The 114,866-nt window shown below is 56.2% G+C and carries 106 protein-coding genes (1 of these 106 running past the window's edge); 32 read left to right on the forward strand and 74 right to left on the reverse strand.

Annotation, left to right across the window (positions count from 1 at the left end; all coding sequences use genetic code 11):
• Positions 1 to 157 precede the first annotated feature (157 nt).
• The 4 genes from hemG to pepQ are packed head-to-tail and all read right to left on the reverse strand — an operon-like array spanning position 158 to position 4,147.
• Complete coding sequence (hemG, locus tag ACRDCA_RS14510; protein WP_438690162.1) at positions 158 to 691, reverse strand: menaquinone-dependent protoporphyrinogen IX dehydrogenase; 534 nt, start codon at positions 689 to 691, stop codon at positions 158 to 160.
• Between the two features lie 23 nt (positions 692 to 714).
• Positions 715 to 2,166 carry a Trk system potassium transporter TrkH gene (gene trkH, locus ACRDCA_RS14515; RefSeq protein WP_025121807.1) on the reverse strand — a complete coding sequence of 484 codons (1,452 nt, stop codon included), beginning with the start codon at positions 2,164 to 2,166 and terminating at the stop codon, positions 715 to 717.
• 35 nt (positions 2,167 to 2,201) lie between these two features.
• The gene (locus ACRDCA_RS14520) at positions 2,202 to 2,816 is read right to left on the reverse strand and encodes an IMPACT family protein (protein WP_438690163.1); all 615 of its coding nucleotides are present in this window, start codon (positions 2,814 to 2,816) and stop codon (positions 2,202 to 2,204) included.
• Complete coding sequence (gene pepQ / locus ACRDCA_RS14525) at positions 2,816 to 4,147, reverse strand: Xaa-Pro dipeptidase (protein WP_438690164.1); 1,332 nt, start codon at positions 4,145 to 4,147, stop codon at positions 2,816 to 2,818. Before pepQ ends, ACRDCA_RS14520 begins: the two co-directional genes overlap by 1 nt.
• Before the next feature lie 308 nt (positions 4,148 to 4,455).
• On the opposite strand from pepQ, the gene fadB reads away from it, so the two are divergent.
• Both fadB and fadA read left to right on the forward strand, forming a co-directional pair.
• Positions 4,456 to 6,648, forward strand: a complete 2,193-nt coding sequence (gene fadB, locus ACRDCA_RS14530; RefSeq protein ID WP_438690165.1) for a fatty acid oxidation complex subunit alpha FadB — start codon at positions 4,456 to 4,458, stop codon at positions 6,646 to 6,648.
• A 10-nt stretch (positions 6,649 to 6,658) separates the two neighbouring features.
• Positions 6,659 to 7,822: an acetyl-CoA C-acyltransferase FadA gene (fadA, locus tag ACRDCA_RS14535; protein WP_025121811.1), complete on the forward strand. Its 1,164-nt coding sequence runs from the start codon at positions 6,659 to 6,661 to the stop codon at positions 7,820 to 7,822.
• Positions 7,823 to 7,969: 147 nt separating this feature from the next.
• Here the strand turns inward: fadA and fre are convergent, their stop codons facing one another.
• The 3 genes from fre to pepE form a co-directional block, all read right to left on the reverse strand.
• On the reverse strand, positions 7,970 to 8,671 hold the full coding sequence (gene fre / locus ACRDCA_RS14540) for an NAD(P)H-flavin reductase (protein WP_438690166.1): 702 nt from the start codon (positions 8,669 to 8,671) through the stop codon (positions 7,970 to 7,972).
• 28 nt (positions 8,672 to 8,699) lie between these two features.
• Positions 8,700 to 10,196, reverse strand: coding sequence for a 4-hydroxy-3-polyprenylbenzoate decarboxylase (gene ubiD / locus ACRDCA_RS14545; RefSeq protein WP_438690290.1), 1,497 nt, complete (start codon positions 10,194 to 10,196; stop codon positions 8,700 to 8,702).
• A 213-nt stretch (positions 10,197 to 10,409) separates the two neighbouring features.
• The gene (gene pepE / locus ACRDCA_RS14550; RefSeq protein ID WP_438690167.1) at positions 10,410 to 11,135 is read right to left on the reverse strand and encodes a dipeptidase PepE; all 726 of its coding nucleotides are present in this window, start codon (positions 11,133 to 11,135) and stop codon (positions 10,410 to 10,412) included.
• Between the two features lie 231 nt (positions 11,136 to 11,366).
• Here pepE and rfaH point away from each other — a divergent pair, with 231 nt between their 5' ends.
• A complete protein-coding gene (rfaH, locus tag ACRDCA_RS14555) occupies positions 11,367 to 11,855 on the forward strand; it encodes a transcription/translation regulatory transformer protein RfaH (RefSeq protein WP_438690168.1) in 489 nt (162 codons plus the stop codon).
• Between the two features lie 261 nt (positions 11,856 to 12,116).
• Positions 12,117 to 12,659: a stationary phase growth adaptation protein gene (locus ACRDCA_RS14560; RefSeq protein WP_438690169.1), complete on the forward strand. Its 543-nt coding sequence runs from the start codon at positions 12,117 to 12,119 to the stop codon at positions 12,657 to 12,659.
• A gap of 220 nt (positions 12,660 to 12,879) precedes the next feature.
• Here ACRDCA_RS14560 and hemB read toward each other — a convergent pair whose 3' ends face one another.
• The 14 genes from hemB to udp all read right to left on the reverse strand — a co-directional run bounded on the left by hemB (position 12,880) and on the right by udp (position 26,463).
• Positions 12,880 to 13,902 (reverse strand): porphobilinogen synthase, encoded by a 1,023-nt coding sequence (gene hemB / locus ACRDCA_RS14565; RefSeq protein ID WP_025121816.1) that lies wholly within the window; start codon positions 13,900 to 13,902, stop codon positions 12,880 to 12,882.
• Between the two features lie 14 nt (positions 13,903 to 13,916).
• A complete protein-coding gene (tatD, locus tag ACRDCA_RS14570; RefSeq protein WP_438690170.1) occupies positions 13,917 to 14,699 on the reverse strand; it encodes a 3'-5' ssDNA/RNA exonuclease TatD in 783 nt (260 codons plus the stop codon).
• Between the two features lie 248 nt (positions 14,700 to 14,947).
• Entirely contained in the window at positions 14,948 to 15,718 is a 771-nt protein-coding gene (gene tatC, locus ACRDCA_RS14575; RefSeq protein WP_438690171.1) for a Sec-independent protein translocase subunit TatC, read from the reverse strand.
• 3 nt (positions 15,719 to 15,721) lie between these two features.
• Entirely contained in the window at positions 15,722 to 16,294 is a 573-nt protein-coding gene (gene tatB, locus ACRDCA_RS14580) for a Sec-independent protein translocase protein TatB (RefSeq protein WP_438690172.1), read from the reverse strand.
• A 3-nt stretch (positions 16,295 to 16,297) separates the two neighbouring features.
• Complete coding sequence (gene tatA, locus ACRDCA_RS14585; protein WP_025121820.1) at positions 16,298 to 16,564, reverse strand: Sec-independent protein translocase subunit TatA; 267 nt, start codon at positions 16,562 to 16,564, stop codon at positions 16,298 to 16,300.
• A 162-nt stretch (positions 16,565 to 16,726) separates the two neighbouring features.
• Positions 16,727 to 18,358, reverse strand: coding sequence for a ubiquinone biosynthesis regulatory protein kinase UbiB (gene ubiB, locus ACRDCA_RS14590; protein ID WP_025121821.1), 1,632 nt, complete (start codon positions 18,356 to 18,358; stop codon positions 16,727 to 16,729).
• Positions 18,355 to 18,963 carry a ubiquinone biosynthesis protein UbiJ gene (gene ubiJ / locus ACRDCA_RS14595; RefSeq protein WP_438690173.1) on the reverse strand — a complete coding sequence of 203 codons (609 nt, stop codon included), beginning with the start codon at positions 18,961 to 18,963 and terminating at the stop codon, positions 18,355 to 18,357. The genes ubiB and ubiJ overlap by 4 nt, the downstream gene beginning before the upstream one ends.
• Positions 18,964 to 18,976: 13 nt before the next feature.
• Complete coding sequence (gene ubiE, locus ACRDCA_RS14600) at positions 18,977 to 19,732, reverse strand: bifunctional demethylmenaquinone methyltransferase/2-methoxy-6-polyprenyl-1,4-benzoquinol methylase UbiE (protein ID WP_438690174.1); 756 nt, start codon at positions 19,730 to 19,732, stop codon at positions 18,977 to 18,979.
• Between the two features lie 78 nt (positions 19,733 to 19,810).
• Positions 19,811 to 21,358 (reverse strand): DNA recombination protein RmuC, encoded by a 1,548-nt coding sequence (rmuC, locus tag ACRDCA_RS14605; protein WP_438690175.1) that lies wholly within the window; start codon positions 21,356 to 21,358, stop codon positions 19,811 to 19,813.
• Positions 21,359 to 21,498: 140 nt separating this feature from the next.
• Positions 21,499 to 22,821 carry an OprD family outer membrane porin gene (locus ACRDCA_RS14610; protein WP_438690176.1) on the reverse strand — a complete coding sequence of 441 codons (1,323 nt, stop codon included), beginning with the start codon at positions 22,819 to 22,821 and terminating at the stop codon, positions 21,499 to 21,501.
• 143 nt (positions 22,822 to 22,964) lie between these two features.
• Positions 22,965 to 23,753, reverse strand: coding sequence for a histidine phosphatase family protein (locus tag ACRDCA_RS14615; protein WP_438690177.1), 789 nt, complete (start codon positions 23,751 to 23,753; stop codon positions 22,965 to 22,967).
• Positions 23,754 to 24,019: 266 nt separating this feature from the next.
• Positions 24,020 to 24,547, reverse strand: coding sequence for a DedA family protein (locus ACRDCA_RS14620; protein ID WP_438690178.1), 528 nt, complete (start codon positions 24,545 to 24,547; stop codon positions 24,020 to 24,022).
• Positions 24,548 to 24,634: 87 nt separating this feature from the next.
• Complete coding sequence (locus tag ACRDCA_RS14625) at positions 24,635 to 25,417, reverse strand: tyrosine-protein phosphatase (RefSeq protein ID WP_438690179.1); 783 nt, start codon at positions 25,415 to 25,417, stop codon at positions 24,635 to 24,637.
• A gap of 284 nt (positions 25,418 to 25,701) precedes the next feature.
• A complete protein-coding gene (gene udp, locus ACRDCA_RS14630; protein ID WP_438690180.1) occupies positions 25,702 to 26,463 on the reverse strand; it encodes a uridine phosphorylase in 762 nt (253 codons plus the stop codon).
• 326 nt (positions 26,464 to 26,789) lie between these two features.
• Here udp and ACRDCA_RS14635 point away from each other — a divergent pair, with 326 nt between their 5' ends.
• Positions 26,790 to 27,626 (forward strand): dienelactone hydrolase family protein, encoded by an 837-nt coding sequence (locus ACRDCA_RS14635; RefSeq protein WP_438690181.1) that lies wholly within the window; start codon positions 26,790 to 26,792, stop codon positions 27,624 to 27,626.
• Positions 27,627 to 27,750: 124 nt separating this feature from the next.
• Here ACRDCA_RS14635 and fsa read toward each other — a convergent pair whose 3' ends face one another.
• Positions 27,751 to 28,416 carry a fructose-6-phosphate aldolase gene (gene fsa, locus ACRDCA_RS14640; protein WP_438690182.1) on the reverse strand — a complete coding sequence of 222 codons (666 nt, stop codon included), beginning with the start codon at positions 28,414 to 28,416 and terminating at the stop codon, positions 27,751 to 27,753.
• A 51-nt stretch (positions 28,417 to 28,467) separates the two neighbouring features.
• Positions 28,468 to 30,969 (reverse strand): phosphoenolpyruvate--protein phosphotransferase, encoded by a 2,502-nt coding sequence (gene ptsP, locus ACRDCA_RS14645; protein WP_438690183.1) that lies wholly within the window; start codon positions 30,967 to 30,969, stop codon positions 28,468 to 28,470.
• A 360-nt stretch (positions 30,970 to 31,329) separates the two neighbouring features.
• On the opposite strand from ptsP, the gene ACRDCA_RS14650 reads away from it, so the two are divergent.
• The 5 genes from ACRDCA_RS14650 (at position 31,330) to ACRDCA_RS14670 (ending at position 36,379) form a co-directional block, all read left to right on the forward strand.
• Positions 31,330 to 32,406 carry a PTS fructose transporter subunit EIIC gene (locus ACRDCA_RS14650; RefSeq protein ID WP_025121833.1) on the forward strand — a complete coding sequence of 359 codons (1,077 nt, stop codon included), beginning with the start codon at positions 31,330 to 31,332 and terminating at the stop codon, positions 32,404 to 32,406.
• 58 nt (positions 32,407 to 32,464) lie between these two features.
• Positions 32,465 to 32,785, forward strand: coding sequence for a PTS fructose-like transporter subunit IIB (locus tag ACRDCA_RS14655; protein ID WP_021181481.1), 321 nt, complete (start codon positions 32,465 to 32,467; stop codon positions 32,783 to 32,785).
• Between the two features lie 68 nt (positions 32,786 to 32,853).
• On the forward strand, positions 32,854 to 35,151 hold the full coding sequence (locus ACRDCA_RS14660; RefSeq protein WP_438690184.1) for a formate C-acetyltransferase: 2,298 nt from the start codon (positions 32,854 to 32,856) through the stop codon (positions 35,149 to 35,151).
• Positions 35,117 to 36,013 (forward strand): [formate-C-acetyltransferase]-activating enzyme, encoded by an 897-nt coding sequence (locus tag ACRDCA_RS14665; RefSeq protein WP_438690185.1) that lies wholly within the window; start codon positions 35,117 to 35,119, stop codon positions 36,011 to 36,013. The genes ACRDCA_RS14660 and ACRDCA_RS14665 overlap by 35 nt, the downstream gene beginning before the upstream one ends.
• Positions 36,014 to 36,034: 21 nt before the next feature.
• Positions 36,035 to 36,379, forward strand: coding sequence for a PTS fructose-like transporter subunit IIB (locus tag ACRDCA_RS14670; RefSeq protein ID WP_021807973.1), 345 nt, complete (start codon positions 36,035 to 36,037; stop codon positions 36,377 to 36,379).
• Positions 36,380 to 36,616: 237 nt separating this feature from the next.
• On the opposite strand, the gene ACRDCA_RS14675 is transcribed toward ACRDCA_RS14670, so the two are convergent.
• Entirely contained in the window at positions 36,617 to 37,492 is an 876-nt protein-coding gene (locus tag ACRDCA_RS14675) for a helix-turn-helix transcriptional regulator (RefSeq protein ID WP_438690186.1), read from the reverse strand.
• A gap of 125 nt (positions 37,493 to 37,617) precedes the next feature.
• Complete coding sequence (gene metE, locus ACRDCA_RS14680) at positions 37,618 to 39,894, reverse strand: 5-methyltetrahydropteroyltriglutamate--homocysteine S-methyltransferase (RefSeq protein ID WP_438690187.1); 2,277 nt, start codon at positions 39,892 to 39,894, stop codon at positions 37,618 to 37,620.
• Between the two features lie 105 nt (positions 39,895 to 39,999).
• Here metE and metR point away from each other — a divergent pair, with 105 nt between their 5' ends.
• Positions 40,000 to 40,950, forward strand: coding sequence for an HTH-type transcriptional regulator MetR (gene metR, locus ACRDCA_RS14685; RefSeq protein WP_438690188.1), 951 nt, complete (start codon positions 40,000 to 40,002; stop codon positions 40,948 to 40,950).
• A gap of 126 nt (positions 40,951 to 41,076) precedes the next feature.
• Positions 41,077 to 43,656, forward strand: coding sequence for a hypothetical protein (locus ACRDCA_RS14690; protein ID WP_438690189.1), 2,580 nt, complete (start codon positions 41,077 to 41,079; stop codon positions 43,654 to 43,656).
• A 32-nt stretch (positions 43,657 to 43,688) separates the two neighbouring features.
• Here ACRDCA_RS14690 and ACRDCA_RS14695 read toward each other — a convergent pair whose 3' ends face one another.
• Entirely contained in the window at positions 43,689 to 44,549 is an 861-nt protein-coding gene (locus tag ACRDCA_RS14695; RefSeq protein WP_438690190.1) for a carboxylate/amino acid/amine transporter, read from the reverse strand.
• Between the two features lie 159 nt (positions 44,550 to 44,708).
• Here ACRDCA_RS14695 and ACRDCA_RS14700 point away from each other — a divergent pair, with 159 nt between their 5' ends.
• On the forward strand, positions 44,709 to 45,062 hold the full coding sequence (locus tag ACRDCA_RS14700) for a hypothetical protein (RefSeq protein WP_438690191.1): 354 nt from the start codon (positions 44,709 to 44,711) through the stop codon (positions 45,060 to 45,062).
• On the opposite strand, the gene ACRDCA_RS14705 is transcribed toward ACRDCA_RS14700, so the two are convergent.
• From ACRDCA_RS14705 to ACRDCA_RS14760, 12 genes are all read right to left on the reverse strand, one after another.
• Positions 45,043 to 45,999, reverse strand: coding sequence for an AEC family transporter (locus ACRDCA_RS14705; RefSeq protein ID WP_438690192.1), 957 nt, complete (start codon positions 45,997 to 45,999; stop codon positions 45,043 to 45,045). The two genes, ACRDCA_RS14700 and ACRDCA_RS14705, sit on opposite strands and share 20 nt — an antisense overlap.
• Positions 46,000 to 46,169: 170 nt before the next feature.
• On the reverse strand, positions 46,170 to 46,916 hold the full coding sequence (gene ugpQ / locus ACRDCA_RS14710) for a glycerophosphodiester phosphodiesterase (RefSeq protein WP_438690291.1): 747 nt from the start codon (positions 46,914 to 46,916) through the stop codon (positions 46,170 to 46,172).
• Positions 46,916 to 47,989 (reverse strand): sn-glycerol-3-phosphate import ATP-binding protein UgpC, encoded by a 1,074-nt coding sequence (locus ACRDCA_RS14715; RefSeq protein ID WP_438690193.1) that lies wholly within the window; start codon positions 47,987 to 47,989, stop codon positions 46,916 to 46,918. Before ACRDCA_RS14715 ends, ugpQ begins: the two co-directional genes overlap by 1 nt.
• A gap of 4 nt (positions 47,990 to 47,993) precedes the next feature.
• A complete protein-coding gene (ugpE, locus tag ACRDCA_RS14720; protein ID WP_438690194.1) occupies positions 47,994 to 48,839 on the reverse strand; it encodes a sn-glycerol-3-phosphate ABC transporter permease UgpE in 846 nt (281 codons plus the stop codon).
• A complete protein-coding gene (gene ugpA, locus ACRDCA_RS14725; RefSeq protein ID WP_438690195.1) occupies positions 48,836 to 49,723 on the reverse strand; it encodes a sn-glycerol-3-phosphate ABC transporter permease UgpA in 888 nt (295 codons plus the stop codon). Before ugpA ends, ugpE begins: the two co-directional genes overlap by 4 nt.
• Before the next feature lie 115 nt (positions 49,724 to 49,838).
• The gene (gene ugpB, locus ACRDCA_RS14730) at positions 49,839 to 51,158 is read right to left on the reverse strand and encodes a sn-glycerol-3-phosphate ABC transporter substrate-binding protein UgpB (RefSeq protein ID WP_438690196.1); all 1,320 of its coding nucleotides are present in this window, start codon (positions 51,156 to 51,158) and stop codon (positions 49,839 to 49,841) included.
• 191 nt (positions 51,159 to 51,349) lie between these two features.
• A complete protein-coding gene (locus ACRDCA_RS14735; RefSeq protein WP_438690197.1) occupies positions 51,350 to 52,537 on the reverse strand; it encodes a PLP-dependent aminotransferase family protein in 1,188 nt (395 codons plus the stop codon).
• 79 nt (positions 52,538 to 52,616) lie between these two features.
• Entirely contained in the window at positions 52,617 to 53,318 is a 702-nt protein-coding gene (livF, locus tag ACRDCA_RS14740; protein ID WP_021807790.1) for a high-affinity branched-chain amino acid ABC transporter ATP-binding protein LivF, read from the reverse strand.
• A 4-nt stretch (positions 53,319 to 53,322) separates the two neighbouring features.
• Positions 53,323 to 54,090, reverse strand: coding sequence for a high-affinity branched-chain amino acid ABC transporter ATP-binding protein LivG (gene livG, locus ACRDCA_RS14745; protein ID WP_438690198.1), 768 nt, complete (start codon positions 54,088 to 54,090; stop codon positions 53,323 to 53,325).
• Positions 54,087 to 55,370, reverse strand: a complete 1,284-nt coding sequence (locus tag ACRDCA_RS14750) for a high-affinity branched-chain amino acid ABC transporter permease LivM (protein WP_438690199.1) — start codon at positions 55,368 to 55,370, stop codon at positions 54,087 to 54,089. Before ACRDCA_RS14750 ends, livG begins: the two co-directional genes overlap by 4 nt.
• A complete protein-coding gene (gene livH, locus ACRDCA_RS14755) occupies positions 55,367 to 56,293 on the reverse strand; it encodes a high-affinity branched-chain amino acid ABC transporter permease LivH (RefSeq protein ID WP_438690200.1) in 927 nt (308 codons plus the stop codon). Before livH ends, ACRDCA_RS14750 begins: the two co-directional genes overlap by 4 nt.
• Positions 56,294 to 56,443: 150 nt before the next feature.
• Positions 56,444 to 57,559 carry a branched-chain amino acid ABC transporter substrate-binding protein gene (locus ACRDCA_RS14760; RefSeq protein ID WP_438690201.1) on the reverse strand — a complete coding sequence of 372 codons (1,116 nt, stop codon included), beginning with the start codon at positions 57,557 to 57,559 and terminating at the stop codon, positions 56,444 to 56,446.
• 464 nt (positions 57,560 to 58,023) lie between these two features.
• Here ACRDCA_RS14760 and panM point away from each other — a divergent pair, with 464 nt between their 5' ends.
• From panM to ACRDCA_RS14775, 3 genes are read left to right on the forward strand one after another with little or no spacing between them, the layout of a single operon-like run.
• On the forward strand, positions 58,024 to 58,419 hold the full coding sequence (gene panM, locus ACRDCA_RS14765; protein WP_438690202.1) for an aspartate 1-decarboxylase autocleavage activator PanM: 396 nt from the start codon (positions 58,024 to 58,026) through the stop codon (positions 58,417 to 58,419).
• Positions 58,416 to 59,633, forward strand: coding sequence for a DUF3142 domain-containing protein (locus tag ACRDCA_RS14770; protein ID WP_438690203.1), 1,218 nt, complete (start codon positions 58,416 to 58,418; stop codon positions 59,631 to 59,633). Before panM ends, ACRDCA_RS14770 begins: the two co-directional genes overlap by 4 nt.
• A complete protein-coding gene (locus tag ACRDCA_RS14775; protein WP_438690204.1) occupies positions 59,620 to 61,668 on the forward strand; it encodes a hypothetical protein in 2,049 nt (682 codons plus the stop codon). The genes ACRDCA_RS14770 and ACRDCA_RS14775 overlap by 14 nt, the downstream gene beginning before the upstream one ends.
• A gap of 39 nt (positions 61,669 to 61,707) precedes the next feature.
• Here ACRDCA_RS14775 and ACRDCA_RS14780 read toward each other — a convergent pair whose 3' ends face one another.
• The 8 genes from ACRDCA_RS14780 to ftsY all read right to left on the reverse strand — a co-directional run bounded on the left by ACRDCA_RS14780 (position 61,708) and on the right by ftsY (position 70,567).
• Positions 61,708 to 63,000 carry an MFS transporter gene (locus ACRDCA_RS14780; RefSeq protein WP_438690205.1) on the reverse strand — a complete coding sequence of 431 codons (1,293 nt, stop codon included), beginning with the start codon at positions 62,998 to 63,000 and terminating at the stop codon, positions 61,708 to 61,710.
• Between the two features lie 65 nt (positions 63,001 to 63,065).
• Complete coding sequence (gene rhmD / locus ACRDCA_RS14785) at positions 63,066 to 64,283, reverse strand: L-rhamnonate dehydratase (protein WP_438690206.1); 1,218 nt, start codon at positions 64,281 to 64,283, stop codon at positions 63,066 to 63,068.
• A gap of 15 nt (positions 64,284 to 64,298) precedes the next feature.
• Positions 64,299 to 65,204 (reverse strand): dihydrodipicolinate synthase family protein, encoded by a 906-nt coding sequence (locus ACRDCA_RS14790; RefSeq protein ID WP_438690207.1) that lies wholly within the window; start codon positions 65,202 to 65,204, stop codon positions 64,299 to 64,301.
• A 7-nt stretch (positions 65,205 to 65,211) separates the two neighbouring features.
• Positions 65,212 to 65,982: an IclR family transcriptional regulator gene (locus ACRDCA_RS14795; protein ID WP_438690208.1), complete on the reverse strand. Its 771-nt coding sequence runs from the start codon at positions 65,980 to 65,982 to the stop codon at positions 65,212 to 65,214.
• Positions 65,983 to 66,226: 244 nt separating this feature from the next.
• Entirely contained in the window at positions 66,227 to 67,084 is an 858-nt protein-coding gene (gene rpoH, locus ACRDCA_RS14800; protein WP_438690209.1) for an RNA polymerase sigma factor RpoH, read from the reverse strand.
• Between the two features lie 315 nt (positions 67,085 to 67,399).
• On the reverse strand, positions 67,400 to 68,353 hold the full coding sequence (gene ftsX, locus ACRDCA_RS14805) for a permease-like cell division protein FtsX (protein ID WP_438690210.1): 954 nt from the start codon (positions 68,351 to 68,353) through the stop codon (positions 67,400 to 67,402).
• Positions 68,343 to 69,014 (reverse strand): cell division ATP-binding protein FtsE, encoded by a 672-nt coding sequence (gene ftsE / locus ACRDCA_RS14810; RefSeq protein ID WP_438690211.1) that lies wholly within the window; start codon positions 69,012 to 69,014, stop codon positions 68,343 to 68,345. The genes ftsX and ftsE overlap by 11 nt, the downstream gene beginning before the upstream one ends.
• 5 nt (positions 69,015 to 69,019) lie before the next feature.
• Positions 69,020 to 70,567, reverse strand: coding sequence for a signal recognition particle-docking protein FtsY (gene ftsY / locus ACRDCA_RS14815; protein ID WP_438690212.1), 1,548 nt, complete (start codon positions 70,565 to 70,567; stop codon positions 69,020 to 69,022).
• A gap of 207 nt (positions 70,568 to 70,774) precedes the next feature.
• On the opposite strand from ftsY, the gene rsmD reads away from it, so the two are divergent.
• Positions 70,775 to 71,398, forward strand: coding sequence for a 16S rRNA (guanine(966)-N(2))-methyltransferase (gene rsmD / locus ACRDCA_RS14820; RefSeq protein ID WP_438690213.1), 624 nt, complete (start codon positions 70,775 to 70,777; stop codon positions 71,396 to 71,398).
• The gene (locus tag ACRDCA_RS14825) at positions 71,388 to 71,660 is read left to right on the forward strand and encodes a DUF1145 family protein (protein ID WP_438690214.1); all 273 of its coding nucleotides are present in this window, start codon (positions 71,388 to 71,390) and stop codon (positions 71,658 to 71,660) included. The genes rsmD and ACRDCA_RS14825 overlap by 11 nt, the downstream gene beginning before the upstream one ends.
• 22 nt (positions 71,661 to 71,682) lie before the next feature.
• On the opposite strand, the gene ACRDCA_RS14830 is transcribed toward ACRDCA_RS14825, so the two are convergent.
• Positions 71,683 to 72,042, reverse strand: a complete 360-nt coding sequence (locus ACRDCA_RS14830; protein WP_438690215.1) for a DUF2500 domain-containing protein — start codon at positions 72,040 to 72,042, stop codon at positions 71,683 to 71,685.
• Positions 72,043 to 72,205: 163 nt separating this feature from the next.
• Here ACRDCA_RS14830 and ACRDCA_RS14835 point away from each other — a divergent pair, with 163 nt between their 5' ends.
• The 3 genes from ACRDCA_RS14835 (at position 72,206) to ACRDCA_RS14845 (ending at position 76,662) form a co-directional block, all read left to right on the forward strand.
• On the forward strand, positions 72,206 to 72,832 hold the full coding sequence (locus ACRDCA_RS14835; RefSeq protein ID WP_438690216.1) for a lysoplasmalogenase: 627 nt from the start codon (positions 72,206 to 72,208) through the stop codon (positions 72,830 to 72,832).
• A gap of 245 nt (positions 72,833 to 73,077) precedes the next feature.
• Positions 73,078 to 75,399: a zinc/cadmium/mercury/lead-transporting ATPase gene (locus tag ACRDCA_RS14840; RefSeq protein WP_438690217.1), complete on the forward strand. Its 2,322-nt coding sequence runs from the start codon at positions 73,078 to 73,080 to the stop codon at positions 75,397 to 75,399.
• 144 nt (positions 75,400 to 75,543) lie between these two features.
• Complete coding sequence (locus tag ACRDCA_RS14845) at positions 75,544 to 76,662, forward strand: DUF4056 domain-containing protein (protein WP_438690218.1); 1,119 nt, start codon at positions 75,544 to 75,546, stop codon at positions 76,660 to 76,662.
• Between the two features lie 14 nt (positions 76,663 to 76,676).
• On the opposite strand, the gene tusA is transcribed toward ACRDCA_RS14845, so the two are convergent.
• Positions 76,677 to 76,928 carry a sulfurtransferase TusA gene (gene tusA / locus ACRDCA_RS14850; protein ID WP_024484647.1) on the reverse strand — a complete coding sequence of 84 codons (252 nt, stop codon included), beginning with the start codon at positions 76,926 to 76,928 and terminating at the stop codon, positions 76,677 to 76,679.
• A 199-nt stretch (positions 76,929 to 77,127) separates the two neighbouring features.
• Between tusA and ACRDCA_RS14855 the strand changes: the two genes are divergently transcribed.
• From ACRDCA_RS14855 to ACRDCA_RS14865, 3 genes are all read left to right on the forward strand, one after another.
• Positions 77,128 to 77,793, forward strand: a complete 666-nt coding sequence (locus tag ACRDCA_RS14855) for a 7-cyano-7-deazaguanine/7-aminomethyl-7-deazaguanine transporter (protein WP_438690219.1) — start codon at positions 77,128 to 77,130, stop codon at positions 77,791 to 77,793.
• Between the two features lie 46 nt (positions 77,794 to 77,839).
• Positions 77,840 to 78,274 carry a GNAT family N-acetyltransferase gene (locus ACRDCA_RS14860; protein ID WP_438690220.1) on the forward strand — a complete coding sequence of 145 codons (435 nt, stop codon included), beginning with the start codon at positions 77,840 to 77,842 and terminating at the stop codon, positions 78,272 to 78,274.
• Positions 78,275 to 78,347: 73 nt separating this feature from the next.
• Positions 78,348 to 78,914: a DcrB family lipoprotein gene (locus tag ACRDCA_RS14865; protein ID WP_438690221.1), complete on the forward strand. Its 567-nt coding sequence runs from the start codon at positions 78,348 to 78,350 to the stop codon at positions 78,912 to 78,914.
• A 38-nt stretch (positions 78,915 to 78,952) separates the two neighbouring features.
• Here ACRDCA_RS14865 and glpC read toward each other — a convergent pair whose 3' ends face one another.
• The 3 genes from glpC to glpA are packed head-to-tail and all read right to left on the reverse strand — an operon-like array spanning position 78,953 to position 83,059.
• Complete coding sequence (gene glpC, locus ACRDCA_RS14870) at positions 78,953 to 80,152, reverse strand: anaerobic glycerol-3-phosphate dehydrogenase subunit GlpC (protein WP_438690222.1); 1,200 nt, start codon at positions 80,150 to 80,152, stop codon at positions 78,953 to 78,955.
• Positions 80,149 to 81,420, reverse strand: a complete 1,272-nt coding sequence (gene glpB / locus ACRDCA_RS14875; protein ID WP_438690292.1) for a glycerol-3-phosphate dehydrogenase subunit GlpB — start codon at positions 81,418 to 81,420, stop codon at positions 80,149 to 80,151. The genes glpC and glpB overlap by 4 nt, the downstream gene beginning before the upstream one ends.
• Positions 81,410 to 83,059, reverse strand: coding sequence for an anaerobic glycerol-3-phosphate dehydrogenase subunit A (gene glpA / locus ACRDCA_RS14880; protein ID WP_438690293.1), 1,650 nt, complete (start codon positions 83,057 to 83,059; stop codon positions 81,410 to 81,412). The genes glpB and glpA overlap by 11 nt, the downstream gene beginning before the upstream one ends.
• A gap of 360 nt (positions 83,060 to 83,419) precedes the next feature.
• On the opposite strand from glpA, the gene glpT reads away from it, so the two are divergent.
• From glpT to ACRDCA_RS14895, 3 genes are all read left to right on the forward strand, one after another.
• Positions 83,420 to 84,772 carry a glycerol-3-phosphate transporter gene (gene glpT / locus ACRDCA_RS14885; RefSeq protein ID WP_438690223.1) on the forward strand — a complete coding sequence of 451 codons (1,353 nt, stop codon included), beginning with the start codon at positions 83,420 to 83,422 and terminating at the stop codon, positions 84,770 to 84,772.
• Positions 84,773 to 84,860: 88 nt separating this feature from the next.
• On the forward strand, positions 84,861 to 85,940 hold the full coding sequence (gene glpQ, locus ACRDCA_RS14890; protein ID WP_438690224.1) for a glycerophosphodiester phosphodiesterase: 1,080 nt from the start codon (positions 84,861 to 84,863) through the stop codon (positions 85,938 to 85,940).
• 111 nt (positions 85,941 to 86,051) lie between these two features.
• Positions 86,052 to 86,762: a hypothetical protein gene (locus ACRDCA_RS14895; protein ID WP_438690225.1), complete on the forward strand. Its 711-nt coding sequence runs from the start codon at positions 86,052 to 86,054 to the stop codon at positions 86,760 to 86,762.
• Between the two features lie 3 nt (positions 86,763 to 86,765).
• On the opposite strand, the gene ACRDCA_RS14900 is transcribed toward ACRDCA_RS14895, so the two are convergent.
• The 10 genes from ACRDCA_RS14900 to pldB all read right to left on the reverse strand — a co-directional run bounded on the left by ACRDCA_RS14900 (position 86,766) and on the right by pldB (position 97,320).
• Entirely contained in the window at positions 86,766 to 87,674 is a 909-nt protein-coding gene (locus tag ACRDCA_RS14900) for a LysR substrate-binding domain-containing protein (protein WP_438690294.1), read from the reverse strand.
• An 82-nt stretch (positions 87,675 to 87,756) separates the two neighbouring features.
• Complete coding sequence (locus tag ACRDCA_RS14905; protein WP_438690226.1) at positions 87,757 to 88,980, reverse strand: cytosine permease; 1,224 nt, start codon at positions 88,978 to 88,980, stop codon at positions 87,757 to 87,759.
• Positions 88,981 to 89,014: 34 nt separating this feature from the next.
• Positions 89,015 to 89,407: an allophanate hydrolase-related protein gene (locus ACRDCA_RS14910; RefSeq protein ID WP_438690227.1), complete on the reverse strand. Its 393-nt coding sequence runs from the start codon at positions 89,405 to 89,407 to the stop codon at positions 89,015 to 89,017.
• 19 nt (positions 89,408 to 89,426) lie between these two features.
• Entirely contained in the window at positions 89,427 to 90,386 is a 960-nt protein-coding gene (locus tag ACRDCA_RS14915; protein WP_438690228.1) for a carbamate kinase, read from the reverse strand.
• Positions 90,383 to 91,804: an oxamate carbamoyltransferase subunit AllG family protein gene (locus ACRDCA_RS14920; RefSeq protein ID WP_438690229.1), complete on the reverse strand. Its 1,422-nt coding sequence runs from the start codon at positions 91,802 to 91,804 to the stop codon at positions 90,383 to 90,385. Before ACRDCA_RS14920 ends, ACRDCA_RS14915 begins: the two co-directional genes overlap by 4 nt.
• On the reverse strand, positions 91,801 to 93,360 hold the full coding sequence (fdrA, locus tag ACRDCA_RS14925) for an acyl-CoA synthetase FdrA (protein WP_438690230.1): 1,560 nt from the start codon (positions 93,358 to 93,360) through the stop codon (positions 91,801 to 91,803). Before fdrA ends, ACRDCA_RS14920 begins: the two co-directional genes overlap by 4 nt.
• Before the next feature lie 111 nt (positions 93,361 to 93,471).
• Complete coding sequence (locus ACRDCA_RS14930) at positions 93,472 to 94,362, reverse strand: DUF2877 domain-containing protein (RefSeq protein ID WP_438690231.1); 891 nt, start codon at positions 94,360 to 94,362, stop codon at positions 93,472 to 93,474.
• A 152-nt stretch (positions 94,363 to 94,514) separates the two neighbouring features.
• Positions 94,515 to 95,183 (reverse strand): cysteine hydrolase family protein, encoded by a 669-nt coding sequence (locus tag ACRDCA_RS14935; protein WP_438690232.1) that lies wholly within the window; start codon positions 95,181 to 95,183, stop codon positions 94,515 to 94,517.
• A gap of 287 nt (positions 95,184 to 95,470) precedes the next feature.
• Positions 95,471 to 96,271 carry a sugar/pyridoxal phosphate phosphatase YigL gene (gene yigL / locus ACRDCA_RS14940; RefSeq protein ID WP_438690233.1) on the reverse strand — a complete coding sequence of 267 codons (801 nt, stop codon included), beginning with the start codon at positions 96,269 to 96,271 and terminating at the stop codon, positions 95,471 to 95,473.
• Between the two features lie 11 nt (positions 96,272 to 96,282).
• Positions 96,283 to 97,320 (reverse strand): lysophospholipase L2, encoded by a 1,038-nt coding sequence (pldB, locus tag ACRDCA_RS14945; RefSeq protein WP_438690234.1) that lies wholly within the window; start codon positions 97,318 to 97,320, stop codon positions 96,283 to 96,285.
• A 105-nt stretch (positions 97,321 to 97,425) separates the two neighbouring features.
• On the opposite strand from pldB, the gene rhtB reads away from it, so the two are divergent.
• Positions 97,426 to 98,046, forward strand: a complete 621-nt coding sequence (rhtB, locus tag ACRDCA_RS14950; RefSeq protein ID WP_021181524.1) for a homoserine/homoserine lactone efflux protein — start codon at positions 97,426 to 97,428, stop codon at positions 98,044 to 98,046.
• Positions 98,047 to 98,173: 127 nt separating this feature from the next.
• On the opposite strand, the gene rhtC is transcribed toward rhtB, so the two are convergent.
• Genes rhtC through pldA form a run of 3 tightly spaced genes read right to left on the reverse strand, consistent with a single transcriptional unit; the run spans position 98,174 to position 101,570 of the window.
• Entirely contained in the window at positions 98,174 to 98,800 is a 627-nt protein-coding gene (gene rhtC, locus ACRDCA_RS14955; RefSeq protein ID WP_438690235.1) for a threonine export protein RhtC, read from the reverse strand.
• Between the two features lie 12 nt (positions 98,801 to 98,812).
• Positions 98,813 to 100,645 carry an ATP-dependent DNA helicase RecQ gene (gene recQ, locus ACRDCA_RS14960; RefSeq protein ID WP_438690236.1) on the reverse strand — a complete coding sequence of 611 codons (1,833 nt, stop codon included), beginning with the start codon at positions 100,643 to 100,645 and terminating at the stop codon, positions 98,813 to 98,815.
• Between the two features lie 46 nt (positions 100,646 to 100,691).
• Complete coding sequence (pldA, locus tag ACRDCA_RS14965) at positions 100,692 to 101,570, reverse strand: phospholipase A (protein WP_438690237.1); 879 nt, start codon at positions 101,568 to 101,570, stop codon at positions 100,692 to 100,694.
• Between the two features lie 202 nt (positions 101,571 to 101,772).
• Here pldA and ACRDCA_RS14970 point away from each other — a divergent pair, with 202 nt between their 5' ends.
• Together ACRDCA_RS14970 and rarD are read left to right on the forward strand one after the other, a co-directional pair.
• Positions 101,773 to 102,243 (forward strand): thioesterase family protein, encoded by a 471-nt coding sequence (locus tag ACRDCA_RS14970; protein ID WP_438690238.1) that lies wholly within the window; start codon positions 101,773 to 101,775, stop codon positions 102,241 to 102,243.
• A 104-nt stretch (positions 102,244 to 102,347) separates the two neighbouring features.
• The gene (gene rarD, locus ACRDCA_RS14975) at positions 102,348 to 103,235 is read left to right on the forward strand and encodes an EamA family transporter RarD (RefSeq protein ID WP_438690239.1); all 888 of its coding nucleotides are present in this window, start codon (positions 102,348 to 102,350) and stop codon (positions 103,233 to 103,235) included.
• On the opposite strand, the gene ACRDCA_RS14980 is transcribed toward rarD, so the two are convergent.
• The 3 genes from ACRDCA_RS14980 to ysgD all read right to left on the reverse strand — a co-directional run bounded on the left by ACRDCA_RS14980 (position 103,227) and on the right by ysgD (position 105,625).
• A complete protein-coding gene (locus ACRDCA_RS14980) occupies positions 103,227 to 104,288 on the reverse strand; it encodes an AbrB family transcriptional regulator (protein ID WP_438690240.1) in 1,062 nt (353 codons plus the stop codon). The genes rarD and ACRDCA_RS14980 overlap by 9 nt on opposite strands.
• Positions 104,289 to 104,419: 131 nt before the next feature.
• A complete protein-coding gene (corA, locus tag ACRDCA_RS14985) occupies positions 104,420 to 105,370 on the reverse strand; it encodes a magnesium/cobalt transporter CorA (RefSeq protein WP_025118995.1) in 951 nt (316 codons plus the stop codon).
• Between the two features lie 165 nt (positions 105,371 to 105,535).
• On the reverse strand, positions 105,536 to 105,625 hold the full coding sequence (gene ysgD, locus ACRDCA_RS14990; protein ID WP_367651464.1) for a YsgD/CorL family protein: 90 nt from the start codon (positions 105,623 to 105,625) through the stop codon (positions 105,536 to 105,538).
• Positions 105,626 to 105,803: 178 nt separating this feature from the next.
• Here ysgD and ACRDCA_RS14995 point away from each other — a divergent pair, with 178 nt between their 5' ends.
• The gene (locus tag ACRDCA_RS14995; RefSeq protein WP_438690241.1) at positions 105,804 to 106,277 is read left to right on the forward strand and encodes a WbuC family cupin fold metalloprotein; all 474 of its coding nucleotides are present in this window, start codon (positions 105,804 to 105,806) and stop codon (positions 106,275 to 106,277) included.
• Between the two features lie 143 nt (positions 106,278 to 106,420).
• Here the strand turns inward: ACRDCA_RS14995 and uvrD are convergent, their stop codons facing one another.
• From uvrD to lptM, 6 genes are all read right to left on the reverse strand, one after another.
• Complete coding sequence (uvrD, locus tag ACRDCA_RS15000; protein ID WP_438690242.1) at positions 106,421 to 108,583, reverse strand: DNA helicase II; 2,163 nt, start codon at positions 108,581 to 108,583, stop codon at positions 106,421 to 106,423.
• A gap of 78 nt (positions 108,584 to 108,661) precedes the next feature.
• Complete coding sequence (gene yigB, locus ACRDCA_RS15005; protein WP_438690243.1) at positions 108,662 to 109,378, reverse strand: 5-amino-6-(5-phospho-D-ribitylamino)uracil phosphatase YigB; 717 nt, start codon at positions 109,376 to 109,378, stop codon at positions 108,662 to 108,664.
• A complete protein-coding gene (gene xerC / locus ACRDCA_RS15010) occupies positions 109,378 to 110,289 on the reverse strand; it encodes a tyrosine recombinase XerC (protein WP_438690244.1) in 912 nt (303 codons plus the stop codon). Before xerC ends, yigB begins: the two co-directional genes overlap by 1 nt.
• Positions 110,286 to 110,990 carry a DUF484 domain-containing protein gene (locus ACRDCA_RS15015; RefSeq protein ID WP_438690245.1) on the reverse strand — a complete coding sequence of 235 codons (705 nt, stop codon included), beginning with the start codon at positions 110,988 to 110,990 and terminating at the stop codon, positions 110,286 to 110,288. Before ACRDCA_RS15015 ends, xerC begins: the two co-directional genes overlap by 4 nt.
• Complete coding sequence (dapF, locus tag ACRDCA_RS15020) at positions 110,987 to 111,811, reverse strand: diaminopimelate epimerase (RefSeq protein ID WP_438690246.1); 825 nt, start codon at positions 111,809 to 111,811, stop codon at positions 110,987 to 110,989. Before dapF ends, ACRDCA_RS15015 begins: the two co-directional genes overlap by 4 nt.
• Positions 111,812 to 111,880: 69 nt before the next feature.
• Positions 111,881 to 112,075: an LPS translocon maturation chaperone LptM gene (gene lptM, locus ACRDCA_RS15025; protein ID WP_438690247.1), complete on the reverse strand. Its 195-nt coding sequence runs from the start codon at positions 112,073 to 112,075 to the stop codon at positions 111,881 to 111,883.
• Positions 112,076 to 112,152: 77 nt separating this feature from the next.
• On the opposite strand from lptM, the gene cyaY reads away from it, so the two are divergent.
• A complete protein-coding gene (cyaY, locus tag ACRDCA_RS15030; protein ID WP_025119003.1) occupies positions 112,153 to 112,473 on the forward strand; it encodes an iron donor protein CyaY in 321 nt (106 codons plus the stop codon).
• A 37-nt stretch (positions 112,474 to 112,510) separates the two neighbouring features.
• On the opposite strand, the gene ACRDCA_RS15035 is transcribed toward cyaY, so the two are convergent.
• Positions 112,511 to 114,866, reverse strand: the 3' portion of a protein-coding gene (locus ACRDCA_RS15035) for a class I adenylate cyclase (RefSeq protein WP_438690248.1). Its footprint extends 203 nt past the window's final position; the window shows 2,356 of its 2,559 coding nt (coding positions 204-2,559); its start codon lies off the right edge, out of view; it ends in the stop codon at positions 112,511 to 112,513.

Genomic DNA, 114,866 nt, shown 5'->3' on the forward strand with positions numbered 1-114,866 from the left:
TCCTGGCTGGGCGACTTGGTTCTCGTTAGAGGAGTCGTTGTTCCCGGTCAGTGGAGGCGCATTATAGGGAGTTCTCAGAAGGGCGCAACCCTTAAATTCAAAAAACTTTTCAAGCGCGGCTTTTTTCGGCAAAACGCTGCACAAGGCAGCATTTCCATCACTTTTCGTACTGGATGCGGCTGAATTCCTGGGCAAAACGGTCCACCTGCTGCCAATCTGTATATTCCACTTCTTTACTGGTATCCGTCTCCCCCCCGGTCATTTTCATAATGAAGCGGATCATGACGCGGTCAAACCAGCGATAACGCGGATAACGCAGCGCACCAGCGAACACGGCACATTGCTTTGGCTGCCAGGGTGATGACAATAAGAACTTGCGAGTGTAGGCATTGGTTTGCGGTGAGCGCTTCTCCGGTTTGCGTGCCGTCAGGTTAACCGCGAAGAACGCACTAGGCATTTGGTTCAGTTGCTCAGCATGCTGCTTCACAAAGCGGTGCAAAGCCGTATTGAAATGCCCATAACGTATCGAAGCCCCGATAAGTACCTGTTGGTACTGCCCAAGCTCGATATGCTCTGCCTGTTGCAGATCGACAACATCGCAGCCCAGGGTCTCCTGCAACTTGTTAGCTATATAAGAAGCAATAGATTGAGTTTGTCCGTCGCGGCTCGAATAGAGAATCAATGCCTTCATGGCGTTACTCCTTTATATACAGATTACTCACGCCAGAAGGTCGGTGTGAAGAGAACCAGCAGCGTAAACACTTCCAAACGACCAAACAGCATGGTCAAGACCAGTACCCACTTGGCCGGTGGCGGCATGGTAGTAAAGTTATCGGCGACAACGCCGAGGCCTGGCCCCAGGTTGTTAAGCGTAGCCGTTACCGCAGCAAAGGCTGAGAACTCATCCACACCGGTGGCAATAATGGCCAGCATGCTGACGATAAATACCAATGCATAGGCGGAGAAGAATCCCCACACGGCTTCAAGAATACGTTCCGGCAACGCGCGGTTACCCAATTTGATGGTGTAAACCGCATTCGGGTGCACTAACCGTTTCAACTCGCGCGACCCTTGCAGATACAGCAGCAGGATACGGATCACCTTCAGGCCGCCGCCGGTTGAACCTGCGCAGCCACCGATAAACGCAGAGCAGAGCAAAAGCATTGGCAGGAACAGCGGCCATTTGGCGATACTGTCGGTGGTAAAGCCTGCGGTGGTGGCCATTGATACGACCTGGAAGAACGCCTGATTAAGGGTTTCCATGCCGCTTCTATATATACCGTGCCACCACAATACTACGGTACACACCGCCACCAAGGTGAACTGCACGGCGATAAACATGCGAAATTCTGGATCACGCCAGTACACTTTCAAGCTACGTCCGCTGAGTAAGGCGAAGTGCAAGCCGTAGTTACAGCCGGAGATCAGCAGGAAAACGGCGATGATGGTGTTGATAGTTGGGCTGGCGAAGTAACCCACGCTGGCATCGTGCGTAGAGAAACCGCCAATGGCGATAGTTGAAAAGCTATGGCCGATAGCATCGAACACCGACATTCCGGCACCCCACAGCGCCAAAGCACAGGCTACCGTCAGCAATACATAAATCAGCCACAGGGTTTTGGCCGTTTCGGCAATACGCGGACGCATTTTATTGTCTTTCAACGGACCAGGCATTTCCGCACGGTAGAGCTGCATACCCCCAACGCCGAGAATAGGCAGTATGGCGACGGCTAGCACAATGATCCCCATCCCCCCCATCCATTGCAGCATTTGGCGGTAGAACAAAATGGCTTTGGGCAATGAGTCTAACCCTACCAGAGTGGTCGCACCGGTGGTGGTTAAACCAGAGAAGGATTCAAAAAAGGCGTCTGTCAGAGAGAGGTTGGGTCGTTCGGAAAACAGGAAAGGTAATGCCCCCACGCTGCCCAGCACGGTCCAGAACAACACCACGATAAGGAAACCTTCACGCGGTTTTAATTCATGCTTTTGTTTACGGTTTGGCCACCACAGCATCAAGCCAATGGTCACGGCCACAAAGAAGGTCTGGCTGAATGCCCGCCCCGCTCCGTCGCGGTATATCAATGCCACCAGGCCAGGAATAAACATTGTCCCGGAAAACAGGATAACCAGCAGACCCACGATACGGGTTATGGCGCGAAAATGCATTTCAGCACGATCCTTAACAATTCAGTTGGTGGGGATTATTGCGATATAGGGACTAATTGCAAACTTCCGCGGCTGAGATCGCGTAATTTATTCCCGAATGCCTCAATGCCCGTGGCCGGTAACGCGAGATGCAACACCACGGCGGCACCATATTCCCCATGCACAATCTGCCCTTCACTCAGCTGCAGCAAATTTTCTACCAGCGCCAGCTGAGCATAGTCGCACTGCAAGGTATATTCGAGCTGCGGCACCTTATAGCTGACAACCAGTTGCTTCAGTGCCTGTTGTACACCGCTGCCGTATGCCCGCACCAAACCACCGGTCCCCAGCTTGATCCCACCATAATAGCGCACTACCACCGCGGTTATCTCTCCAATCCCACTGCCCATAAGCTGCGCCAGGATAGGTTTACCCGCAGTACCTGAAGGTTCTCCATCATCAGAGAACCCCAGTTGCTGCGAATCATTAGGTGCACCAGCAACAAAAGCCCAGCAGTGGTGCCTGGCCGTTGGATGCTCTTCACGCACTTGCTGCACAAAAGCCTTTGCCGCTTCTACCCCGCAGGTTGGCGCCAGCAGAGTAATGAAGCGGCTTTTCTTTATCTCTTCGCTGACGCTGATCACAGCGCCAGGAATGGGGTAAGGCTGCATCAGGCCAGGTTCAGATCGCGCGTCATATTCTCAATACGCTTTTCGTGGATCACGATATTGTCCTCAATGCGGATACCGCCGTAAGGCTTCAGCGCGTCGATGCGATCCCAGGCGAAGTGCTTACTGAATTCGCCACTACGCCAAGGGGCCAACAGGGACTCAATGAAGTACAGGCCCGGTTCAATAGTCAGCACCATGCCAGGCTGCATGATACGCGTGCAGCGCAGGAACGGATATTTTGCCGGAGCGGCCAGATGAGTGCCATTTTCATCCTGCATAAAACCAGCGGCATCATGCACTTGCAAACCCAGCGGATGGCCCAGACCATGCGGCAAGAACGGGCAGGTAATGCCTTGTTCAACCATCGCCTCTTCACTAATACCAGTGACCAGCTTATGATTTTTCAACAACTTGGCGATACGTTGATGCATCTGAACATGATAATCCGTATAGCGTACCCCGGCTTTCATGGTGTCTATCAATGCCAGTTGCTCACTATTAAGATCTTTCACCAGATGGGCGAACGCATTATCGCTCTGGCCCGCATAGGTGCGAGTCAGGTCGGCGGCGTAGCCATTGTATTCAGCCCCCGCATCGATCAGGAAGCTGCGAGCTTCGGCCGGCGGCTGATGATCCAGCTTGGTGTAATGCAGCACCGCCGCATGCTCATTCAGGGCAACAATGTTGTCATAAGGCACGTTGGTATCACGGTGGCCAGTGGCGGTCAGATAGGCCAGATTGATATCGAACTCGCTCATGCCTGATTGGAAGGCTTCCTGAGCGGCAAGGTGCCCCATCACCGCCGTTTTCTGCGCTTCGCGCATGCAGGCCAGCTCATAACCGGTTTTGATTGAGCGACGGAAATCGAGGAAATTCAGCACCGCTTGCGGGTTGATGTTTTCGGCCGCAATACCAAGAGAGAGCGCGCGTTGCTGTGCGTAGCCGATATAGCCCACACGCTCGCGCTGCTGCGGCAGTTGGCTGGCGATATCGTCGGCATTGGCCAGCGGCAGCAGGTCGATGGATTTAGTCCAGAAACTGTTGGGCAGCGGTTCAACGCTATGCCAGTAATCCACCGGGGAGTAGAACCACAGCTTTGGTTTGTTAACGCCGTCCACCCACAGCCAGCAGTTCGGTACCGACGTTACCGGCACCCACGCCTTGAAGTTGGCGTTCACTTTAAACGGATAATTGTGATCGTCCAGGAAGACGCGTTGCAGTTCTCCTGAATGGATCAGCAACGCATCCAGTTTATTGCGCTCTAATACTTCACGAGTTCGTTGTTGCAGTGTTGCCAGGTGGTCGTTATACAAAGAAGCCAGCGTTTCCATCACAATACCCTTATGCCTCAGAACGGAATGAGCCATCTTAACACACTGATCCCATGCTCCAACCCCATCTCCTCTTGCATCAGGCCTGCTTCGCAAACCACAACAAACAAGTTGCAGCCATCCGCAACGTGCCAACGTTTGCCGTAACATGCATAAAAATAACTTGATTTAGAATCAATCGATTAGCCATTACGCCTGTGATCCGGTTTGCAAATATGCAATCTATTATTTGCAATTTATTAACATAAAAACCACACTCCTCATCATCTGGTCATACCAGATCAACTGCGCTGATTCAGGAGATCGACATGCTCTACCAAGGCGAAACATTACAAGTACACTGGCTCGACAACGGCATCGCCGAGCTGGTGTTCAACGCACCAGGCCCGATCAACAAGCTGGATACCAGCACCGTTGCCAGCCTGGGTGCCGCACTCGAGGTGCTGGAACAGCAAACCGGGCTGAAAGGGCTGCTGCTGCGCTCTGACAAATCCGCATTCATCGTGGGAGCCGACATCACCGAGTTCCTCTCTCTGTTTGCCGCCCCGGCAGAAAAGCTGCATGAATGGCTGGTGTTTGCCAATAGCATCTTCAACCGGTTGGAAGATTTGCCGGTGCCGACCATCGCCGCCATTAACGGTTATGCGTTAGGCGGCGGCTGCGAATGTATCCTGGCGACCGATTTCCGTATCGCCTCCCCAGATGCACGTATCGGCCTGCCGGAGACCAAGCTGGGTATCATGCCGGGTTTCGGGGGTTCCGTGCGCCTGCCACGCCTGTTGGGTAACGACAGCGCGCTGGAAATCATTGCTGCCGGCAAAGATATCGGCGCGAAAGACGCACTGAAGGTCGGCTTAGTCGACGCCGTGGTCGCACCGGAAAAACTGGTGGAAGCCGCGCTGAAAGTGCTGCAACAGGCGATCGACGGCCAGCTAGACTGGCGTGCCTACCGCCAGCCGAAGCTGGAACCACTGAAGCTTAGCCCAATCGAAGCAGCGATGAGTTTCACCACCGCCAAAGGCATGGTGATGCAAACGGCCGGGAAACATTACCCTGCACCGATGACTGCCGTTAAAACCATCGAGGCAGCCGCCAAGTTAGGCCGTGACGAGGCATTGAAGCTGGAAACCGCCAGCTTTGTGCCTTTGGCCCGTTCTAACGAAGCGCGCGCCCTGGTGGGCATTTTCCTTAACGATCAGTTCGTAAAAAGCCAGGCGAAAAAGCTGGCCAAGAACGTTGAAGCCCCGAAACAGGCTGCCGTGCTGGGTGCCGGGATTATGGGTGGCGGTATCGCCTATCAATCTGCGCTGAAAGGCGTGCCGGTGATCATGAAGGACATCAGCGACAAATCCCTGACCCTCGGCATGAATGAAGCGGCCAAGCTGCTGAATAAACAGCTGGAGCGCGGCAAATTGGATGGCCTGAAGATGGCACAGGTGCTGTCAACCATCCAACCCACGCTGGACTATGCCGGTATCGAACGCGCTCAACTGATTGTCGAGGCCGTGGTTGAAAATCCTAAGGTGAAAGCGGCAGTGTTGTCTGAAGTGGAAGCGTTGATCGGCGAAGATACCGTGCTGGCCTCCAATACCTCAACCATCCCGATCAATCACCTGGCAAAATCGCTGAAGCGCCCGCAAAACTTCTGCGGTATGCACTTCTTCAACCCGGTGCATCGCATGCCGTTGGTTGAGATTATCCGTGGTGAGCACACCAGCGACAGCACCATTGCCGCCGTGGTGGCCTACGCCACCCGCATGGGCAAAACGCCGATCGTCGTCAATGACTGCCCTGGGTTCTTCGTGAACCGCGTGCTGTTCCCGTATTTCGCCGGTTTCAGCCAGCTGCTGCGCGACGGTGCCGACTTCCGTCAGATCGATAAAGTGATGGAAAAACAGTTTGGCTGGCCGATGGGCCCGGCGTATCTGTTGGATGTGGTCGGTATTGATACGGCTCACCACGCCCAGGCGGTGATGGCCAACGGCTTCCCGGAACGTATGAACAAAGATTACCGTGATGCGATCGACGTAATGTTCGATAACCAGCGTTTCGGTCAGAAAAACCAGTTGGGCTTCTACCGCTACAGCCAAGACAGTAAAGGCAAGCCGCGCAAAGACAACGACGAGCAAACCGACACGCTGCTGGCAAGCGTAAGCGCACCGGCACAGGCTTTTAGCAGTGAAGAGATCATCGCCCGCATGATGATCCCGATGATCAACGAAGTGGTACGCTGCCTGGAGGAAGGCATCGTGGCCAGCCCGGCAGAGGCGGATATGGCGCTGGTTTACGGCATAGGCTTCCCGCCGTTCCACGGTGGTGCATTCCGTTATCTGGATACCATCGGCACCGCCAATTACGTCGAAATGGCCCAACGTTACGCCGATTTGGGGGCGCTGTATCAGGTGCCCGCCGGTCTGCGTGCCAAGGCGGAACGTAATGAAAGCTACTACCCGGTGGCGACAGCGGCGCTGTCTGATATCTCCACTGGCCAACCGGCATGAGGTTATAAAGATGGAAAACGTAGTTATTGTTGATGCCGTACGTACGCCGATGGGCCGCTCAAAAGGCGGCGCTTTCCGCCAGGTACGCGCGGAAGACCTTTCCGCTCATCTGATGCGTGCCGTGCTGAGCCGTAACCCGGCGCTGAATGCCGCTGAAATTGATGATATTTACTGGGGCTGCGTGCAGCAGACGCTGGAGCAAGGCTTCAACATCGCCCGTAACGCCGCATTGTTAGCCGAGATCCCGCATAGCGTACCGGCAGTCACGGTGAACCGCCTGTGTGGCTCTTCGATGCAGGCTTTACATGATGCCGCTCGCGCTATCATGGTGGGTGACGCACAGGTCAGCCTGATCGGCGGTGTGGAACATATGGGCCACGTCCCGATGAACCACGGCGTAGACTTCCACCCGGGCCTGAGCCGTACCGTGGCAAAAGCCGCCGGAATGATGGGCCTGACCGCAGAAATGCTGGCCAAAATGCACAATATCAGCCGCGAGATGCAGGATGAGTTTGCCGCCCGCTCCCACCAACGTGCTCACGCTGCAACGTTAGCCGGCTATTTCAAAAATGAAATTATCCCGACCACTGGCCACGATGCCGACGGCATACTGACTCGTTACGATTATGATGAAGTGATCCGCCCGGAAACCACCGTTGCCAGCCTGGCTGCATTGCGCCCGGCGTTTGATCCGGTCAACGGCACCGTCACCGCAGGCACCTCTTCCGCCTTGTCTGACGGCGCTTCCGCCATGCTGATCATGAGCGAATCCCGCGCCAAGGCGCTAGGTCTGAAGGCTCGTGCCCGCATCCGCTCAATGGCGGTGGTGGGATGCGATCCTTCTATCATGGGCTATGGCCCGGTGCCAGCCAGCAAACTGGCGCTCAAACGTGCCGGTCTTAGCGTGCAGGATATCGATCTGTTTGAATTGAATGAGGCCTTTGCCGCCCAATCACTGCCATGCATTAAAGATCTGGGGCTGTTGGATAGCATGGACGACAAGATCAACCTCAACGGCGGTGCCATTGCTCTGGGCCACCCGTTAGGCTGTTCCGGCTCGCGTATCTCTACCACCCTGCTGAATAATATGGAGCGCCGCGACGTGCAGTTTGGTCTGGCCACCATGTGCATCGGCCTGGGCCAGGGGATCGCCACGGTGTTTGAACGCATCTAGCTGTGTCTGATTGGATGCTCCCTGGAGCATCCCAAAAGTTTTTTTTGCCGTACTTCCCGCCTGTCAGGGGCGGGTTTTTTTATTTCTAGCGCGCCAATAAAAACGGGGCGGCACCTGGCCACCCCGTTTTGACTGCTGCGTATTCAATCAGATGAACGCGAAGGCATCGCCGAACATATGCGCTTCCAGTGCGCCACGCTCGGCACAGAAACGCTCACGGGCAATTTTCGCCATCTCGAAACGCCCGGCAATATAAATGTCATGCTCAGACAACGAACCAAAGTCCTGCAACACCGCGCTCAGCACCGTGCCGCTGCGGCCACGCCAATCCTCTTCCGGCTGTTCAACCACCGGGATGACCTTCAGGCTTGGGTATTGCAGCGAAATCGCCTCCAATTCGCTGAGATCGTAAAGGTGCTTCAGCTCACGTCCACCCCAGTAGATCGAGATATCGCGATTGGGTTGCTGTTCGAGCGCCGTCAGTAAAATCGAACGTGCGTAAGAGAACCCGGTACCACCGGCAATCAACACCAGCGGACGCTCGCTTTCTTCACGTAGCCAGGCTTCACCATGCGGGATATCTACGGTGATAGCCTGCTCTTTCAGCACGCGATCCATCACTGCCATGGCATACAGGTTCAGTTCAGAAGCACCAATATGCAGCTCGATATAGTCTTGCTGCGCTGGCGTCGAGGCCACAGAGAATGGGCGTTTATCACGCTCATCCATCACGACCATCAGGTATTGCCCTGCTTTGAACGAAAAGGGTGCCTCTGGCACCAAACGTACCCGATAAACGGTATCGGTAATGGCCTCTACGGAGGTCACTTTACAGCTCAGGATTGTCATGCGTTCCTCTGTCGGGTCATCACTGGCGCTAGAGCGTCGGTTCTCGGTCACTGAATATGGCGAGCTCATCCCAGATGTCGTCGATGCGCGCACGCACTTTCTCATCCATCTTGATCGGACGGCCCCACTCTCGTTGGGTTTCTCCCGGCCATTTATTGGTGGCATCCAGGCCCATCTTCGATCCCAGCCCGGAAACCGGTGAAGCGAAGTCCAGGTAATCAATCGGTGTATTCTCCACTAGAACGGTATCCCTTGCCGGATCCATTCTGGTGGTGATCGCCCAAATCACGTCATTCCAATCGCGTGCATTCACGTCGTCATCGCAGACGATGACAAACTTGGTATACATAAATTGGCGTAGGAAAGACCAGACCCCCATCATTACGCGTTTGGCGTGCCCGGCGTACTGTTTTTTGATGGTCACCACCGCCAGACGGTAAGAACACCCTTCAGGAGGCAGATAGAAATCGACGATTTCCGGGAACTGTTTTTGCAGGATCGGCACAAACACTTCGTTTAACGCTACCCCCATCACCGCAGGTTCATCCGGCGGACGGCCAGTATAGGTCGAGTGATAGATCGCGTCGCGCCGCTGGGTAATGTGAGTCACGGTAAACACGGGGAAGTGATCGATTTCGTTATAATAACCGGTGTGATCGCCATATGGGCCTTCCGGCGCCAGTTCCCCTTGCTCGATATAACCTTCCAGCACAATTTCCGCGCTGGCCGGGACTTCAAGATCGCAGGACAGGCATTTGACCACTTCGGTCTTGTTGCCGCGCAATAACCCGGCAAAGGCATATTCAGACAGGTTATCCGGTACTGGCGTCACCGCACCCAAAATGGTCGCCGGATCGGCACCCAGCGCAACGGCCACTGGGAAACGTTCACCCGGATGCTGCTGACACCACTCCTGATAATCGAGGGCGCCGCCACGGTGCGAGAGCCAGCGCATAATCAGCTTGTTCTTGCCCAATACCTGCTGGCGATAGATCCCCAGATTCTGGCGCTCTTTATGCGGGCCGCGTGTCACCGTCAGCCCCCAGGTCACCAATGGAGCGGCATCTTCCGGCCAACAGTGCATCACCGGAATACGGCCGAGATCGACATCTTCCCCTTGCCACACCTGTTCCTGGCACGGGGCTGAGCCTAGCACCTTGGTCGGCATATTCAGCACTTGTTTGAACTTGGGCATCTTGTCGAACAGATCGCGAAAACCCTTCGGTGGCTCAGGCTCTTTGAGAAACGCCAGTAGTTTGCCCACTTCGCGCAGCGCGCTGACGTCTTCCTGCCCCATCCCCATCGCGACCCGCTTGGGCGTACCGAACAGGTTGCAGAGCACCGGCATATCATAGCCTTTCGGATTTTCGAACAGCAGCGCCGGGCCGCCCGCACGCAGCGTACGATCGGCGATTTCTGTCATTTCCAGATAGGGATCAATCGGCTGGCTGATGCGTTTTAGTTCCCCTCTCTTTTCCAGCAACGAGAGGAAATCGCGTAGGTCACGGTATTTCATGCAAGCCATTACACCATTGATTTGTAGAAGATTTAAACGCCGAACCAGCAAAATCACCATCTGCTTCGACATTTAATTAACTGGCTGATTTTAAGGCGTTTCACAGCGAAGGGATAGATTAACAAATTCTAGCCAATCTGCCCACATTAGCGCTACTAGTTTGGGTTGTCACCACAATGCTGCGTAACAACCTTCTTGCCCAATCTAGCCAGTTTTGCGATCTCAATGGCAGGTGAACGGCACCAGCGAGCGCAGTGCCAAGGTATCCTGAAATTCCTGAGTTTCTACCCCATGGCGGAACACCTTGAAGCCCTGCTCCCTGGCGCTGAAATAGCGCAGATCGTTACCACAAACGTGCAGCAGGCTACCTTCGCGCAGCGCGACAACCGACTCGCTTGGATTCACCGCACAGAACTCTGCCAGGCGTTCATCACGGGTTTCGCCCATGTGTCCGCTGATATGGGCATCGATATAGTGCGGGTTGATCTGTACCGGGAACAAACCCAGCGCAGGCAATACGACGCTGTTGCGCACCGGCATGTCGTTGGTAGTGCGGATGCTCGGTGTCGCCACGTTACAGCCAGCACTCCACCCCACATACGGCACTTCGCGTTCACGCACGGCACGTTGGATCGGCACAATCAGGCCATTTTCATGCAGCATCTGGTTCAGCATCCAGGTATTGCCGCCGCTGACCAGAATACACTCGGCCTGCGCGATCGCCTCTGCCGGGCACTCGGCATGGTGGATACTGGTGACCTTGATGCCCAACGTCTGCGCCAGATCCCCTGCCCGCTGGTCGTAATCCCCGCGGATCATGGCATAAGGAATAAATACGGCTGACGTGATGTTGCGGCGTTCAATCATCGCCAACAGTTGGCTCTTGGCATAGCCGAGCAGTTCGGCCTCGCCGGAAAGTTTGCCGTTACTCAGTAAAAATAGCTCCATGTCTCTCCCCCAGTGCAAGAATGATAAAGATGTCACGCTGAGCATCAGGCTTGCCCGCCATGCTGTGACCGTCGCAAATTTTAGGCCTATTGTTATACCTGAACCAGGCAAACAAATGTGTGACTTTATGCTGGCTACGGCAGATTGCTGCAACAGATGGATACTTGCGTCACTAGGTATCCGTAGTGGCTTTTGGTATGCTTAGCGGCTGACAGAAAGGCATGTGAAACTATGGAATCTTGGTATCTACTTTATTGTAAGCGCGGCCAGCTCTTACGGGCACAGGAACACCTGGTAAGGCAAGCCGTCAACTGCCTGAGCCCAATTATTACGTTGGAGAAAATCGTGCGTGGCAAGCGTACTGCCGTGAGCGAACCACTATTTCCCAACTACCTGTTTGTTGAATTCGATCCAGAGCGTATTCACACCACCACGATCAGCGCAACCCGTGGTGTCAGCCACTTTGTGCGTTTTGGCGCGTTACCGACTCAGATACCTTTACAGGTCATCGAAGAGCTCCAGACGCATAGTGAAGAACACTATGTGGATCCAGAGACCCCACAACCAGGCGATACGGTGTTGATCACCGATGGCGTGTTCGAGGGCCTGCATGCGATCTACACCGAACCCGATGGTGAAGCCCGTTCCATGCTGCTGCTGAATCTGATCAACAAGCAGATTAACCAGAGCATCGATAACCGGCAGTTCCAGAAGCTGTAACGCAAACAGGCACCCGAGGGTGCCTGTTTTGTGTATGCTGATATCGCGCCAATTCCTGAACAGTTTTCAATAAAGTTTCTTAGAACGCACATTCACGCCCGGTGAAGTACAAACTTATCGTTCTGATACATCACACAAGCCCCTCACACAGTCAAACGAGCAGTGAACCGTAGGCGATTCAGCCAGCACACGCATTACTTTATTCGCTAATTCATTGGGTCGTGACAACGGTTAAAATCTAGCCTTTGCGTTAGGAGAAAGGTGACCGTGAATATCGACGAGGTGAAAAAGTGGCACCCTTTCATCGATGTAGAGGGTGAATCATGGGACCTTTCCTTTCTGGATGCCCATACCGTAACCTACACGCACCACTGTGAGGGCAAGGTAGATAGAGTATATAAATTCATCGTTTCTTATTCATGTCACTGCTTTTGCAAAGCGTATCCAGAACAGAGTGAGGATGAGAAAAGAACGCTGATGTATCATTCTCCCCGAGAGTCTAGACCGTTCTGCAAGTTGCGCTATGGGCTGGCAAAACGCTATCTCAGGGAGATTATGCTATCGCTCGACCAACAGCGTATTATCCATGCGGGGCATGGCAGCTATGCCGTCGTGGAGGTGTTGAATGAAGAAGGTGAACGCTGTTTTTATCATGTTCCGTTCAAGGCATTCCGGGAAAAGAAAAAACTCAGGCTACATGTGACCAGCGCCTATCCAGTGACTGCAAGACCTGGCGGCGGGAAGGTGGGATTTTATGTCATCGCTCACAATCTCATGACCGGTAAATCATTACCCCATCCCTGAAATAACAAAACCCACCTTAAGGTGGGTTTCGCCAGAGGATCTCTGGTATTCAGAAGCGCCTTTACCGGACTTGGCCTGACCAACTTGCGTTGGTAGCGGGATGTCTGGAAACATCAATATCCATGATATTCAATATAACCAGTCTGCTGCATCCTTGAACATAGTGTAATTGAACCATACCGTCATTGCAAAGAGTCAGGAATGCTGTCTCTGCGAGCGATTAACGGCGCATCGCATCATCATGCAGCCACTGGGCAACACGCTTGGCGAAGTAGGTCAGCACACCATCGGCTCCGGCACGCTTGAAACACAGCAGAGACTCCATCACCGCCGGTTGCTCTTGCAGCCAACCGTTCTGGATCGCCGCCATGTGCATCGCATATTCTCCCGACACCTGATAGGCGAAGGTAGGTACCCCGAAGGTATCTTTGACACGCCGCACCACGTCCAGATACGGCATCCCCGGCTTCACCATCACCATGTCCGCGCCTTCCTGCAGATCTTGCGCAATCTCTTGCAGGGCTTCGTCACCATTGGCCGGATCCATCTGATAGGTTTTTTTGTTGCCGCCTTTCAGATTACCGGTGGAGCCGAGCGCGTCACGGAACGGGCCGTAATAGCATGAGGCATATTTGGCGGAATATGCCATGATCTGGGTATTCACCAGGCCTTGCAGTTCTAGCTGATCGCGGATGGCGCCGATACGGCCATCCATCATATCGCTAGGGGCAACAATTTCGGCTCCCGCCTCGGCATGGGAAAGCGCCTGACGTACCAGGATTTCTTTGCTGATATCGTTGATCACGTAACCCTGCTCGTCGATCACCCCGTCCTGCCCATGAGTAGTATACGGGTCGAGCGCCACGTCGGTCAGGATCCCCAGCTCCGGCACGGCGTCTTTCAGCGCACGTACGGTACGCTGCACCAAACCCTGCGGGTTATAGGCTTCCTCGGCATGCAGTGACTTCAGGCCAGGCTCAATCACCGGGAACAGGGAGATCACCGGCACGCCGAGTTTGGCGATGGCTTCCGCCTCTTTGATCAGCAGATCGATACTCATGCGCGATACGCCAGGCATAGAGGAAACGGCTTCCTGGCGGTTGCTGCCTTCCATGACAAAGACCGGGTAAATCAGGTCATTCACCGTGACCTGGTTCTCTGCGACCAGACGGCGGCTGAAGTCATGACGGCGCACGCGGCGCATACGGCGACCAGGGAAGGTGCCCGGAAATGCATAGCTCATAGTTTTCTCCTAACTCAGACCAACCGGAAAATCCGGCGGGCGTTCTCATCAGTTTTCTGGCTCAGCCACTCGGGATCGTCTTCTCGCCAGGTAGCCACCTGCCGAACGATATGGGGCAGAAAACAGGGTTCGTTGCGACGAGATGCCGGTTTCGGATGTAAATCCCGGGGCAACAAATAGGGGGCATCGGTTTCCAGCAGTAAACGATCGGCCGGGATGTGTGGTAACAAGGCCCGCAGTTCAAGGCCCCGGCGCTCATCACAAACCCACCCGGTAATACCGATCGACAAACCCAGTGCCAGGCAGTCCTGCAACTCTTCGGCGCTACCGGTAAAGCAGTGCACGACCGCGGCGGGCAGTTTATCCAACCAAGGAGTCAGCAGTGCAACAAAACGTGCGTGTGCATCGCGACAATGCAGGAATACCGGCAGGCTGAATTCGGCGGCCATTGCCAACTGAGCGCTGAATGCCGCTTCCTGCTGTTCCGGGGTGGAAAAGTTACGGTTAAAATCCAACCCGCACTCGCCGATGGCAACAACTTCTGGCCGCAAAGCCAGTTGGTGAATTTGCTGCGCGACCTCATCATTCCAACTGCTGGCATCATGTGGATGTACGCCCGCCGTAGACCAGCAATAGCCACGATGCTGTTGCGCCATTAGGCTGGCCGCCTCGCTTTGCGCGGCGTTGGTGCCGGTGATCAGCATACCTGTCACGCCTGCTGCCTGCGCGCGCTCAACCACCTGCGGAACATCTTTGGCAAATTGTGAACTGGTAAGGTTAACGCCAATATCAAACATGGTTTTTCCAAAGCAAAAACCGCCCATCGGGGTCATGCTTGTCAGTCAAAGCCAACGGTTTCCCCCCACCCCAACCCTCTCCTACAGGGAGAGGGAGCTGGAACGGAGCTCGCAGCGGTACAGGCGTAAATCTGCGGCTTTGTTGATTCGATGCTGCGGTCAGGTGCAAACGTTAATCAGTGGCACATTCCGTCCCCTCTCCCTGTAGGAGAGGGTTAGGGCGAGGGGCGGCTTAGGGACTACGGGGATCAGGAGGCCGGTGGCTCTTCGCCTTCCTCTTCTTCCTCTAGCGGTTTACGTCGCTTCCCTACATAGAAGCGGGCAAAGAACACCCCGACCTCAAACAACAGGTACATCGGGATAGCCAGCAGGGTTTGCGAGAACACATCCGGTGGCGTTAGCAACATGCCGACCACGAAAGCCCCAACCAATACATACGGGCGTTTCTTTCTCAGGTCATCTGGCGTGGTAACACCGCTCCAGCACAGCAGGATAATGGCAACCGGCACCTCAAAGGCCACGCCAAACGCCATAAACAGCGCCATGACAAAGCTCAGGTAGTTGCTGATATCCGTCGCGATCGTGACGCCAATTGGCGCAGTTTTGGCAAAAAAGCCAAAGGCCAGCGGGAACACCACAAAATAGGCAAATGCCATCCCCAGATAGAACAGCAAACTGCTGGAGACCAGCAGCGGCATCATCAGGCGGCGCTCATGCTGGTAAAGTGCGGGAGCAATAAAGGCCCAGACCTGATAGAGAATAATCGGCGCGGCAACGATCACCGAAACCATCATCGTCAACTTGATCGGTGCAAAGAACGGTGAAGCCACATCGGTGGCAATCATGCTCGCCCCGGCGGGCAATTGCTCGATCAACGGTGCAGACACGATCTGATAGATATCGTTGGCGAAAAACACCAACACGATAAAGATCACCAGCACGCTGATGATCGAATTCAACAGCCGCTTACGCAGTTCAATTAAATGACTGATAAGCGGTTGGGTATCTTCAACGGCCATGTTTTAACGTTCGCCACTAGGTTGTTGAGACGCAGGGGATTTATCCACCACAGGCTCTTGGATGGCCTGCTTTGCAGGAGCTGGCTGATCCACTGGCGTTGCCTGAGCCACGGGTTGCAAGACGGGCTCGCTTTGCATGGCTGGCGCGGGTTCAGTGGGCTGCGGTGCCGCAACGGGTGCTGAAGCCGCTGTCGCCGCTTCAGCCGGAGTCACACCGTCATGCAGAGCTTCGGGATCGGTGACCACTGGATTGTGGATGGTATGCGGCGGCTCGTCCTTATCGACGTGATAAGAACGTTTCAGCGACTCAGCCGCCTCTTTCAGCTCATCCATTGAGGCTTTGAGTTCTGGCGTTAAATTCTGCAAGCCAGCTTTCTCTGCCTTCTTCAGGCTTTCCTGCAGTTCTTGCAGCTTCAATTCCTGCGTCAGCTCATTTTGTACCGATGCCGCCAGAGAGCGCAGCGCTCGGATCCAGCCCGCAACGGTTCTGACCGCCACTGGCAACCGTTCTGGCCCGAGTACCACCAGGCCAATCACCAGTACCAACAGCAGTTCACCAAACCCAATGTCAAACACGGTTTATACCTGCTCTTTGTTCTTCGACTCTTCCGCTGCTTTTACTTCCGGCTGCTTATCGGTGATAGGCTTGGCCGCAAAGTCCGCGTCGTGGCTGGTTTTTTCAGTCGTGTTGGTTGGCGCAGCGCTGTTGTCATCGCCGATCGCCTTCTTGAAGCCTTTAATCGATGCACCGAGATCGGAACCCAGCGTACGCAGTTTGTTGGTACCAAACAGCAACACCACGATCACCGCGATGATCAACAATTGCCAAATACTAATACCGCCCATAACAATTACCTCTAGTATAAAGGGGTTATGCCCATCGCCTTTCACAATTGAAATGCACGGAGCATATTTTGAGTTGCCGCATTATATACCCTTCATCTTTGTGTTGGATATGCCCCTTTTGGTGAGGCGAGTACGGCAGCTGTTTTCCTGGTTTTAATCAATTCAGGCGGTGCGCTTCCAACCGACAACCCAGGCCACAACGCCTGCGGCCATCATCCAGGCAGGAAACACCTCTACGCCTCCCAGCAGTAAAATCGTACCACTTACTAACAGTGTAGCGCCAACCCCGAACAAATACCGTGATTGACCTTGCCGAACGCGTTGCGCCTGCATCTGACCGGTTAATTTATCGACGCTTTGTTGCAAAAGTTTATGCTGTTGCAAGCTGTCATAAAATAACTCAGGCAATTCAGGCAGTTTCTCAGCCCAGAACGGCGCTTTTTCCTTCAGCGCGCGGATCACTGCCGGAATACCGACCTGATCCCGCAGCCAGCTTTCCAGGAACGGCTTCGCCGTAGTCCACAGATCCAGTTGCGGGTAAAGCTGGCGGCCAAGACCCTCTACGTACAGCAGCGTCTTTTGCAGTAATACCAGTTGCGGCTGCACTTCCATGTTGAAACGACGTGCGGTATTGAACAGGTTCAACAGCACGTTACCAAATGAAATCTCCGCCAGCGGTTTTTCAAAAATCGGCTCGCAGACGGTACGGATGGCAAACTCAAAATCTTCGACGTTGGTATCACGCGGCACCCAACCGGAATCGACGTGCAGTTCTGCCACCTTACGGTAGTCGCGGTTGAAGAAGGCGATAAAGTTTTCCGCCAGGTAGCGCTTGTCGTCTTTGTTCAGCGAACCCACGATGCCACAGTCAATGCCGATATAGCACGGATCTTCCGGGTGCTCGTAGCTGACGAAAATATTGCCAGGATGCATGTCGGCATGGAAGAAACTATCGCGGAAGACCTGGGTAAAGAACACCTGAACGCCACGCTCTGCCAACAGTTTCATATTGGTATTCTGCTGTTCCAGAGCCGCAATATCCGACACCGGGATGCCGTAAATCCGCTCCATTACCAACACGCTTTCACGGCAGTAATCGGAGTAAACCTCTGGCACGTAAAGCATCGGGCTGCCGTCAAAGTTACGGCGCAGCTGGATGGCGTTGGCTGCTTCGCGCAGCAGGTTCAACTCATCGAGCAGGGTTTTCTCATATTCACGCACCACTTCGCGCGGGCGCAGACGGCGACCATCCGGCATCAGCTTGGGCACCCAGCCTGCCAGGCGATACATCAGGCGCACATCGGCTTTGATAATCGGCCCAATATCCGGGCGGATCACTTTCAGCACCACCTCTTGGCCGGTCGTTTTCAGCCGGGCGGTATGCACCTGGGCAATCGACGCCGACGCCAGCGCCTGCTGGTCAAAGTCATCGAACCAGGTTTCCAGCGGGCCGCCCATCGCTAATTCAATATGCTTACGCGCCAGCGCGCCATCGAACGGTGCAACCCGATCCTGCAACAGGGTCAGTTGGTCGGCAATATGCGGCGGGAAAAGATCGCGGCGGGTCGACATCATCTGGCCGAACTTGATCCACACCGGGCCCAGCTCTTGCAGCGCGAGGCGCAGACGTTCGCCCAACGGCAAATCTTTATGACGGTTCGGCATCCAGAACAGCAAGCGGCGGCCAATGCGCAACGGTAGGGTCAAGCGCATCTTGGGGATCAGTTCATCCAGACCATAGCTAAGGAAAACGCGCACGATCAAATACAGGCGGCAAATTTCGCCAGGAGTCATCGTTTACCCTCCAACTGGTCCATACGGGCAATCAGTGCGTCCACACTGCGAACGGTGGCATCAACCTCTTCGTTAAACCACACCACTTCCAGCGGGCCGGGAGCCATGCGCCACTCTTCGGTCAGCGTTTCCGCCACATAGCGTTGCTGGCTCTGCAAGCCGGATTTCAGCAGGCCCAGGCCTTTGCCTACGATCTGGCTCACCCCTTGCGCGGCAATGTCACCCACATAAGGCGCCAACCATTCCGCTGGATCCCACTCCGCCAGATCGAGCAAACCGACCAACTGTTGCACCACCTGAATATCGCCTTCGACAATCAGCTCGCCGCTACGCATCAGCGGGGAAAGCTGCTGGCGATCGCGCAATTTGAGCAGCACCGGCACGCGGGTTTGCACCGTACAGTCGGCGCTATCTTCAGACTGACCAAGCACGTCCACGCGCTGTTCGCTAAACAACAGCACCAACGGCGAAGAGAGTTCCTGCAACTCGATACGCAACACTTTGCCCACCAGCCGTTGGCGGGCAGCTTTCATGCTGCGATCGCGAAATAGCAGGCTATTGAGTGAGGTTTCCAGCACGCCGGTCAGTAACGGAGTTAACAGCATCGGCATTTCCATATCAGAACTTGAAGCCCCGATGCAGCGCAACAATGCCGCCGGTCAGGTTGAAGTAGTTAACGTTCTCGAAACCGGCATTGCCCATCATGCCCTTCAGGGTTTCCTGATCGGGATGCATGCGGATCGATTCTGCCAGATAGCGGTAACTGTCCGGATCTTTTACCACCAGTTCGCCAATTTTTGGCAGCACGTGGAATGAGTAGGCATCATAAGCCTTGCTCAGCGGCTCCAGCAGCGGCTTGGAGAACTCCAGCACCAGCAGGCGACCGCCCGGCTTCAACACGCGGAACATCGAGCGCAGCGCTTTGTCTTTGTCGGTGACGTTACGCAGGCCAAAGGAGATAGTGATGCAATCGAAATAGTTATCCGGGAACGGCAGCGCTTCGGCGTTGGCCTGCACATAGCTGATATTGCCAACGATGCCGTGGTCGCGCAGTTTTTCGCGCCCCATCTTGAGCATGGAATCGTTGATATCCGCCAGCACGACCTGCCCCTGCTCACCCACCATGCGGGAGAACTTGGCGGCCAGATCGCCTGTACCACCGGCCAGATCCAACACGCGTTGGCCGCGGCGTACGCCGCTGCAATCGATGGTAAAACGCTTCCAGATACGATGGATACCAAACGACATCAGGTCGTTCATCACGTCATACTTTGCCGCTACCGAGTGAAAAACGTTGGCCACCATGGCCTGCTTCTCGTCTCTTGCTACGGTACGAAAGCCAAAATCGGTGGTTTCCTGCGCTTGATCTGCCATTGTCCTGCCTGCCATTCAGTCAATTTAGTGTCGTGGAGTGTACCAGAAAGCGGCGTAATACCCCACCTTACAGCAGCATCATCCGTGCGATGCGCGATGCGGTTCTTCACAGCTTTGGTCATCGTCTTCCCCCGGCAACGAGGTCATCTCCTCGTCGGGCTCTGGGAGCAGTTCATCATCTTGCTGTTCCGCGGCCTGCTGCGCCAGAAGCGGGTTGATTGGGCGTTTAATTTCAACCCCGAGCGCGCGGAAGCCCTCGATGCGGCCGATAAGATTACCACGGCCTTCGCTCAGTTTATTCATCGCCTGGTGATAACTGCCCTGCGCCCTATCCAGGCTTTGCCCCAGGGCCGACATATCGTCAACGAACAGACGCATCTTGTCATACAGCCGGGCGGCGCGATCGGCAATACGCTGGGCGTTTTGGCTCTGGTGCTCATAACGCCACAGGTTGGTAATGGTGCGTAGCGCTACCAGCAAGGTCGTAGGGCTGACCAGCATAATGTTATGTTGCAACGCCTCGCTAATCAGCTCTGGCTCACGATCGATGGCCAGCAGGAAGGCCGGTTCCACCGGGATAAACATCAGCACGTAATCCAGCGAACGCAGACCGGGCAACTGTTGATAATCTTTGCGACCCAGCACACGAATGTGCCCACGCAGTGAAGCGATATGCTCGGTCAATGCCGCCTCCCGCTCGAAATCATCTTCACTGTTGAAGTAACGCTCATAGGCCACCAGCGACATCTTGGCGTCGATCACCACGTCCTTACCCTGCGGCAAACGCACGATCACATCTGGCTGCATACGGCTTTGGCTATCCAGCCGCACATTGACCTGTGTCTCATACTCATGGCCTTCGCGCAGGCCAGAGGCTTCCAGCACGCGGCTCAGCACCACTTCCCCCCAGTTACCCTGGGTTTTGTTATCGCCTTTCAGCGCCTTGGTAAGGTTGATCGCCTCGCGGGCCATTTGGGCATTTAACTGCTGTAGATTACGGATTTCGTGCGTCAACGTATGGCGTTCGCGTGCTTCCTGGCCAAAACTGTCCTGCACCTGGCGGCGAAAACCATCCAACTGCTCGCGTAGCGGCAGCAGCAGGCTATCAAGGCTCTGTTTATTTTGCTCCTCCACCTTGCGGCCACTGTTTTCGAAAATGCGGTTGGCCAGATTCTCAAACTGGGTGGTCAAGCGCTGTTCACTGCTGATCAGCAACCGCTGCTTCTCTTCGGCGGCCATGCGGGTTTCTTCCAGGCGGATGGTCACCTCGCGCAGCTCGGCTTCCTGAGCGCTGTTGACTTCCCGCTGCGCCCGTAACTCCTGATTCAGCAGTTCGCATTCATTGCGCCAGTGGTTGAGCTGTTGCAGCCTCTCCTGCCCGGCGGCCAGTTGGCTGTGCAGGGTGCGCAGTTCCAGATCGTTTTGCCGCAGCTGCTGTTCGTGGCGTTGCAGCATCTCTTGGCGGGAAGTGGTTTCAAGCTGGGCCTGCTGCAAAGACTGCTCCAGCAGGCGCATGTCGGTTTCATGCTGCGCGGCGTGCTGTTGCGCGCGCAGGCTGGCGATCAGCCACCCCAGCAGTAAGCCTATCGCTACGCCACCCATACCGTAAACCAAACTGGTATCCACCCTGCCTCCTGTCAAACATGCGGTTCCGGCGCGTTTTGCACCTGTTGCCTGCCACGTTAAAGGGAGCCTGTATGGATGTCCAGTCTGTTTTTATGATGAAGGAAGCGCGGTAATCCTAGGTACCGCGCTGATAAGGCAGGTTAAAACAGTTTGAAGCGGTATTCGGCGATAAACTCGCCGGACAATGAGTGGGAAGTCTGAGACTTGCCATCCACCAGTATCGGCGTTTTATTGCTGTTCTTGTAAGACCAGCCCGGCCCGGCCATGGCGAACACCGTCAGGTTTTTCAGCTTGGGATGTGTGGGTGCCCAACGGCCAAAGACGTTGATCTCACCGGTACGCACCGCTGCGCCTTGATAGCTGAACTGGCCCACGTTGCCCGCCAGCCCGGCAGTAAATTCAGGCGTGATGCGGTATTCGGCCATGGTTGCCAGCATGGTTTCACCATCACGCATATAATCTTCCCCGGCATAGGCCATCGAAGTAAAGGTACCGCGTGAGTTTTTGGACATATGGCGCGGGTAGAAACCGAGCTGACCTTCGCCCTTCGGGGCCCGCGTGTGGGCAATCCCGACCTTGACGCTCCACAGCGGCTCCTGCCATTTGGCATCCAGCGCATAGTGGTTGGCGTTATGATCGAAGTTGCGTTTACTCAGCGCCATCTGTTTATAGTCATCCAGCGCCTGGGTGGTGTAAATCTGGCTGCCGAGGGTGAGTTTCTCATCGGCTTTGTAGTTCATACGCAAGATCTGGCGACGCAGATAATCCTGAGATTCCCCGTAGGCTAATTGGCCGTTAAACGCTTTATTGTCATAGCCCAGTTCAGCGCTGGCGAGATGGTTGATATAGCGGCCATCGTTGGTCTGTAAACGCAGACTATCAGGTGAGTTACGATCCATGGAGCGCTCAACATACGCGCCGCGTAAGGACAATCCGGCACCGGACACGCCACCGGACCATCCCAGGTAAGTCGTAGGGGAGAGACGAGTGGAGGTGGAAATCACGCCGTAGTTACGCAACACCTGCCAACCAGCCTGAGCATTCAATGCTGCACCGCCCACATCGCCTTTCAGCTTGATATAGCGCTGGCCCACTTTGCTGTAGCCGGCAGCATTCTCTTTGCTGTTGCCAGGGCCGTTGTTATACAACACTCCACGGGTATTGAAGTAATCACTGGCGCCCAGTTTCACCGCGCTGTAGTAATCGAGATTGACACCGATAAAGTCAGCAAAATAGCCAGACTGATAGCCCAGCGCCAGCCCTTGCCCCCAGGCGTTATGCACCTCTTTTGGGTTGGCGGCATCTTCCTTAAGATACTTCCAGTAGTTTTTCAGCGACAGTTCAGCGTGGCTGTCGCTGAAAAAGGGCGAATCCAGGACGTCATCAACGCTGGCCTGGGCCGTGGTGGATAATAGCGAAATAGCGACTAAGCAGCTTAATGCAGAACGTTTCATTATTTTCATCCCCGAAAAAGGTATTTACCCTATGGATTTCAAGTTGCAGCTTGAAAGACGACGGATATAGAGAATCCCTGCCGAGGCAATTTATTACTGCCTCGGCTAATATCCCCCAGTAGAGGGGTTAGTTATTTTTTATTAGGTAATAATCAAAGGGATTTATTTAATAACGCTTTCCCTTTAGCGACATAAGTCATATCGCCAATATCGGTTACGGTATATTTTCCATCTTTATACGTCATCTTGACCACTGCCGCGTTAGTCAGTGGTTTATTTTTGTTCGGGTTATCGGTCATATCGGAAATCATCATCTGCATCGATAGCCCAGAAGAGACCGCCAGGATGTTTTTATCACCGTTTTTCAGGGCATTCTGCACCATGGTATTCAAGGCACGCTGCATACGGGTTTTAACCTGTTGCGCGCTTTCCGCTTCTTTTTTGTCATCGCTTTGCGTGATGGCGTCCACCATCGGGATCAGGCTGATCTTGCCTTCACCCATCAGCTTGAACATCTCGGCACCAGAGGCCAGCCCCATTTTCTTGGCCGCAGCGCCTGCCATCTCGGCATTGGCGCGCCCTTCAAAACCGCCAAAGAACATTTCACGCAGATCGGTCAGTTCCGTCACCTTGGCATCCGACTTACCCATTTCCTTGAGGATCACCTGCATCGTTTCACGTTGGCGGCCGGCATCACTGGTATAGAAACTGTCGAAAGGGATCCCCTTCAGCCCGGCACCCAGGTAGCGCGCGGTTTCGATCCCGGCCGGTGTCAGCGGTGAGTCAGCCCAGCCCTGCACCCGATCGTAGGTATTGAGCAGCGTTTTGCCGTGGCGGGCAAAATAAATATCTACGCTGTCGGTTTCCGCCGCAGATACGCTGAAGGCCGCAGCAGAGGAAACGGCAAGGACGGAGGCCAGTAACCAGGTTTTAATTTTCATTGACTATTCCTTAGTGAAAAATGATGCCTACAGGGCTATTTTTTAATCATCTGTCGATCATCAGGTAAATTAAGGGCAAAAAAAAACCCAAACCCATGACATTGGTATGTCGACGGGTTTGGGTTTTGCCTGTTTATTCACAGTAACAATCCACTTGTTGGGAAAGTAACACCGCTGAAAAAATAAGGGAATTAAAAAGCGCCAAATAAAGATAAATTCGTGATCGAATTCTCACTCTGTCGCTGAATAATTAAAATAGGCGGATATTACATCCACTGGGTTAGCCATTTGATGCCAAAGGCTCCTGGAGCCAGAATGCCGAAGGCCCAGACCATCGCCGAGGCCACGTTGGCAATCTGGAACGAGGTTTGCGGCATGGCACAAATGCCCCCCACCAGCGGCACCACGGCACGCAACGGCCCGAAGAAGCGGCCAAAGAAGATGCCCAGCACGCCCCAGCGCTCAAAAAACGCATGGCCACGTACCAGCAGTTGTGGATTGCGTGACAGTGGCCACATATGGGCAACACGCTCCTGATAGCGATAACCGACCCAATAGGAGATCCAGTCACCAAAGAAGGCGCCCGCAGCGGCGGCAGCCCAAATCGGCCAGAAGGCAATGCCGCTCTCGCCAATCAACGCCCCCAGCCCAAGCAGAATAACCGTTGCAGGCAAAAGCAAGGAAAGGAATGCCAATGATTCGCCAAAGGCCAGGAAGAAGACGATCGGTATCGCCCAGGCTTGATGCTGGCGTACCACTTCCCCTACCCAGTGAATAATGTCATTGAGGCTCAATGATTTTCTCCCATAGGGAACGGATCCTGCCCCAAGGATACGCAATGCCCTGCTGCACGGGTTAAACCTGAGCTAAACATGCCGCCATTATTCGAGGTAGAACGCCTGTATTGCCTCACGCTGGCTTTGCCCCAGCCCATATTCGGCCTCCAACCAGCGATCGGCAGAGCCATATTGCTCACGAATGCAGCCCAGCGCGGTCACCAGGAACTCTTCGCGGGCACCGAGCACATAGGCAAATTGCGCTACCGAGGCGTCGTTCAGGCGGCTAGCGAGCTGTTCCAACATATGTTCACGGAAGTTAGCCAGCGTGACTTGCGTCAGCAGATAATCCTCCATCACCGTAGCCTCATCCGCCCCCAGTGCCAGCAAAACCATCGCCGAACCGACGCCGGTACGATCTTTGCCTACCGCGCAGTGCTGCACAATCGCACCACCTTCAGGCTGGGCCAACAGCTGCGCCAGTTGGCGATAGGCGGCGTTATTGAACGGCAGGCGGCGATACAGTTCCAGCATAAAGACCTGGGCATCAAACTTGGCCAGCGTCTCGTCGGTGAGCTTATCCAGGTTGGCGTTGACTTCACTGCTAAGCGGATTGGCTGGCACATGGTAATAGTCGGCCCCCGCCCATAGCACGTCAGGCTTGGCCTGCACTTCATCAATATCACGGTAATCCAGCACCGAGCGCATCGGCATCTGAGCCAGGAAACTACAGTCATTTTCACTCAACCGATCCAGCGCGCCGGAGCGAAACAGCAGCCCCCGTTTGATACGGCGGCCATCTGCCACGGTGTTGCCGCCTAAATCGCGGAAATTGATACCACCGTCCAGCGGTGCAAGTGAAGGATGGAGCGAAATCTGAGTGGTCATTAGACGTCCTTATAATGATTGTCTTAGGATAGGCCGCCACATTAGCCGGTAATCGGAAAACACCAGCAACAGCAGGCCAGCAGTATGACGTAGGGGAGGATAACCGTAACAGATGGAGAAACGGGCCGTCAAACGGCCCAGTTGCCCCCTTTCCCCCAATCCTCTCTCAACGTTTGGTGTGGTAAGTCAGAGGGTCGTATTTTGTTGAGACAGACGGTGGTCAAACGGGTAGCACGATTGATCCCCTCTCCTTTTGGGAGAGGGTCAGGGTGAGGGCGTGAGGATTACAGCAGACGGCGAGCTGCTTCAACAACGATTTGCACCGCCTGGCTTTCGGTTTTCTTCATGGTTTCTGCATTTGGGATCTCTTGCTGGGTGCGGTTAACGATCACACCGGCAACCATCCCCGCACGCAGGCCCTGGCTGGCACACATGGTCAGCAAGGTGGCGGATTCCATTTCATAGTTCATCACGCCCATCGACTGCCACTCTTCCATGGAACCTTTAAAGCGGTTCACTACGCGGCCGGAATAGGTGTCGTAACGTTCCTGGCCTGGGTAGAAGGTATCGGAAGAGGCGGTCACACCGATATGCGTGGTCGCACCACTGGCCCTGGCGGCTTCAACCAGCGCCGTAGTACAGGCAAAGTCTGCCACTGCCGGGAATTCCATCGGGGCAAAGTGCAGGCTGGCACCATCAAGACGGACGGCAGCGGTAGTCACCAGCACGTCGCCCACGTTGATATTGGACTGAATGGCGCCGGTCGTACCGATGCGCAGGAAGGTACGGATACCCAGCTGTGCCAACTCTTCAACGGCGATAGAGGTAGACGGGCCACCGATACCGGTTGAGCACACGATCACCGCTTTGCCATCCAGTTCGGCACGCCAAGAGGTAAATTCACGGTGGGAAGCCAGGTGTACCGGGTTTTCCATCAGCTTGGCGATTTTCTCTACACGCTGCGGATCGCCGGGGACGATGGCCAAAGTAGCGCCTTGCAGATCGTTTTTAGTGAGACCGAGGTGGAAAACGTCAGACTGAGACATGGGGACTCCTCATAGATACGGTTTTTTGGGAGGAACAAATAACTACTCTACTGAAAATTGCCGGTAAATTTCGTGACCACAATCACTTTGATAAAAGAAACAGACATTCATCTACATTATTTGTGTGATTAAAATCACATAAAAGCTCAGTAAGAGACTAAATCTCCACCAAGTTTAACCCAATTACTTCGTGGGGGCGCCGCATGTTGCCCCCGCGGGCATATTTTCCGCCCTGCGCAAAAATTCGCCATACCGTGCCAATAAGCGGTAATCTGCCTATAGTTAACTGCCGCGCTTTTTTCTCTAACGCATGGAGCCTGCAATCAATGAAAACAGAACAACAAATGTCATTAAAACAGGCCAAAGGGGGATTCACCCCGGCCGTCGCACCGTTGGCTACCTCGACTATCCTGACCGATGAACAGGATATTCACGTGGGGGAAACCACCATCCCATCGCAAGGGGACGATCTGCCAGCCTATATCGCCAAACCGGCCCATCATCAGGGGCCATTCCCGATCGTTTTGGTGGTGCAGGAAATCTTTGGCGTGCATGAGCACATTCAGGATTTGTGCCGCCGCCTGGCGAAGCAGGGTTATCTGGCCATCGCGCCAGAACTCTATTTCCGCCAAGGAGATGCCAAAGAGTATTCTGAAATCGGTGAGTTGATGAAAAATCTGGTCAGCAAAGTGCCAGACAGCCAGGTTCTGGCCGATCTGGATCACGCCGCGCACTGGGCAACGCGCCACGGCGGCGACGCCAGCAAGTTGGCGATCACCGGCTTTTGTTGGGGTGGACGTATCACCTGGCTGTATGCCGCGCATAACCCGCAACTGAAGGCGGCGGTGGCCTGGTATGGCAAGCTGGTGGGGGAGAAAACCCTGAATTCACCCAAGCATCCGGTTGATATCGCCACCGAGCTTTCGGCCCCGGTACTGGGCTTATACGGGGGTCAGGATGGCAGCATCCCGCAGGAAACGGTGGCAACCATGCGCCAGGCAATCCGTGCGGCCAATGCCGATGCGGAAATCGTGGTGTATCCCGAAGCGGGACACGCTTTCCACGCCGATTATCGCCCCAGCTATAACGCAGAGGCTTCCGCCGACGGTTGGCAGCGTATGTTGGCATGGTTCAGCCAGCATGGTGTGCCGGGTGTGAAGTAACCATCTCCCATCTCCCCAACCCTCTCCCACAGGGAGAGGGAGCCGTATCGTGCTGAAATCAAGTTCAGAGTCTGCCTGTATTACTTTGATATATAAGTAGAGTTTCGTAGCCAGGGTGAGGGGCTTAGCCCAGCGCCAAGGTACCAAACGCGCCGTGCCAGTCGTGCTCAAACTTTTCTAACGCCGCCTGCACCGCCGGAGCGCTGATAAACTGCTCGGCAACATCGACCGGTAAGGTAATAGCTTCACAACCTGCCAGCAGGCATTCCAACGCCTGACGCGGAGTTTTGAAGCTGGCTGCCAGCACTTTGGCCTGCGGAGCATGCAGTTCCAGCAAATGCTGCAATTCCTGCACGGTAGCAATGCCATTGCCGCCCTGAGCATCTACCCGGTTGACGTAAGGTGCCACATACTCCGCCCCCGCCAGAGCAGAAAGCAGCCCCTGTGCCGCCCCATAAACCGCCGTACCTAACGTTGGAATGCCCATGCCACGCAGGGTCTTGATAGCGGCCAGCCCTTCGCCGGTTACCGGCACTTTTACCACCAGGCCGGGAACGCGTCGGTTGAGCAATACCGCTTCTTCTACCATCTGATCGGCCTTGGCGGCCATCACCTGGGCAAACAGTTTCCCTTCCCCACCGATGATATCGCGCAACGCAGGCAGCACTTCCCATAGTGACGTGCGTGATGCGGCCACAATGCTTGGGTTGGTCGTCACCCCTTGCAATGGCAATACCCGTGCGAGACGTTTCACCGCATTGATATCAGCAGTATCCAGATAGAGTTCCATAATTGCTCCTCAAGGCTAAATATGAAGGGCGCCGCAGCGCCCAAGAATGAATTACAGTTCAAGCTCTTGTTTCAGCAACGCCTCTACCTGTTGGGCTGATGCCGCGTTCACCAGGGCGTCACGGAAACCTTCATGCATGATGCGCCGCGCCAGCTTGGAGAAAATGCGCATATGCTGGTCCCCGGCGGCATGTTTATTGAGGGTCAGCATGATGACGAACTGGGCCTCTTCATCGCCCCAGACGACCGGTTGCGCCAGCTTGGCCACGCTGATGGTGGACTGTTCGATATGTTCAGATTTGGTATGCGGGATGGCAAAGCCGAAGCCCAGCCCGGTGGAAAATACCGCCTCACGTGCCCACAGGTCGGCGGCAAGGTTACGTGGGTAACGGCAGCGCCCGGCCAGCAACAGGTTATCCGCCATGCCTTTGATCACCTCTTCCTTGCTGCGCCAATCGGCCCCCAGGGCAATACATTCCGGCGTGATCAACGGCGCATCGCTTTGCTCCATACGGAACTGAGCCAACAGGTGCTCCACTTCCAGCGACGTACGGCAAGCCATGGCCCGGTTGAGCAACAAGCGGCATTCGCGGCTGTCCAGCTTGGCCAGACGGGTTTTGGTAGCGGCAATAGAAGGCGCACTCATACTGATCTCATCCAGCCCCATGCCCACCAGCAGCGGCAGCACCGAACCTTTGGCCCCCAGTTCGCCACACAGGCCGATCCATTTACCGTGGCGGTGGACTTCACGCACCGCATGATCCAACCCACGCAGGAACGCCGGGTTCAGGCTGTTGTAATGTTTGGTGACCTTGGCGTTGTCACGATCCACCGCCAGCAGGTACTGCGTGAGGTCGTTGCTGCCGATGCTGAAGAAGTCGATCTCCTCACAGCACTGGTCAATGATAAACAGCACCGAAGGCACTTCCAGCATGATGCCGAGCGGGATTTTTTCGTCGAACGGGATCTGCCCGGCACGCAGCGATTGCTTCACTTCGGCCAGTTGATCCTTCACCCACAGGATCTCTTCCATCGAGGAGATCATCGGGATCATGATCTTCAGCGGACCATGTGCCGAAGCACGTAGGATCGAGCGTAGCTGAGTACGGAACAGCGGCAGGAATTCCTGATAGATACGTACCGCCCGGTAGCCGAGGAACGGGTTATTTTCGGCCGGGATATTCAGGTAATCCACAGGCTTGTCGCCACCGATGTCCATGGTGCGCACGATAATCGTCTTGCCTGCGGCCGCTTCCACCGCCTGGCAATAGATGTTGTACAGTTCATCTTCGGAAGGCGCGGTCAGGCGATCCATATACAGCATTTCGGTACGGAACAAGCCCACCGCCTCGGCACCGTTGCTGAAGGCGGCTTCTGCTTCTACCGCATGGGCGATATTGGCGGCCACTTCCATTCTTACGCCGTCGGCAGTGCGCCCCGGCTGATCCAGATAGGCGCTTTGCTGGCTGCGGATCTGCTCACTCAGCCACTGCTCCTGCTGATAGTAACGACGTACCGGTTCGCTGAGATCGCAGGCCACCAGCCCAAGATCGCCGTCGATCTGCACCGATTGATGCAGATATGGCAGCATGGCTGCGGCATCAACGCCAACCAGGGTAGGAATGTTGAACGAGCGCGCCAGGATCACCGTATGTGAGGTGCTGCCACCGCTCCCCAGCAACAGACCTTTCAAATAGCGTTTATCCAGCTCCAGGAATTGGCTTGGGGTCAGTTCATCGGTGATGCAGATGCTGTCGACACTCAGCGCCTGTTGCGCCGGGAAGCGCTGCTCACCATAAATCTGCTGTAACAGTTGGAAGCTGACATCACGAATATCCAGTTCGCGTTCCCGCAGATAAGCGCTGGCAGACTGTGCCAACTGCTGGCTGAAGTGGGCGGCAGTGGCCACAATGGCGGCGGCACAACTTTCCCCTGCCAGCACACCGTCGAGCAGGTGTTGACGGAATCCGCCGTCGCGCAGTAACGAACGGTGCGCTTCCAGCACCGCCGTGGTGGTGCCGTTACCGCCCATCAGTTGCAGATCCAACGCCTTACCAAAGCGCGTTAGCCCTTCGGCCAGTTGCTGCTGTTCCTGTTCAACAGATTGAGCAGCAGGTAAAGACAGAGCGTTTAAATCGACCCGCGCCAGATGCACCAATTTGCCATTGGCAGTGCCCTGGTTGACGGAACGGGCTCGTACCAACGTTGGATTCAGATTAGCTAAAGACTGCGGGATAGGTTCCTGCTCGGCCTGGTCGTTCACCTGCGGTAGCGCTTCGTCACAGTGCGGGAATTCATGTTCGATAAACTGGGTCAGGCGCTCAAATGCGGCCTGCTCATCGTCCCCTTCGATGGTGATCCGGCACTCATCGCCCTGCAAAGTATCGGTCCCGATCAGCGACAACACGCTTTTGCCATCGCCGCAACGGCCACTGCGCGCGTTGTGCCATTCAAAGCGGGAACGGAAACCGTTGCACAGGGTTTCGATATGGCTGGCTGGGCGGGCATGCACCCCATTGGGCAGCACGCAGGTAAACGTCACAATTTTCGCCATCACTCTTTCCTCTTACCTTGGCAGCGGTGAACAACACCGGTTTGTCACAAGGATAGAAGCGCAGCGCGGCCCAGGGCTATCGGATAAAAATGTCAAACACTGGACAAATGTATCCTGACGGCATAAATGCGATGTCGCTCACAAAGCCTGCCTCCTCAAGCCCGGTTTATGCTGCCGTACACTTTGAGTTAGATCGCACTTTTCTCCTGACAATACAAAAATCCAGTAAATGGCAATTTTATCCACTGTTGATAGTCGCGGCGGATGCCTATTGTGATAGCCAACAACCTTTATCCATCAAGGGTCATTCCCTGGTGGTTTTATCTCAGAAGCACGCTGGTCGCGGCCAGGGAGTGAACGATGAAAGACCTACTCAATATTCTAAGAAACACACGCCAGCATTTAATGACCGGCGTCTCCCATATGATCCCGTTTGTGGTCGCCGGTGGCATTTTGCTGGCTATCTCCGTGATGTTGTACGGTAAAGGGGCAGTACCCGATGCCGCAACCGACCCTAACCTGAAAAAACTGTTCGATATCGGCGTGGCCGGGTTAACGCTGATGGTGCCTTTCCTCGCGGCCTATATCGGCTACTCCATCTCGGATCGCTCCGCGCTGGCTCCTTCGGCAATTGGTGCCTGGGTGGGCGCATCCTTCGGGGCTGGCTTCTTCGGGGCAATCATCGCTGGCCTGTTGGGCGGCATTATTGTGTTCTATCTCAAGAAAATCCCGGTGCCGAAGATCCTGCGTTCGGTGATGCCGATCTTCGTGATCCCCATCATTGGCACCCTGCTCACCGCGGGCATCATGATGTGGGGGCTGGGCGAACCGGTTGGCGCACTGACCAACGGCCTGACCCACTGGCTGCAAGGTATGCAGCAAGGCAGCATCGTGGTGTTGGCGATCATCATGGGCCTGATGCTGGCGTTTGACATGGGTGGCCCGGTCAACAAGGTGGCCTACGCCTTTATGCTGATCTGCGTCGCTCAGGGCGTCTACTCCGTGGTTGCCATCGCGGCCGTTGCCATCGCCACCCCACCTCTCGGTCTGGGCTTCGCCACGCTGATTGGCCGTAAATACTACACCCCGGAAGAGCGTGAAGCGGGTAAAGCCGCACTGCTGATGGGCTGCGTCGGCGTTACCGAAGGGGCTATCCCGTTCGCCGCCGCCGATCCGCTGCGCGTTATTCCTTCCATCATGATTGGTTCTGCCTGTGCCGCCGTGACCGCCGCCTTGGTCGGTGCCCAGTGCTACGCCGGTTGGGGTGGGCTGATTGTACTGCCAGTGGTTGAAGGCAAGCTGGGCTACGTTGCTGCGCTGCTGGTCGGCATGGTAGTCACCGCCCTGCTGGTTAACCTGCTGAAAAGCTTTGCCGCCAAGAAACAGGCCACCAAAGCCGCCCAGGACGATCTGGACCTGGATTTCGAAATTAACTGAATCAATACGCTCTCAGGCAGTGGTCTGGGAGACGACGGATAACTTTGAGGAATTGACTATGACGATGATTATTGCTGTAACCGCTTGCCCATCTGGCGTTGCCCATACCTACATGGCTGCTGAAGCCATCGAGCGTTCCGCCAAAGCCCAAGGCTGGCAGTGCAAGGTGGAAACCCAAGGGTCTATCGGTCTGGAAAACGAACTGACGGCCGAAGACGTGGCCGCCGCCGATGTAGTGATCCTGACCAAGGATATCGGCATCAAGTTTGAAGAGCGCTTCAAAGGGAAAACCGTGGTGCGCGTAGCCATCAGCGACGCGGTAAAACGTGCCGATGCCATCATGGAAAAAATTGCTGCTCATTTAGCGCAAAAGGCCTGACCGTTCGGCCAGCCCGGCATCACGTGCCGGGTTTTCCCGCCCCCATTACCGCACAAAAGGAAAATGTGATGATCTCCCGGATCGAACGTCTGAAAGCCGCCCTGTTCTCCGCCCCGCGTGAAATTTCGCTCGAACGCGCACTGCTCTATACCGCCAGCCATCGGCAGACCGAGGGAGAACCCACCATTATCCGCCGTGCCAAGGCCACCGCCTATATTCTCGATCACGTAGCAATTACCCTGCGGGAAGACGAGCTGATCGCCGGTAACCGCACGGTGAAACCGCGTGCCGGGATCGTCTCGCCAGAGATGGACCCGTACTGGCTGCTGAAAGAGCTGGATGCTTTCCCTACGCGCCCGCAGGATCGCTTCGCCATTTCCGAAGCCGACAAGCAGGTGTATCGCGAGCAGCTTTATCCTTACTGGGAAAAGCGCTCGATGAAGGATTTCATCAACGGCCAGATGTCCGAAGAGGTCAAAACCGCGACCCAGACCCAGATTTTCAGCGTCAACCAGACCGACAAGGGCCAGGGACATATCATCATCGATTACCCACGCCTGTTGAATAACGGCCTGGATAGCCTGCTGGCCGAGTTGCAAAGCCACGTTGAGCAACAGCCAGATAATGCGTTTTACACTGCCGCACTACTGCTGTTGCAAGCCTCGCAGCGCCACATCCTGCGTTATGCCAGCCTGGCCAGTCAGATGGCGCAACAGTGCAACGATGAAACTCGCCGCGCCGAGCTGCTGCGGATCGCCGATATCGCCAGCCACAACGCCCACCATAAGCCGCAGGACTTCTATCAGGCCTGCCAGCTGTTCTGGTACATGAACATCATTTTGCAGTATGAATCCAACGCCAGCTCACTGTCGCTCGGCCGTTTCGATCAGTACATGCTGCCGTTCTATCAGGCCTCCCTCAATCAGGGGCAGGATCCGGCCTTCCTGAAGGAACTGCTGGAAAGCCTGTGGGTGAAGTGCAACGACATCGTGCTGTTGCGCTCTACCTCCAGTGCGCGTTATTTCGCCGGCTTCCCGACTGGCTACACTATTTTGCTGGGCGGCCTGACGGAAACCGGCCGCAGCGCGGTCAACGTACTGTCATTCCTGTGTCTGGATGCCTACCAGAATATCCGCCTGCCACAGCCGAACCTGGGCGTGCGGGTCAATGAGTTTATCGATCGGCCCTTCCTGCTGAAAACCGCCGAAACCATCCGCTTCGGCACCGGCATTCCACAAATCTTCAACGACGAAGTGGTGGTTCCGGCGTTCCTCAACCGTGGCGTCTCGCTGGAAGATGCGCGTGATTATGCGGTGGTAGGCTGCGTTGAGTTGTCGATCCCTGGGCGCACCTACGGCCTGCACGACATTGCCATGTTCAACCTGCTGAAGGTGATGGAACTGACATTGCTGGATAACGAAGGCAATACCAGCCTCACCTACCCGCAGCTGCTGGATCAAATCCGCGAAAAAATCCGTCATTACGTCCGGCTGATGGCCGAAGGCAGCAATATCTGCGATATCGGTCACCGCGACTGGGCACCGGTACCGCTGTTGTCCTCCTTTATCGATGACTGCCTGCAAAACGGCAAAGACATCACCGAAGGCGGCGCACGCTACAACTTCTCCGGCGTACAAGGCATCGGCATCGCCAACCTGAGCGACTCGCTGTACGCTCTGAAGGGCCTGGTTTTCGATCAGCAGCGCCTGAGTTTTGACGAACTGCTGGCCACGCTGAAGGCCAACTTCGCCACGCCGGAAGGGGAAAAGATCCGCGCACGGCTGATCAACCGCTTCGACAAATATGGCAACGATATCGACGAAGTCGATCTGATCAGCGCCGATCTGCTGCGATTTTACTGCAAAGAAGTGGAGCAGTACCGCAACCCGCGTGGGGGGCAGTTTACGCCTGGGTCTTATACCGTTTCCGCCCACGTGCCATTGGGTGCCGTGGTGGGAGCCACGCCGGATGGGCGTTATGCCGGGGAACAGCTGGCGGACGGCGGGCTATCGCCGATGCTCGGCCAGGACGCCCAAGGGCCAACGGCGGTACTGAAGTCGGTGAGCAAGCTGGATAACTACCTGCTTTCCAACGGCACGTTGTTGAACGTGAAGTTCACTCCAAGCACGCTGGAAGGCCAGCAGGGGCTGAACAAGCTGGCGGATTTCCTCGGCGCCTTTACCAAGCTCAAGTTGCAGCATGTGCAGTTCAACGTCGTGAATGCCGAGACCCTGAAGGAAGCGCAGGCCAGGCCACAGGACTTCGCCGGGCTGGTGGTGCGTGTCGCCGGCTATAGCGCATTCTTCGTGGAGCTGTCGAAGGAGATCCAGGATGACATCATCCGCCGTACAGCGCATCAACTGTAGCCTGATCACGCCCGGGTTTTCCCGGGCAACTTACACCGAGCCGCAGGCCCGCATTTTCAATATTCAGCGTTATTCGCTGAACGATGGTCAGGGCATCCGCACCGTGGTGTTTTTCAAAGGCTGCCCGCATAGTTGCCCATGGTGTGCCAATCCAGAGTCAATGTCGGGCAAGATCCACCGCGTGCGGCGCGAGGCCAAGTGCCTGCGTTGCCAGCCCTGCCTGAACGATGCGCAAGAGTGTCCAAGCGGGGCGATGGAGCTGATCGGCCAAAACATCACCCTGGAGGCGCTGTTACAACAAATCCTCAAGGATGAGGTGTTTTATCGCACCTCCGGCGGCGGAGTGACGCTCTCCGGGGGTGAAGTGCTGATGCAGGCCGAGTTTGCTACCCAGCTATTGCAGCGCTTACAGGCGCTAGGTATCAATACCGCCGTCGAAACCGCCGGGGATGCCTCGCAAGCCCACGTATTGGCCCTGGCGGAACACTGCGATCAGATCCTGTTTGACCTGAAGATCATGGATGCCGACGCCGCTAAAAGTCAGTTGAACATCAATCTGCCACGGGTGTTGGCAAACTTTACTGCGTTGGTACAGCACGGAGTTAACCTGATCCCTCGCCTGCCGTTAATACCCGGCTACACTTTGAGCACGGAGAATATGGCACAGGTGCTGGCATTCCTGGCACCTTTTGGGCTACAAGAGATCCACCTGTTACCTTTCCACCAGTATGGCGAGGCGAAATATACTCTGCTGGGGCGTGAATATGCCATGCGCGGGGTCGCGGCCCCGACAGAACAAGAAATTGCCCCCTTGCAGGCGATGGCACAACAGGCGGGTTACCGGGTCATCATTGGCGGTTGAACAGAACATAAAGAGGCTGGTATGACGATAAAACTCGTAGCGGTTACGGCCTGTATCAGCGGGGTCGCCCATACCTATATGGCTGCCGAACGGCTGGAAAAACTGTGCGCGCAGGAGAAATGGCCGGTCAAAGTAGAGACGCAGGGCGCATTAGGTATTGAAAACTCGCTGACGGCGGACGATCTGGCCCAGGCCGACGTGGTGCTGTTGATCAGCGACATCCTGCTGGCGGAAAGCGAGCGTTTTGAGCATCACCGCTGCGTACAGATCGGCATCAACACCTTTCTGCGTACGCCCGAGAAGGCGCTCAGTGCGGTGCGCAAGGCCGCCGCTTCGCCCCAGGAAACACATATCCGCGTGGTGTAATCTCCCTCACCCTAACCCTCTCCCCAAGGAGAGGGAATTGAACGTGCTACAAATTGACATCTGCGCCTGCCTGCGGACTCGGACTCGCCCCCTCTCCCTATCACGGTGTCTGGGGTATCCCTGGACGCTCTATCGGGAGAGGGCCGGGGTGAGGGGCGACTGATGCCTTAACTGACAAGCATTACTCCCCAAGGAGAGGGAACCGACCGTGCCACATAAACCGCCAACGACGCTGGACTAGTTCCCTTTCTCTGTGGGTGAGGGGCCCAGCTCACTGTGGTATTGACCACGGTATTCCGACGGGGAGCGCTCGGTGTTCTTGCGAAACAGGCGGCAGAAATAGTTACTGTCGACAAATCCACAGGCGTGCGCCACCTCTTTCACCTTCATGTCATAGCGTTTGAGCAGGTGCTTGGCCTGCTCCAGCCGTACGTGATTAAGATATTCGTTAAAGCCAATACCACCGGCCTTCTGAAACAGATGAGAAAGGTAATTGGGCGAGATATAGAACGCCTGAGCCACCGACTCGCGGGTTAACGGCTCGCGATAATGCTCTTCCAGATGACTGCGCACCGCATCAAACAGCGCCTGGCTACGCGAGGCGGTTCTCACCGAGGTGCCAAACAGATCGAGCGCATGGCTCAACAAGCCCTTCACCAGAAAGCGTGCGGTGGGCTGATCGCTCTGATGCCAGGAGAGTTCATTCAGCGCCTGCAACATAAACGACCCTACGCGCGGGCCACGGCGCGCCACGTTGTCTTTACCCAGCAGCAGCGTATCATCCCCATCCCAACCCAGCAGGCTGTATCCCAGTTGCTGCTTGCCAAACAACAGGCTAAGCGTAGTGGTGGGTTGCTGCCAGCGCGGGCTGTTCCAGCCTTGCGCCGGGACAAATAATACATCCCCCGGCAGCAATATCTGCCGATGCCGCGCGCCCTGGCTGCCTTCCCACTCCATTTCCTGCTCCCCGTCCACCACCAGCTCAAGGCGCGGAAAGCCTACCTGATAGGCCAGTTCCGGGGCCGGATGTTGGTTACCGGCAAAATAAACCTGCCGGATCCCCTGCCCATCATCGAGCAGCGGAGCCAACACGGCCACCAACGGATGTTTCATCGGGAATAATCCTTCAAACCAAGTGAAAAGCGATAGCTGATGATAACCAATAGTAGGCAGGAAAACGCGGGGGCAGAACAAGAAAAGGGCACCGAAGTGCCCTTGGGTAAAACATCGTGTCAGGATTAAGCAACCTGGTCGCGCAGGCGCTGAGCCGCCAGCACCATGTTGGCCAGCGACTGGCGGGTTTCTGGCCAGCCACGGGTTTTCAGGCCACAGTCCGGGTTCACCCACAGGCGCTCTGCCGGGATATTCTGTGCCGCTTTACGCAGCAGCGCTTCAATCCATTCCACACTTGGCACGTTCGGTGAGTGGATGTCGTAGACGCCCGGCCCGATTTCATTCGGGTAGTCGAACTCTTTGAACGCTTCCAGCAGATCCATATCGGAACGTGAAGTTTCGATGGTGATCACATCGGCATCCAGCGCCGCGATGGAATCCATGATGTCGTTGAACTCGCAATAACACATGTGGGTGTGGATCTGGGTGTCATCCTGCACCACGGCGGCGTTCAGTTTGAAGGCATCCACGGCCCAGTCAAGGTACGCGGCCCAATCGGACTGACGCAACGGCAAACCTTCGCGCAGCGCGGGTTCGTCGATCTGGATGATGCCAATGCCTGCCTTCTCCAAGTCCTCCACTTCATCACGCAGAGCCAGTGCAATCTGCTTGGCGATCACTTCACGGGTCACATCCTCACGTGGGAATGACCAGCAAAGAATGGTCACCGGGCCGGTCAACATGCCTTTTACCGGCTTGTCGGTCAGTGACTGGGCAAACTTGGCCCATTCCACGGTAATCGCTTCCGGGCGGCTGATATCACCAATAATCACCGGCGGTTTCACGCAGCGGGAACCGTAGCTCTGTACCCAACCGTTTTGGGTGAACACGAAGCCATCCAGGTTTTCGCCGAAGTATTCCACCATGTCGTTACGCTCGGCTTCGCCGTGCACCAACACGTCCAGCCCCAGGCGTTCCTGCTCGGCAATGGCCTGTTTGATATGCTCGCCGATGCTGGTGCGATAGTTGCTGCCATCCAGACGACCCTGCTTGAAGTCCAGGCGCAGGCCGCGGATTTCAGTGGTCTGCGGGAAAGAGCCGATGGTGGTGGTTGGCCAGGCTGGCAGGTTAAAGCGATCGCGCTGAGCCTGGGCACGTTGTTCATAAGGGCGTTGGCGTTCGCTGTCTTTGGCGGTGATGGCAGCCAGGCGTTGCTCTACCTGAGTATTATGCACCCGGCTGGATTGGCGACGAGCGCGAATTGGCGCACTGTAGGCATCCAGTTCAGCCTGTTTCTGTGTTCCAGGCGCATTCAGCGCACCGCTCAGCAACGCCAGCTCGGCACATTTTTGCAGGGCAAAGGCAAACCAGCTCTTCACTTCTTCGTCAAGGCGGCTTTCCACGCTCAGATCGATCGGGCTGTGCAGCAGCGAACATGAGCTGCCAATCCACAGTTGGCGGCTCCCTACCAGCGGTTGCAGACGTTCAAACCAGCTGCTGACATCGGCACGCCAGACGTTACGGCCATTGATCACGCCCAGAGACAGCACCCACTCTTTCGGCAAAGCGTTATTCAGGGCAGCAGCATCATCCTTACCCCCCACCAGATCCACATGCAGCCCCTGCACCGGCAGTGCACGAATGGTATCGAGGTTGTGGCCAATGCTGTCGAAATAGGTGGTCAGCAGCAGTTTGACCTGGCCTTGCAGCGCGGCGTAAGCCGGTTTAAAGGCATCCAGCCAGGCCTGTGGCAGTTCCAGCACCAATGCAGGTTCGTCGATCTGTACCCACTCGATGCCGCGTTTGGCCAATTCCGCCAACACTTGCTGGTAAACCGGCAGGATATCGTTCAACAGCGACAGGCGGTCGAACTGCTCGCCCTTCACCTTGCCCAGCCACAGATAGGTTACCGGGCCTAACAACACCGGTTTGATTTTGTGGCCCAGCGCCAGCGCTTCGTCAACTTCATCCAGCAATTGGGTCCAGCCCAGTTTGAACTGCTGGCCTTGCGTGAACTCAGGCACCATGTAGTGATAGTTGGTGTTAAACCATTTGGTCATTTCCGCCGCCGCCGCAGGCTCACCGGTAGGCGCACGGCCACGGCCAAGGCGGAACAGGGTATCGAGATCGATCGAGCCATCTTTATTCTGGTGACGCGCCGGGACGTTGCCCAGCAGCAGGCTGGTGGTCAGCACGTGATCGTACCAGGCGAAATCGCCAACCGGCACCAAATCCACCCCGGCCTGCTGTTGTTGCTGCCAGTGACGAGCGCGCAGCTCGCGGCCAACCGCCAACAGCTCTTCCTGTGTTGAATTACCTGCCCAGTAACTTTCCTGCGCTTTTTTCAGTTCACGACGCAGACCAACGCGTGGAAAACCCAGTGTGTGATTCAGAATTGTCATCGTCATATTTCCCATTTAGCCGTCCAGATGTTTACACATCCATAATCCGCAGGTACTGTATGATCCACAAGCGCAATATTTTCACTGTCACTGTGAAGGACTCTCATGATCGAACTGAAACACTTACGGACCCTACAAGCTTTGCGTAATACCGGCTCCCTGGCCGCCGCCGCCGCACAGCTTCATCAGACGCAATCTGCCCTTTCGCATCAGTTCAGCGATCTGGAGCAACGCCTGGGCTTTAAGCTGTTCGTTCGCAAAAGCCAACCGCTGCGCTTTACCGCCCAGGGGGAGATCCTGTTACAGCTGGCAGAGCAGGTATTGCCGCAGATCCAACAGGCGTTGCAAGCCTGCCATGAACCGCACCAAACCACGCTGCGTATCGCCATCGAGTGCCATAGCTGTATTCAGTGGCTGACCCCGGCGTTGGATAACTTCCGCACGCGTTTCCCGCAGGTGGTGATGGATTTCAAATCCGGCGTAACGTTCGATCCGCAACCGGCCTTGCAGCAAGGAGAATTGGACCTGGTACTGACCTCGGACATTTTGCCGCGCAGCGGGTTACATTATTCGCCGATGTTCGACTTTGAAGTGCGGTTGATCCTGGCTCCTGACCACCCATTGGCCAATAAGGCCCACATTGAGCCAGCAGACCTGAGTGATGAAGTGCTGATGATCTACCCGGTACAACGCCAACGGCTGGATATCTGGCGCCATTTCCTGCAACCGGCAGGCGTCAGCCCGGCGCTGAAAAACGTCGATAACACGCTTTTATTGATTCAAATGGTGTCAGCCCGGATGGGGATCGCCGCGTTGCCGCACTGGGTGGTGGAAAGTTTTGAACGCCAAGGGTTGGTGGTGACCAAAACCCTCGGGGATGGCCTGTGGAGCCGGCTGTATGCCGCCACGCGCGACGGCGAGCAGCGCCAGACGGTCACCGAGGCCTTTATCCGTTCGGCACGTCAGCACGCCTGCGATCACCTGCCGTTCGTACGAGATGCCGCTCGGCCTGCGGGCACAATTGCAGACGTTAAGTCACTCACATCCTTGAGCTAATACCGCGGGCAAACTGGCAGTCTATTTTTACACACACTCTGCACCATGCAAATTCGGCAAAAGCGGTTACAGTAATTTTATTGGGGGCGACTCCCTCTAAAAATTATCGGCTTTCCCGAGGCGCTTATGCGAACACTGCGTGGTTGTTATCAATGGTTTCTTCTCCTGGCGTTGTTAGCCAGCTCAGCGTTATGGGCGGCCGAAGCAGTCGCTCCCTGGCCACACAGCGTGATCCTTTCCGGTACGTCCATGCAGTTGCACCAGCCGCAGCTCGACAGTTGGCAGGATAACCTGTTGAAAGGCCGCATGGTGGTTGCGGTGAAAACCGGCACCCTGACCGATGCCAACGGGAAAAAGCAGGACAAAATCAGTTATGGCGTCGTCTGGTTCAGCGCACGTACCAGCACCGACAAGGAACAACGACAAGTCACGCTGGATAATCTCAACGTTGAAAAAGTCAACTTCCCGACAGATAGCACCAATCAAGACCATTATCTGACATTATTGCGACAACTTCCGGCCAAAACTCTGTTGGTCAGCCTTGACCAGCTGGAATCCGATCTGGCCATTCAGGATCAGGCGCCACAGCAGAACGTGAAGGTGAACAACGCCCCGCCAAAAATCCTGTTTGCTTTCCAACCGGCAACGCTGGTGTTACTTGATGGGCAACCCGCCTGGCAAGCCAGCGGGCAGGTGGGCGTGGAACGCGCCATCAATACTCGCTCATTACTGCTGAAAAAAGACGGCACGCTGTATTTCTACTTTGCCCATCAGTGGTATACCGCACCCAATCTCAACGGACCCTGGACGCAAAAGCTCACGGTGCCGATCGAGCTGACCCAGGCCATGCAGGCCGCAGTGAAAAGCAAATTGGTCACCACTGGTCCGCAGGAAAAAACGTCGGTTACCCAGCCAGCAGAGATTTATGTCGCTACCGAGCCGGCCGAACTGATCCAGATCGACGGCGATCCGCAGTTTATGCCGATTGACGGCACCCAACTCTCCTACGTGGCGAATACGCCTTCGGACGTGTTTATCGATGCCCAGCAAAATAACGGCTGGTACGTGCTGGTGTCTGGCCGCTGGTTCCGTGCCGACTCCACCAATGGCCCATGGCAATACGTTGCCGGCAGCGCTCTGCCAGCAGACTTCAGCCGTATCCCATCCGCTAGCCCAAAAAGCGCGGTGTTGGCCTCAATCCCAGGTACGCCAGAGGCTCGCGAGGCGCTGATCGCCAACTCGGTGCCGCAGACCGCCAAGGTGTCACGCAGCAAAGCGGCGCTACAGGTTCGTTATGATGGTGGCAGCGCCAAATTCAGACCGATCGACGGTACGCCGCTGCAATACGCCTGGAACACTGACGTACCGGTGATCAAGGTAGACAGCAAAAGCTACTTCGCGGTGAAAAGCGGCGTATGGTTTGCAGCCACTGCACCACAAGGTCCGTGGGTCGTTGCCGCCAACGTTCCGGCGGTGATTTACACCATTCCAGCCAATTCCCCACTGCATTACGTGACCTACGTTCGCGTCTACGGCAGCACCGACGATGTAGTGTACGTCGGCTATACACCGGGATATTACGGCACCGTGGCCAGCAACGGCGTGGTGGTTTATGGTACCGGTTATCCTTGCAACGCCTGGGTGGGTGACGTCTGGTACAGCTGCCCGGCCACCTACGGTTACGGCAGCAGCTTTGCCTGGGACCCGGCGATCGGCTGGAGCTTTGGCTTTGTCAGCGGTTGGATCTGGGGCAACGCCTGGAGCCAGCCTTGGTGGGGCCCTTGGTACGGTTACTACCCACCCTATCATCCCGGCTACTGGGGTGGCGGCGTGTCGGTGTATAACGTTTATAATCACTGGGGTAATACCGTGGCGCAAGGCGTGCGCAGCGACTGGAGCAATCCGTGGAACGGCCATTACGGCAGCAACGTACGCGGCAGCTTCTACAATAACGCCACGGGTGGCCACGGGGCTGGTTACGCCTGGCGCGATACCAACGGCAATAACGGCATCACCCACGCGGGGGCGGGCGGCGTACGCTTCAATCCGCAGACTGGGCGAGCCGTGGCCGCCAACGGTGCCGGGGCATATAACCCCAATACCGGCAACGGCATCGCCGGTGGAGAGCGCAACAGCGTGAACAGCAAAACCGGCCGTGTCACCCACAGCCAAAGCATCAGCGGCACCACACCGCAGGGGGCAGGCAAGGCTGGCAGCTTTACCACCGTCGGGAAAAATGGGGTGACGCAGGGTTCAGGTTACGTGCATTACAACAAGGAAACTGGCCAGGTGACACATGGTGGCGTAGTTAACGGCCCCGATCACGTGTACGCCGGGCGTGATGGCAAAGTCTATCAGTACAATAACGGCAGTTGGCAGCAGATGAACGCCAGCGGCAAGTTTGTCAAAAGCCAGCCTCCGGCAGAGGTCAGCAGCGCACAGCAGGCCCGCCAACGCGGCAATGAGCGCCAGACCGAGCGGGCGCAGACCTTGCAAACGCAGCCGCGCCTGAACCAGGAGCAACGTCAACAGGCGCAACAGCGGTTGCAACAAAGAACCCCAACCCAGCAGACACAACCGCGCTTAAACCAGCAACACCACCAGCAGATGCAGCAGCGCATGCAGCAAAGAGCGCCGGAGCAGCGCCAGTTCGATCGCAGTAACTATGAGCCGCGCTTCCACGGCGGGATGGGAGGCCGCAGGTAGATCCCACTGGGGCCCGCAAACGGGCCCCAGATTTAATGGGTGCCTTTCGGCGCGACCCAACGGCGATGTACCCACAGCGAAGCGACAATCACCGCGCCACCGATGATAAAGCTGGCCCAATGCGGCTGCTGGTGCCAAACGGCAAAATTAACCAGCAGGCCCGCAGGCACATGCATGTTGTTCATGATGCCCAGCGTCCCGGCATCCACCTGCGTGGCTCCATAGTTCCACATAAAGTAGCCCAGCCCGGAAGCCACTACGCCCAGCCAGACCAGAATGCCCCATTGCAGGTTGGTGGTTGGCAGTTGGTTCGGGTTGCCCCACAGGAACCAGGCGACCACCGCTACCGCCGCCGCGCCCAGATAAAACCAGGAAAAGGCGGTATGCTGCGGCAACGGATGCACTTCCATCAGACGCTTATAACCCACCATGCCGATGGCGAAGCTGATATTCGCCGCCTGTACCAACAGCAGCCCCCACCAGAAATGATCGCTCAGTTGGTGATAGCGGATAATCGCTGCCCCCAGTACCGCCAGCAGCGCGCTGAACAGGTAGCCCCAACGCAGACGGCGGCCGCTGATCAGATCGTAAATCAGCGTGATATACAGCGGCGTCAGCACCGTAAACAGCAGGAACTCCGACACGGTCAGATAGATAAAGGCACGGAAGCTGATCAGATACATGATGCCAAGCTGGAATGCGCCCACCAGCATATACAGCAGGATCACCTTCAGCTTGATGTTACGCCAGCGCAGGAACGGCAGAAACACCAGCGCCGCCAGCCCAACGCGCATCAGCACGGAAAACCAGCTGTCGACATTGCCTGCCAGGTATTCGCCGATCAGGCTAAAGGAAAATGCCCATAAAATGGTGGTAATAACCAGAAGCAGCACAGCAAGTTCACCCTATAAGATCCGAAAGGGCGATTGTAGCGGAAGGTGGCAAGCCACGTAGGGAAAAGACGGTTTACGTATGGCTAAAAAACAAACTAACGAGCAAATTTTTCCGGCTGCGTTAGGCTTAAGAGGAAGCATTGAACCGGAGATCCCAACATGAAACGTCAGCTGATTATCGCCACCCTGCTGTGGCTGCCCTGTCTGGCTATGGCGGAAAACGGCGTCACTACGCTCAGCCAGCAACAGCATTTTCTTAACCAGCGCGACCAGCAGGGGCAGCAACAGCGCATGCTGAACAATCAACAGATGATACAGCGCCAGCAGCAGGGTTATCCTCTCAAGGCCAACCAGCCCAAGATGCTGCCCGATAATGGCGCGACCAACCCCATGCAGCCGCAGATGAACAGTGGCAAAATGCTGCAAAACGGCGGTCAGCCCGTAAACCCGTTTAACCAGACGGCTCCGGCAATACCGCAGGCACCGCTTCCTGCTACACCCTTACCCCCATAATCGTGAGGATTAACGGCGTGGTGATCGCCGCCAGCGCGGTAGACATCACCAGGCTGGTGGCAGCAGGGCCGGTCAGCACGTTGAACTGGCGCGACATCAGGTAGACGTTCACCCCTACCGCCATTGAACCCAGCAGGACTACCACCCGGGTTTCCATCGGGGGGAGATCCATTGACCAAGCCAACAGCCAAACTACCATTGGTTGGACAATCAGCTTGAGCAAGCAGATGGCGCTGCTCAGTTGCCAGCCTTCGCTGATGCGGTATTCGGCCAGCCCCATGCCAAGCACCACCAACGATAGCGGAGCCGCCACCTGTCCCAGCATGCTGACCGGTTGATCGACAAACACCGGCAGCGGCAATCCGGTCAGGCTGAATAGCGTGCCAGACAGGATGCCAATAATCAGCGGATTGGTCAGCACGCTTCGCGCCGTCTTGATAAAGCCCTGCAACGTGGGTGAGCCATTACGCGCCCATTCGATGGAGATGGTCACCAGCGTCCATAAAATCAGGCCGTTAAATACCAGCACCAGGGCCACCGACGGAATGGCCTCCTTGCCCAGCATCACCGTCGCGATCGGCAAACCCAGCATGACGTTATTGGAGAAAATGCCGCCCAGAGCAAACACCGAACCCGAGACGCCGTCCAGCTTGAAGATCCGTCGTGCTGCAACGCGGCCAATGACAAACACGATCAGGCAACTGCCGAAGAAGGCAATTAGCAGGCGAGCGTCCACCGCCGGGCGTTGCGAGAAGTCACACATCATGCGAAACAGCATGGCGGGCAGAGCGAGGGAGAACACGAAGCGGGTCAGACCGTCGGTAATGGTGGCAGGCCACTTTCCCCAACGGATCAGGCCATATCCCAGCACGATCAGCACAAATAACGGTAAAGACAGCACTATCTGGTGCCACAACGAAACGATAAAGGCAGGCATCGTATTCCCTTCCGATGGTATGGTGGCCGTTAATCTCCCCCTCACCCCAACCCTCTCTCAAAGGGAGAGGGAGCCAGCCCGTGCTCGCAATTAGCCCCAGAGATAGCAGCCAACTCGATCGGTCCCCTCTCCTTTTTGGGGAGGGTTAGGGTGGGGGGTAATCTTTAAATTTAAGCGTTTGGAAAATCTGGGCCGATGAGGTCTATCCGGTCGGTGCAAATACAGTCAACGCCCCAGTTCAATAATAAACGCGCCCGCTCCGGCTGATTGACGGTATATACCAGAATACGCAACCCGGCCTCTTTCAGCGCCGCGACGCGTTCGGCGGTCAGTTCCTTATGATTGATATGCAACGAGACGCAGCCAAGGCGCTCGGTCAGCTCACGCCAGTTTTCATCCCATTTATCCAGCAACAGACCACGCGGCAGCTCCGGTGCGGTCAGCTGCGCCGCCGCCAGGGCTTCTACCGAAAAGGAAGAGAGCAACGGCTCGGTTTGCCCCTGCCACAGCATGCTGGCGGCAAACGCCACCACCCTGCCAGTTTCCTCATCACTGCCGGTCGTTGGCTTGATTTCAATGTTGGCCATCATGCCGTGCTGCTGGCAGCGTTCCGCCACGTCCGACAGCAGTGGTAATCGCTCCCCTTTAAAGGCCGAGCTGTACCAGTCACCGGCATCCAGCTCTACCAGTTTTTCCCAAGGCAGCTCGCCTGCCACGCCCCAACCGTTGCTGGTGCGCTCAAGCGTGTCATCATGCAGCAGGAAAATCTGCCCGTCCTGCGCCAGCTTGGCGTCAAACTCGATCATCTTGTGGCCATGGCGTGCGCCAACGTCAATTGCCGCGAGGGTGTTTTCAGGAGCCAAGGAACCGCCGCCGCGATGGGCGACGATGTGGGGATAAGGCCAGGCTGTAGTCATCATTCCATCCGTGATCCGCTGTGGGTAGCAAAAAAGTGCAGCGCCGACGCAGGCAGTTGCAAATGCAGCACGCTGCCCGCAGGCGGCAGGGTTTCATGACTCAGGCGGACGATTACGCCTGAATTCCCCCATTGGCCATGTGCCAGATTATCGGCACCGAGCAGTTCCAGCGTTTGCAGCTCGAACGGAATACCGCCCTGCTCGCGCGTACTCAGTTGAATATGCTCCGGCCGGATACCCAACGTCAACTCTTGCCCGCCCCATTTTGGCTGAGCTTCTGGCAGATCCAGCACCATCCCCCCGGCCAGTTGCAGCTGTTTACCATCCGCACTCAGCGTGCCGGGCAGCAGGTTCATCGCCGGGGAGCCGATAAAGCTGGCGACAAACAGCGTAGCCGGGCGTTGATAGACCTCACTCGGCGTACCGATTTGTTCCGCCACGCCTTTATTCATCACGATCACTCGCTGCGCTAACGTCATCGCCTCCACCTGATCGTGAGTGACATACAGGCTGGTCGTTTTCAGTCGACGGTGCAGCTGTTGTAATTCCAGGCGCATCTGGACGCGCAATTTGGCATCCAGATTGGACAATGGCTCATCGAACAGGAACACCGCAGGCTCACGCACAATAGCGCGCCCCATCGCTACCCGCTGGCGCTGACCACCGGAAAGCTCACGCGGTTTACGTTGCAACAGCGGCTCCAGCTCCAGAATCCGCGCCGCCTCCTCCACCCGCTGGCGGATATGCTGTTTACCAAAGCCACGGATTTTCAGGCCGTAGGCCATATTGTCGTACACGCTCATATGCGGGTACAACGCGTAGTTCTGGAACACCATGGCGATGCCGCGATCTTTCGGCTCCAGATCGGTGACGCGCCGCGTATCGATGTAAATATCGCCGCTGGAAGTGCGCTCCAACCCGGCGACCATCCGTAGCAGCGTCGATTTGCCACAGCCGGAAGGGCCAACCATCACAATAAATTCGCCGTCGGCCACGTCCAGATCGATTTGCTTGATCACCGGCGTTTTGCCGTCGTAAGACTTGGTGACCGCCTGTAGTTTTAAACCTGCCATATCATTACTTCTCGCTATCAACCAGGCCGCGTACAAACCAGCGCTGCATCAGAAGAACCACCGCTAACGGCGGGATCAAAGTCAACATCATTGCCGCCATCACCTGATTCCACTGGGTCGGCGCACCGGAGGTGGAAATCATGCTGCGGATCCCCGCCACCGTGGTGCTCATCGAAGCGTCACTGGTGACCAGGATCGGCCACAGGTACTGGTTCCAGCCGTAGATAAAGGTGATGACAAACAGCGCCGCCAGATTGGTTTTTGATAACGGCAGCACAATGTCCCAAAAGAAGCGCATCGGCCCGGCACCGTCGATGCGGGCCGCCTCCAGCAACTCATCCGGCAGGGTCATAAAGAACTGGCGCAGCAGGAAGGTGGCGGTGGCCGAAGCCATCAGCGGTAACGTCAGGCCGGTGTAGCTATCCAGCAGGTTGAGGTTGGAAATCACCTCCACCGTCGGGAAAATACGCACCTCAACCGGCAGCATCAGCGTCATGAAAATCAGCCAGAAAAACAGGCTGCGCAGCGGGAAACGGAAATACACGATGGCATAAGCGGACAGCACCGAGACCACGATCTTGCCGCAGGTGATCGCCAGCGCCATGATCACGCTGTTGAGCAACAGCATCGAGAACGGCACCTTGAGCGTGCCCACGCCGCCCTGCCAGATATGGCGAATGTTGTCCCACAGATGCCCACCTGGGACTAACGTCATCGGCACCTGGAACACCTGCTGATCGTCCAGCGTGGCGGCAACGAAGGCCACGTACAGCGGAAACAGCACCACCAGCACGCCGAGGATCAGCATTGTATGGCTGAAGATATCCAGCCCGCGTCGGTTCTCAATCATTGGTAACGCACCTTACGTTCAACAAAGCGGAACTGGATCACCGTCAAACCAATCACCAACAACATCAGCACCACCGACTGCGCCGCCGAACTGGACAGATCCAAACCGGCAAAGCCTTCGCGATAAATCTTGTACACCAGCGTGGTGGTCGATTGCACCGGCCCACCGCCGGTCGCGGCATCGATCACCGGGAAGGTATCGAAGAAGGCATAGACCAGGTTCACCACCAGCAGGAAAAAGCTCACCGGCGTGATCAGCGGCAGTACCAGATTGAAGAAACGCCGCACCGGTCCAGCCCCGTCGATCGCCGCCGCTTCCACCAGGGAGCGCGGGATGGATTGCAACGCGGCCAGGAAAAACAGAAAGTTATAGCTGATCTGCTGCCACACCGAGGCCAGCACCACCAGGAACATCGCCTGGCCGCTATTTTGTGCATGGTTCCAGTCATAGCCGAAACCAGCGAGAACGTGGGTGATCAAACCCATACCCGGGCTGAACAGGAAGATCCACAATACTGCCGCCACGGCGGGGGCTACCGCATAGGGCAGGATCATCAACGTCTGATAGAAACGGCTGCCGCGCAGCACATAGTCCACCGGTGCGGCGAAGAACAACGACACCAGCAGGCCGATACCGGCGACCAGGAAGCTGAACAGCAGCGTGGTGTAGAACGACTCCAGGTAATAGGGGTCCTGGAATAGCTGCTTGAAGTTGTCCAGCCCGACAAACTGGCTGGAGAGACCAAACGGATCGACGCTTTGTACCGAGTACCACAGCGCCTGACCGGCAGGCCACAGAAAGAAAACGACGGTGATCAGCAGCTGTGGCAGCACTAAAACATAGGGCAGCCAGCTACAGCCGAAACCGGGACGGGATGATGACATAGGGTTAACCGTTAAATGGAGATGAGGAGCGATATGAGTCCCTCACCCCAACCCTCTCCTAAAGGGAGAGGGAGTGGATCGATGTCGTTTGGCCAAATAGGGTCCAATCTGACGCTTACTTGGTAGAGGCTTCGAAGCGGCGCAGCAGCACATCACCGCGCTGAACTGCGGCATCCATCGCCTGCTGCGGAGTCTTCTTGTCGGTCCACACGCTTTCCAGCTCCTCATCCACCACGGTGCGGATCTGCGGCATATTGCCCAGGCGCAGCCCTTTGGTGAACGCCAACGGTGGTTTGTTCAGCATCTGACGGGTAGCCACATCGGCCCCTGGGTTTTTGTCGTAGAAGCCCTGCTGCTTGGTCAACTCGTAAGCGGCAGTGGTGATCGGCAGGTAGCCGGTCTTCTGGTGCCATTCGGCGGCAATTTCAGGCTGGGCCAGATATTGCAGGAACTCCGCCACACCTTTGTAGGTCGCCGCGTCTTTACCGTTCATCACCCACAGGCTGGCCCCGCCGATAATGGCGTTCTGCGGTGCATTTTTAGCATCAGCATCGTAAGGCATCATGCCCACGCCGAAATCAAACTTGGCGTATTTGCGGATGCTGGCCAGTGAGCCGGAGGAGGCCGTTGCCATGGCACAGTCGCCGTTATAGAACTTTTCGGTAGGTTCATCCTTGCGGCCGTAGTAGGTGAAATCACCCTTCTTGTTCATATCCTGCAGGAACTGAATGTGTTTGACCTGCAACGGTTGGTTGAACTCCAGTTTGGCGTTGGTGCCACCAAAGCCGTTGTTCTCACTGGCGAACGGTACACCATGCCAGGCGCTGAAGTTCTCCAGTTGGATCCAGCCCAACCAACCGCTGGTGTAGCCACACTTCATGCCGGCCGCGCGCAGTTTGGCGGCATCGGCTGCCAGCTCCTGCCAGGTTTTCGGCGGTTGATCCGGGTTCAGGCCCGCCTTTTTGAAGGCGTCCTTGTTGTAATACAGCACCGGAGTGGAGCTGTTGAAAGGCTGGGACAGCAGATGGCCGCTCTTGTTATCGCTGTAGTAACCGGCCACGGTCGGCACAAACACCGATTCATCGAACTTGACGCCCGACTCCTGGAACACCTGATACACCGGCTTGATCGCCTTGCTCGCCATCATGGTGGCGGTGCCCACTTCGTAAACCTGCAGGATCGCCGGCGCCTTGCCAGAGCGATAGGCTGCAATGCCCGCCGCCAGGCTTTGTTCGTAGTTGCCTTTATAAACCGGGACGATCTTCACATCGCTGTGCGTTTGGTTGAAACGCTCCGCCAGAGAATCTACTTCATTACCCAGTTCCCCTTCCATCGAATGCCAGAAGGGAATTTCGGTCGCGGCTAATGCATGACCGCTGAGCGCCAGGGCCAAGGTAACGCACAATGTGGTTTTTTTAATCGCGTGAGTAAACATGCCTAACTCCTGAAAAAGCTGGTGTGATCAAAACGCATGAGCGAAAAGAAACAGTTTTTGTTCGGAAGCTAACATGCCATGCGCGGATGACAGAAAAATAACTCTGGTGTGACAGCTAGATGACGGCGAGGTGAAGTGCAGATGGCGGTTTGATGTCGGCGGTAGGGAAAAACCCCACCGCCGCAGAGAAATTACAGCGAGCGGCGCAGGCGGGCAACGGCCTCTTGCATCTGTTGCTCGGTTGCCGTGGCAAACGACAGACGGAAGGTGGAACGATCCGGTTTGTCAGAGAAGAAGTATTCTCCCGGCACAAACACCACGCCCTGCTTCAGGGTAGTTTTCAGCCATTCGGTCGCATCAAACGGCTGACGGAAACGCGCCCACAGGAACATGCCGCCTTTTGGCATATCAAAGCTGATCACATCACCCAGCTCTTTTTCCACCAGTCCGGCCAGGATCTCGCCTTTGTGTTTATAGGCTGCGCGGATCTTTTCGATCTGCGCCGGTAAACGATCCAACCCCAGGTAGCATTCGACGATGCTCTGCGACAGCGCGCTGGCATGCAGATCTGCCGCCTGCTTGATGATCGCCACTTTATGCAGCAGGAACGGCGGCAGGATAGCCCAACCCAGACGCAAGCCTGGAGCCAGGATCTTGGAGAAGGTGGAGGTGTAGATAATGTTTTCGGTATGGCCCAGCACCTGCTGCGAAACCTGATACAGGGTCGCATTTCGCTCTTCGGTGAAACGCAGCTCACCGTACGGGTCATCCTCAATAATCAGGAAGTTATGCTCTACCGCCAGTTTAACCAACTGCTCACGGCGTGCGGCGCTCAGGGTCAACCCGCTCGGGTTGCCGAAGTTTGGCACCACGTATACCCCTTTGATCTTCTGGGTTTTCAGCAGTTCGGCCAGTTCATCTACCACCATGCCATCGCTGTCGGAAGAGACAGACATGATGTTGGCTTCCGCCAGCTCCAGCGTTTGCAGCGCCGCCAGATAGGTCGGGCGTTCCACCACAAACACGTCGCCTGGGTTGATCACCGCACGCATCACCAGATCCAACGCCTGTTGGGAGCCGGCGGTTACCACGATATCTTCCGGCCTGGCGTTAACGCCACGCTGGGCGCACAGCGTGCAGATGCCTTCACGCAGTCGTTCGCTACCTTCGGTCAGCCCATACTGGAAAGCGCTTTTTGGTTGCTCGGTAATGGCCTGCTGAGTCGCAATGCTCAATCCTTCGAAATCAAACAGCGCGTCAGAGGGAATGCCACCCGCCAGCGAAATAACGTTTTCCATTTTGCTGTGCTTGAGCAATTCACGGATTGCCGAGCTTTTGACTTTTACGATGCGCTGCGCGAGTAGTCCTTCAGTCTTCATTGCTTGTTCTCGTAATCGTTAATATAGGGGCGCTGCGGGTCGAACAGGTTCGACCCCTACCAAATTACCCTCGGTGTTTCTAGCCGCCCAGGTAGGCTGAACGAACTGCTTCGTTTGCTAATAGTGCGGCCCCCGTATCTTCCAACACCACGCGACCATTTTCCAGCACATAACCACGATCCGCCAGTTTTAGTGCCTGGTTGGCGTTTTGTTCCACCAGAAAGATGGTCATCCCCTCTTCGCGCAATTGCTGGATGATATCGAAGATCTGCTGGATGATGATCGGTGCCAGCCCGAGCGAAGGCTCGTCCAGCAGCAGTAACTTTGGTTGGCTCATCAGCGCACGGCCAATGGCCAGCATTTGCTGCTCGCCACCGGACATGGTGCCAGAACGCTGGCTGCGGCGCTCCAGCAGGCGCGGGAACAGGGTAAAGACCCGTTCGATGCGCTGGTGATACTGCTCGCGATCGGCAAAGAAACCGCCCATCGCCAGGTTCTCTTCCACCGTCATGCGCGAAAATACTCGCCGCCCTTCCGGAACGATCGCTACAGCTTCACGCATGATGCGCGCTGTCTGCCACTGGGTGATGTCCTGATCCATCAGCGTGATGGAACCCTCACTGGCTCGGGGATCGCCGCATAGCGTGCCGAGCAGCGTGGTTTTACCCGCGCCGTTAGCCCCGATCAGAGTGACGATCTCCCCTTGCTGAATGTTCAGGCTGACCTGATGCAGCGCCTGAATTTTGCCGTAATGGGCGGAAACCTGATTAAATGACAACATATGCTTATTCGCCCAGATAGGCCCGGATCACGTCCGGGTTATTGCGGATTTCTGCCGGTGTGCCTTGCGCCAACGGCGTTCCCTGATTCACCACGTAGATGCGATCGGAAATCCCCATCACCAGCTTCATATCGTGTTCAATCAACAGCACCGATACCTGGTGCTGGTTGCGCAGCTCGACGATCAGGTGATCCAGCTCATCGGTTTCTTTCGGGTTGAGGCCCGCCGCCGGTTCGTCCAGCATCAATAATTCCGGGCGCGTGACCATACAGCGGGCGATTTCCAGCCGACGCTGTTGGCCATAGGCCAGGTTGCCCGCCGAACGGTTGGCCATCTCCAGCAGACCAACGCGTTCCAACCATACTGCCGCGCGCTCCAGCGCATCGGCCTCTGCACGACGGAACGCCGGGGTTTTCAGCAAACCGGCAAACACGCCGCTTTTCAGATGCTGATGCTGGGCTACCAGCAGGTTTTCAATCACCGTCATTTCGCGAAACAAGCGTACATGCTGGAAGGTGCGCACCACGCCCATACGGGCGATGGTCTGGCCGGAAAGCCCTTCCAGATGGCGATCGCGCAGTTTGATGGTGCCGCTGGTCGGGCGATAGAACCCGGTCAGACAGTTGAACACCGTGGTCTTGCCCGCACCGTTCGGACCGATCAGCGAGACAATTTCACCTTGATGCAGTTCCAGCGCGACGTTGTTGACCGCCAGCAAACCGCCAAAGCGCATTGACAGCCCGGCAACCGCCAGTAAAGGTTGAGTACTCATGCCTGCTCCCCCTTCACCGCTTTGATATCAGCCACTTGCAATTTCAACTGCGGGCGTTTCATCGGCAGCAACCCCTGTGGCCGCCAGATCATCATCAATACCATCAGCGCCCCCAGCAGCAACATGCTGTATTCATTCAGATCGCGCATCAGCTCACGGGACACCACCAGCAAGATCGCCGCCAGGATCACCGCAAACTGCGAACCCATGCCGCCCAGCACCACAATCGCCAGCACAAAGGCCGACTCCACAAAGGTGAAGGACTCCGGGCTGACAAACCCCTGACGTGCGGCAAACAGCGTCCCGGCGAAACCGGCAAAGGCGGCACTGATGGTGAAGGCGGTCAGCTTGATCTTGGTCGGGCTCAAGCCCAGTGAACGGCAGGCGATCTCATCTTCACGCAACGCTTCCCAGGCGCGGCCCAGCGGCATGCGCAGCAGGCGGTTAATCACAAACAGCGTCAGTATCACCAGCAGCAGCGCCACCAGATAGAGGAACACGATGCGGTCGCTGGGATCGTATTTCAGGCCAAAGAAGTTATGGAAGGTATCCCAGCCGCCATCGCGGGCGCTGCGGTTAAACTCCAGGCCAAAGAAGGTCGGTTTCGGGATCTGGCTGATGCCGTTCGGCCCACCGGTGATTTCGGTGTTGTTCAGCAGCAGGATGCGGACGATTTCGCCAAAGCCGAGCGTGACGATCGCCAGATAGTCTCCCCGCAGTCGTAACACCGGGAAACCAAGCAGGAAGCCGAAGACGGCGGTGACAATCCCAGCCAACGGCAGACTTTCCCAGAATCCCAGGCCGTAATAATGGTTCAGCAGCGCATAGGTATAGGCACCGATGGCGTAAAAGCCGCCGTAGCCCAGCACCAGCAAGCCGGAAAGGCCGACCACCACGTTCAGGCCCAGCCCCAGCATGACGTAAATCAGCGTCAGGGTGGCGATATCCACCGTACCGCGCGACACCAGGAACGGCCAGACTACGGCAGCAATGATGATCGCCGCTGCCAACACCTTCTGGCGCAGGGTCGAACCATCAAAGCTTGGCAATACGAACGCCGGGCCGGAGATTTTCTTCATCCCGTGCTGCATCAGCGGGCGCAACAGTTGGAAGAAAAACACCACCACACAACCGATACCAATCCACATCCAGCGCACTTCGGCGGCGCCGTGCACCACCAGTTTGGTGCCGTCGAGGCTCAGTTGCATCCCCATCAGGAAGGAGGCCATGACAAACAGCACAACCGTGGCAATACAGGCGTTAAGCAGACCGAGTTTCATACTTTCTCAACCTCCGGACGCCCAAGGATGCCGGTTGGCATCACCAGCAACACTACAATCAGCAAGGCGAAAGACACCGCGTCTTTATATTCGGTGCTCAGATAGGCCGAAGTGAGCGCTTCGGCCACACCCAGTACCAGCCCGCCGATCATTGCGCCAGGAATACTGCCGATGCCACCCAGTACCGCAGCGGTGAAGGCTTTCATCCCCGCCATAAAACCGATGTAAGGGTTAATTACGCCGTAGAACTGACCAAGTAGCACGCCCGCTACCGCCGCCATCACGGCCCCGATCACGAAGGTGAGCGAAATCACCCGGTCGGTATTGATGCCCAGCAGGCTGGCCATCTTCAAATCTTCCGCACAGGCACGGCAGGCACGGCCCATACGCGAATAACGGATAAACATCGTCAGGGCCAGCATCGCCAGGAAGGTGACCACCCAAATGATGAGCTGCATGGTGCTGATGGTTGCGGCAAAGCCGTTGCTCTCACCCAGCACCCATTGGCCAGTGACCAGGCTTGGCAGCGCCACATCACGCGACCCCTGCGTCAGGCTGACGTAGTTTTGCAGGAATATCGACATCCCGATGGCGGAAATCAGCGCAATCAGACGCTTGGAACTGCGCACCGGCTTGTAGGCCACGCGCTCAATGCTCCAGCCATAGGCGCTGGCAATGACGATTGACACCAGAAATGCCACGCCGATCAGCAACCAGCCGACGTCGATGCCGATCATCATCAAGGCGGCGATCACGATAAAGGAGACATAGCTGCCGATCATATACACCTCACCGTGGGCGAAGTTGATCATGCCGATAATGCCGTAGACCATGGTGTAACCGATGGCGATCAATGCATAGGTGCTGCCCAGCGTCACGCCGTTGAACATCTGCTGCAGAAAATAGAGGAACTGCTCTGACATACTCTGACCTTCTAAGGTGTTGTGCTGGCCGACAAAGAGCGGCCCAACGGCCTGCTGGCGTTGCAGGCGCCGGGAATTCCCGGTTTGTAGATTTTGCAGTCGTGGTGGCCCTATCTCCCGTCCGGAGAAAGAGCCACCTTTAAACCAGGCTTATTTAATCGGCGTTGATGAACCGTCGGCATGCCATTCGAATACCCCGAACTCGAAGCCTTTCAGGTCGCCTTTATCATCCCAGCTCAGTGGACCCATGACGGTTGCCACCGGTTGGCCGGTTTTCAGATCTTTGACGATATCTGCCGGTTCCTGGCTACCGCTACGCTCCATCCCGGTGACCAGCGATTGCAGTGCAGCATAGGTGGTCCAGACGAATGGCCCGGTCGGATCCAGTTTCTTGGCTTTTAATGCATCCACCACAGGCTGGTTGGCTGGGACCTGATCGTAACGTTTTGGCAGGGTCACCAGCATGCCTTCAGACGCGGCACCGGCGATGTTGGACAGCGAAGAGTTACCCACGCCTTCCGGCCCCATGAAACGGGTAGTCAAACCGGCCTGCTTGGCCTGACGCAGGATCTGCCCCATCTCCGGGTAGTAACCGCCGAAGTAGACGAAATCGACGTTTTCTTTCTTCAGACGGGCAACCAGAGTAGAGAAATCTTTATCGCCTGCGGTGATACCTTCAAACATCACTGGGTCGGTACCCTGCTTTTTCAGGCTGTCACGCACCGAACGCGCCAGGCCTTCACCATATTGCTGCTTGTCATGGATCACGGCGATACGCTTGGGTTTGATGTCATTGAGGATGTAGCTGGCAGCCGTTGGGCCCTGATCGGAATCCAGACCGGTGGTGCGCATGATCATCTTGTAGCCACGGGTGGTCAGATCGGCGTTGGTCGCCGCCGGGGTGATCATGATCACGCCTTCGTCTTCATAGATATCGGAGGCTGGCTGGGTGGAAGAAGAGCACAGGTGGCCGATCACATAACGGATACCATCGTTGATGACCTTGTTGGCTACCGCTACTGCCTGTTTCGGGTCACAGGCATCGTCATACTCTACTGCCACCAGCTTATCGCCTTTGATACCGCCTTTGGCGTTGATATCGGCAATCGCCTGACGCGCACCGGTGAACTCCATATCACCATACTGCGCCACCGGGCCTGACATCGCGCCAACTACGGCCACCTTGATGTCCTTTGCCATAGCGACATGACCCATAGCCATCGCGATACAACCGGCCAGCAACGCTTTACCCTTTGTTAATTTCATCCGCTTAATCCCCATCTGTCGTTGTGAGTGTTGCTGTTGTTGTTTGCCACACCTAATCATTGTTTCTAGCGGGCGGATTGCAAGTTACAGCCCCTTGGCTGCGGCCCGAAAAACGACGCCAGAACGCTTTTATCTATAAGTAATAATGATTTAGGCACATTTGCGACAATATTTTCTAATAAGACTTTATTTTTCATGTCATTAAACAGGAATTTTCTTCTGCAAAGCAACTCTCAATGTCAGAAACAAGCGGTGTAAACAGGATAAAATCCGGATTAAATCTGCGCTGTTTGCCATCAGGAACAGCGCGATGTGCTAGTTAACACCTCATTAACCAATCGTTTACTCGGAAAATGCCCACGGCAAAAAACATTTTGCCCAGCACACGTATAGAAAAACTTACACAACGCGCTGAGCAAGATCCATTACACTATCGGCATCCTTTATCGGTGCGGAAACCCGGCATGAAACTGACCATTGAGCGCTTGACCAACCTGTCCCCGCAAGATCTGATCGACCTTGGTAAAATCTGGCCACATCAACAACCTGCGCAGTGGCTAGGCTGGCTGGAGGAGGGCAAGACGCTGTTCGCCGCCCGATTTAACGAGCGGTTGCTGGGAGCGGTAAAAATCGAGATCCACGACCAGACCGCCCAACTGCACGACCTGATGGTGCGCGAAGTCACTCGCCGCCGTGGCGTGGGGCTGTATCTGATCGAGGATGCGCAACGTCAGTTGCCACAGGTGCAACATTGGCAACTGACTACCGCAGGATTGGCCGCACGTGAGCGTGGTGAGGTCGGCAACTTTATGCGCGCCTGTGGTTTCCAGGCACAGGGCGATTGCTGGCAGAAAAAATGAAACGTTGGATCGTCATGGCAGTTTTACTGCTGCTAGCACTGGCAGCCGGGTTGGCAGGACGCTATCAGGCAACCCATCTGCCTCACTCCTGGGATCAACAGGCCTATGTCTGGCAACGAGTCTGGACTCCCCAGCATGCCGAGGCGCTGGCCGCCAGCCAGGACCTGTTTAGCACCCTGCGCGTGTTGGGTTTGCAAGTGCATCCGCGTGAGGGTTTTCGCGATATTCAGGCCGATACCGCCCTGCTGAAACAGGATGGCCGCCCGTTATGGCTGGTCGTCCGGCTGGATGGACAGTTGATGCAGCTGGATGAAGCCGCCATCTATGCCCGCCTGCAACAACAGCTGCAACGCTGGCAGGCAGCGGGTTTGTCGGTAGTCGGCGTGGAAATTGACCATGACGCCGCCACGGCACGACTGCCCGAATATCAAAAATTCCTGCGACAACTGCGTCAAAAGCTTTCCCCGTCATTACAGCTTGGCATTACCGCCCTGCCAGCCTGGATTGGCTCCCCGGCACTACCTGGAGTGCTGCAACAGGTAGACAGCTCGGTACTTCAGGTACATGCGGTGCTCTCACCAACCCAAGGTTTATTCGATGGTCAATTGGCATTGGAGTGGGTACGTCTATATGCACACCTTAGCCCTAAACCTTTCCGTATCGCCTTACCCGCCTACGGCATGGCTCTGTTGGGGTACGATGCCCAAGGGGCGTTGGTTGAAAGCGAAGCCTCGCAGCGCGTAGCGGGCAATGTGCAGGAACTGACCGTGGCACCGCAGCAGATTGCCGATTTCTTGCAGCAGCTCGCGCAACGCCCACTACCGCACCTGCGCGGCATTATCTGGTTCCGCCTGCCGCTGGCGAACGATCGCCGCGCCTGGTCGATGGCGACGCTGCGGGCGGTGATCCAACATCAGCCACTGCTCGTCAGCTGGCAGGTCAAGTTTCTGCCGCAGCCACAGCAAGATGGGTTGTACGATTTGATTATCGAAAATCAGGGACCGGTGGATGCCCCGTTACCCCGTGAGATCCACATTCAAGCCGAAGGTTGCCTGGCAGCTGATGCAGTAGGCAATTACCAGCTGGCAACCCCATCGGCACCACTACGCTTTATTCGCATTAGCGGCGATCAGCTACGGGCAGGGCAATCACGCCCGCTGGGCTGGCTACGCTGCCAACAGATCGCGCCAGGAGGCACTCATGTCATACCTTGATTCGCACCGCAGCCGTGTGCTCCCACTAGCATCCTTAATCGCCGCTGCATTGATCATGCCGTTAAGCGGTCAGGCCTGTGGACCTGATTTTCCCAACCGCCTGCTGATGAATCGCAACGGCACCCTGCTGTCGATGCCTGAGGGCAATTTCGCTTTCGAAGCGAGCCGCCTGGTAGCGGTAGATCCACAGCTGCCACACTGGCAAGCTCCAGCTCCGATAACCCCCCCCAAACCGATGCCGCTTTCGCCAGAGCAACAGGCCATTGCGCAAATGCGGGCTACCAAAACCGTTGAAGAGGCCGATGCGGTGAATGCGCAGGGGTTATCTAATGCCGCTCGCCTGTATACGCTGGGTGCGGTTGCTTTTGCCGCCGAAGATCCCCGTGCGTCGCAATATTTTCAGCAGGTGTTAGCGCTGCCTGACGCCGAGCAGGGCGAGTGGGGATTACGAGCGCAATACTCATTGGGTCGCCTGTTGATGGGCGATCATGGCATGCCAGAAACCGAATCGGGTGCCGAGCCGGTAGTGAAGCACCCGGAAAAAGCGCAGCTTGAGCAAGCTCAGGCCGCCTTCCAACAGGTGATCGCTCGGGTGAAAAAGGGCACTGCCGATCCCGACCAGTTAGCTCTGAGCAGCCTGGGCCAGCAGGCGCGTATTCATTTGTGGCTTGGGGAGTTTATCCCGGCGGCACAGCTTTACGCTCAGCAAGCCGCCCAGGGCGATCCTGACGGTGGGCTTTCGCTACAGTACATCTCCACCTATTTGATCAATCCGCAACATGTGGAGGCGTTAAAACAGGCCATTCACGATCCGTTGATCCAGCAGTTGGTCACGATTGAACTGTTCGCCCGTGGCAGTAACCTGCAAATGTCCGACGCCACTAGCAACGGGGTGGGCGCAAAACAGATTATCGAGCAGAACCTGACGCTGCTTAACGACTCGGTAAAAAGCGGTTTCACCGGCAGCGACCGGCTGGCGGCATTGGCCTATCGTTCCGGACAATATGCCATGGCGGCCAACCTGCTGAAGAACGCCGGTGATAGTGGTTTAGCCTGGTGGCTACGCGCCAAGATGGCCCTGCGCGACGGCGATGTGAAGGCCGCGACTGCCGCCTATGCCAAGGCCGCAGCCGCCTTCCCTGCGGATGAGAGTTGGGGAGAGCAGCGCAACGACGAGTTCGCACCCGAGATGATCGTCCCAGATTGCCGGGTAGCCGGCGAGCAGGCCATTCTGGCGCTGAACCGGGGTGACTATCTGCAAGCGATGGATCTGATGTATCGCGGCAAAGAAAACTACTGGGCAGACGTGGCGGATATCGCCGAGCGGGTGCTGACCATCGATGAACTGAAAGGCTTTGTGGATAAGCACGCTCCTGCGCCAACCACGCCATTGAAGCCGGTTAAACCCGATGAGTACAATGGCGAACGGATCACCCAGGAAGTCCAACTGCGCGAACTGCTGGCGCGGAGAATGATGCGCGCAGGCCGTTATCAGGAAGCAGTGAACTACTTTGCCATTCCTAACTACCGCCAGGCTGCGCAGGACTTTGCCAACTTGCTGAAAACGGCACAGGATAAAACGGCAGATAACAACGCTCGCGCCAAAAGCTACTATCAGGCGGCGGCGCTATTGCGCTCACAGGGGTTGGAGTTCACCGGTTACGAAATGACGCCGGATTACAATATTTATGGTGCGGGGTATTCCTATCTGGGGGATGCGTTCAACACCAAGGATAGCAAAGACAAGAGTTGGATCAGCGCGGCCGAGGCGGCGCGGGCCAAGAAATCGTTGCCGGAGGCGGATAACCGTTTCCTGCACTACCGCTGGCAAGCGGTGGGTCTGGCACAAAAGGCCGCCGATTTACTGCCACCGAAAAGCCAGGCCTATGCCGCCGTGTTGTGTAACGCCGCAGGTTGGGTGATTGCCCGTGACGCCAAGACCGGCCGGGCGCTGTATCAGCGCTATATCAAGAACGGCACCCAGTTCGATTGGGGCACCAAGTTTGGCTACGACTGCCCGGCCCCAGAATTTTAATCGCTTTAACAGGTGGGTTTCCCCACCTGTTGCCCTAGCTTATTTTACCAGCGCCACGCCCTGATCCAAATCCGGGCGTTTTTGTTTCAGCAGCAGGATGGCGACAAAACCAACCAGCGTTATGCCGCACAGTATCAATAGCCCCGCGATCTCATTACCGAACCACCGATCGCCGCTGACGCGGATAATCGGCGCCAGAAAACCGCCAATTGCGCCAAACATGTTGATAAAACCTACACCTGCCGCCAGTGCACTGCCACTGAGCAGCATCGTCGGCATTGTCCAGAATACCGGTTGGACCGCAATAAACCCGACGGCCGCAAAACACAGCGCAATAATGGCCAAGGCAGGGCTGGCTACCAGCGCCGATGCTCCAATCCCCAACGCAGCCACTAGCAGCGTTACCGCAGCGACGTTGCGTAACGCCCCGGTTTTATCTGCGTAACGAGGAATGTAATAGGTGCCAAACATGGCAGCGATCCAAGGAATTGCCGTAACCAACGAGGCGGTAAAGCCCACTTTGGTGCCCAACAGTCCTGCTACCTGCGTCGGCAGGAAGAAGATAAGGCCATACACGCTGATCTGGATAATCAGATAAATCAGTGCCAGGTGCCAAATGGCCGGAATACGTAGCCCATCAAGGATGCGGGAAACGCCCTTTTTACGCTCCTCTGCCGCCAGTTCGTCGATCAATGCCTGCTTCTGCGCTGCACTTAAGAAACGTGCCTTGGCAGGCTCATCGTCCAGATAGAAGAAGGTCCAGATCCCGGCGGCCACTGCCAGTAAGCCTTCTATAATAAACATCCAGAACCAACCGGCATGGCCGGCAAAGCCATGCATTTCCAGCAAAGCCCCAGAAAGCGGGCTACCCAACGTCAATGCCAAAGGTGCCCCCATATAAAATAGCCCCATAACTGAAGCCCGGTTTTTTAACGGGAACCACAGCGAGGTCAGGTAAATCATACCAGGGAAGAAACCGGCCTCTGCCGCGCCTAGTAAGGTGCGTACCAGCAGAAACTTAGCCTCGGTGTCAGCAAATGCCATGGCCGAAGATAATACCCCCCAAGCCAGAGTCGTACAGCCAATCCAGGTTTTTGCACCAAATTTACGCATTAATAAGTTTGCAGGTGCCCCCAATAATGCATAGGCCACAAAGAATATACCGGCACCTAATGCATAAGCCTCATTACTTAATCCGGTGTCTAATTGATAAGATTCTTTGGCAAAACCGATATTTGCCCGATCCAAGAATGCCAGAATATAAAGCGAGAGCATAAATGGAATCAAGCGCCAACGCGTTTTTGCCACCGCCGTTGTTAATTGCGTGGTCATAGTTCAAGCCTCATTATGCTACCGGTTAATACCCGAAGTAAAAACCGGTAATGATCGAGAAAGACTTAATGGGTATAAGGGCGAGTTAACTGACAGACCGGATTCAGCTCAACGCCAAATCCTGGTTTATCCAATACCGACTTATGCATGCGGCCATTGATTGGCACCGGTTCATTCAGTAAGATCGGATCGAACTGCGGACGCATGGAGTCCGCCCCTGGTGATGTCATCAGGAATTCGCTGAATGGCGTATTGGTAAAGGTAATAACGGCATGGTGAGAATAAACCGAAGAGCCATGCGGCACCACCCATTGCCCTTTCGCCTTGGCAATCGCAGCCACTTCCAACAGCGTGGTCAATCCGCCGCACCAACCAACATCCGGTTGCATGATGTCGATGCCGGTTTCCGACAGGGTCTGGAATGACTCCAACGTTCCGTGGTGTTCACCAGTGGTGACCAACATCCCGGCAGGGGCATTGCGTTTCAACTGGCGATAGCCTTCATACTGCTGCGGGGGTAAACACTCCTCAATCCATTTAAGGTTATAAGGCGCGCAGGCATAAGCCACTTTGGTTGCGTAGTTGACGTCCATCGACATCCAGCAATCGAGCATCAACCAGAAATCGGGGCCGCATTTTTCACGCATGTCCGCCACCATTTTTGCCGTCTCGCGTACGCCGAGATCGCCGTCATGTGGGCCAAAATGGGTTGGCATTTTACCGCCGATGAACCCCATTTCCTTCGCCAGATCCGGCCTGGAACCGGTGGCGTAAAACTGGATCTCATCGCGCACGGCACCACCTAACAGCTTGTAAACCGGCAAGTCGGTACATTTGCCAAACAGATCCCATAGCGCCAGATCGACACAGGATATGGTATTCATCACCACCCCGCCGCCGCCGGAATAAAACATGGTCGAACGCAACATCTGATCGTGGATCAATTTGATATCAGAAACACAGCGCCCTTCAATAAAGCGGTTTAAATGTTTTTCAACAATAAAACAGCCCATTTCCCCGGCAGTAGAAACGGCAAAACCGGTAATACCATTATCTGCTTCAACCTCTACAACCAGCGTACCTAATACATTAATACCGAATGACTGTCTGGACTGTTCATATTCTTTATATTTACTCATTGGCGTACAGATTTTATCATCAATCCAATGTTTTCCAGCCTGATCGTGATAGTCGGCACCGCCCGACCCTTTTTCTGCGGTTGCTCCGCCCATGAAATAAGCACGGATCTGTTTTATCTTTGGTAAAGATTTAGACTGAAGCATAATATTAACCCCGTATTATTGAATGTAGGATAACAAATGGTTAATTTCTTTATTGATGGGTTGTTTTAATTGCTCTAGTGTTTGTTGTTGTGATGGTGTTAATGGTACTTGTAGTTCCCCCATGGAAAAACCGCGTAATTCCATCGCACACTTATAGCCCAATGGGAAAGGCAAACTGGCCATCAGGTTCATGAGTGGGATCGCCATCATTTGCAGTTCACGCGCGGCAACCAGATCGCCCTGCTGGAAAAGGTCGTAGATACGGCGCATCAGTTCCGGCATCACCCCCGCCGTTCCTGTGACACATCCCTTTGCCCCGGCGCAAAGCGCGGCAAAGAAGAACTCTTCCCGCCCGGTCATCACGCTGAAGTCCTTATCGACCTCTGGGCACAGTGCCAACATCTTCATAAAGCCGACCGCATCGCCACCGGAGTCTTTGATACCAACAATGTTCGGGTGCGCAGCCAAACCGGCTACCAGCTCAGCGCTCAGCGGATCGGCAAAGAAAGGAATGTTGTACAGACACAGCGGCAGTGCTACGGCGCTGGCTATCTGGGCAAAATAGAGAGCATGGCGCTCCGGGTCATAATGGTAGAAGTTCGCAGGCATCAATACCACGCCACTGGCTCCGGCACGGTGAGCAGCATCCGCCAACGCAATGCTTTCCTGCGGCGTTGTCGCCGGAATGCCAGCCCATACGGGGACGCGTCCAGCAGCCTGTTCCACCACGGTGTTAACCACGGTACACTTTTGCTCAAACGTCATATAACCAGCTTCCCCCACCGAGCTGACGGGGAAAAGCGCGGTTAACCCACCGGCGATCTGAAAATCGACAATTCGGCGTAGCTCGTGCAGATTGGGGGCAGCTGCCTGCCATGGTGTTAACATAGCGCTGATCACGCCAGTTGGTCGCTTCATCATATTCACCTTATCCTCGGTAACCTAATGCTTGGGAAATTTCCCCGGCACTCTCTTTGACCTTGCCCACCAATTCCGTCAGGTTGCTCTCGCCGATTTGTAAGGTAGTCCCCACGATCGAAATAGCGGCCATCACCTCTCCTGCGGCATTGAAGACCGGCGCACTGATGCAACGGATATTGGCAACATCCTCTTCGTTATCGTAAGCCCAGCCGGTTTGGCGAATTTTCTGCAACTCTGCCCGCAACTGAGCTTCGTTAGTGATGGTATTGCGCAGGCCATCGGTGAAAACGATGCTGCGGATCAACATGTCCTGACGTTCTCTGCCACACCAGGCCAGCAGGCATTTACCCAATGATGAGCGGCATAAAGAGAGACGTTTTCCCTCCCAGGTACGAACCTGAATGCTGGATTGGCTTTCAACTTTGATCAGATAAATAGGCGCATCATCGTCCAGAACCCCGAGATGACAAAGATGGCCGGTGCTGTTCATCAAAGCGCTTAAACGCGGCAAGGCAATCGCACGAAGATCCAGTTGACGGCTCACCTGGCTGCCCAGTTCCAGCAGTTTCAAGCCCAACCGATAACTGCCATCTTTGCCTTGGGCCAACAATCGCAGGTGTTTGAGTTCTTCCAGTAGCAAATAGACCGTGCTTTTCGGCAGGCCCAAGGCGCTGCCAATAACGTTGGCAGAACAGTGCCCTTGTTCTGATACCAGATTGAGGATCGCCATCGCACGGGACAACGCTGGAACTTTAGATTTAGTGGTCAATTCCATCATATTGGAATCCATTCTTGAGTGATGGACAATATATAGAATGAATAGTGAACAGGGAAAAGCGGCAGAATGCCTGGCTGTGATGCAGCTCTCTTAAATTTTTCACATTCCAATAGGTTGGAACAAAATTATGATTTTTAAGGATAAAATCGGCATTCATTCCAAAATACTGGACTCCTTTTGGCGGAGTTGAAACCAAAAAAAACGGCACCCTTAGGCGCCGTTTTTACGGATTTTTTTAGTGCTGTTACGCTTCGATCGCCATCTTCAGTTTCTTCATGGCGTTCTTTTCCAGCTGGCGCACACGCTCAGCTGAGACGCCGTACTGATCGGCCAGTTCCTGCAAGGTGGACTTGTTGTCGTCGTCCAACCAGCGGGCACGAATGATATGCTGGCTGCGCTCGTCCAGACCTTCCAGCGCGTAGGCCAGTTTGTCTGCGGCGTTGCTTTCCCAGTTATCTTCTTCGATACCTTCGGCAAAGTCTGAGCTCTTGTCTTGCAGATAGAGCATCGGGGCCATGGCATGACCGTCACGCCCTTCGTCTTCCGGCGTTGGGTCAAAGGTCATGTCCTGTGCCGCCATGCGTGACTCCATCTCACGCACGTCTTTGCTGGTAACACCCAGCTCGCGCGCGACCAGCTCCACTTCATCCTGATTGAACCAGCCCAGACGCTGCTTGGTTTTGCGCAGGTTGAAGAACAGCTTACGCTGTGCCTTGGTGGTCGCGACTTTCACGATACGCCAGTTGCGCAGCACGTATTCGTGAATTTCTGCCTTGATCCAATGCACCGCGAAGGACACCAGACGTACGCCAACCTCTGGGTTGAAGCGACGTACGGCCTTCATCAGGCCGATATTCCCTTCCTGGATCAGGTCTGCCACCGGCAAACCGTATCCTGCATAGTTACGGGCAATATGAGCGACAAAGCGCAGGTGAGACAGGATGAGCTGCTTAGCTGCTTCCAGATCGCCCTGATAATGCAGCCGTTCAGCCAGTTCCCGCTCTTCCTCTGCCGTCAGCATCGGATAGGTGTTGGCTGCCCGCAGGTAGGCTTCCAAGCTGCCCTGTGGGACTAAGGCTAAAGTGCGCATTTCTTTGGTCATTCAAAACCCTCTCTTGATAAAACTGGTCATGCAGGCGATTTCACGGCGGGGGAGTTATTGATCTTACGGCAGTTGCTGTTGCAAAAGCGGTTCCACACGCCGGGCACCTAAACATTTGCTGCAGATTTTGACCGTGCTCAACCCGAAAAGTTCACCGTTTTTCACACACAGTGCACACGACAATACGCCATGAAAGCTCGGGTTGATTGGGAATTTGTGCGTTTGAGAAGATAGCGGAGATGTTGATATCTGGCAACTCTTCTCCCGCAGCACGGCAACCGGGCCGCAGCAGAAGAAGAGTATACCAAAAAATCACTATTGTGGTGTAAATCGGCGTAAATGTTGCACCGTGGCCAGCCAGGCGGCAATCCAGCCGATCATGGCAGAAATCAGCAGTAACAGCAGCGCCTCATCCCAACCCAGGCCATGCAGGGTAAAGGTGGTACCAAACACCTTCGCCACGTTGGTCACCACCGACTCCAGCTTCCACACCAGCGCGCCGGACAGGATCAGCGAAAATAGCGCACCGAAGAAGCCGAGCATCGCACCGCCGTTAAGGAACGGCCGCAGGATAAAGCCGTCAGTAGCCCCGATCAGCTTCATTACGTTGATGGTATCGCGACGGCTGAAGATACTCAGACGCACGCTGTTACCAATCACCAGGAACACCGCCACCACCATCAGTATGCCGATCATCAAGGCTACCTGACCCACCAGCCCGGTCAGCGCCGCCAGGCGGGCAAACCAGCTGTCGTCCATACGCACTTCATCCACGCCCTGCACCGCCGCCACACGATCGCGCAGAGTGCTGAGCGTATCGGAACTCTGGAAGCTCATCTGCGGCGTGACAATCGCCACGGCCGGCAGCGGGTTCTCTTCCAGCATATCCAATGCACCGCCAAAGCCTGACCAGTTGCGGAACTCGCCCCGCGCCTCTTCACGCGACAGGTAGTTAACCTTCTCCACCCCGGCCTCGGCCTTGATGGCATCCAGCACTTTGACCGCCGCGTCATCGTCGAGGGATTTGTCCAGATACACCGTCAGCTGTGGTGTCGGATACCACTGCGTCGCCGCGGTACTGACGTTCTTCCACACGATGTAGCACACGCTCGGCAGCGTCAGGGAAATGGCAATCACCATCACGGTCAGCAGCGTTGCCAGCGGCTGGCGCAGCATATCGGCAATGGCGTTCATCCAGGCATAGCGCCATTGTTCACGCCAGCCACCGCGCAGTGCCTTGCTCTTGGCGGTTTTTGCATTATTCGCCATGCTGTGATCCCCCTACCATACGGCCCTGGCTCAGCGTCAGGATGCGGTAATTGCGCCGGGCGATCAGCCCGGTGTCGTGGGTTGCCATCAGCACCGTCACCCCAACGCGGTTGAATTCTTCAAACAGGCGCAGGATCCCTTCCGACAGGGCGTCGTCCAGGTTACCGGTCGGTTCGTCCGCCAACAGCACCGCAGGCTTGTTCACCACCGCGCGGGCAATGCCAACGCGTTGCTGCTCACCGCCGGAAAGCTGGATCGGGAAGTTCTTCGCCTTATCCAACAGCCCGACCTTATCCAGCGCAGCCGAAACGCGGCGACGGATATCTTCGGTGCTGGCCCCGGCGATGATCAGCGGCATCGCCACGTTGTCATACACCGTACGATCCAGCAGCAGATGGTGATCCTGGAAAATCATGCCGATCTGGCGGCGCAGGAATGGCACCTCACGGTTTTTCAACCGGCTGATGTCATGACCACCAAACCAGATATGACCGGCGCTTGGCCGCTCAATCCCACAAATCAGTTTCAGCAGGGTACTTTTCCCCGCGCCGGAATGGCCGGTCAGAAACGCCATCTCCGCCGGACGCAGATGAAAATCTACCCCCTGCAGGGCCTGCCGTCCGCCCAGATAAGCTTTACTGACCTGTTCAAAGCGAATCATCCGTATCAATCCTCTCGGGCAAAAAGTGCCTCAATAAAGTCATCAGCCTTAAACGGCCGTAAATCTTCGATGCCTTCACCCACGCCGATGTAACGGATCGGGATGGTAAACTGATCGGCGATGGAGAAGATCACCCCGCCTTTGGCGGTACCGTCCAGTTTAGTCAGCGTTATGCCGGTCAGGCCCACGGCTTCATTAAATAATTTCGCCTGGTTAACCGCATTTTGTCCGGTGCTGGCATCCAGAGTCAGCATAACCTCATGAGGGGCCTGCTCGTCCAGCTTTTTCATGACGCGCACGATCTTCTTCAACTCTTCCATCAGGTGCGCCTTGTTTTGCAGGCGACCGGCGGTGTCGGCGATCAGCACATCGATATTGCGGGCTTTGGCAGCTTGCACCGCGTCGAAGATCACCGATGCGGAATCGGCACCGGTATGTTGAGCGATGACCGGAATGCGGTTACGTTCACCCCAAACCTGTAACTGCTCGACCGCTGCGGCGCGGAAAGTATCGCCTGCGGCCAGCATCACCGATTTACCTTCGGCCTGGAACTGACGCGCCAGCTTGCCGATGGTGGTGGTTTTACCCACGCCGTTGACGCCAACCATCAGGATTACGAACGGCGTTTTGCCCCCGACGTCCAGCGGCTGATCCACCTTGGCGAGAATCTCCGCCATCTCTTCTTTCAGCAAGACATACAGCGATTCGGCGTCTTTCAGCTGCTTACGGCTGGCGTGCAGGGTGAGCGACTCGATTATTTTGCGGGTGGTTTCTACACCAACGTCGGCAATCAATAGCTGTTCTTCCAGCTCTTCGAACAGATCGTCGTCGATCTTCTTGCCACGGAACAGGCCGATAAAGCCAGAGCCCAGATTCTGTTTGGTTTTCAGCAGGCTGCGTTTCAGGCGCGCGAAGAAGCCTTCTTTGCTCGGGCGTTCCTGTTCTTGGGTCACCGCCGGAGCCAACAGCTCGGGTTGTTCAGGTTCTTCTTCCAGCTCTGGTTCGATAACCTCTTCGACCCATTCTGATCCAGGCTCGATAATCTCGGCTGGCGCTTCGATCACCGCTTCAACCAGTTCTGGCTCAGGTTCGATAATTTCGGCAGGTACTTCGATTACCGCCTCAACCAGTTCCGGCTCAGGTTCGATAATTTCGGCTGGTGTTTCGATAACCGCTTCAACCAGCTCTGGCTCAGGTTCGATAATCTCGGCTGGCGCTTGAATCAGCACAGGTTCTTCTGCTGGCACCTCAGGCTGTAGCGCTACGGTAGCCTCTTCGATCGCCACCGGCTCAGCGTGATGTTCGTCCAGCGGCAGGATATTTTCGGCGATAGGTTCGCCGCTCAGGCCGCTATCCCACTCCCCTGGGGTGTCTTTGGTGGCGGCTGGCGCAGACTCCTGGGCGGGCAGTTTATCGTCCAGTTTGGGAGCTACCGGGGTTTCTGCGGCCTGCTGCTCCGCCGGTTCTACGGCAGATTCAGGTTGTTGCTGCTCTTCTTCCTTCTGGCCAAAGCCCAGCCAGGAGAAAAACCCACGTTTTTTATCTTTTGCCATGCTCTGACCCTACTCCGTACCAATGGCTGCAAATGCGAAAAATTAATTCGCCGAGTCTATCACTTTCCCTGGCACAGCAACACGCATCGGCAATGCTTTCATCGTGGTAGTTTTTATCCCCCACCGCCGCCAGGCTGCAACTTATCGACGATTCGGTATAGAATAGCGGTAACTTTTCGTTAACCTCGCAACTGATTAAGACTCTTTATGGCAAAACAACCACCGCGCGGCGCCCCCAAAAAACCGCAGACGGCCTCCGCTGGCCAGATCCGCATCATCGGCGGCCAATGGCGCGGGCGTAAACTGCCGGTGCCTAACAGCGAAGGGCTGCGGCCAACCACTGACCGCGTACGCGAAACCCTGTTCAACTGGCTGGCACCGGTGATCCGCGGGGCTCGCTGTCTGGACTGCTTCGCTGGCAGCGGTGCGTTGGGGTTGGAAGCGCTGTCGCGCTATGCCGAAAGCGCCACGCTGCTGGAATATGAGCGGCCAGTGGCACAGCAACTGGGGAAAAACCTGGCGCTGTTGCAGGGCAATGGCAGCGTCGTCAATACCAACGCCTTGACCTGGCTGGCTGGCAACGGGCAACCTTTTGACGTGGTGTTTCTCGACCCCCCGTTCCGCAAAGGCTTGCTGGCCGAAACCGTCACGCTGTTGGAACAACAGGGCTGGCTGGCGAACGAGGCCTGGATTTACGTTGAGGCCGAAGCCGAAAGCGCCGCCACCGATGTCCCGGTAACCTGGACATTACACCGTGAAAAAGTCGCCGGCCAAGTGGCGTACCGCCTTTATCTCCGTTCCCTTGAAGAGAAAACCGAACATGCTGATTAATCTGGGCCGTTTGCTGATGCTGTGCGTGTGGGGCTTTCTGCTCGCCAACCTGTTCCACCCGTTCCCTAAACCGCTAACCTACTTCATCAACGTGGCGCTGTTTTTTATGGTGGTGATGCACGGGTTGCAACTGGTGCTCTTGAAATCCACCCAGCCGAAAGACCAGCCCATTAGCCGCTGGTTGGAAACCAAGATCTTTATCTTTGGTGTCTTTGAGCTGTTGGACTGGCAGAAAAAGCAGCCGCCGCTAAAGAAAAAATAGGCGGGCGCAGCATGCAGCGCCCCTACGGATGATCGGCCGTGAAAGAGATAAAGCGGGTGCCCTGTAGGCTCAGCGTGCCCTTCTCGCCTTTATTTATCTGATGATATTGCTGCTGTGGTAATGGTATTTTGATCTCACTGCCGCCGGTCAACGGCCGGAAGTACACTTCGTAACGCATATCTTCCACCACGATGTTTTCCCGCTGCCGCGAACGACGATTCGGCGCGGGAAACTCCCGCTTGGCACTGACTTCCACCTGCAATGAACGCACCGGTTGGCGGTCGTTATCCGCATCCTGGCGGCGTTTGTTGAGGTATTGGCGGGTCGCCAGCACCGCAATCAGCGCGATCACGGCAACAAAAAACAGCGGTGGCTTACTCATCAAGAACTTTCCTCTTTTTATGCGGCGGATGCCATTCACACCGAAACGGCGTAAACATAGCATTCAGAAGAAAGCATTGTCGAACCCCTGCGCGCTGCTTACACTGTGAATGTGACAACCTGGAGCGGGTTATCCCGGCTCCCATGATAAATAAGGAAGACATATGAGTTGGCCGTTCCTTGCCGTATTTTTTTCCGGTTGGTTGTTCGTTGATGCCTCCTATCGCGGCCCGCGCTGGCAGCGCTGGGTATTTAAACCGGTCACCTTGCTGCTGTTGCTGTTATTGGCCTGGCAGGCGCCGGTGTTGGGCCCCGCAGGTTACCTGATCGTTTTGGGCCTGTTGGCAACGCTGGCGGGTGATGCCTTGCTGCTGCTGCCGCGTGAGCGGGTGCTGTATGCCATCGGCGCTTTCTTCCTCTCACATCTGCTGTATACCCTGAGTTTTGCCAGCCAGATGACCTTCAGCCTGTTCTGGCCGTTGCCGCTGGTGTTGCTGGTGATTGGTGTATTGCTGCTGGCCATCATCTGGAGCCGGTTGGAAGAGATGCGCTGGCCAATCGCCACGCTGGTTGCCATGACGTTGCTGATGGTGTGGCTGGCGGGGGAACAGTATTTCCTGCGCAGTACCGACTTTGGCTTCTCATTGCTGGCGGGCACCTCGCTGCTGCTGTTGGCGAATATCGTCTGGCTGCTGAACCGCTATCGCTTTACCTTCCGCGCGGCAGACGCCGTGGTCGCTTTCTGCTACTTCTCCGGGCATTTCCTCATTGTCCGCTCGTTGTATCTCTAGTTGACGCCCCTCACCCTAACCCTCTCCCAAGGGAGAGGGGACTAAACGTGCTACACCTTAACTTCGGTACTCGTCCTCGAACATCTCACCAATCACAGATTAGCTTGCGCACCTGAGCACAACTCCGTACCAGCTCCCTCGCCCTGTGGGAGAGGGCTGGGGGGAAATTCGCTCTTGACTCTGGAGTCAGCTCCAAGGTGTAGAGTTCATTCTGAGAAGATAATGGATTGCCTGAAGGGGGCGCTATGCATACTCATAAAGAACACCAGCATCAAGAACATAACCACGATCATAGCTGCGGCTGTGGTCATGACCATGCTAAAACCCAGCATGGCTGTAGCAGTGAAAAAACCACGGTAGGGGAAACTACCGCTCATAACCATGAATCGGCCCATGAGCATGGAGCCAGCTGTTGCAGTAGCGATGGCCCCGGCGATCCGGATGAGGAAAGCGACAGGCTGGCTGCCGCCCCTCCTTCCGGCAGCCAGCGGTTCAGTTGGAAAGTGACCGGCATGGACTGCCCAAGCTGTGCCAAGAAAATCGAAAATGCCGTGACGTCGATCCCCGGCGTCGATAGTGCTCGCGTGCTGTTTGCCACCGAAAAACTGGTCGTAGATGCCCAATCTGATGTCAGCGTGCGGGTTCAGGATGCAGTAAAACAGGCTGGATTTACCCTGCTGGGAACCACCCCGATGGCAAAAAGTGATGAGCCTAAAGCTTCCCGGTTTGGTGAGTTCGGCCCTCTGCTGCTGCTCTCCGCACTAATGGTACTCAGTTGGATCCTGAATATCTTTAACCCTCTGTTCGGCGAGATTGCCTTTTTCATCACCACGTTAGTCGGCCTGGCACCCGTTGCCAGCAAAGCCCTGCGCCTGATCCGTTCAGGCACGCCGTTCGCCATAGAAACCCTGATGACCGTGGCCGCCATTGGTGCGTTGTTTATCGGTGCCACCGCTGAAGCGGCTATGGTGCTGCTGCTGTTTATGGTGGGGGAGTTGCTGGAATCCTACGCGGCCAATCGTGCTCGACGTGGCGTGAAGGCCTTGATGGAACTGGTGCCGGAAGATGCTCTGCTTATTCAGGGTAACGAACGTAAACGCGTGCCGGTCGCCAGCCTGCGTCCCGGTGACGTGATAGAAATCGCGCCCGGTGGCCGTTTACCTGCCGATGCCGAATTGCTTAGTCCGTTTGCCAGCTTTGACGAAAGCGCCTTAACCGGCGAGTCTGTACCGGTGGAACGCCAACAGGGGCAGAAAGTGGCTGCGGGTTGCCTGTCGGTCGATCAGGCCGCACAGATGAAGGTCACTTCCGAACCGGGCAAAAATGCCATTGACCGTATCCTGCAACTGATTGAAGAGGCAGAGGAGCGTCGGGCACCGATTGAGCGCTTCCTCGATCGCTTCAGCCGCTATTACACTCCGGCGATCATGCTGCTGGCTGTGGCGGTGATCCTGGTTCCACCGCTGCTGTTTGCCGAACCTTGGCAGGTGTGGATCTACCGGGGTCTGACCTTGCTGCTGATCGGCTGCCCATGCGCCCTGGTCATTTCAACCCCAGCGGCCATCACCTCTGGTCTGGCAGCAGCATCACGACGAGGCGCACTGATTAAAGGTGGCGCAGCGCTGGAACAGTTGGGCCAAGTGCAAACCATCGCGTTCGACAAAACCGGTACGCTGACCGAAGGCAAACCGACGGTAACCGACGTGCTGCCAGTAGATGGTCTCAGCGAACAGCAATTGCTGGCCATCGCAGCGGCTGTCGAGGCAGGCTCGCATCACCCATTGGCACAAGCGATCGTCAATCGCGCGGCGGAAAACGGGGCGGCACTGCCCCTGGCCGAAGGCCGCCGTGCTCTGGCAGGAATCGGCGTTGAGGGAAAGGTCGACGGTAAAACCATCCTGATCAGCGCACCGGGCAAGTTGACGGAGAGCCAGTTGAGCAGCGAATGGCGCAACCGGGTAGAAACGCTGGAAACAGCGGGTAAAACCGCGGTGGTGGTATTACAGGATGGGCAGGCTATCGGTCTATTGGCATTGCGTGACACCTTACGTAGCGATGCCAAACAGGCGATTATTGAGCTGAAAGCGTTGGGGATCCGTGGCGTGATGCTCACCGGTGATAACCCACGTGCAGCGGCAGCGATTGCCAATGAGCTGGGGATCGATTTCCGCGCCGGGTTAATGCCGGAAGACAAAGTGCAAGCGGTAACCGAGCTGAGCAAACTGCAACCCACCGCCATGATCGGCGACGGCATCAACGATGCCCCGGCGATGAAGGCGGCAAGTATCGGTATTGCCATGGGCAGCGGCACCGACGTGGCGTTGGAAACGGCGGATGCTGCCCTGACGCACAATCGGTTGGTTGGCGTTGCCGAGATGATCCAGATTGCACGGGCTACTCATGCCAACATTCGCCAAAACATTACCATTGCGATTGGGCTGAAAGCGATCTTCCTGGTCACGACCCTGCTGGGGTTGACTGGCCTGTGGCTGGCGGTGTTGGCAGACTCCGGTGCGACCGCCCTGGTAACCGCCAACGCCTTGCGGCTGCTGAAAAAACGTCTGTGATATAATCAGGGCGCATTCCACTGCGCCCTGAGCCGTTGCGCTAAGAAGCACCTTGGTTACCGCTTCGCAAACCTACGTCTGGTTTTGGTTTGGCACTGAGCGTGAAAGCGGTAGCACCTATTTTCGGATCGGATAATCTGACTTATGCGCTTGGTTACTTTGGTATTTTTACTGTTTTTCCCGGTATTGCCCGTCCAGGCGTTGGCAACGCCGATCACCTCTCAACCCACCGCTGAAACCCGCGTTGCCTGGCCAGTAACGATGCCATTGTCGCAACCTGATGGTCTACGGCCTTGCTGCGTCTTCGGATATAACCTCAAAGCGCAGGCATTGGGCATCCCGGTGCCGTTTTATCAGTTGGGCAATCTGGTAGATGCCGACCAGCTTGGCGCACACGTCTATAACGACAGCGCGTTTAATGCCATCGGCAACCTGCTGGGGTTAGGCAGTGAGCAATCAGGGTTGATATACACCCATCGAGGTGGATTTATCGACATCGCTCACGTACGCGACACGGCTGATAATACCCTGTTCCTGTTCAGCCAACTGCTGCCCAGACTGGGCGAGCAATGGTCTATCGATCTGGGCCCGGAGTTGGCCAACCGGCGTATCCAAATGAATGCTTTTTCCCCGCCGCAGGATCCGGCGCAGCGCTACACGTTGGCGGCCTATCTGGCCGGGGAACTCGCCTTCCAGATAGCCGCGTGGCATGAGATAGCACAATGGTATGGTTATCAGTCGGTAATGGGCTTTTCTGAAGAGGTTTCTGGTTTTTCACCCGAAGATTTGTATTCCAACCTGCTGGGGGCTCGGTTGGCGATCGACGCCATCTTGCAAGGGCGCGCAGCATCCGTAGCCAGCTACGATAGCGCGATGGAGACACTGTTACCCGCAGCTCTGCACCAGCTTGGCGCTGTCTCGGTCGCGGAAACCCAGCGGCAATTTGACAGCATTGACGGCGACTGGTGGAACAGCCACCGCCGTGTGCCAGAGAAGTTTTTGGTGTTAAAGCGGGATTACAACACCGGCAACCATCGCCTGCCCAACCAGCCTCCCAGCGAAAGCACTGCGCCACAACGCCTGACGTTACCGCTACAAGTGCAGGGATCCACGCTGTCGACCCTGGGGGAACTGCAACTCTGGCCTGGGGATACCCTGCGCAATCTGCCAGCACCGGCGAAATATTATCGCCTGGAGGATTTCAACGGATTGGCATTACACGCCCAGGCTCAAGACGCACAGCAGATATTGCAGCAACGCTAACCAACTCGCGGTGATTAGCTCTCCAGCCCTTTACGCAATAGATAGCGATACGGGGCCTGTTCGGTTTCCTGTGCCACCAACGTGTGTTCCATAAAGCGGCAAAAACCCGGGATATCGCGGGTGGTGGCCGGATCGTCGGCAATGATCAGCAACGTTTTACCGTTATCCATATGGCGTACGGTTTTACGCACCATCATTACCGGTTCCGGACAGCGCAGCCCCAGCGCGTCGAGCGTCTGGTCTGCCTGGGCAAAAATGTCAGTCATGCATTTCTCTCGATCTAAAACGATCGGCGAACCCTCGCCGGATCTGATTACCCGCTAGTTTACGCCGGTAGTTTTTCTGCGCAAGGCACGTTAACGTTTGCGTTAAATTTAACCATTGCATTGAATGCGCAAACGCGTACCATGTCGCCGCGCAGTTAAAAATGGGTTCCCTCACCCCATAACCTAAAAAGGCTACATCATGTATTCGTTTACCGATCGACAACGCTTCATCGCGTTGATTTGGCTATCGCTATTCCATATCGCCATCATTACCTCCAGCAACTATCTGGTGCAGTTACCGATCAGCATTTTCGGCTTTCACACCACCTGGGGGGCCTTCACTTTTCCGTTTATCTTCCTGGCCACTGACTTGACCGTACGGATCTTCGGTGCCCCATTGGCGCGCAGGATTATCCTTGCCGTCATGGTCCCGGCGCTGTTTATCTCCTATGTGATCTCGACCGTGACCTTCCAGGGTGAGTGGCAGGGCTTTGCCGCCTTGACCAGCTTCAACCTGTTTGTGGCGCGTATCGCCGCCGCCAGCTTTATGGCGTACGTACTGGGCCAGATCCTGGACGTGCAGGTGTTCAACCGCTTGCGTCAGCGTAGCGCCTGGTGGGTTGCTCCCGCGGCGGCCATGTTCCTGGGCAATATCAGCGATACCCTGGCGTTCTTCTTTATCGCCTTCTACAAAAGCAGCGATCCTTTTATGGCCGCCAACTGGGTGGAAATCGCGCTGGTGGATTACAGCTTCAAGGTGCTGATCTGCCTGGCGTTCTTCCTGCCAATGTACGGTGTGCTGCTCAATATGCTGCTCAAACGTCTGGCAGAGCGCCAACCGGCCAATCAGTTGCAACCGAGTTAAGCCGAGTTAAGTTAATATGGGCAGTCTGACTTTATGGAGACTGCCCATGCGATTAACCACCCGCCAAGCTACACTTGAAGAAATCCACCGTCTCTACCTGACTATTCCTGAATTTGGCAGTCTGCATAGCCTGAGCGATTTGCAACAACGCGTCGCAGATAATCCCGCTCACGGCTTGATTGCTGAAATTGATGGCCAGGCGGCCGGTTTTAAACTCGGCTATCAAACCGGGCCGGGGGAGTTTTACAGCTGGCTGGGGGCGGTTTTACCTGCCTTTCGCCGTCAGGGCGTTGCTCAAGCCCTGCTGGTGGAACAGGAGCGCTGGGCCCGCACACAGGGCTATCAGCAGCTATGGGTCAAAACCCGTAATCAGTTCCGCGCCATGCTAATGATGCTAATTAGTCACGATTATCAGATTTTCTCTCTGGAAAAGAGAGGCGAAGTGGCCGACTATCGTCTATTACTTAAAAAAATCTTGTGACATCGTCTACCAGGTCATTCGACGCTGTCATGCGACCAAGAAACTCTCCCCGTAAAGGAATAAGGAATACCAGATGCGTAAAGTAACAAAATTGATGGGTATCAGCCTGTTAGTGCTGGGCTTGGCGGCCTGTGATGGCGCGACCAAAGACAGCAAAGCACCAGCAGACAGCGCAGCGGCCAGCGTCCCAAGTGGCCAACAGGTGAGTTTATTGGATGGCAAACTGACCTTTACCCTGCCGAACGGTTTGGCCGATCAGAGCGATAAGCTGACCAACCAGCCGAGTAACGTGCATATCTATGCCGACGGCAGCAACCAACGTGCGGTGATCGTGATCGTTGCGGACAAGGCGGCAGCAAGCGATCTGGAAACCCTGGCTAAACGTATGGAAGAGCAGCAACGCTCCCGTGATGCCAACTTACAGGTCATCACCAATAAAGCGGTTGAGATTAACGGTGTGCCAATGCGCCAACTGGATACCGTGATCACCGTTGCTGGCCAAAAAGCCTATTCAGGTGTACTGCTCGGTATGATGCCAGATGGTAAGCAAGTGACCCTGCAAATCACGCTGCCAGCAGATAACCAGCAGCAGTCGCAAGACGTGGCGGCAGGCGTGTTCAATACGGTGAAGATCAAATAATCACCGTTGTGGGCCAGCGCGCTGGCCCACTTAACGCATTATGCCAATGCCTGAGCCAACAGGGTGATCGGATGTTCACAGCGCTTGCTGGTGGACATTTCGATCTGCCATTTGCAGGTTTCACAGTCGGTGATCACCATATCTACCCCGCTCGCTTCAATCTGGCGAAATAGCGAGGCACCAATGCCTTGCGAGGTTTCATAGTTTTCCGACTTGAAGCCGTATGTCCCGGCGATACCGCAGCATTGCGAGTCCAGCACCACCAGCTCCAGCCCGGGGATCTGCCGTAATAGCTCCAGCGTATAGGCCGTCCAGCCCATTTTCTCCATATGACATGGCGTGTGGTAAGCCACCCGCAACGGTGTCCGTTTGAGCGGCAAGGTGCGCCCTTCGCTGAGCAGACGGTAGAGATAACGTGTAGCCAGTTCCACCCGTTCTCGCACCGCCGAGGTGTCTACGTCCAGCAAATGCGGATACTCGTCACGCAGGGTGAACGTGCAGCTAGACGAAGTGGCAACCACCGGGATGCCTTTGGTCAGCACCGCATCATGCAGTGACTCCGCATTCACTTTGGCCTGCTTCTTCGCCTGTTCAATAAAACCGTTGGCAATTAATGGCACGCCGCAGCACTTCTCACGCTTAAGCAACTGCACGCCGATATCCATGGCGTTAAACACCTTGATCAGGTCTTTACCCAGCTGTGGGTGGTTGTAATTGACAAAACAACCGTGGAAGAAAGCCACCTGCTCGGCATAGCTCTGCTGTTGCGCTGCCTGCTGACGATACCAGCGGCGGAAGGTGCCAAATGAGTATTTCGGTAGTTCGCGCCGATGGTCGATCTTCAGTGCCTTATCCAACAGCTTGCGTACCGGCTTCAGGCCGGTAGTGGCGTTAACGATCGGCGCAAACGGCGTCGAGAGTGTGCCCATGATGTCGGTGTGGCTGAGAATGGCATCACGCAGCGTCGGTTTGCTCTGACTGAAATTGGCCCGGGCGCGTTGGATAATGTCGCCGATCTTCACGTCGGACGGGCAGGCCACTTCGCAACGTTTGCAGTTGGTGCAATACTTCAGCGCTTCATCATACAGCGCCGGATCTTTCAGCCGCAGGCGTTCCCCATCCGGCCCGGCCTGTTTTGGCCCCGGATAGAGCGGGTTGGCCTTGGCGACCGGGCAATAGGTGGTGCAAACGGTGCATTTGATGCAACTTTCGAAGCTGTTGTCTGTTAACAGGCTCATGCTGAAACCTCCTGTGCCAGGATCTGTTGGGCAACGTGCAACGCACCGAGCAGTGAAACCCCGGCCCCACAACCCTGCTGCAACGGATCGTAACCACCAGCCACGGCACCAATAGCATACAGATTGGTCATCGCCTTCCCTTGCTTCAGCGCGCGCAGAGCCGCATCGGTCTGAACCCCAAATTGCAGATAAGGCTGCGGGGCAAACAGGTCGGGGTCGCTCCAGTCGGCGCGTTCGGTTTTGCTATACACATCCAGGCCAAACACCGGTTCGCGAACGCCATCAAAGGCAGCCACCAAACCGTTACTGAAAAAGCTGCCGCTGGCCAATACCACGTGCTGCGCCCGCAGCGGAATATCGGTGTGATTGCGGGTATACAGGCCGGTGACGCGCTGCCCGTCGAAGCTACCTCGCAAGACGCTATCCCCCGGCATAAACACGCCCCCCAGTTGCTGCAAGCGCTGGCGCAATGCCTGATGCAACCGCATACCGAGTACGGAAGGCGGCAGCGTTGGCAACAGGTACACCGGCTTACCCACCAACTGACGCAACGTCTTCAGCGGTTCGTCATCCTCTAACCCCAGGCAGGCTGGCAGCAAGATGGCTTCGGCGTCCCCTGCCTGGCGCAACACTTCTTCTGCCAGTAGCGCCAGATGTTCTGGCAGATCCAGCACGCGGGCGATATTCACCGCTCGGAATTCACTAGGGTTATTGCGCAGGCGATCCAGAAGTGGCAGGTGCATAAAGGCGACTTCCGCCTTGAGGCCCTGCTCCTGCATCAATGAGCTGGCTGCCATCTGCGGCTGGAAATCCAGAAAGCCTTCAATCCCCAGCACGGCGATATGTTGCCATGGCAGCTTGCCGCCCAGGGGAGAAACCGGGATCGCCTGCGGGCTGAGCCAGGTGGCACGGCGAGTCCCGAGCGGGGTTACGCGCAGATGGTTTTGGCTGCTATCGCCCTGCATCTGCCACCCGCAACGTTGCAACAATTGTTCGGCTTGCGTTGCCAGCGCGGCTACCTGTGTGGCACCCATCAGGCTATAAGGATGCTGAGGCGCCTGTTGCGCCAATGCGGGCAACGCAGACAGGGGCGATGTCACCGGGGTACCATCGGGCAAATGAGCCAGCAGATCGAGCGAGCCGGAGGAGAAATAGAGCGCACTTTGGCCAGAACTGACTACGGCACAGCGCTTGCCCTGCTCGGCTAAACGGATTGCGCAGCTCATCCCAGCCAAGCCACCACCAATCACTACCGCATCAAATTGCATCATCCGCCTCCTGCTTAGCGTCACCCTGTGCATCTAACCCACATAAGCCTTGATATACCCAACTGGTGAACTCGCTCTCCCGCAGTGCATCCCCCCAGGCAATCGGCCGGACACCTTTCCAGCGTTCATTGAGGAAATGGGACAGCTGGGCGATAGATTGCTGCGGCGTCACCACGTTAAACCGCGTCAACAAACCCGCTGCGCGGCAGGCGCACAGCTCACCCTGGCAGGTTCCCATGCCAACGCGGGTACGGCGGCGCAGATCGACCAGATTGTTGACGGTAAGAGAATCCACCGCATAGCGCACTTCACCGGCGGTCACCGCTTCACACTCGCACACCAGGCTGTTGTCCAGCCGGTTGCCAGCAGGCACCAGGCTGGCGCGATCGCCATGACGATACACCGCCGAGCCACGGATGCTGGCAGGCAGTGAAACCACGCTGCGCACCGTTTCTTCAGCGCTCTGACGAGAGCCAGGCAACGCCTCTTCCGCCGTGGTGCAAGCGGTATCAATGCCAAGCTTGGCGCAGACCAGATCGGTGGCCCATTCAGCCATCAGCCGGTAGGTCATCAGCTTGCCGCCGGTAATGGTGATAAAACCCTCCAGCCCATCGCGCGCCGCGTGGTCGAGCAGCACGATGCCACGGCTGACGTTGCGCCCGGAAGGATCGTCGTCACTGGCGACCAATGGTCGTACGCCCGCATAGGCACGTAGAATGCGCGTTTGCGCGAGTTTCGGCGACAGTAGCGTGCCTTCGCGGATCAGGATATCCACTTCCTGTGGCGTCACCACCATGTTGTCAATCTGGTCGTAATCGATATGAGTGGAGGTGGTGCCAATCAGCGAGATGGTATCGCCAGGCACCAAAATGTCGGCATCTGCCGGTTTGCGGCAGCGGTTAATCACCATGTTATTGATGCGATGGCCCAGGATCAGCAACGCCCCTTTGGCAGGGAACATGCGAATACGCAGATCGGCATACTCGGCAATTTGCTGGCCCCAGATCCCGGCGGCATTGACCACCACCTGCGCATGAATGTCGTATTGACGTGCCGCCTGATGGTCGAAAACGCTCACGCCGGTAACGCGATCGCCGGTACGCAGCAGACCGGTAACCTGATGATAGGTAAGGATCTGCGCGCCATGCTCACGCGCATCGAGCATATTGGCCGCCGTTAGGCGGAAAGGGTCAACGGTGCCATCGGGCACTCGTACCGCACCGATCAGGGCCGGGTTAGCCGCAGGCTCCAGGCGTAGTGCCAACGCCGGGTCAATGGCCTCGGCCTCGATCCCGGCGCTGTGGCAAGCAGTAATGAACTGCTGCTGAAAATCCAACGAATCCTGAGGCAAGGTAATAAACAGACCGTCGGTGCGTTCGATACAGTGGTGGGCAATACGTTTGAGAATGCGGTTTTCTTCAATGCATTCGCGTGCCGATTCACCATCGGTGACCGAATAGCGCGCCCCACTGTGCAACAACCCGTGGTTGCGGCCGGTCGCGCCGGTCGCTATATCATGCCTTTCCAGTAAAATGCAGCGCAGACCACGCCGCGTACAGTCACGGGCAATTCCCGCACCGGTAGCGCCGCCGCCAATAATGATCACGTCCGTTTCGGTGATGGCTGAGTTGTTGCTCATCATGCCCCCAGAGCCTGTGGTTATGGCTCTATTTAGCCACAGTTAGTAGGGTTTTTGTTTGATAAGGAACAATAACGAACAGAAAACGAAAGTATTATGGCCTTTAAAAACCATAGATGTGACCAATGTCACGCAATTATGCTATTTGCCCATTTCAAAATGTTAACCAATCACTCAGAATCTGCCACAGTTTCATAAAAGTGTAACAAATGCGCCATGCATCACGGTGACATGCGTAGGTTTTCACTAGCATTACGCTCGTTATGGAACATTTAACAACACATCAGGTATCCGCAATCATCTTCAGGACAGTCGTTTCCTGCTGATGCAATAAACAGATAAAGCCATCGGAGGCGCTCAATGTTGAGTATTTTTAAGCCAGCCGCACACATTTCCCGTGTGCCAGTCGATAAGGTAGACCCGCTCTACCGCAAACTGCGCTGGCAAATATTTATGGGGATCTTTTTTGGTTACGCCGCCTACTATCTGGTGCGTAAAAACTTCACCCTGGCGATGCCATACCTGATCGATCAGGGCTTCAGCCGTGGAGACCTGGGCTTTGCGCTGTCGGGTATCTCCATCGCCTATGGTTTTTCCAAGTTCATCATGGGTTCGGTTTCCGACCGTTCCAACCCCCGCGTCTTCTTACCCGCCGGCCTGATCCTGGCCGCTGCCGTAATGCTGTTCATGGGCTTTGTGCCTTGGGCAACCTCCAGCATTGCCGTGATGTTCGTGCTGCTGTTCCTGTGCGGCTGGTTCCAGGGCATGGGGTGGCCACCTTGTGGTCGTACCATGGTGCACTGGTGGTCACAGAAAGAGCGTGGCGGTATCGTTTCGGTGTGGAACTGTGCTCACAACGTGGGTGGCGGCCTGCCTCCACTGCTGTTCCTGTTAGGTATGGCGTGGTTTAACGACTGGCACGCAGCGCTGTATATGCCTGCCTTTGGTGCAATCCTGGTGGCATTGATCGCCTTCGCCCTGATGCGTGATACCCCACAATCTGTTGGCCTGCCACCGATTGAAGAGTACAAAAACGACTATCCGGACGACTACACCGAAGAAGCGGAAGAAGAGCTGACGGCCAAGCAAATCTTCATGCAGTACGTGTTGCCAAACAAACTGCTGTGGTACATCGCGATCGCCAACGTGTTCGTGTATCTGCTGCGTTACGGCATCCTGGACTGGTCACCGACCTACCTGAAAGAAGTGAAGCACTTCGCGCTGGATAAGTCCTCCTGGGCCTACTTCCTGTACGAATACGCCGGTATCCCAGGCACCCTGCTGTGCGGCTGGATGTCGGACAAGGTGTTCAAAGGCAACCGTGGCGCCACCGGGGTGTTCTTCATGGTGCTGGTGACCATCGCCACCATCGTTTACTGGCTGAACCCAGTGGGCAACCCAGGCATCGATATGGCCTGTATGATCACCATCGGCTTCCTGATCTATGGTCCGGTAATGCTGATCGGCCTGCACGCGCTGGAACTGGCACCGAAGAAAGCGGCAGGTACCGCCGCAGGCTTTACCGGTCTGTTCGGTTATCTGGGCGGTTCGGTGGCTGCGAGCGCCATCGTTGGCTATACCGTTGACTACTTCGGTTGGGACGGCGGCTTTATGGTGATGATCGGCGGCAGCATCGGCGCGGTGATCCTGTTGATCCTGACCATGATCAGCGAGAAGAAACACCACGCAGAAATCGCGGCCAAACGCGGTTAATCGCCATCACGTTTTAACATGATCGAATCCAAGGGCCGCGTTGCGGCCCTTTTCTTACCCCTCGACCTACAACATGGAGCACCACAGAATGCGGACTCAAACCAAAGCCCTGCTGACAGGGATCATTCTTGCTACTTCAATGCTCAACGCCGCCCAGGCTGCGGATAAAGTGGTTATCGCTCACCGCGGTGCCAGCGGTTACCTGCCGGAACATACGCTACCGGCCAAGGCGATGGCCTACGCGCAGGGTGCCGACTTCCTTGAGCAAGACCTGGTAATGACCAAAGACAACGAGCTGGTGGTGTTGCACGACCACTATCTGGATCGCGTCACCGATGTCGCCGAACGCTTCCCTGACCGGGCGCGTAAGGATGGCCGCTACTACGCCATCGACTTTACCCTGCCTGAGATCAAGTCGCTGAAGTTCACCGAAGGCTTTGATATCAAGGACGGTAAGCAGGTACAGAGCTACCCGGGCCGCTTCCCGATGGGCAAATCCGACTTCCGCGTCCACACCTTCCAGGAAGAGATCGAGTTCGTTCAGGGCCTCAACCATTCAACCGGCAAGAACATTGGCCTGTACCCGGAAATCAAGGCCCCCTGGTTCCACCAGCAGGAAGGGAAAGATATCTCCAGCAAGGTGTTAGAAGTGCTCAAGCAATACGGCTACACCAGCAAGAGCGACAACGTCTACCTACAGTGCTTTGATGCCAACGAGTTGAAACGCATTAAGGATCAGCTGGAACCCAAGATGGGGATGGATCTGAAGCTGGTGCAGCTGATTGCCTACACCGACTGGAACGAAACCTACGAGCAGAAGGCCGATGGCAAGTGGGTCAACTATGACTACGACTGGATGTTCAAACCGGGCGCGATGAAAAAGATCGCCCAGTATGCCGACGGCATCGGGCCGGACTATCACATGCTGATCGTCGAAGAAAAATCCAAGCCGAACCAGATCGTATTGACCGAAATGGTCAAGGACGCTCATGCCAACAATATGGCGGTGCACCCTTACACCATCCGTGCCGATAAGCTGCCGAAATACGTCACCGACGTGAACCAGCTGTTCGACGCAATTTACAATCAGGCGGGCGTTGACGGCGTGTTTACCGACTTCCCGGACAAGGGCGTGCAGTTCCTGCAAAAGCAGGGGCAACACAAGTAACACTTTCCCCCTCCCCGCCGGGTTGCCCGGTGGGGAATGACTTCCCGCCTTGCTTATTGCCCTACGTGATGAAAGGATACCGATGTCGGCGATTAATAAGGAAAAGCAATCGTGGAACGTTCAGTATTACTGCATCATATTAAAACATCATGTTATGCCCTGTCCGCCATAGTGCTTACCGGTTGGGTCACCGATGCGCTGAACGAGGGGCTGATTTTCAAGATGATCTTGCGCTTCTTCCGCCCGGAGGATGTTGAGCGTTACTCACACCCGCTTTCCGATTTAACCAGCTTCTTCATCTGGTTCATCCCGCTACTGTTTACCACGCTGCTGCTATTACTGGCCTCGGTCATGACGCTACACCACGTTAAAAAGCCGCATCTCTACCGCATTACCAAGAAGAAACCGCTGCTGCACGGCCCGCATGTGGCTGGCACTCCGGCACTTGGGCAGGTCGCGGCCTTTTTGCAGACCTATGCCACCGCTGAACGGCTCTCGCTGCTGCTCCCTCAAGGTTTGCAGCAACAATATCAGCGTGAATTGCGGGATATTGAGGGGAATAACAGCGTGGATATCTACCTGCTGAAGGAAAATGATGATCTGCAAAAAATTGCGCTGGAGCTGGAGCAGTGGGTGAAAAAAGCGCTAAAAAACCAGCCTGTTGAAAACGCCAACCGCCTGTTCATTGATATTACCTACGCCACACCGGTGCGCAGCGCCGCCGCTTTATTTTGCAGCCTGGATCAGGATATAGAGCTTATCCAGGGTACCCCTGACGGCAAATTATCGTCGTATGATTTGGTCTGTAAGGTTCAGGAGTGATCCTCACCGTTGCCCATGCAGCTTGGCACGAAACGCGGGGGCCAACAGGTAGTCCATACACCAGCGGCTAACCTTGCCCATCCCGTCAGAGCGGGCAGCGAAAAAGATCTGTGTGGCGTGTTTATGCTCCTGCATCGGCTTTTTCACCAACGAACCCGCATTCAGCAACGGCAGCGCCAGATGATGCGGCACATAGCCTATGGCGACGTTACGCTGGATCAGCTCGATGGCGGTGGCGAAATCGGGCACAAACATCGGCTTTTGCCCTTCCAGCAGCCAGGCCTGCTGCGGCACGAAGTTAACGGCGGTATCACGAATACAGATCGCCGGATATTGGCGCAGCTCGGTGTTCTGCAACGGCTGAATCTGGATCGCCAGCGGGTGTTGCGGCCCCACCACAAAATCCCATTCCAGATGGCCGATCGATTCGCTGACGATCCCTTCGGTACTCGGCACCGCATGCGGCGCACCGATCACCAGGTTGGCCCTTTTGCCGTACAACGCATCCCAGCAGCCGTTATACACCGCGGTATCAATGGTCAAACGGGTGGAAGGGAACGCCTGCTCAAAGGCGCAGACAAACTCGACGATCGCCGAACGCGGGATAATATTGTTCACCGCAATCGTCAACTCCTGCTCCACGCCGCTATGGATCAACGCGGTATTACGCCGCAGGGCATCCAGATCGTTGAGGATGGTTTTGCTGTGCTGAACGAAATATTCGCCCGCCGGGGTGAGCTCGATATAGCGGCCCTTGCGCAGGAACAGCTCGACGCCGAAGCTTTCCTCCAGCTTTTTTACCGTGTAGCTAATCGCGGAAGGGACTTTATTCAGGTGCTCGGCGGCGGTGGTAATGCTCTGGTATTTGGCAACCAGATGAACAACGCGTAAAGCTTCGTCGGAGATAAACATAATGATTCCCTGAGAACGTGCCAACAGCAAGGCTGCCAGCTCAAGCGCTGGCAGTCCGTTCATTATGTTCGATTATACGCGATTATTTCTGCCGGCCTATTCTGCTTAGCACCGCGTAGCCCACGCAAGCCACCAGGATGGAATCCACAGAAGGAATAGTGGTCAGAGTGAAGATGCCGTTAACGGTCATAAAGCCGACGGCGGAACCGGCTACCCAGGCCACGAAGGTCAGCAACTTGATCGGCGGTTCGGCAGCCAACACGCTTTCCTGATAGCCGTCCCGGCGATAGAGGAAGAAATCGGCAATATAAATCCCAGCCACCGGCGGCGTAGCAATCCCCAGGAATAACAGGAACGGGATAAACCAGGTCATGATATCCATGCTGCCGACCATTGCCGCCAGAATGCCTAACACCAGCGTGATCTGCCATTTAGGGAAACGAGTCAACAGCGTGGAAACCACCAGCGTTCCCTGGAACATATTGCCCGCATTACCCGTGATACAGGCAAATACCAACAACAGGGCCGCAGGTAAGACCGAACCGAATGCAGCCATCGCCGCCAGCAATGAACCTTGCCCGCTCAAAGCGCTTGGCGTGGCGCCAGCCCAATACAGCAGCGGATAGGCAACCAGGAAGGTCAGCAACGCGCCGATCAGGGCGTGCTTGCGGTTATGCACAAAGCTGCCGAAATCCGGCAGGGTAGCAACCAGCACAATAATCGTCCCCACGACGGTAGACACCGCCACACCGGTGTTCATGCTGCCAACGCTCTGCACCAGTTCCACCTGCCCGTGCGTCGCCACATACAGGATATAGCACAGCACCAGCACAATGATCGGCACCGCAATTTGTGCCACTTTACCCAGTACGGCAAAACCAAAAGCGGTTGAGGCGACAAAGATACAGCAGCCGATAACCACCAGCAGCGGGATCGGCAGGTTCATCCCATGTTGTGCCAACAGGTCATGCACCGAGTGGCCGAACATATTGGCCGTCACGGCAATCCAGCCGAACAGGCTGATGGCCATCAGGATATTAATGGCGACCGCCCCACGTTCACCGAAAGGATATTTCACGATGCCATAGGTGGGCAGCCGGGCCTTTTCCCCCACGCTGATAGTAATCGCGGCCAGCACCGCCAGGATCAACCCACCCAATGCCAGCACGGTGATCAGGCTGGAGTGAGAGAGTTGGCTACCCAGGCTGGATGAGGAAAGCAGCACCGGAGTGACCGCAATCCCCAGCAGGATCATCGCAATATGAAAACCAGAGGCCGTATTGATGCTTTCGTCTGTCTTACGCATACATGACTCCTTGTAAGTAAAAACGGCATTCGACTCAGCCCGTGAAGGCCTCACCGGTATACTGCCGCCAGCTGCCGTGCTCGGTGATTTCCCTTTGCCCTTCCACCAGCCAAGGCTCTGCCAATACTCCCAGCACCTCGCTGCCATCGCTCAATTTCACCTTACCGATCGCCAACCCGGCGGGTTCACTCAGCAACAGGGTGGCAAAAGAAGCCATCGGCAGCTCCCAGATTTCCAGGGCAACAGAAACGCCGCCTTCCATCACCCGGATCATGCCTGGGTGACGATCGTTAATACTCCACAACCGGTAATGGGCATCGGTTTGGTCCTCACGTACAAACACGCCACCAGCCTTGGTCATGTTGCCGTTCAGTTCCAGACCACGCATCAGGGTGCCGTTTACCGCCACCAAAGTTGTCAGGCTCATTGTTTTCTCTCCTAATGGGTTATGGCTTAATCCAGGTGCCGGTCTGGTGGTTCAGAGCAGCCTTAATCGCCTGCGGGCTGGTGATCAGACCCTGACCGTGTTTGCCCTGCTGTTGGCTGTGCATCACAAATCCCAGAATGGCTTCGATTTTCGGCTGCATGCTGCCAGCGCCAAATTGCCCTTGTTGCAGTAGCTGTTGCGCCTGTTCGATACTCAACGTATCCAGCCATTGCTGCTGTGGCGTACCGAAGTTAATCGCCACCTGCTCAACGCCGGTTGGGATCATCAATAGATCCGCCCCCAACTGCTCAGCCAGCAATGCCGATGCGAGATCTTTGTCGATCACTGCCTCCACGCCCTGCAACTGCTGATGCTCATCCCGAACAACCGGGATACCGCCGCCGCCACAGGCGATCACGATGCAGCCCTGTGCCAACAGTTGGCCGATCACCTCACGTTCGATAATCTCCAACGGTGCCGGTGAAGGTACCGTGCGCCGCCAGCCACGGCCCGCGTCTTCCATCACCGTCCAGCCCAGCTTTTGCTGACGATCCAGCGCAGTTTGGTGATCGAAGAAGGCACCGACCGGTTTGCTTGGATGCCGGAATGCCACGTCGTCGGCACTGACCAGAGTTTGCGTCACCAGTGCCACCACCGGCCGTTGAATACCACGGCGCTGAAGTTCGTTATGCAGGGCTTTCTGGAACATGTAGCCAATCGCGCCCTGCGTATCACCAACGGCATAGTCCAACGGCACCGGTGCCACTTCTTGCACCGCCAACTCGGAGCGACGCAGGATAAAGCCCACCTGCGGCCCGTTACCGTGGGTCAGTACCAGATCCCAACCGGCTTCGATCATCTCGACAACGTGTTCCACCGTTGCAATCACTGCCTGATACTGATCGGGGATGCTGTTGTGCCGATCGCTCTGGATCAACGCGTTGCCACCAACGGCGACTACCGCTAAAGGCCTGCTCATACCCGATCTCCTGCTGGCAGTGACTGGGCCAACGCCTGGATGGCCTCGACAAAACAAGGCATCGGTGCGGTCGTGATCCCGGCGCCAATCTGCCCGACCCCGGCCTGCTTGTGGGCGATACCGGTATTAATCACCGGCAGGATCTGGCGGTCAGCCACTTTACGGGCATCAATGCCCGCCGCCGTCGGCGCAAAATTCAGCGCTGGCAACGTGAAGGCCGGGTTAGCGCCAAGGGTGATGAACTGCATACGGCGGCTGTTATTGGTTGCATCCGCCGGTGTGCCACCGACAAATTTCACGATGGCCGGTGACGAGGCCATGGCGAATCCTCCAACCCCTGCGGTTTCGGTGATGGCGCTGTCCCCCAGATCGGCGGCAGCATCGTCAACGCCGTAGCCAGGGAAGAACAACCCTTCAACCGCGTTGGCCGGAGCCTGGAACCAGCGATCGCCAGTGCCAGACAAACGAATACCGAAATTAACGCCATTACGGGCCATGACGGTGACCATCGAGCTGTAAGGCACGCCGGTCGCAGCATCCATCATCGCTTTACAGGCCGCCATCGACAGGTTGAGGAAGAAGTGATCGTTGCCGGTAATAAACGCCACCACGCGCTGTAGCGCTTCCAGCGGCAAGTTGCAGGTCAAAAGCGCTGGCACCAGACGTTTGATCAACAGACCAGTAGCAGCGGAGTTACGGTTATGTACCTCATCCCCCATATGCAGCGCCTGCGCCATCAGTGGCTTCAGTTCTAGTTCGCCCATCTGGCGCACTGCGGCCTTTAATGCCGGAGCCAGCTCTTGCCTCATCCATTGCAGGCGTTGCAACACTTCTTCATTGTTGGCGCCAAAGCGCAGCACCTTGCCCAATCCTTCGTTGAAGTTGCTGAACGCCCGCTGGCCATTGGTTTTGTTCTCTATGACCCACACCGGCATCGAAGGGCTGATAATGCCCGCCATCGGGCCAACCGCCTGATGATGATGGCAAGGTTCGAGAGCAATCTGCCCCTCGGTAACCAGGCGTTCGGCGGCCTGGTGGTCGCTGGCCCAGCCTTCGAACAGGATCGCACCAACGATCGCCCCCTTTACCGGGCCACACATATCGGGCCAGGCAATTGGCGGGCCGGAGTGCAGGATTAGCTTACGCTGTGCCATCGCAGGGATAGCCTCGCTGGCGCTCATCACGTCAACCAATACCGGCTGGGCGCTGAGGTAGCGTTCAAAAGCGATCTGGTTGGCCTGCTCAACCAACGGGTGGCGGGTTAACGCCGCCAGATCCAATCCGGCCTGGACGTTGCCCAATGCCGGTGGCTGCCAGTGCAGAGCCACCACGTCCCCCTGAGCCTGCTGCAAGTTGTCGGCAAAACCGGTCAGCCCGGCGTTAACCACTTTCAGTGGCTGCTGAAATAATGGGTTCATGCTGTTTCTCCGTTTTTCTCAGCCTGAATATGAGCCACCTGGCTGGCCCACAGCGCCGCCTGGGCGTTGCAACCGGCTACCAGGACGCCAGCCTGCTGTAAAGCAGCAATCTGACGTGAGCGTTGTTGAGGATCGGCCTCGGTGCCGCAGACGTGGGCAATCAGTAACGGCCCGTTCTGACGAGCGTGTTGGTTCAGAACCGTAAGCAGTTCGGTCGTCGGTTCCGCCGCTGCGCCATAGCCCAGCACCAGATCAAACAGCACCACGGCGGTATCCGCGTCGTTCAGTTCCGCCTCAATGCGCTGATTGCGCAGAGTCGGATCGATCATCGGATGTGGTCGGCCACGGGTGAAATCATCATCACCCATATCGATCAGCGTATGCCCTTGGCTACGCCAGATATCCGTCAGCGTGGTGTTACCTTTTACCGGGGTGTTGGACGCAGCGCTGAACCCTTGCTGCTGGCATAACAGTTGGCTCTCATAGCAGAAGGTGCCGCCCGCAAAAACGCCACGGATAGCATGACGAGAAGCAGATAGCGGGGCGCAGGCCTGTTGCAACATCTGTATATCCTGCGGTGAAACGGCCGTCACCGAAGCCGGTGCAGCGATACCTTCAGCCAACGCGACGGCGATCTCGGCCGCATCGGCTAAGGTAGATACCGCGGTGATCCCTGGACGGGTAATATCCTCAGGAGCCGCCCCCAGGAAGTTGACCACCACGGGTTTGCCACAGGCCTGCGCCCGCTCAAGAATGCGTTCGGCCACCGGACGGGCTGGCGGCTTGGAGATCAACACGATCACCTGGGTGGCCGGATCGGCTGCCAGAGCCTGTAACCCGTGCAGCATCGAAATCCCGCCAATTTCTTCGTGCAGATCGTGGCCGCCGGTACCCAACGCCTGCGAAATCCCGGATCCAAGCTGGTCGATACGGCAGGTCACCTCCTGCAAACCGGTGCCAGAAGCGCCGACGATGCCAATCGAACCGGCTTTCACCACGTTGGCAAACCCTAGCGGCAGGCCGTTGATGATGGCTGTACCGCAGTCCGGCCCCATCACCAACAGGTTGTTACGCTGGGCCAATAACTTGATCTGTTTTTCCTGCTCCAGGCTGACGTTGTCGCTGAACAGCATCACGTTGATGCCTAAATTCAATGCCTTGATGGCCTCAGCTGCCGCGTAATCCCCCGGCACGGAAATCAGCGCCAGATTGATATCGGGCTGAAGTTCCACGGCCATTTCCAGACTCACCAACGGCGGCATCAGTGGGCCGTCCGAGCCGCCTTCCGCTGGCTTGCTATTGAGCCGCTGATGAGCGATCTCCAACGCGTCGTTGCAAGCGGCCTCTTCGCCACGCACGGCAATAATCAGGTCGTTGGGCCCGGCCTTACAGCCATCGTCCAGCCCAGCGTCCCGCAGTTGAGCGAGGTTTGTTTCCGTTCCCATCACCACCGAAGCCTGTTCAATTCCGGGGAGCTGGCTGATTTGTGCCGAAATCTGCATCAGCGACACCGAGTCCTGATAGAGATTGGCAAAAACTTTATGCATTACACTCATCGCATTTACCTGTTCGAGATCTGCCCAATCTGGGAATTCGGGCAAAAGGGTTCCCTGCTGAAAAATAAAGTTTTTCAGCATGTTAAAATCTAAATATTCATTGCGCCGGGATCAGAGTGAGCTTCGTAGCGTTCTCAGGCCATGTAGCATCCCGGCTAAGCAGTCCACGCCGGATGACGCGCCGAACTGCATCACCTCTAGCGCCGCGGCCTGCACCCGTGTGGCGGAGGCCGCCGATCCCAACGCGGATATTAACTGGCAGATCGGGGCCGAAAAGTGGCCCGCCAACGCGCGTGCCAGATAATGCCTGCTGATATCATTGGTACGGGCCAACTGGCCGCCAATCAGGCTACGTAATGTACTGTCATGGGCGACAAGCTCGGAACGCTGCCGCCATGGCCACAGTGCCGCCATATAGCCCAACAGATAGTCATCGCCATCTGGCGTCAGCCCACGCCCGTAGCCAATCAGTGCGCTCACTTCTGCTGCCAGCCGCTCAGGGCTGTCTAGCAACCAAAGTTGTACTGCACGTGGTGGCCGATTGGGTAATTCGCCGCTTTGTTCCACCCCGGGTAACAGCTGCAAGTCGCTTTCACAGGCATGTTGGAGGCAATACTGGCCGAGTTGCCATGCCAACGCCGCGTAATGGCTCAGAGCATTCAGCAGTGCCGGAACTCCCGCGTCCATCAACCTCGGCTGCCAGCGGGGAGCATCGCCAAGCACCACGCTCCAACTTGCTCCTTGCAACACTGCGTGGTGGAAGGTTGCAGGCTGACCAATCTGAACGTGATATCGCCAATCCCACTCGCGACTCACCCGGATGCGGATAGCATCCGGCAGGTCTTGAAAATCACTACTCAGCAGCGACAACAGATAACCATCAGGATGGCGCAGATTCAGCGAGCGTTGGAAACAGCTGTGCACCTGAAGTTGGTCGTGATCTACCAGCCTGTTGGCTGCCAGATAGCCGACAGAAAGTGCTGAAAATGCCGTGCCTGCCATTTGCTTATCCCTCACCCTAGCCCTCTCCCAGGGAGAGGGGACCGATCGAGTTCGTTGATTGCTCTGCGTAGTACCTTTACCCCCTACTTTCCGAAGCAGCGCGGGCCAACCAAGTGCTCCGGCCAACTCCCTCTCCTTGTGGGAGAGGGGGATCAGTGCTGCAGACCATCCACAATAGCGGCAGCATCGCTGACCCAGCCAAAAATTGCCCCCTGGGCTTTGATCATCTCCAGAGCATACTTCTGGAACTCAGGGAAATAAGAGCCGACGCAGTCCTGCGGGATAATGCATTCAAAGCCACGGTCATTGGCTTCACGTACCGTGGTGGTAACGCAGACCTCGGTCGTCACACCGCAAACGATCAGCGTTTTGATACCGTGGTTTTGCAGGATCAGATGCAGGTCGGTCTGGTAGAACGCGCCTTTACCGGGCTTGTCGATCACCGGCTCACCGGCCTGCGGGTAGAGTTCTGGAATGATGTCGTGGCCTGCTTCGCCCCGTACCAGGATACGGCCCATCGGCCCATGGGTACCGATAAAGGTCTGGCCGCCACGGGTTAATTTAGCGGGTGGGCAATCGGTCAGGTCGGCACGATGGCCTTCGCGGGTGTGGATCACCAGCAGCCCCTTGCTACGCGCGGCAGCCAGCACCTTTTTACAAGGCTCAATCGCGCTGCGTACCAAAGAGACATCGTTGCCCAGCGCTTCACCAAAGCCACCCGGTTCAACGAAGTCTTTCTGCATGTCGATCATCACCAACGCGGTACTGGCGGTAGCGAAAGGAAGGCCGAAGGGTTCTGCGTGAAAAGTTTTCTGTGTCATGGCGCATCTCCTGGATCGTTATTTTAGCGGCCTGAAGGCCGGGAATTCTGGGGTCTGATCCGATTATAAAGGGCCATGGCCGACGGCACAGATAAACGATTTTACGTGCAGCAACGAATATTTTGCAGCAGACAAATACCCTGACAATAAGTGTGAGATTACCCATAAAGGGTTTTTTGGATGCAATTAAATTGATGCAGAGAAGGGATAAAAAGCAAAAAAATCGTTGATGGAATGTGAGCTGGGTCGCTCGATGGGCGCAGCCAGCAAGGCTGCGCCCCAAAGACTTAGATCGAATACATTTTGCGCAGGTAATGAGGCACGGCGTCATCAACGTTGGAGCCAATCACTTCCAGCTCCGGCAGTTTGTCCTTCAGACGCTGTTGAGCATCCTGCATGATGCAGCCTTTCCCTGACATCGACAGCATTTCCAGGTCGTTCATACCGTCACCAAAGGCGATGCACTCTTTGAGCGAATAGCCGATGATTTTGGCCACCTCTTCCAACGCATGGCCTTTCGATACGCCACCGGCCATCACTTCCAGGCAGGTAGGGAACGAGAAGCTGACGTTGACCCGATCGCCCCAGCGCGCGTTGATGGCATCTTCCAGCGGCAGCAGTTTGTCATGATCGTCGCAGGTGAAATACACCTTGCACACGCCATCGGTTTCCAGCAAGCCCGGCTCAAACAGCTGATACTTGAAGATGGATTCCTGGAAAAACTCTTCCTGCTCCGGGCTTTCACGGTTCATGAACCAGTCGTCGTTGCGGTAGACGTTGGTCAGGATATCCTGGTTATCATGCATCATGTTGTACAGATCGCGGGCGATATCCTCATCCAGGTTGTGGCTGAAGATCAGTTCACCAGCAGTGTTGTGTACCCGTGCACCGTTGGAGGTGATCATAAAGGCGCTGATACCGAGATTATCGCGGATCTGGGAAACGTCGATATGGTGGCGGCCAGTCGCGAATACAAAGTGTACGCCTTGCTGCGTCAGCAACTGCAGCGTCTCTTTGGCGTACGGCGTCAGGGTGTGCTCAGGGGACAGCAGTGTGCCATCTAAATCGGAAGCAACGACGTGATACATAGCGATTTGTTCTAACCTCTAGTGGAGTGGTCGGCGGCAGCAGTACCACCTAAGTGCTGAGCAAAGAAGCGCAGGATTGCGTTCAATGCCTCGGCGCGCATCGCGTCCCGTTCGAACAGGATCTCATGGCGAGCGCCTTTGATAACCCACGGTTTTCCCCCTTCACAAGGATGCCCCGCGTCTGACAGTGCCTGACAAAAAGCACGCTGGGAACGGTTGTCGACCACCCGATCCTCACCGGCCTGCAATAATAAAATAGGTGTGGTTATGTTAGCAGCCTGGGCAATGATTTGCTGCCCGGCCTGAATGCTTTCCCTGACCCAGTGATAGGTTGGCCCCCCTACCCGCAGTTCAGGATAATCGGCGTAATAACGCAGGCTGCGGCGATAGCGCTCGCGGCTGTGGGTCAGCGTATTGACCACGTAGGGCAACGGCCGCCACTGCCCGGTGCCTACCGCGTAATAGTCACGCAGCCCTGGGCGCTTTTCCGTCCAGTTCAAGATACCGTTGGCCATCCATCCCGGCATGGGCAGATAAATACCCAGCATCGGGGCACAGAGAGCCGCTGCGGAAAAGGCCTGCGGTTCGCGAGCCAGAAATTGTGCCAATATCGCACCGCCCATCGAGTGCGCCAGCGCGACATGCTGCTGGTAACCCAGGGGTTTGACTTGCTGATGGTAAAACTGGGCAAAATCGTCCACATAGTCGGCAAAGTTTACCACATGCCCCCGGTGCGTATCTGCCAGCATCCGGCCAGACAGCCCCTGACCACGGTGATCGATGATCATCACGTCATAGCCGCAGTGAAACAGATCGTACGCCACTTCCGGGTATTTGATATAGCTTTCGATGCGGCCTGGGCTTATCACCACCACCCGTTGGTGCTGCGGGGATGCAAAGCGCACAAAGCGGATCGGCACGTCACCGACTCCGGTGAACTCCCCTTCTTTGCGCTGCCGCCAAAAATCCAGCAACGGCCCGGTCGCGAAGGCAGAAAACTGCTTTTCACGGTTTAACCATTCAGCGGGATCGAGGGTGGATGACGTCATTGCCTGCCTTTTAACGGGATGTTCAGAGACTTAAATGTGATCTCTAGCACGAGAAATCATACTAGCGTATTGTGGCACAAATTGGTGTATTCAGGGAGCCTTGCGATGACCTTAGACTGGTGGTTAACCTATCTGCTGACAACTCTTATCCTCAGTCTTTCACCCGGCTCCGGCGCGATTAACACCATGAGTACCGGCATCAGCCACGGCTATCGCGGAGCGGCAGCGTCAATTGCGGGCCTGCAGGTTGGCCTGAGCATCCATATCGTACTGGTGGGGATTGGTCTGGGCGCGGTGGTTTCCCAATCGCTGCTGGCCTTTGAGCTGCTGAAATGGTTTGGAGCAGCCTATCTGGTGTGGCTGGGTATCCAGCAATGGCGTGCCGCAGGTGCGTTGGATCTGCATACGTTGGCAGGCACCATGCCACGCCGCCGTCTGTTTCGCCGCGCAGTGCTGGTGAATCTGACCAACCCCAAAAGCATCGTATTCCTTGCGGCCCTGTTCCCGCAGTTCATCATGCCTAACCAGCCGCAGGCCGAGCAGTATGTCATTCTCGGCGTGACCACGGTGGTGATCGATATTCTGGTGATGATTGGCTATGCCACGTTGGCCACGCGCATCGCCGGTTGGCTAAAGACGCCGCGCCAGATGCAGTTGCTGAACCGCATTTTTGGATCGCTGTTTATTCTGGTGGCGGGATTGCTGGCAACGGCCAGAAAGGCATGAGAACACGATTCTAGGCGTTATTGTCGCAGGCAGTTTGGACACGGACAGCGCACAGGACCCGCAGCGTACGTTGAAGTACGTGAGGAGTCCGAGCACTGCCCGGGTTCAAAATGGCAAGTAAAATAGCCTAGCGCGTGAAGATCAGATGCAGGCCAAAACCGGTGAATAACACCCCGGCCAAACCGTCGATCCATTTCGCCATCCGCTGATAGCCCCGGCGCATGGCGGGTAAGGCGAAGACGATCGCCACCAGGCTGAACCAGATAAAGGTTTCGGCGGTGATCAAGGTGAACAAACCCCAGCGCGCCCCAGCCCCAACATCCTCACCGACGAACAGCGAGAACACGCTACCAAAATAAATGACCGCCTTCGGGTTGGAAAGATTGGTGAGCAAACCGCGGATAAAGCTGCGGCCCGGCTTGGCTAACGCCACCTGCACCTCTTCTGCCGGCGCGGTTTGGGCGTTCTGCTGACGGGCAGAGCGCAGCAACTGCCAACCCATCCAGCACAGATACAGGCCGCCGCCGACCATAATGATTTGATGCAGCCAGGCCATCTTTTGCAGGATCAGGTTCAACCCCAGCAGCGCTACGCCAGCCCAGACCATCACGCCGAGGGAAATCCCCACCACGCCCATCATCGCTTCGCGGCGGGAACGGCTGGCCGCGGTTTGCGACACAAAAAAGAAGTCCGGCCCTGGGCTCATCAAGGCAATGATATGCACCAGCGCTACCGTTAAAAACAACATCAGCATGAGTGATTATCCTTATTCGTCGTCACCGTCGAGGTGAGCACGGATCATCGCCATAAATGGCGCACCAAAACGTTCCAGCTTACGCTGCCCTACGCCATTGACGCTCAACAGCTCGCTGGCTCTGATCGGCATCTGTTCGGCCATCTCCAACAGCGTTGCATCGTTGAACACCACGTACGGGGGGATGTTCTCTTCGTCGGCAATCGATTTACGCAGCTTGCGCAGTTTGGCAAACAGCTTGCGATCGTAATTACCACCGTAGGATTTCTGGTTGGCGCTGCTGCGGACCTTGAGGCTCTGAATACGCGGCACCGCCAGCTGTAGCACAACTTCGCCACGCAGCACCGGACGTGCGGCCTCAGTCAGTTGCAGCGCCGAATGCATCGCAATGTTCTGGGTGATAAAGCCCAGATGGATCAGTTGGCGCAGCACGCTGGTCCAATGTTCGGTGGTGTGATCGCGGCCAATGCCGTACACCGGCAGTTTTTCGTGACCAAACTCGCGAATACGCTGATTATTGGAACCGCGTAGCACTTCCACCACGTAGCCAATGCCGAAGCGTTGCCCAACGCGGCCAATCGCCGACAGCGCCTTGCGCGCATCATCCAGGCCATCATAACGCTTGGGCGGATCGAGGCAGATATCGCAGTTGCCACAGGCCTGCTGTTTGCCTTCACCGAAGTAGTTCAGCAACACCAGGCGGCGGCAGGTTTGCGCTTCGGCAAAGGCCCCCATGGCGTTGAGCTTATGGCGTTCGATATCCAACTGCTGGCCCGCCGGCTTTTCTTCCAGGCAACGGCGCAGCCAGGCCATATCCGCCGGATCGTACAGCAGGATCGCTTCCGCGGGCAGGCCATCACGCCCTGCACGGCCCGTCTCCTGATAGTACGACTCTATGTTGCGTGGAATATCGAAGTGCACCACAAAACGCACGTTGGGTTTGTTGATGCCCATGCCGAAGGCCACGGTAGCGACCACCACCTGTAAATCATCACGCTGGAAGGCTTCCTGCACCTGCGAGCGGCGCTCGTTATCCAGCCCGGCGTGATAAGCCCCAACGCTCAATCCACGGCTTTGCAGGCGCGCGGTAGTGTCTTCCACCTTGGCGCGGCTGTTGCAGTAAATAATGCCGCTTTTGCCGCGCTGGTCCTGCACGAAACGCCACAGTTGGTCGAGCGGTTTGAACTTCTCCACCAGCGTGTAGCGGATATTGGGACGATCGAAGCTGCTGATCTGGATCAGCGGATCTTCTAGCGACAGCAGACGAACAATATCCCCGCGCGTGGCTTCATCAGCGGTGGCAGTCAATGCCACCACCGGCATGCTCGGGAAACGTTGTTTAAGCTGGCCCAGAGCGCGGTATTCCGGGCGGAAATCGTGGCCCCACTGGGAAATACAGTGCGCCTCATCCACCGCCAGCATCACCGGCGGGCAGCTTCCCAACATCTCGAGGAAGCTGTCCATCATCAGCCGTTCGGGGGCGATATACAGCATTTTGATCTGGCCGCTGCGGCAACCCGCCATCACCTCTTGCTGCTGCTCCCGCGTTTGCGTGGAGTTATAGCAGGCGGCAGAAACGCCGTAGGCCAAGAGCTGATCGACCTGATCTTTCATCAACGAAATCAGTGGGGAGACCACCAGCGTCAGTCCATCCATCACCAGCGCCGGGATTTGGTAGCACAGCGATTTACCCCCGCCGGTCGGCATCACCACCAGACAATCCTGGCCGCCGATAATTGCGTTGATAATCGTTTGTTGACCCGGACGGAACTGCTGGTAGCCGAAGGTATCGCGTAATACCTGCTCTGCCAGCAACTCTCTGTTTATCACTGCTGCGGTTGACACACACTTCCCCATTTATCGCTATAACGGCACCAGACTGGGCACCGTATTACATAATATCGTTAAGCATGACACCAACACCAAGCCGTGTCTGCTTGAAGTTGTAATCAATCATCGATTCGCCGTAACCGCTGAAGACCTGGGTATAGAAACGCACATGGCTGGTGATTGGGTAGCTCCAGCCTAACTGTGCGCCACCGAAACCACTGTTCCAGTTGTATTGCCCTTCGGCGCTGAACACGCTGTCCCCCAGGGCATACCCCACCGTCAGGCGGTAATAGCCCATATATTTGGTGATATCCGGGTTATCATCACTGCTGTCGCTTTCCGAGAAGCGGAACCAGGGTTTGACTTCGACCTGCCAGTCGCCGTTCTGCGCCATCAAACGCGCATAGCCGCGGTTCCAGCTGCGCGAGGTGGGATCTTCACGGCCGTTGGACTCGTGATTCAAACCTACCTCGATATCACGCAGCGTCCAGCCGGCAAATTTATACGCCGTAGCCCAGCCGACAAAAATCTGCGGTTCGTAGTTGGTTTCACGGAACGGTGAAGACTCGTCATGGTTGGAGAGCTGCCACCAGGAGCGTTGGGTATAAGATGCCCCCAACACCGAGTTCTCGCCGGCAATGCCGCGCCAGATTGGGAAGGCCAGGCTGAGCTGGAACTTCACCTCATCCTTGCGGGCATTTTCCGCCCAGCTATATGACTTGATGGCTTCCTTGTTCAGATCGCTGGTATCGGTATAGATAAGATAGTTCGTCTCATAAGGATACAGAGTAAACGGATTATCATAGTGCTGCAGCATGTTGCCGATGATGCTGCCGCGAACCGCCGGTTTATTCAGATTCCTTTGCTCGGTGGTCTCGTCAGCTTGCACCACGATTGGCGCAAGCAGCATCGCCATCACAATCCCAGACAGAACGCGCATAATTTTGTTCACTCTCGAAAGATAAGGAAAAAACCAGAAATAAAAGCAGGCTATTTTACACACATTGCCGGATTTACCGCACTAGGGAATACATTTATCTGGCAGGCCTGGAAAGCAACAAAAGATAAGCATAAAATCCACAAGTCATTAACCTGGCCAGACCAGTATATCGGCTGGCAAAACGCAAATGAAGAAAGGAACTATGTCACACACACCTTTGACCCTCGAAGCCGCCCGCCAGAAGATAGGCGAAATCTTCGTCTATCACATGCCGTTTAACCGTGAGTTGGGGCTGGAACTACGCCGCTTTGAAGACGACTTCGTAGAGTTGAGCTTCACCAATCAGCCTAAGCTGGTAGGCAACGCCGCGCAGAAGATCCTGCATGGTGGCGTGATCGCTTCCGTACTGGATGTTGCCGCCGGGCTGGCGTGCGTGGGCAGCGTGCTGATGCGCCAAGACCCGCTGATCGAAGAAGAGTTGGCAGCCCGCCTGTCCCGCATGGGGACGATCGATCTGCGTGTCGACTATCTGCGCCCAGGCCGCGGTGAGCATTTTGTCGCCTCCGCCAGCGTACTGCGTAGCGGTAATAAAGTGGCGGTAGCACGCGTTGAGCTACACAACCACGACGGCCTACATATCGCCAGCGCCACCGCCACCTATCTGGTGGGCTAAGGGTACCCGCAGCAGGTTGTGCCCCACAAACCACACAATTGTGGGACACAACCGGTGATCTCCAGTAAAATCACCGCATCTTCTTTTCCCACCCGGTAACCGTCATGGACGCGCAACAGACGCGGCAGGGCATTTTCTTTGCTCTGGCTGCCTATTTTATCTGGGGTATCGCCCCCGCCTATTTCAAACTGATCCAGCAGGTCCCTGCCGATGAAATCCTGACCCACCGGGTGATCTGGTCGTTCTTCTTTATGTTGGGGCTGGTGTCATTGGGCCGTAACTGGCCGCAGGTGCGGGCCGCCTGTAAAAACCGCAAGCGGCTACTGCTGCTGGCCGTCACCGCGCTGTTGGTAGGGGGAAACTGGCTACTGTTTATCTGGGCGGTGAATAACCACCATATGCTGGAAGCCAGCCTGGGCTATTTCATCAATCCGCTGGTCAACGTGCTACTGGGGATGCTGTTTCTGGGGGAGCGTTTCCGCCGGATGCAGTGGGTGGCTGTGGCGTTGGCCTTTACCGGGGTACTGGTGCAGCTGTGGCAGTATGGTTCGTTGCCCCTTATTGGCCTGGGCTTGGCCTTCAGCTTTGCCTTCTACGGCCTGCTGCGCAAGAAAATTGCCATTGATGCCCAAACCGGCATGCTGATCGAAACCCTGTGGCTGCTGCCGATAGCCGCGATTTACCTGTTCCTGATCGCCGACAGCCCAACCAGCCACCTGAGCGCCAACCCGTGGTCGCTGAATCTGCTGCTGGTTGCCGCCGGTGTAGTCACCACCGTTCCACTGCTGTTCTTTACCGCAGCGGCCACACGTCTGCGCCTGTCAACGCTCGGCTTCTTCCAATACCTGGGGCCAACGCTGATGTTCCTGCTGGCGGTCACCTTCTACGGTGAGACCGTCGGCCAGGATAAGCTGGTGACCTTTGGCTTTATCTGGGCGGCGCTGGTGTTATTCCTGTTAGATGCCCTGTACCAACAGCGCAAGCTACGTTGATTGCGCTGGCGTGGCGTGATTGGAGATAAATCGCGCCATAGCCGGGCCGGTCAATAGGATCGTGAATAGCCGCAGCGTCTGCATTGCCATCACAAAAGAGAGATCCACCCGGCTGCCTGCGGCGATGATCGCCACGGTATCCAGCCCGCCGGGGCTGGTGGCCAGATAGGCCGTCAGCAGATCGACCGGCAGGAATTGGGTCAACATCCACGCCAACCCGCCGCAAAACAGCATCAGCGCTAAAATTGACACTACCATCTGTGGCAGGGTGCGCAGCGCCAACAGGAAGATTGGCCGGGTAAAACGCAGCCCGACGCTCCAGCCTATCAGGGTGTAGGCCAGCGCCAACAGCCATTCTGGCACCTGTAACAGCATGATGCCGGTGGAGTGTAATGCTGCCCCGGCGATCATCGGCAACAACAGCGCGCCAGAAGGAATGCGCAGGCGTGGTCCCAGCCAGGAACCGATAATGGCAACGCCTAACGTACCGGCAAAACGCCAGTCTAGCGCCGGGAACCACTCCATCGCGGCACTCCCTTGTCCGGCTTCATCACCCAGACCAATACGTGCCACCACCGCCGCTGCTGTCGCCACAAACAGCACCCGCAGATACTGCATAAATGCCACCAGCCGCACGTCCGCACCGAAATCCCCCGCCATCGCCACCATGGCCGATGCACCTCCGGGAGAAGAACCCCAGGCACCTGTTGGGCCGGGTAACCCACTGAAACGCACCAGGCACCAACCAGAGATACCGCTCGCCATCAGCGTCGCGATCAACACCAGCAACACCAGCGGCCAGTCGGCTATCAGAGGGGTAAGAATATTAGGCGAAAGGCTTTGGGCGATCATACAGCCCAGAATTGCCTGAGCGGCGATAAACAACGGCCCAGGGATACGTACCGAAGCGCCTAGCAACCCCATCGCGACGCCGACGATCATCGGCCCCAGCAGCAGCGCAGCGGGAACGTGGAAGGCCTGTAAACCAAACCCCAGCACCAGCGAAGCCAGCAGCAGGATCAGCCATTGAATGACGCGCGGGAACTTCTCCATCTAGACGCAAGCCTTACGAGCCGATAAGCAGTGGGGATATTCTACCCCGGTTTGACGGGCGATGGAGGGATCATTGGAGATAAAATGGGGCGGTGGTGCAGACCACCACCCGAGGCGAGGAAAAACCGGGGTTAAAGCCAGTTCTTGCGTTTGAAGTACAGATAAGGTGCCAGCCCTGCCACGATCATCAACGCAATCGCGCCCGGATAGCCGAACGACCAGCGCAGTTCAGGCATAAACTCAAAGTTCATCCCGTAGCTTGAGGCCACCAGCGTTGGCGGCAGGAACACCACCGACACCACCGAGAAGATCTTGATGATGCGGTTCTGTTCGATGTTGATAAAGCCCATCGCCGCCTGCATCAGGAAGTTGACCTTCTGGAACAGCGATTCGTTATGCGGCAGCAGGGATTCGATATCGCGCAACACTTCACGTGCCTGCTCCAACTGGCTGGTTGGCAGACGAGCCTTACGCACCAGGAAATTCAACGCGCGCTGGGTATCCATCAGACACAAGCGTACCTTCCAGCCGATATCTTCCTGTTCGGCCAGCGTGGACAGCGCTTCATCATATTCGTCACCCTGGTGCCCTTCCATAATTACCCGGCTGAGCTTTTCCAGATCGCTGTAGACGTTCTCGATCTCGTCAGCCAACTGTTCGATTTTAGTTTCGAACAGATCCAGCAGCAGCTCGTAGGCGTTGCCGTCCACCATTCTCAAGTTGCGCGCCCGCATGCGATACAGACGGAAAGCAGGCAGTTCGCGCTCACGCAGGGTATATAGGCGACCATCGCGGATGGTAAATGCCACAGTGGAGTTGCCCGCGTGATCTTCGGCATCTTCGTAATAGAAAAAAGAGTGGATATGCAGGCCGTCATCGTCTTCAAAGAAACGGGCCGAGGCTTCGATATCATCCAGTTCGGGGCGTGTCGCCAGGCTTTGGCCCAACTCATTTTGCACGCGCTCGCGTTCGCCTTCTTCCGGCTCGACCAGGTCAACCCACAGCGACGAGGTCAAATCGTCTGAGTCATCCAACTCCAGACGGGATAAGCGGCTGTTATCTAATTTGAAAGCGCTTAGCATGTGCCAAAACTCCCTAATGGTAACGGGGTAGACAACGCATTGAAGCACAGAAAGCGAGGGAAGTATGCAATACCGGCTCGTTCCAGACCATGAAGGACCTGACTCGGAGCGACGTTAGAGAGGGTCGCCGACAACCACGAAGGGTATCAGCGCAATGGGATAGCCTTAGAAGTTGTACCTGGTATCCAGGTCTGTGAGCCAGTATCTACTGGGTGTGTCCAAGGCGTGTGTCCTCATTGATATTCGTGCGCGCATGTTACGCCGAGAAGAAAAAGCCTGTCAACCGCTTAGGGGCGAAAGTTGCGCAACAATCCAGCACGCTCACGGCCCGTTTGCCACACTATCGCAACCTTCAGAAAACCGGGTAGCGATCTCTGACCGCAACCGGGAAACTTGCTAAGATTAGCGCACAGAAATATTGCGGATTAAAGACATGAAACAGATCACCGCCCACGACCTGACCACCATGAGCGAACAGGCCGCCAAACTGCCACGCCTGCGTGCCCACCGTACCTTGCACGAAGAGTTGAGCGATCCGGTGCAACGCCTGGCGATTGCCATGGAACCAGGCACTTATATTCGCCCGCACCGTCACCCGCAAACCTGGGAGTTACTCACCCCATTGCGTGGCCGTTTCGTGGTGTTGCAGTTCAATGACGAGGGTGTAGTCACCCAGCGTACCCTGCTGGGCGAAGAAACCAAGGTGCTGGAGATGCCCGCATTGACCTGGCATGCCGTGCTGTCTGTCGATCCGGGTGGCGTGGTGTTTGAAGTGAAGCACGGCCCCTATCAGGCGCTCACCGAAGAAGACTGCATGCATTGGGCTCCACCGGAGGGTGGCGAGGGTATCGAAGCGGTGATGCGCTGGTATGCTACAGCTAATGTAGGCGATCGTTACGGTCACTGATCCCCTCACCCCAACCCTCTCCCCAAAAAGGAGAGGGAGCTAGTACGGTGCCGTGATCAGGTACCGTGATCGGGTAAATTTCAGCAACGGATAGCGAACTCGATCGGTCCCCTCGCCCTTTGGGAGTGTTAGGGTGAGGGGAGTTACACCGTTTCCAGCTTGGCATAGGCGGCAACCAGCCACTTGATGCCTTCGCCCTGAAACGCAATCTGCAACCGGCTGTGTTCACCGCTGCCTTCCAGATTGACGATGGTCCCCTCGCCAAACTTGGCATGGCGCACGCGCTGGCCCAGTTTGTAGCCGGTATCGTTTTCACTGATTGGCGTCCCCATCCGGCGGTGGCTCACCGAGCGGGATACGCTGGCACGCAGACGCACTTCCTCTACGCAATCCTCTGGGATCTCACCGATAAAGCGTGATGGCCGGTGATACACCTCTTTGCCATACAGGCGGCGGGTTTCCGCATAGGTCAGCGTCAGTTTTTGCATCGCACGGGTCAGGCCCACATAGGCCAGACGGCGCTCCTCTTCCAGGCGGCCGCCTTCGTCCAGCGACATCTGGCTTGGGAACATGCCCTCTTCCATCCCGACGATAAAGACCTGACGGAACTCCAGCCCTTTGGCCGAGTGTAGAGTCATCAACTGTACCGCGTCCTGATAGGCGTCTGCCTGCCCTTCTCCCGCTTCCAGCGCGGCATGGGACAGGAAGGCCTGCAACGGCATCAGATCCTGGTCTTCATCCTGATAGCTGTATTGGCGCGTGGCCGTGACCAGTTCCTCAAGGTTTTCGATACGCGCCTGGCCTTTCTCGCCCTTTTCCTGCTCATACATGATAAACAGCCCGGAATCGCGGATCACCCGGTCGGTTTGCACATGCAGCGGCATTTCGGCGGTTTCATGGGCCAGTGAGTCCACCAGCTCCAGAAAACGCTGCAAAGAGGACGCTGCGCGGCCCGCCAGCACCTTATCTTGCAGCAGCGCACGCGTAGCCTGCCACAACGTCAACTGCCGGTCTCGTGCCGTCTGGCGCACTACGTCGAGGGTACGATCGCCAATGCCACGCGTTGGGGTGTTCACCACGCGCTCAAAGGCCGCATCGTCGTTACGGTTGGCGATCAGCCGCAGATAGGCCAATGCGTCCTTGATCTCCTGACGTTCGAAGAAGCGCATGCCGCCATAAATGCGGTATGGCATCGACGTTTGCAGCAAAGCTTCTTCCAGTACGCGCGATTGGGCGTTGCTGCGATACAGAATGGCGCAGTCGTTCAATGCACCGCCGTTGTCTTGCCAAGCCTTGATGCGGTTAACCACAAAACGGGCTTCATCCAGCTCATTGAACGCACAATAAATCGAGATCGGCTCGCCTTCGGCCCCTTCGGTCCACAGGTTTTTACCCATGCGGCCATCGTTATTGGCTATCAGGGTGTTGGCCGCCTTCAGGATGGTGCTGGTAGAGCGGTAGTTCTGCTCCAGACGCACCGTTTCTGCGCCGGGGAAATCCTTCAGGAAACGCTGGATGTTTTCCACCTGCGCACCGCGCCAGCCGTAGATCGACTGGTCATCATCCCCCACGATCATCACGTTGGCCTTACCCCCGGCCAGCATATGGATCCAGGCGTACTGGATGCGGTTGGTGTCCTGGAATTCGTCCACCAGGATATTGGTAAAGCGCTCACGGTAATGATTGAGGATATGCGGTTTGTTCAGCCACAGCTCATGGGCGCGCAGCAGCAACTCGGCAAAATCCACCAACCCCGCCCGATCGCAAGCCTCTTGGTAGGCCTGATAGATCTGCAACCAGGTGGCCTCCACCGGGTTGCCGTAGCTTTCGATATGCTGTGGGCGCAGGCCATCGTCTTTCTTGCCGTTGATGTACCACATCGCCTGACGCGGCGGCCATTGCTTCTCATCAATGTTCAGCGCCCGCACGATACGTTTAAGCAGGCGTAGCTGGTCTTCGCTATCCAGGATCTGAAAGTCCTGCGGCAGGTTGGCATCCATATGGTGAGCACGCAGCAGGCGGTGGGCCAGCCCGTGGAAGGTACCGATCCACATGCCGCCCTGGCTGGTGCCAATCAGGTGTTCGATACGGTGGCGCATTTCTGCCGCCGCCTTGTTGGTGAACGTCACCGCCATGATGGAATACGGCGAGCAGTTCTCCACCGCCAGTAACCAGGCAATGCGATGCACCAGCACCCTGGTCTTGCCGCTGCCTGCACCGGCCAGCACCAACAGGTTGCTGCGTGGCGCAGCCACGGCTTCACGTTGTTTTTCATTCATGCTGTCGAGCAGGTCGGAAACGTCCATAGGCACCATTGATTGGTAAAGGGAAAACCCGCCTTCCACGCGTTTTCCACTGGGAATTTATACAGAGTTCTGCTGGGATTATAACAATGCTGTCAGCGATGCCAACTGCGAAATCTCAATATGTGGCAGCAGACGGCTATCGGCCACCTGCATCAGGCTGCGCTGACGGTCGTTGATCCAGCAAGCTTGCAGGCCGGAACGCAGCGCCCCGGCGACATCGGTGGTCAGGTCATCCCCAACGTGCAGGATTTGTTCTGGCGCAATTCCCAGCCTTTCAACCGCCAGTTGATACATATCCTGATAGGGTTTGGCACGGCCATCTGGCCCGGAGCGCAGCACAAACTGGAAATACTGCTCCAACCCGCACTGGGCCGGATCGGCATTGCCGTTGGTGATTGCTACCAGCGGATAACGCTGCGCCAACGCCCGAAGGGTGGCATGGGTGGCCTCTGGCACATCGATACGGCTGCGCCACAGGGCAAAGTTCTGCATTGCCGCATCGGCACCGATGGACGCTTCGGCATCGCGCAACCCCTGACGGCTCAACGCCAGATGGATCGCTCGCCAGCGCCATTGGGTGACATCGTGGTAAATCTCCGGATCCTGTTCGCGCAGTTCCTGGCGCAGGCGGTGGAAATCCGCCGACTGGAAGTGGCTCAAACCCGGATGGTAGTTCTGCAAAAACGCCACCGACTCATGTTCGGTTTGCTTGATCACCGGACGGTTGTCATACAGCGTATCGTCCAGATCGAAGGTGAGCGCGGCCAGTGGGCGTAACGGACGGTAAAAGTGCATCAGGATTTCCCTCGTTTGGCGCGTGGATGCGCGGCATCGTACACGTTGGCCAGATGTTGAAAGTCGAGGTGGGTATAAATTTGCGTGGTAGTCAGGTTGGCGTGCCCCAGCAACTCCTGTACCGCGCGCAGATCGCCGCTCGATTCCAGCATGTGGGTGGCAAAGGAGTGGCGCAGCTTGTGCGGATGGATATGGCTGTTGACGCCTTGCTTGACGCCCCACTCGGCAAAGCGCTTTTGCACATTGCGCGCCGAGATGCGCTTGCCCTGGTTGGAGAGGAACATGGCATCATCCTGCGGTGCAAACAGATCGCGCAACGCCAGCCAGTGTTCCAGCCAGGTGATCGCCATACGGCCAATCGGTAATTTGCGTTCTTTGCTGCCTTTCCCCAGCACCCAGATTTCACCACCGGCCAGATCGACGTGGCGGCAATCCAATCCCACCAGTTCAGCCAAACGCAGCCCGGCACCATACATCACTTCCAACATGGCGCGATCGCGAACCGCCAGCGGATCGTTCAGATCGATGTTCAGCAGCTGGTTCATTTCATCAACGTCGATATTCTTGGGCAAATGGCGGCCACTGCGTGGTGTGCGAATGCCTTTGGCGGGATTGGCGCTTATCACGCCCTGGCCGACCAGCCAGTCAAGAAAACTGCGTAATGCAGACAGGCGCAGCGCCAGGCTGGAAGACTGTAACCCGGCACGTTTGCTGCGGGCAGCCAGTTGACGCACTCTGGCTGCATCCAACATAGGCCATTCGCTGACGCCCAACTCGCTCGCCATGGCGATCAACGCCTGCAACTGGCGCGAATAGCTGATCTGGGTCAGTGGGCTGAGCTGACGCTCCACCTTTAAATAACGCAGGAAAGCGTCCACCGGCGGTTGCAGGTTGGCCGCTACGCTGATCATGCGCGCTCTATCCAGCGTTCCAGCAGTTTTGGCAACATGCGCGCCAGTTGGCCGAGCATCACGGTGCCCATCCCCTGCTGATAATGTTGGGTATCACGGCTGCTGAAGATCACCATGCCAAGTTCGCCCTGCTCCCCCATCAACGACAACGCCACGGAGCCAACCTGTTTGGCCTGTGGTAACAGCAGTAGCAACTCGGGGCCATTAAGGCTACCAAGATAATGATAGCGATCGCCCAGGCGCTGAATACGCAGCGGCTCAAACGCCGAAGGGGTCAGGCCAAGGTGGGTGAAATCCGACGGTGCGCCAATGTTCCAGCGATCGCTAAACAGGCGAATATTCGCCCCTGCCAAGCCAAACCCGCGCGCCCAACGTTGCAGGCGGTTGAGCATGTCTTGCAGGCTGCTGGCGGTGGCCAGATCGGCCTGTAGGTGCAGCAGGCTGCCAAACAGCGTTTCGTTGGCGCTGGCCTGCTCCATCAGCAATGTGATCTCTTCTTCCAACTGGGTGATTTGGTTGCGCTGACGCGCCAGATGCCACTCCACCAGCGATACCGTGCCGCGCACCGGGTGAGGCACTCGCATCTGTTCTACCAGCCGTGCATTGCGCATAAAGAAGTCCGGATTCTGCATCAGATACTGCATCACCGTCTCATCATCCAGCTCAATGCCCGTGGCTATCCGATCGTCAACCTGCTTCATAAATGAATAAATCCGTCATAAACATGAGTGGCCGGGCCGGTCATAAATAGCGGTTCTCCAGGCCCTTTCCAGCGGATATGCAGGCTGCCGCCGGGCAGCTCGACATGCACCTCTTCCGCCAGCAGCTCTTGCTGAATGCCCACCGCCACGGCGGCACAGGCACCGCTACCGCAGGCCTGGGTTTCACCGGCCCCGCGCTCATAAACCCGCAGTTTGATGTGTTCACGGCTCACAACCTGCATAAAACCGATGTTGGCACGTTCCGGAAAGCGTTCGTGCCCTTCCAGTACCGGCCCCAGCAATTCCACCTTGGCGGTTTGCACGTCGTCTACCTGCAACACGCAATGTGGGTTGCCCATTGAGACCACACCGCACAGCACCGTATGTTCCGCCGCGCGCATGATGTAGGTTTTTTCCGCTTTAGTGGCGCGGAACGGCACAATCTGCGGATCGAAGTTCGGTTCGCCCATATTGACGCTGACCAGGTCATCATCGGTGACGCTCAGGATCATGCGCCCGGTCTGGGTGCTGACGCGGATATCACGTTTGTTGGTCAACCCTTTCAACCGCACAAAGCGGGCAAAGCAGCGAGCGCCATTGCCACACTGAGCCACTTCGCTGCCGTCAGCATTGAAAATGCGGTAATGGAAATCTAACTCGGGATCGTAGGGCGGTTCTACCACCAGCAACTGATCGAAACCCACACCCAAATGCCGATCGGCCAGACGGCGGATCAGCTCAGGTGAAAAGTAGACGTTCTGTGTAACAGCATCGACCACCATAAAGTCGTTGCCCAAACCGTGCATTTTGGAGAACTGCATATCATACTCCGCTATCTGGACGCCGTACCGTCTGATACTTATGGCGGCATCAGCCACCATAAATGCTCATTACTGGTTGCTCATCGACGGTTGCTGCTGAGTGCCAGCGGGTTCTTGTTGGTTTTTGCTCACGGTACCGACACTGGTCACCGGTTGCTCTGCCGGTTTGTCCTTCGGCGGGAAATACAGTGGGCCCTTCAGGCCACAGCCAGAGAGCCCGGCCAGCAATACGGCCATCAGCGCATAGCGTAGTTGTTTTTTCATTTGCATTAATGCCTGTAATTCATGCGTCCAAGCCCACTATAATCGCAGGTGGATCATGAAAAGCAATAGGAATGATTATGAACGATAGCGAGTTTCACCAGTTGGCGGACCAACTGATGCTGAATATTGAACAGACCCTGGACGATTTTGACGGTGATGCGGATATCGATTACGAAACCAACGGCGGCGTAATGACGCTAAGCTTCGAAAACGGCAGCAAAATTGTCATCAACCGTCAGGAGCCGTTACACCAGGTGTGGCTGGCCACCAAGACCGGGGGCTATCACTTCAGTTATCGTGACGAGAGCTGGCAATGTGACCGCAGCGGCCGGGAGTTTTACGAGTTGCTTAGCGAGGCGGCTAGCACTCAGTCCGGCGAGACGCTCAGCTTTAGCTGAGTGCTGGGGCGCACCTACGGCGCCCCTACATTTAGGCTTAATGTAGCTGGAACTGCTGCTTCAGAGGCTGCGCGAGATTGCCATCGGCAACCGTGACGCACAGGTTCGACAGGACATTGCTGCGGAACGGGATCACCTGAGTGCGGCCATCAAGATGCACAATCTGATAGAACTGCGGCAGGTTGAAGTTGATAAAGCTGGAGCCGTAGGTAAAGCGATCGTGTGAGGAGGAGTAGAAGCGGCTGACGTCGCGCACCAATTCCTCTTTGCTCCCTTCACAGTGATGATAAACCTCAACCCGGTTCGACTCGTCCAAAATGTAAATGTTGAAGCCTTTATCATCCGTGGTGTCTTCGAAGAAGAACTGGATGATCCCCTCACTGGCAAAACCATCGACCACCGGCGGCAGATGCACCTGATCGGTTTCGACCTTGATCGACAGGCCATGCAGTTTGTTATTGGAGATCGCCCCATAGAACTCCACCGCGTTTTCCAGCTTCTGCACCGATACGCTCAGGCGTTCAAAGAACAGGCCCCAGGTTTGCCCGGCCACACGCACCGCTTTAAAGCGGCCCGGCTCAAGGCGGGTGCTGGAAAGACGCAGCTCAATACACTCGGAAACCAGTTGCTGAATGCGGGTACGGATCAGGCCACGCAGGTGTTGGCTATAGCAGAACACTTCCACCGATTCTGGCGGCGCGGCATCCTGATGCATCTTGCCAAGAATGGTCTTCAACGCTTCCAGCACCGACTGCTCACCGCTGAAATGCAGGGTACGCACTTCGTTCCACGAGTTGCGGTACAGCAGATCGATACTGCCAACCAGGCATTGCTGCTGCTGGCCAAAGCTGAACACGTCCAGCTTGCGGAAGTCGAAATGCACCACCTGATTGCGGAAGGCTGCCGTCGGGTCGTTTTCCAGGTTGACGATAATCGCCAGATGGCGGATTTCGCATGGGCTGTAGAGCGCTTTCGGCGTCGGAGCTGCCAGACGCAGCGGGAAATGGTGCGACACATCAGTGACCAGCTCTTGCAGTTTGGCAGTGTCGCAGATATTGCCGCTCTTGATATGCAAGCGGGTGCGCGACGTGAGCAGGCCGTTGAAATAGGCCCAGGCGACCAGCTTGTTGAGATAGCGGTTATATTCCAGCGGCTGATGGCTGACGATCGAGTTCATCTCCGGTGCCTGATTATACAGGTACCAGCCGGTACGGTTGGCGCGGCCAACCGGCACGTGAATAAAGGTCAGGTCGTTTTCTGACAGGTCTGGTGAAATCTGTGGGTTAACCAGCGTCACCTTACCCGGCAATGCTTCAAAGGCGGCGTACAGTTTACGGGTCAATACCCCGATATCCTGCGGGCTGGCGCTGACGCTGAGGTTGTTACGGCGAGCGAAGCGGATCAGGTTGCGATAGCTTTGCATCATCGCGTCCAGCAGTTCGTTATGGGCTTCGCGCACCCGCTCGATCTTCCAGTTGGCCCGGTTATCGAGGATCTCCAACCGCTCTGCGTCCCAGCCCCATTCGCTGACCAACTGGCTGAGAATTTCGCGCCGCCAACCGATACTGGCGTTGTTGGTCAGCGACAACTTCTCGCAGACCTTCAGATAGAAACAGCGGCGAACCAGATCCAGACGGGTGGTATCGTTGATTTCAGTCAGGTAGTGGGTGACGCGCTCCAGCATCATGCAATAGGCATCAAGGCCGAAGCAGACGATCTCACCCTGGTGCAGGCGATGTTTGATCCCCATCGCCAGCAGCTGAGTTTTGGGGTATTCCCACGAATAGGCTTCAAGCAGCAGCGTTTTCAACACCGCCTTGTACGGCGAATCGATGCTCTTATACAACTGCCACAGGCTGGCACCGAAGTACTCTTCGGCAGAGAGCGTGCTCAATCCGCCGAGATCCAGCCACTCATTCGGGGTCAACACGCCCTGCGAATAGAGTGAAAGGACGTATTCATCGTAATGCGCTTCTTCTTCACCCGGCACCATGTTCCACAGGATACGTTTCCCCGCCAGGCGCACGGCCGTGCGGTAGAATTCATCGAGCAACAGGATATGTTGGGTCGAGCCGCAGTCTTCACCGCCCAGGCTGCCGCTTTCGTTATGGCGGAAACGGTTTTCGTCGATCAGGAAGAAGCTGACTTCCACCCCCATCGAGGCCGCCCACTTCTCCAGCAGGCTGCATTTCTGCTGTAAGCGGTTACGTTCTTCGTTGTCCAGCCAGGATTGGTGACAGACCCAGATATCCAGATCCGACGTACAGCTCTGGCCGATCGAGGAGGTACTCCCCATGGAATAAAGCGCGGTTATCGGCAGTTCACCGGTGGCCATCTTTTCAAACGGGCTGCCCCATTTGTCTTCTAAATCATTGAGATAAGCTTGCTGGGTT

The sequence above is a fragment of the Serratia sp. (in: enterobacteria) genome (assembly GCF_051654945.1).
In the GTDB taxonomy this organism is placed as follows: Bacteria; Pseudomonadota; Gammaproteobacteria; order Enterobacterales; family Enterobacteriaceae; genus Chania.

Excerpts from the sequence above, each read along its gene's own strand:
- ACRDCA_RS14655 (WP_021181481.1), top strand. The coding sequence starts at position 32,465 with ATGACGATGATTATTGCTGTAACCGCTTGCCCATCTGGCGTTGCCCAT.
- ACRDCA_RS14900 (WP_438690294.1), bottom strand. The coding sequence starts at position 87,674 with ATGTTTATCTCCGACGAAGCTTTACGCGTTGTTCATCTGGTTGCCAAA.
- pldA (WP_438690237.1), bottom strand. The coding sequence starts at position 101,570 with ATGCGCGTTCTGTCTGGGATTGTGATGGCGATGCTGCTTGCGCCAATC.
- ftsX (WP_438690210.1), bottom strand. The coding sequence starts at position 68,353 with ATGGCGAATAATGCAAAAACCGCCAAGAGCAAGGCACTGCGCGGTGGC.
- ACRDCA_RS14935 (WP_438690232.1), bottom strand. The coding sequence starts at position 95,183 with ATGACACAGAAAACTTTTCACGCAGAACCCTTCGGCCTTCCTTTCGCT.
- ugpA (WP_438690195.1), bottom strand. The coding sequence starts at position 49,723 with ATGTCATCATCCCGTCCCGGTTTCGGCTGTAGCTGGCTGCCCTATGTT.
- livF (WP_021807790.1), bottom strand. The coding sequence starts at position 53,318 with ATGTTGTCATTTAATCAGGTTTCCGCCCATTACGGCAAAATTCAGGCG.
- ACRDCA_RS14705 (WP_438690192.1), bottom strand. The coding sequence starts at position 45,999 with ATGCCTGCCTTTATCGTTTCGTTGTGGCACCAGATAGTGCTGTCTTTA.
- fdrA (WP_438690230.1), bottom strand. The coding sequence starts at position 93,360 with ATGAGTGTAATGCATAAAGTTTTTGCCAATCTCTATCAGGACTCGGTG.
- ACRDCA_RS14825 (WP_438690214.1), top strand. The coding sequence starts at position 71,388 with ATGCTGATTAATCTGGGCCGTTTGCTGATGCTGTGCGTGTGGGGCTTT.
- livG (WP_438690198.1), bottom strand. The coding sequence starts at position 54,090 with ATGAGTACTCAACCTTTACTGGCGGTTGCCGGGCTGTCAATGCGCTTT.
- ubiE (WP_438690174.1), bottom strand. The coding sequence starts at position 19,732 with ATGGCAGATCAAGCGCAGGAAACCACCGATTTTGGCTTTCGTACCGTA.
- ACRDCA_RS14845 (WP_438690218.1), top strand. The coding sequence starts at position 75,544 with ATGCGCTTGGTTACTTTGGTATTTTTACTGTTTTTCCCGGTATTGCCC.
- hemG (WP_438690162.1), bottom strand. The coding sequence starts at position 691 with ATGAAGGCATTGATTCTCTATTCGAGCCGCGACGGACAAACTCAATCT.
- ACRDCA_RS14780 (WP_438690205.1), bottom strand. The coding sequence starts at position 63,000 with ATGACCACGCAATTAACAACGGCGGTGGCAAAAACGCGTTGGCGCTTG.
- ACRDCA_RS14635 (WP_438690181.1), top strand. The coding sequence starts at position 26,790 with ATGAAAACAGAACAACAAATGTCATTAAAACAGGCCAAAGGGGGATTC.
- ACRDCA_RS14860 (WP_438690220.1), top strand. The coding sequence starts at position 77,840 with ATGCGATTAACCACCCGCCAAGCTACACTTGAAGAAATCCACCGTCTC.
- rhmD (WP_438690206.1), bottom strand. The coding sequence starts at position 64,283 with ATGCTTCAGTCTAAATCTTTACCAAAGATAAAACAGATCCGTGCTTAT.
- hemB (WP_025121816.1), bottom strand. The coding sequence starts at position 13,902 with ATGAGCTATGCATTTCCGGGCACCTTCCCTGGTCGCCGTATGCGCCGC.
- tatD (WP_438690170.1), bottom strand. The coding sequence starts at position 14,699 with ATGTTTGATATTGGCGTTAACCTTACCAGTTCACAATTTGCCAAAGAT.
- ysgD (WP_367651464.1), bottom strand. The coding sequence starts at position 105,625 with ATGCGCGCACGAATATCAATGAGGACACACGCCTTGGACACACCCAGT.
- trkH (WP_025121807.1), bottom strand. The coding sequence starts at position 2,166 with ATGCATTTTCGCGCCATAACCCGTATCGTGGGTCTGCTGGTTATCCTG.
- glpQ (WP_438690224.1), top strand. The coding sequence starts at position 84,861 with ATGCGGACTCAAACCAAAGCCCTGCTGACAGGGATCATTCTTGCTACT.
- ACRDCA_RS14905 (WP_438690226.1), bottom strand. The coding sequence starts at position 88,980 with ATGCGTAAGACAGACGAAAGCATCAATACGGCCTCTGGTTTTCATATT.
- metE (WP_438690187.1), bottom strand. The coding sequence starts at position 39,894 with ATGACAATTCTGAATCACACACTGGGTTTTCCACGCGTTGGTCTGCGT.
- ACRDCA_RS14835 (WP_438690216.1), top strand. The coding sequence starts at position 72,206 with ATGAGTTGGCCGTTCCTTGCCGTATTTTTTTCCGGTTGGTTGTTCGTT.
- glpC (WP_438690222.1), bottom strand. The coding sequence starts at position 80,152 with ATGAGCCTGTTAACAGACAACAGCTTCGAAAGTTGCATCAAATGCACC.
- ACRDCA_RS14920 (WP_438690229.1), bottom strand. The coding sequence starts at position 91,804 with ATGAACCCATTATTTCAGCAGCCACTGAAAGTGGTTAACGCCGGGCTG.
- ACRDCA_RS14910 (WP_438690227.1), bottom strand. The coding sequence starts at position 89,407 with ATGAGCCTGACAACTTTGGTGGCGGTAAACGGCACCCTGATGCGTGGT.
- ACRDCA_RS14970 (WP_438690238.1), top strand. The coding sequence starts at position 101,773 with ATGTCACACACACCTTTGACCCTCGAAGCCGCCCGCCAGAAGATAGGC.
- ACRDCA_RS14865 (WP_438690221.1), top strand. The coding sequence starts at position 78,348 with ATGCGTAAAGTAACAAAATTGATGGGTATCAGCCTGTTAGTGCTGGGC.
- ACRDCA_RS14770 (WP_438690203.1), top strand. The coding sequence starts at position 58,416 with ATGAAACGTTGGATCGTCATGGCAGTTTTACTGCTGCTAGCACTGGCA.
- ACRDCA_RS14795 (WP_438690208.1), bottom strand. The coding sequence starts at position 65,982 with ATGATGGAATTGACCACTAAATCTAAAGTTCCAGCGTTGTCCCGTGCG.
- glpA (WP_438690293.1), bottom strand. The coding sequence starts at position 83,059 with ATGAGCAACAACTCAGCCATCACCGAAACGGACGTGATCATTATTGGC.
- ACRDCA_RS14665 (WP_438690185.1), top strand. The coding sequence starts at position 35,117 with ATGACATCATCCGCCGTACAGCGCATCAACTGTAGCCTGATCACGCCC.
- rsmD (WP_438690213.1), top strand. The coding sequence starts at position 70,775 with ATGGCAAAACAACCACCGCGCGGCGCCCCCAAAAAACCGCAGACGGCC.
- ACRDCA_RS14775 (WP_438690204.1), top strand. The coding sequence starts at position 59,620 with ATGTCATACCTTGATTCGCACCGCAGCCGTGTGCTCCCACTAGCATCC.
- rhtB (WP_021181524.1), top strand. The coding sequence starts at position 97,426 with ATGACCTTAGACTGGTGGTTAACCTATCTGCTGACAACTCTTATCCTC.
- ACRDCA_RS14520 (WP_438690163.1), bottom strand. The coding sequence starts at position 2,816 with ATGCAGCCTTACCCCATTCCTGGCGCTGTGATCAGCGTCAGCGAAGAG.
- fsa (WP_438690182.1), bottom strand. The coding sequence starts at position 28,416 with ATGGAACTCTATCTGGATACTGCTGATATCAATGCGGTGAAACGTCTC.
- rpoH (WP_438690209.1), bottom strand. The coding sequence starts at position 67,084 with ATGACCAAAGAAATGCGCACTTTAGCCTTAGTCCCACAGGGCAGCTTG.
- tatC (WP_438690171.1), bottom strand. The coding sequence starts at position 15,718 with ATGGCCGTTGAAGATACCCAACCGCTTATCAGTCATTTAATTGAACTG.
- fre (WP_438690166.1), bottom strand. The coding sequence starts at position 8,671 with ATGACAATCCTGAGCTGTAAAGTGACCTCCGTAGAGGCCATTACCGAT.
- ptsP (WP_438690183.1), bottom strand. The coding sequence starts at position 30,969 with ATGGCGAAAATTGTGACGTTTACCTGCGTGCTGCCCAATGGGGTGCAT.
- yigL (WP_438690233.1), bottom strand. The coding sequence starts at position 96,271 with ATGTATCACGTCGTTGCTTCCGATTTAGATGGCACACTGCTGTCCCCT.
- ubiD (WP_438690290.1), bottom strand. The coding sequence starts at position 10,196 with ATGGCTTGCATGAAATACCGTGACCTACGCGATTTCCTCTCGTTGCTG.
- ftsY (WP_438690212.1), bottom strand. The coding sequence starts at position 70,567 with ATGGCAAAAGATAAAAAACGTGGGTTTTTCTCCTGGCTGGGCTTTGGC.
- metR (WP_438690188.1), top strand. The coding sequence starts at position 40,000 with ATGATCGAACTGAAACACTTACGGACCCTACAAGCTTTGCGTAATACC.
- ACRDCA_RS14610 (WP_438690176.1), bottom strand. The coding sequence starts at position 22,821 with ATGAAAATAATGAAACGTTCTGCATTAAGCTGCTTAGTCGCTATTTCG.
- ACRDCA_RS14995 (WP_438690241.1), top strand. The coding sequence starts at position 105,804 with ATGAAACAGATCACCGCCCACGACCTGACCACCATGAGCGAACAGGCC.
- ubiB (WP_025121821.1), bottom strand. The coding sequence starts at position 18,358 with ATGACTCCTGGCGAAATTTGCCGCCTGTATTTGATCGTGCGCGTTTTC.
- ACRDCA_RS14790 (WP_438690207.1), bottom strand. The coding sequence starts at position 65,204 with ATGATGAAGCGACCAACTGGCGTGATCAGCGCTATGTTAACACCATGG.
- ACRDCA_RS14675 (WP_438690186.1), bottom strand. The coding sequence starts at position 37,492 with ATGAAACATCCGTTGGTGGCCGTGTTGGCTCCGCTGCTCGATGATGGG.
- ACRDCA_RS14700 (WP_438690191.1), top strand. The coding sequence starts at position 44,709 with ATGAAACGTCAGCTGATTATCGCCACCCTGCTGTGGCTGCCCTGTCTG.
- fadA (WP_025121811.1), top strand. The coding sequence starts at position 6,659 with ATGGAAAACGTAGTTATTGTTGATGCCGTACGTACGCCGATGGGCCGC.
- ACRDCA_RS14750 (WP_438690199.1), bottom strand. The coding sequence starts at position 55,370 with ATGAAACTCGGTCTGCTTAACGCCTGTATTGCCACGGTTGTGCTGTTT.
- rfaH (WP_438690168.1), top strand. The coding sequence starts at position 11,367 with ATGGAATCTTGGTATCTACTTTATTGTAAGCGCGGCCAGCTCTTACGG.
- udp (WP_438690180.1), bottom strand. The coding sequence starts at position 26,463 with ATGTCTCAGTCTGACGTTTTCCACCTCGGTCTCACTAAAAACGATCTG.
- yigB (WP_438690243.1), bottom strand. The coding sequence starts at position 109,378 with ATGCACTTTTACCGTCCGTTACGCCCACTGGCCGCGCTCACCTTCGAT.
- ACRDCA_RS14650 (WP_025121833.1), top strand. The coding sequence starts at position 31,330 with ATGAAAGACCTACTCAATATTCTAAGAAACACACGCCAGCATTTAATG.
- xerC (WP_438690244.1), bottom strand. The coding sequence starts at position 110,289 with ATGATCAGCGTAGCGGCCAACCTGCAACCGCCGGTGGACGCTTTCCTG.
- ACRDCA_RS14760 (WP_438690201.1), bottom strand. The coding sequence starts at position 57,559 with ATGAAATTAACAAAGGGTAAAGCGTTGCTGGCCGGTTGTATCGCGATG.
- glpB (WP_438690292.1), bottom strand. The coding sequence starts at position 81,420 with ATGCAATTTGATGCGGTAGTGATTGGTGGTGGCTTGGCTGGGATGAGC.
- ugpQ (WP_438690291.1), bottom strand. The coding sequence starts at position 46,916 with ATGACTACAGCCTGGCCTTATCCCCACATCGTCGCCCATCGCGGCGGC.
- ACRDCA_RS14735 (WP_438690197.1), bottom strand. The coding sequence starts at position 52,537 with ATGAAGACTGAAGGACTACTCGCGCAGCGCATCGTAAAAGTCAAAAGC.
- ugpE (WP_438690194.1), bottom strand. The coding sequence starts at position 48,839 with ATGATTGAGAACCGACGCGGGCTGGATATCTTCAGCCATACAATGCTG.
- livH (WP_438690200.1), bottom strand. The coding sequence starts at position 56,293 with ATGTCAGAGCAGTTCCTCTATTTTCTGCAGCAGATGTTCAACGGCGTG.
- ACRDCA_RS14830 (WP_438690215.1), bottom strand. The coding sequence starts at position 72,042 with ATGAGTAAGCCACCGCTGTTTTTTGTTGCCGTGATCGCGCTGATTGCG.
- ACRDCA_RS14615 (WP_438690177.1), bottom strand. The coding sequence starts at position 23,753 with ATGAAAATTAAAACCTGGTTACTGGCCTCCGTCCTTGCCGTTTCCTCT.
- cyaY (WP_025119003.1), top strand. The coding sequence starts at position 112,153 with ATGAACGATAGCGAGTTTCACCAGTTGGCGGACCAACTGATGCTGAAT.
- ACRDCA_RS14930 (WP_438690231.1), bottom strand. The coding sequence starts at position 94,362 with ATGGCAGGCACGGCATTTTCAGCACTTTCTGTCGGCTATCTGGCAGCC.
- ACRDCA_RS14840 (WP_438690217.1), top strand. The coding sequence starts at position 73,078 with ATGCATACTCATAAAGAACACCAGCATCAAGAACATAACCACGATCAT.
- fadB (WP_438690165.1), top strand. The coding sequence starts at position 4,456 with ATGCTCTACCAAGGCGAAACATTACAAGTACACTGGCTCGACAACGGC.
- ACRDCA_RS14715 (WP_438690193.1), bottom strand. The coding sequence starts at position 47,989 with ATGGCAGGTTTAAAACTACAGGCGGTCACCAAGTCTTACGACGGCAAA.
- ubiJ (WP_438690173.1), bottom strand. The coding sequence starts at position 18,963 with ATGCTGTTAACTCCGTTACTGACCGGCGTGCTGGAAACCTCACTCAAT.
- tusA (WP_024484647.1), bottom strand. The coding sequence starts at position 76,928 with ATGACTGACATTTTTGCCCAGGCAGACCAGACGCTCGACGCGCTGGGG.
- ACRDCA_RS14660 (WP_438690184.1), top strand. The coding sequence starts at position 32,854 with ATGATCTCCCGGATCGAACGTCTGAAAGCCGCCCTGTTCTCCGCCCCG.
- pldB (WP_438690234.1), bottom strand. The coding sequence starts at position 97,320 with ATGACGTCATCCACCCTCGATCCCGCTGAATGGTTAAACCGTGAAAAG.
- dapF (WP_438690246.1), bottom strand. The coding sequence starts at position 111,811 with ATGCAGTTCTCCAAAATGCACGGTTTGGGCAACGACTTTATGGTGGTC.
- ACRDCA_RS15015 (WP_438690245.1), bottom strand. The coding sequence starts at position 110,990 with ATGAAGCAGGTTGACGATCGGATAGCCACGGGCATTGAGCTGGATGAT.
- ACRDCA_RS14670 (WP_021807973.1), top strand. The coding sequence starts at position 36,035 with ATGACGATAAAACTCGTAGCGGTTACGGCCTGTATCAGCGGGGTCGCC.
- ACRDCA_RS14625 (WP_438690179.1), bottom strand. The coding sequence starts at position 25,417 with ATGACCACTCAGATTTCGCTCCATCCTTCACTTGCACCGCTGGACGGT.
- corA (WP_025118995.1), bottom strand. The coding sequence starts at position 105,370 with ATGCTAAGCGCTTTCAAATTAGATAACAGCCGCTTATCCCGTCTGGAG.
- ACRDCA_RS14980 (WP_438690240.1), bottom strand. The coding sequence starts at position 104,288 with ATGGAGAAGTTCCCGCGCGTCATTCAATGGCTGATCCTGCTGCTGGCT.
- ACRDCA_RS14855 (WP_438690219.1), top strand. The coding sequence starts at position 77,128 with ATGTATTCGTTTACCGATCGACAACGCTTCATCGCGTTGATTTGGCTA.
- uvrD (WP_438690242.1), bottom strand. The coding sequence starts at position 108,583 with ATGGACGTTTCCGACCTGCTCGACAGCATGAATGAAAAACAACGTGAA.
- rarD (WP_438690239.1), top strand. The coding sequence starts at position 102,348 with ATGGACGCGCAACAGACGCGGCAGGGCATTTTCTTTGCTCTGGCTGCC.
- pepE (WP_438690167.1), bottom strand. The coding sequence starts at position 11,135 with ATGGAGCTATTTTTACTGAGTAACGGCAAACTTTCCGGCGAGGCCGAA.
- ACRDCA_RS14690 (WP_438690189.1), top strand. The coding sequence starts at position 41,077 with ATGCGAACACTGCGTGGTTGTTATCAATGGTTTCTTCTCCTGGCGTTG.
- tatA (WP_025121820.1), bottom strand. The coding sequence starts at position 16,564 with ATGGGCGGTATTAGTATTTGGCAATTGTTGATCATCGCGGTGATCGTG.
- ftsE (WP_438690211.1), bottom strand. The coding sequence starts at position 69,014 with ATGATTCGCTTTGAACAGGTCAGTAAAGCTTATCTGGGCGGACGGCAG.
- ugpB (WP_438690196.1), bottom strand. The coding sequence starts at position 51,158 with ATGTTTACTCACGCGATTAAAAAAACCACATTGTGCGTTACCTTGGCC.
- panM (WP_438690202.1), top strand. The coding sequence starts at position 58,024 with ATGAAACTGACCATTGAGCGCTTGACCAACCTGTCCCCGCAAGATCTG.
- glpT (WP_438690223.1), top strand. The coding sequence starts at position 83,420 with ATGTTGAGTATTTTTAAGCCAGCCGCACACATTTCCCGTGTGCCAGTC.
- lptM (WP_438690247.1), bottom strand. The coding sequence starts at position 112,075 with ATGAAAAAACAACTACGCTATGCGCTGATGGCCGTATTGCTGGCCGGG.
- rhtC (WP_438690235.1), bottom strand. The coding sequence starts at position 98,800 with ATGCTGATGTTGTTTTTAACGGTAGCGCTGGTGCATATCATTGCCTTG.
- pepQ (WP_438690164.1), bottom strand. The coding sequence starts at position 4,147 with ATGGAAACGCTGGCTTCTTTGTATAACGACCACCTGGCAACACTGCAA.
- ACRDCA_RS14915 (WP_438690228.1), bottom strand. The coding sequence starts at position 90,386 with ATGAGCAGGCCTTTAGCGGTAGTCGCCGTTGGTGGCAACGCGTTGATC.